This is a genomic window from Kitasatospora sp. NPDC034023, from assembly GCF_055575795.1.
Genome location: NZ_JBVIRY010000031.1, coordinates 1 through 114,777, shown reverse-complemented (window position 1 = coordinate 114,777; position 114,777 = coordinate 1). Strand labels below are relative to the sequence as shown.

Here is a 114,777-nt window from a genome sequence, read left to right as displayed (position 1 = left end):
CCGCCGGCCCGGTCCCGGCACCGCCGGGGCACGGACGCCCCTGACCGCGCCGCGACCGAGTGGGTGGCCCCACCCTCACACCGGCGGGTGGAACAGTCGACACCCTCCCGGCCGCGGGCGAGCGCCCGCCGGGACCGAAGCCGGACGTTCTCGCCGACCTCCCGGACGCCGCCCCCCAAGGCGACGCCCGCCACGGGACGGGATCTCGCCAGACGCCGCCCCACCTCCCGGGCAAGCGCCCGAACCACCCCGGACCCCGAACCACCCCGGACCCCGAGCCATCCCGGGCCCCAGGCCACCCCGGACCCCGAGCCATCCCGGGCCCCAGGCCACCCCGGACCGTACGACCGGCCGCTCAGCCCCGCAGCCGGACGCCGTCGAGCACCACGCCCACGACACTCCGCGCCGGGACGGCGCCCCACGTCCGGGAGTCCGTGCTGAACTCCGGGTTGTCGCCCAGCAGCACCACGTGCCCGCCCGGCACCGTCCCGCCCGCCACGACCGGGCGGACGGACTGCGGGACCGGGTCACCGGGCAGCGCCGCCAGGCGCTTCACCAGCAGACGGTCCGGCTGCCGCCGGGCCGGGCCACCGCCGGGCGCGGCGAGCCCGTCCGGGGAGACCACCACGATCCGCCCCGCACGCAGCCGGGCCAGGCCTCGGCGCAGCACCAGGACGCGCTGGCCGGGCCGCAGGGCCGGGCTCATGCTCGGCCCTGACACCACGACCACCGACAGCGCCACCCGCAACAGGACGACGAGGGTCATCACCGCCGCCAGCACCGCACCGCCGACCACCGACCACAGCCCCACCGGCACACCTCCTCCGCTCAACGGGCCGACCGGCCCGACATCCCGGCCCGCCGCAACACCGCAACACCGCGACGGCCGACGGCCGTTCCCGTCCCCACCTGCCGGCCACTGCCCCGCACCTTCCGGTCGCTGCCCCGCACCTCCCGGCAACTGCCTCGCACCTTCCGGTCACTGCCCCGCGCGACCCGACACCACCGCGTCCTGGTAGCCGGAGGCCTGCAGGGTGAACAGCTCCGCGTAGCGCCCGCCGAGGGCCATCAGCGCGTCGTGGGTGCCTTCTTCGACCACCTGGCCGGCGCCGAGGACGACGATCCGGTCGGCGTCGCGGACCGCGCTGAGCCGGTGGGAGATGACCAGGCTTGTGGCGCCCCGGCGCAACTCCCGCACGTTCTCGTGGAGTTCCTGTTCGGCTTCCGCGTCGAGGCCCGCACTGGGTTCGTCCAGGATCATCAGGTCGGCGTCGCCGCGCATGAACGCCCGGGCCACGGCGAGGCGTTGCCACTCCCCGCCGGACAGGGAGTGGCCCCAGCCCGCCTCCGTCACGCCTTCGGGCAGGAAGATCCGGCTGAGCAGGGCCCCGTACCCGCCGTCCAGCCGCTGCACCCGTTCGTGGATGCCGGCCGCACGGGCCGCGTCGGCGACGCGGGCCCGGTCGTCAAGGTGGGCGAGGCGGCCGAGGCCGATGTTCTCGCCGGCGGTCAGGTCGTAGCGGCAGTAGTCCTGGAAGACCACGCCGATCCGCTGCCGGTACTCCTCGGGCGGGAACTCCCGGATGTCGACGCCGCCCCAGAGCACCCGGCCGCGGTCCGGGTCGTAGAGCCGGCAGAGCAGCTTGACGAGGGTGCTCTTGCCCGCGCCGTTGAGTCCGACCAGGGCGGTGACGGAGCCGGCCCGCAGGGTGAGGTCGACGCCGCGCAGGATCCACGGCGCGTCGGACGGGGGCACCGGCGGCCGCGTGTCAGCCGGCCGGTTCGGTCAGCAAACCGGGGCGGGTCAGCAGCCGCCGACCATGACGTAGGTGACACAGGACGGCTTGACCGCACAGTTCCAGGAGCAGCACTCCGTGACGTACAGGTTTTCGCCGCTGCAGTGGGTGGTGGTGCCGGCCGGGCAGGCGCAGTAAGCGTCCGCGACATTCGTGTTGCGGCCGCCGGAAACCACGCGGTCGACCAGGTTGAGAACCGCCTGAACCATTGTGTTCCTCCGCTCGGGAAGGTGGATTGGAGAGGCTGTGCATTTACCCACGAGATCTCGCGGGTCGAAAAGCCAACTGACCGTTCGAGAGCTTGTCTAGACCAACTTCGAAAGCCGCCAACGCGCGGTGATCCGGAATCGAAGGCTCCTGTCCCCTGGCGTTCAGACTCGCGCTCCACCAGGTCTTGACCCATCCCACGAGACAGGTCTATACCAGTGGGAGCCTGCGGCAACCACCCCACGCCCCTGGGCCGTTCGGCCTGCCGCCGCGCCACCCCCACCTCCGGCGCGAACGGGCGCCTCCCCCCACCGCCGTTTCCTGGAAGGCCTCCGATGGAACGTGCTATTCCCCCACACCCCGTCAGCCAGGAACACTCCACCGGCTCGCACCACTCCGCCGGCTCGGAACACTCCACGGACTCGCAACACTCCGCCGGTCACCGGCGCCGCTCCCGCCGGGCCGCCCTCGCCGTGACCGGCGTGCTCGGCCTGGTCGCCGGGGGCGTCGCCGCACTGGCCGGCACCGGCTCCGCCTCCGCGGACACCGCCACCACCACCGCGACCGGCCTGGGCAGCAACTGGTACGCCTCCGCGCCGTACCTGATGCCCGAGGACAACAGCCCGCCGGACGCGGCCGCCGTCATGGACGCCACCGGTCAGAAGGCCTTCCAGCTGGCGTTCATCCTGGCCCAGGGCAACAGCTGCTCCCCCGCCTGGGGCGGCACCTCCTCGATCGACACCGACAGCACCATGCCGAACGTCATCCAGACCATCCGCGGCAAGGGCGGGGACGTCTCGGTGTCGGTCGGCGGGTACGGCGGCACCAAGCTGGGCCAGGTCTGCGGCACGCCGGAAGCGACTGCCGCCGGTTACCAGAAGGTGATCACCAAGTACCAGCTCAAGGCGATCGACTTCGACCTGGAGGAGCCCGAGTACGAGAACACCGCGGCCATCCACAACGAGATCGGCGCCGCGCGGATCCTCCAGCAGAACAACCCGGGCCTGTACATCTCGATTACCACCGCCGGCACCAACGCCGGCACCGGCTGGTTCGGCACCCAGATGCTCAACGAGGCCAAGTCCCAGGGCTTCACGCCGAACAACTACTCGATCATGCCGTTCGACGGCGGCTTCAACGGCGCGGCGGCGCAGACCGACGCGCTGGTGAAGTTCAACCAGATCCTGCAGAGCACCTTCGGCTGGAACGAGGCCACCGCGTACGCCCACGAGGGCGTGTCGATGATGAACGGCCGTACCGACGCCGCCGAGTACTTCCGCCAGGCCGACTTCCAGACCGTACTGGACTTCGCCACCGCGCACGGCCTGGCCCGGTACACCTACTGGTCGGTCAACCGCGACCGGCAGTGCCAGGGCCCGGTGGACCCGGGGCTGTCCGGCTCCTGCTCCAGTGTGGCGCAGAACGACTGGGACTTCACCAGGTACACGGTGAAGTTCGCCGGGGCGACCCCGCCCACCACTCCACCCACCACCCCGCCGACGACTCCCCCGACCACGCCGCCGTCCGGCCCGGGCACCCCCGGCACCTGCACCGCCCCGGCGTGGAGCGCGAGCACCACGTACAACGGCGGCGCCAAGGTCTCGTACAACGGCCACAACTACCACGCCAAGTGGTGGACGCTGAACGAAGTGCCGAGCGCCAGCGGCCAGTGGGGCGTCTGGGCCGACGACGGCCCCTGCTGACCGAACCGCGCACACCGACAGGACCGGCCGAACCCCGCGCACACCGACAGGACCGGCCGAACCCCGCGCTCACCGACAGGACCGCCCGAGCCGCGCTCACCGGCCGAACCCCGCGCACGACCGTACGACGGAACCGCACGCGCGAGAGGTCCCGGGGTACACAACCCCGGGGCCCCTCGCCTCAGTTCGACGCTCGCGCCAGGCGGCCCTCCGGCGTCACTGCGGCGCCGCGAACCGCTCCCGCAGCTCCACCAGCACGTCCACCGCCTCCGGCATCCCGGCTGCCTCGCAGCGCGCGATGCCGGCGGTCAGCCGGGCCACCGCCGCCCCGGTGCGGCCGAGGTCACTGCCCTCGATCAGCGCGGCCAGCCGGACGGACTCCGCCCGAGGCGCCTCGGCCCGCTCGCCGCCCTGCTCGTACAGCGCGATGGCCCGCTCGACCTCCGCCAGCGCCTCCTCGTACCGCTCGGCGACGGCCAGGCAGCGCGCCCGCTCGTAGTGCGAACCACCGCGCAGGTACCAGGCGTTGTACTCCTGGCCGTGCTGCTCGGCGGTCGCGCCGACCGCGTCCGCCTCGGCCAGCAGGGCCAGCGCGGCGGCCAGCCCGTCCGCGCCATGCGCGCGCATCGTGGTCCGCGCCAACTCCCTCAGGGTGCCCGCCATTTGGTCGACCTGCGGGGCCCTGCCATGAGCCTCGCGGGCCCGCGCGAGCGCCGCCTCGGCCGCGTCCCAGCGGTCCGCCTGGGCGAGCGCCAGGGTGGCCTCGCAGGCGACCATGGTGTGGGTCTCCTGGTCCTCCCAGTCGGCCACCAGGTCGGCCAGCCGCAGGTACTCCTCGGCGGCGTCCCGGTACTCCTCCAGTTCGGCCAGGCCTCGGGCAAGGTCCAGCCGGGTCTGGGCGAGCATCCGGACGTCCAGCCGAGCCGCCGACGCGTCGAGCAGCACCGACTCCAGGACGGCGACCGCGTCCGCCACCCGACCGGTGTCACGCAGCACGTCGGCCAGCTGCAGCCGCACCTGGGCGGCTTCCTCGACGGCCTCCGGGCCCTTGCGGTCGTAGCGCGCGGCCGCCTCCGACAGCGCCCGGACCGCGCCACCGAGGTCACCCGTCTGCAGGCAGGAGTGGCCGAGCATCATGTACGTCGGCGCGTACGGGTAGGAGTCGTCGCCCCAGCGCACCGCCTCGGCCAGCGCCCGGTGGAACACCTCGCCGGCCTGGGCCGGTTCGCGACTCTGCAGCAGCACCTGGCCGAGCAGGCCGAGCACCCGCGGGGTTTGCCAGGGCAGCTCGGCCGCGTCCAACTGGGCCAGCGTCTTGCGCAGTTCGGCGATCGCCTCGGCCGACCGGCCCTGCCGGGCGGCGACATCGGCGGTGTACTGCCGGGAGGTGGCGGCCCGACGGGCGGAGCCCAGCTCGACGGCGGTTCGGTGGTAGCCACCGACCGCCGCCTCGAAGCGCGCGAAGGGCTCGGCGGAGGGCTCGGCGAAGGGCTCGGCGGAGGGCTCGGCGGAGGGCTCGGACATCGCCTCGACCAGGTCGTGGTGGGCCGCGTAGGCGCGGGTCTGCAGCACGATCAGGTAGTCGTCGTCGGTCAGCTCACCGGTCGCCCTCAGCTCCTCGGCCCGGGCCAGCGCCGCGTCGAGCGCCGTCCAGTCGGCCGCCCTGCCCTTGCCGCTGTCAGAACCCTCGCCACCACCGGAACCCTCACCACCCTCGGCGCCCCGACCACCGGCGCGCTCACCATCCTCACCGCCCTCGCGACCACCGGAACCCTCACCACCACCGGCGCCCTCGCCACTGGAGTCCTCGTCGAGGTCGACGATCAGTGTCCGGGTGCGCACCATCAGCGCCGCCCCGGGCATCCCCGCCGCCTCGAACAACTCGGCGGCGGCCAGCAGCCCGGCCTTGCCCTCGGCGTGCTCGTCGCGCTGCAGCGCGTCGTGGGCGCGCTGCTCGGCGAGTTCGGCGCGCAGCCGCTCGGGGCTGCCGACCTCCGTGCCCTCGGGGTGGACGAAGTCCGGGGCCGCGACGCGCTCGGCGATCCGCTTCCAGAGCCGGTCGGAGTCCGGGTGCCCGAGCACATCCAGCTCTCGGGCCCGGACCACCAGGGCGGTGAAGTCCTCCGGCTCGGCCTCGACCGCCCGGCGCGGCGCGGGCGCGAGGGCCGGGGCTGCGGCGGACAGCTCGGGCCCGACGGCGGCGCGCACGCCCAGGGCCAGCGGCTCGGTGAGCAGCGGTTCGACGGCCAGCCGGGCACGCCGCGCGGCGCTGACCGCGTCGGTGCCGTTGCGCGCGTCGAAGCGGGCGGCCAGCGCGTCCGCCTCGGTGCGCAGGTGGGCGAGCAGGGTGTCCACGGTCCAGGCGGTGCCGGCCGGGCCGCTGACGGCGAGCTCGCCGTGGCCGGCCCGGGCCAGGGCGGCGATCAGGACCTCGACGCCGGTCAGGAAGTCCAGTCGGGCGGCGGCCTCGCCGGTGACCGTGAACAGGTCGCGGTTCTCGGCGAGCAGTTCCAGGCCGCGCGGCTCGTTGCCGGACAGTGCGCAGAACTCGATGTGCCGGGCGACGGAGCCCAGCATCGACGACTTGCCGCGCGCGAAGCGGTAGCCGGTCAGGTGTCCGGAGCGGGCCTCGTCCAGCCGGCCCTGGCGCAGCAGCGGCAGCAGGGCGACCGACAGGCTGAGGTAGGGCTCCAGCTCGCAGGTGCTGTGCCCGCTCAGCACCGGGGCCAGTACCTCCAGGGCCCGGGCGTCGTCGCCGAGGTCGAGGAAGTGCCGGGCGCGGGACCGGGTCTCGCAGGCGTGGCAGTCGCTCATCTCGGAGCGCGGGCGGGCCGCCCACAGCTCGTAGGCCTCCTGGACGCCGACGCCGGTGAGGTCGGCCAGGTGGTAGCGCTCGGCGTAGTACGGCTGGAGGCCGAAGCCGGCCGCGCGGTAGCGGTCGCGCAGTTCGGTGAGCCAGCGGTCGACGGCCGTCAGCGGTACGTCCGGGTTGTCCCGGAGCGCGCCGGCCACCCACTTGAAGCGCCAGAACACCTGGTGGCGGGCCCACTCGCCGAAGCCGTCCGGGTCCTTGTCCCAGAGCCCCAGCACGCGGGCGAACACGACCGGGGTCTTGTTGCGCTCGCCGTCGTACTCGTAGGCCTCCATCAGCTCGAGCAGAGCCATCGAGCGGACCTTGGTGTCGTCGAACTGCTCGGCGGCGTCGACGAGTTCCTCGGCGGTGACGGTCCGGGTACGGCCGTACGGGCGGGAGTCGTTCTCGTGCAGCGCGGCCATCACCGCCTCGGGGGTGTCCAGCATCACGCCTCCTTCGAACCGTGGTGATCCGGGCCGCCGGCCTCGTGGCCGAGCATGGCATGGTCGAGCAGGCTGATGAACGAGCGGTTGAGCAGGGCGGACTCGCTGGCCTTGAGCGGGCGGCGGGTCATCAGCACGGCCTGCCCGTACAGCGCCTCGACGGCGGTGACGGCCAGCTCGCGGTTGGTCACCGTCGCGGCGCGGCGCACCAGCGGGTTGAGGTGGTTGAGCACCAGCTGGGCGCGGGGCACCTCGGCGCGCAGCGAGCCGAGGATGTCGGCCCACAACCCGTCGGCCTCGTCGGCGAGTTGGGCGCGGGTGCGCTCGTGCCGGGCCTCCCGGTTGTCGAGCAGCAGGGCGGGCGCGTTGGTCGGGTGGAAACTGCGCAGGGCGACATCGCAGTCGAACCGGCCGACCACCTCGCGGGCGATCGCGAGGAAGACGCCCGCGGCCAGCTCGGCGGCCGGGTCGACGGTGTCCAGGTGCGCGGTGACGGTGCCCGGGTCGAGGTCGGAGACCGAGACGCCGGGGCGGATCTCGGGCAGCCGGTGGACCAGGTCGCGGTCGTAGGTGTAGCCGCCGTTGACGACGCCGAGGCCGGCCGCGCCGGCGATCGGGGCGACCTGGCGGAACTCCTCGACCGTGCGGGTCACCAGCACCACCGGGTGGCTGCGGGCGAACTCGTCCAGGGTGACGTTGCCGTCGGTGGTTTCGAACGGCAGCCAGGGCAGCATCATCCGCAGCAACTCGTCGTCGTAGCGCGCGAGTTCCTTGACCGCCAGGTGGTGGACGGACAGGAAGCGGTGCAGCAGCGCCGGGTCGCTCGCGGACAGGCCGGTCAGCCAGTCACGGATCCGGGCGCCGAGCGCGTCGCGGACGGCGGCCAGTGTCTCGTCGGCGTACAGGCCCTCGCGGGAGGCGGTGGGGCGCAGGCCGTCGGTGTCGACGACGCATCGGAGGAAGAACGCCCAGTCCGGCAGCAGTTCGTCGGCCTGGTCGGAGAGCAGCATGCCCTTGAGGTGCACCCGGTGGCCGTTGCGGCGCGAGGGCGGGGCGGCGTCCGGCAGCACGTACGCGACGCCGCGCAGGCCGACCAGCGGCAGGTCCAGCTCGATGGTGTCGAGCGGGGTGAAGTCGAAGGTGGCGCGGCAGTACTCGCCGAGCGCGTCGCGCTTGGCCAGCGGGGAGGCGTACCGCTCGGCCCACGGCGGGGTGCGGTTGACCCGGTGCTCGGTGCCGCCCGCGTCGATCACGGTGACGTCGTGGCGCAGCAGGCTGCCGAAGTCCCGGGCGAGGGTGAGCACCCGGCCGGGGCGGGTCCACTCGGCGGCGTCGGCGCGCGGGGCCAGGGTGACGGTGGTGCCCGGCTCGGGCTTGGCCTCGGCGGGCAGGGTGCGGATGGTGTAGCTGCCGTCGGAGCTGCCGCGCCACTCGATCACCGGGGCGTCCGGGGTGGCGGCGGAGCGGGTGACGACGGTGATCTCGTCGGCGACCACGAAGCAGGCGAGCAGGCCGATGCCGAACTGGCCGATGAAGTCGCCGCGGGCCTTGGCCAGGCCGGCGCCGTCGAAGAGGCCGTCGGCGTCGCGCTTGGAGCTGCGGCCGATGGTGGCGAGGAAGGTGTGGACGTCCTTCTCGGTCAGGCCGACGCCGGTGTCGGTCACGGACAGCTCGTCGTCGGCGCGGACGGTGATCCGGGCCGGCGCCTCGGGGTCGAGGGCGCGGCGGGCGGAGATCGCGTCCACCGCGTTCTGCAGCAGCTCGCGCAGGTAGACCCGCGGGCTGGAGTAGAGGTGGTGGGAGAGCAGGTCCACCAGGCCGCGCAGGTCCACCTGGAAGGTGTGCGCACTCGTCGGGTTGTCGGTAGGGGACACCGGAGGCTCTTTCGATCGCGGGTGGGGTGGGTGACGTTCAGGGGGTGGCGGCTCGGTGTCAGGACACGGCCGGCGTCGCCACTGCGCCGGGACACGGTCGGCGTCCCTACGGCGTCAGGACACGGCCGGCCGCGGCCTCAGTAGGCGGCGCAGCGGTCGCGGTGGGCGCGGAAGACCTTGACCGGGTCCCCCGAGAGGTAGTGCCAGGGCGATTCGGTGACGGCCCCGTCCAGGGCCTCGAACAGCAGCCGGGCGGTCTTGCGCTGGTCGGCGAGCGAGAACGCCATCGCGAAGGTGTTGAAGCTGCCCTGCCAGCCGCGCGCCGGCGTGAAGTCCGGGTGCAGGACGGAGCGGAAGGCGGCCTCCTGCAGCTCGGCCAGCACGGTCGGGCTGGTCAGGTAGGCGTGGTCCTCGCCGTCCGGGAGGTCCAGCCAGTGCTCCAGGTGCGCGAGCGCCACCAGCTCGCCGAGGTGGCTGCCCTCGGGCGCGGCCAGCATCGCCGAGCGGGCGAAGTGGTGCATCTCCTCGTGCGAGCCGCCCCACTTGGCGGACAGCTGCTGCAGCCGCTGCCGGTGCGAGCCCCCGTGGTCGGGTGAGCGGCGCACGGCGGCCTCGAAGCGGCAGGTGGCGACCTCCGGGCCGAGCGAGGCGCCGCGGGCGCTGATCTGCAGGAAGTACCAGGGGGCGAGCCAGGACGGCTCGCGCTCGGCCGCCTCCAGCAGCTGTTCCTCGGCGGTGTCCAGCCGCTCGTGGAACAGCTTCCACTGCTCCTCGGTGACCTGCTTGGCCCGGGCGCCGGTGCGCGCCTCCCAGGCCCAGGTGATCTGCCGGGCGCCGGACAGCAGCAACGCCACGGTGTCGTCCGGGGTGTCGGCGAGGACGCGGCCGGTCCACTCCTCGACCCCGGGCACGTCGGCGATCGCCCCGACGAGGTGGGTCAGCTCGGTACCGTCCTCGACGGCGGCCAGCACGGGGCGCAGCGCGGCCCAGTCCCCGGCCTGGGCCTGCCCGAGCAGCCGACGCAGGGACGCGTCCCCGAAGGCCGGGTCGAGTCGCGGCTCGGCACCGCGGGCCGCCGCCTCGGGGGCGCGCCGGCCGAACCCGAACCCGCGCCGCCCGGCCCGGTCCTGCGCGCCCTCCCCGCCGGAGCGGCGTCGGAACAGCGGCATGTGGTGGCCCCCTCGAACGTCATCGGCATCTTTCGCATGGCCGGCCGCACTGCGGCCACCCGAGATGAGTACATATCACGCTCGACTGACATCCGTTTCCCCAGCCCAACGCCCTGCCGGATCGGCGACCGGCAGGGCGTCGGGTGGGGCCGCACCGGGCACGGGTCGCAGACGGTCACGGGCCGAGCCGGGGACCATCCCGGGCCGGCACGGGCGGACCATCAGGGGTGACATCTTGCCGCCTGACAGCGATCTGCCACCGCCCACCACACCGCACGGGCCGACGATCCGTCAGTCTTGTGACCGTGCACCTCATCCGCCTCCACCTGCGCGCTCCCGACCGCCCCCGCAGCGCGGACCAGCCGACCCCCGAGGCCGAGGCCGTACGGGACGGGCTGGAGCGCGGGCTGCGCGGTCCGGTCCGGATCGGACACGCCCGGATCCTGGCCGGCCCCGGCACCGTGGACGCGATGGCCTTCACCCTCGCCGACCACCCGCTCACCGCCGAGACCGCGCTGACCGCCGCCTGCGCCGAGCTGACCGGCCCGGACGGCCCGCTGCCCGACTGGCGGGTGGCCCACTGCGCGGCGGACGACTGGCTCGGACTCGGGCTGCACGAGCCGGCCCAGCGCTGACGGGCGGGCGCCCCTGAGCCGGGCACCCGTCGTCGCTTCTCAGGCCGGGCCGGGCCCGGCGTCCGGCGTCGTGCCCGCCTGCGCCTGCTCGATCCGCTTGACCAGCATCACCGCGAACCGCCGCGTCGCGGCCACGTCCACCGGGCCGCCCTCGGTGGTCACGCTCGCCACCACGGTGCCCGAGCGCACCACGATGCCGACGCCCTCGCCCTCGGCCAGCGGCCCCTGGAAGGCCTGGCCCTCGCTGCCCAGCACCGGGGTGTCGATCTTCTTGAACGGCCCGGCGGCGTACGAGGCGTACGACTCCTTGAGCCGGCTCTTGGCCGCGTCCCGGCTGGGCAGGGTCTCCACGATGAAGCGGGTGACCACGTCGCCCGAGGAGAACCGGACCGACGCGCTCAGCGGCTTGCCCGTACAGGGTTTGGCGGCGGTGCAGGTGACGCTGTGGTCGGCGGTGTCGACCTGGCGCTTCTCCTCCTCCCAGCCGGCCATCGCCTTGGCGTCCGGCAGCACCTGGCCGACCAGCTTGTCGTCCAGCAGAGCCGCTTCCAGGTCCGCACTGGGCGCCGCCACCGGGGCGGCCGCCGTGGGCGCGGCGCCGGGCGCCGAGGCCGCCCCGGACGCGGCCGCCGTCCCGGCCGGCACGGAGGGTGCGGCCGGTTCCGCAGGCGCGGACGCCGCAGCCGTACCGGCGGCCGTACTCGCCGCCGCCGTACTCGCCGCGCTCGGCGCCCCCGACGCCGTCCCCGCAGCGCCCTTCGACCCCCCGGACGAGCACCCGGCCAGCACCGCCGCCAGCACCCCGGCCGCAACCCCGGCGGCCATCCGCCGACCACCCATCCCCATCGCCCGCTCCCTCCGGCTGTCAGTGACCCCTCAACATAGCCGCAGCTCCCGCCCCCACCCACCGCCACCCCCGGACCCGCCGCCGCCCTGCCGTACCGACGGCCACCCCCAGGCCCGCCGACGATCCGTGCCCGCCGCTGCCGTGCCATGCCCACCGCCGCTGCCGTGCCCACCGCCACGGCCACCACCCCCATCCAGTACCGTCCACCCGGGGCGACGAGCAGCGACGGGGGCGACATGACAGGCACGGACGGGCGGCGGGAGGACCTGGGCGCGCTCGTGCGGGCCGCCCAGCAGGGCGATGCCTTCGCCCTGGACGAGGTGGTGAGCCTGCTCATGCCGTACGTCGGCCGGGTCTGCGCGCCGATCGCGCTGCAGGACGCTCCCGACGCCGCCCAGGAAGCGATGATCGCGATCGTCCGGAACCTGCGCCAACTCAAGTCCCCCGAGGCCCTGTTCGGCTGGGCCCGGGCGATCTCCGCCCGCGAGGCCGTCCGCTTCGCCACCCGCCGGTCCCCCCGTTCCGAAGCCGCCACCGACCGGGCGGACGACCAACCGGGCGACCACGACCCCGAGTTGGCCACCGACATCCGGGATGTCCTGGAACGCCTGCCGCCCGAACACCGCGCCGTCCTGACTCTCCGCCATGTCGAGGGCCTGGACGAGCAGTCGGTGTCCGAGATCCTCGATCTCCCGCTCGGGACCGTCCGTTCACGACTCTTCCGTGCCCGGCACGGATTCCGCACCGCCTGGGGCGCCGAACACCGCTGAGCCGGAAGGAATCCGCCGACCCCGGGGATTGCGGCGCCCTTTCCCGCCCTCTTCTCTCCTGAGACCACCACCCCGGAGGGACACCCCGATGACCGACCCCCGCCCGCTCCCCGACCTGCCCGGCGTACGGCACCACGACATCGAGTGCGCCGACGGCACCCGACTGCACCTCGCCGAAGCCGGCACAAGCACAAGCACAAGCACAAGCAGCGGCGCCGGCGCCGGCGCCGCCACCGGCACGCCGCTTCTGCTCCTCCACGGCTTCCCGCAGCACTGGTACGCCTGGCGGCACCTACTCCCCCTCCTCGACGGGGAGTTCCGCCTGCTCTGCCTCGACCTCCCCGGCTTCGGCTGGTCGCAGGCCCCGCACCGATCCGGCTACACGACCGACGACCGCGCCCGCCTCGTCCTCTCCGTCCTCGACCGACTCGGCCTGGAACGCGTCGGCCTGGTCGGCCACGACTGGGGCGCCTGGACGGGCTTCGAGCTGGCGCTACGCGCTCCCGAGCGGTTCACCGGCCTCCTCGCGCTCAACATGACCCACCCGTGGCCGCGGCAACGCGCCCTGCTCGGTACGGCCTGGCGGTTCTGGTACACCGCGCTGCTGGAGTACCCGGGCATCGGCCGCCGGGTCGTGCGCCACTACCCGGGCCTCCTCGGCCACCTCCTCCGGCGCGGCGTGACCGCCGAAACCCACTGGCCCACCGAGGAGTTGGCCGAGTACGTGGCGGCGGGCAGCACACCCGACGCCGCCTACGCCGCCGAACGGCTGCACTGGGGCTTCGTCGCCCGGGACATCCCTCGCCTGGCCCTCGGCCGGTTCCGGCACCGCCGGCTGACCGTCCCCACCCGTCTGCTCGGCGGCGCGCTGGACCCGGTGATCCGCCCCGCCCTGCTTTCCCCTGTCGGCGCGCCGGCGGACGACCTGACGGCCGAAGTCCTCCCCGGCTGCGGGCACTTCCTGCCGCACGAGCGCCCCGAGGAGGTGGCTGCCGCGATCCGCCGCCTATTCGCCGCCCGCGTCAGCCCCTGACCCGACCCGCCGCTCCAGCCGGTCCAGCAGCACCTCGCCGCGCCGGTCCACCAGCCCGCCGAAGAACCGCTGGACCGGCCCCGCGCCGGGCACCCGCAGGGCGGCGAGCAGGGCGAAGCGCGTCCCGTCGCCGTCCGGCACGGCGGCCATCCCGCCGAGCAGCACTCGGCTCTGCATCAGGCACCAGCCGCTGCGCAGCACGATGTCGAACCGCTCGCGGTGGCCGACCACGCTCACCGCGAGCCCCTCCAGCCGGTCCCCGCCCGCAGCGTCACCGCTCGGCGGCCCGACCTCGAAGGAGCGCAACCCGCCGATCAGCCCGGGCAGTTCACCGGACAGGTCGCCGGCGACCGACCACACCTCGTCGAACCCGGCCGCGAACCGCCGCTCCGCGAACAGCGGACGCCCGGCCCCAGCCGCCGCCAGCACCCTCAGCCGCCGCACCGGGTCCAACTCGACCGTCGGCCACCCGTCCGCCATCCCCACCCCTCCCACCACCCGAGTCCCGAGTCCCGAAGACCGAACCCCGAGTTCCACCGCCCGAAGCCCGCCCAGCACCGTACCGCCCCCGGCAGGACCCCGAAACGCCGGCGGGGCGGCGACCAACCGGTCACCGCCCCGCCACCGAATCCTCGCGGTCCGATCAGACCGCCGGAGCCGGGTACGTCGGGTACTCGACGCCCGAGATGTACTGCACGACCCGGACGACCTGGCACGAGTAGCCGAACTCGTTGTCGTACCACAGGTACAGGATCGCGTTGTCGCCCTCGACCTTGGTCGCGCCGGCGTCCACGATCGAGGCGTGGCGCGAGCCGATGAAGTCGCTGGAGACCGCGTCGGGCGAGTCGATGAAGTCGATCTGGCGCTTCAGCGGCGAGGTCAGCGAGACGTTGCGCAGGTACTCCAGGACGTCCTCGCGGTTGGTCTCCCGCTTCAGCTGGAGGTTGAGGATCGCGATGGAGACGTCCGGCACCGGAACGCGGATGGAGCTGCCGGTGATCTTCGCCTTGAGGTCCGGCAGGGCCTTGGCGACGGCCGAGGCGGCACCGGTCTCGGTGATCACCATGTTCAGCGGCGCCGAGCGGCCACGACGGTCGGCCTTGTGGTAGTTGTCCAGCAGGTTCTGGTCGTTGGTGAACGAGTGGACGGTCTCCACGTGGCCGCGGACCACGCCGTACTCGTCCTCCATCGCCTTCAGCGGCGGGACGATGGCGTTGGTGGTGCAGGAGGCGCAGGAGATGATCTGCTCGTCCGGCTTGATCATGTCGTGGTTGACGCCGTGGACGATGTTCGGGACGTCGCCCTTGCCCGGAGCGGTCAGCACGACCTTGGCGATGCCGGGCTGCAGGTGCTTCGACAGGCCCTCGCGGTCACGCCACTTGCCGGTGTTGTCGATCAGGATCGCGTCCTTGATCCCGTACTCCGTGTAGTCGACCTTGGTCGGGTCGTCGGAGTAGATCACCGTGATCTCGTTGCCGTTGACGACGATCTTGTTGTTCGCCTCGTCGACGGTGATCGTGCCCTGGAACTGGCCGTGGATGGAGTCACGGCGCAGCAGCGAGGCCCGCTTGACCAGGTCGTCGCCGCCGCCGTTGCGCACGACGATGGCCTTCAGCCGCAGACCGTTGGCCGAGGCCTTCTCGATCAGCAGACGGGCGACCAGCCGGCCGATGCGGCCGAACCCGTACAGCACGACGTCCTGGGCGGACCGGCGCTCCAGCTTGTTCTCACCGGTGGCACCCGCGACGGCCTGGGCGGTGAACTCCTCCACCGACAGGCCGCGGTCGTCCGCCTTGTACGTGGCGGCGAGCATGCCGAGGTCGATCTGCGAGGGGCCGAGGTCCAGGGCGGTCAGCGCACTCAGGAACGGCATCGTCTCGGTGACCGAGAGCTCCTCGCCGGCTATCTGCCGGGCGAAGCGGTGCGTCTTGAGGATGCTGACCACCGACTTGTTCACCAGGGAACGGCTGTGGCACAGGACGGTGACGTCCCGCTCCCGATGCAGCCGCCCGATGATCGGGATCATCGACTCCGCGATCTCCTCGCGGGTCATCCAGTCCGTGAACACGTCGTCGTTGACAGTCACAAGTCCATCTTTCGAGCTGAGGGTGTTGCGCACATGGTAGCTTCGCCCGCCCGCGCCCCCACCGCCGGTCCCTGCTCTCCCCCCTTCGGCCACCCCTCCCACCTGCGCTTTCCCCGAGGGCCCCACCCCATAAGGTGATCACCGCCACCCTCGGAAGCCACCGCGGACCCCGTCGACGGAACCGACCACGCAGCGCGCCCGAGCCGGACCGCGCGCACCTGGAGAAGCCCACCAAGCAACGGGATTCCCGGATCCGGACGATCGGTCAACGCCGCCACCCACGGCGTCGAGATCCGCACGACGTCGCACTGGAACGCACCACCCGGTCGCTGAGGGGAATCGGCTGCTCCCGCCCGCTCCGGGAGGAGTTGCCCGGGGCCCGGCGGGGTGGGGTAATGGGAGGCGACCGGAGTTTGAGCGTTTCGCGAGAGACCCGGGAGCAGGTATGACCGGCGGTCCCGAACCCATCAGTGCCGAGGGCCTGCACGCGGTGCAGGAGGAATTGGCGCAACTGCGGGCGGAGCGGGGGGAGGTGGCCGCGACGCTGCGTGGGGTGGAACCGGTGGGGGACCGGGCGGACGCCGCGGACGAGTTGCAGCGGGCGTCGGAGGTGACCCGGCTGGACCGGCGGATCGCCGAGTTGGAGGAGCGGCTGCGCGAGGCGTCCGTCGCCGGGGCGCCGTCCACGGAGGTGGTGGGGGTGGGGTCCACCGTCACCGTGCGGTTCGCGGACGGGGAGGAGGAGACCGTCGAGGTCGCGGAGCTCGCCGAGGAGCGGGAGCTGACCCTGGTGACCTACGACAGCCCGCTCGGGAAGGCACTGCTCGGGCGCCACGCCGGGGAGACGGTGCACTACGAGACGCCGGGCGGCGCGGCCAGCGCGGTCGTGCTGTCGGTGGGGCCGGGCACGGACTGAAGCACCGACGGAAGCCGTCCACGAAATCCCGTTGACGAATGTCGAAGCGGAATTCCCGATCGCTCGATCGAAGACATCTGCCGGGCCGCACCAAGGACCTCGACAAGTGCCGCCTATCAGCTCACAGGAATTGCCTCTTTGACGACCGTGGACCACCGGAAACACACTGAAAGGGAGAAATCCAGGAAACCCGGAAAAGGGTCTGGGAGGACGGCCGGGCGCAACCGTCCGAGAGAGCAGAGCACGTAGATGCCCACCCGTTGGCTCCCCCGCTGGTTCCCCGCAGCGGCCGCCGTGGCCGTCGCCGCCTGGGGCGCGAACCAGTTCACCGCCCTGGCGACCGTGTACCGGGCGCGCACCGACTGGTCGGCGCTGTCGCTGGCCGCCATGTTCTCGGTCTACCTGGTCGGGCTGGTCCCCGGTCTGCTGCTGGGCCGCTCCTTCGCCGACCGGTACGGCCGTCGGCGGGTGGTGCGCGGTGCGCTGGTCCTGTCCGCAGCCGCCAGCGCCGTCCTGGCGGTGGCCGACGAACCGGCCGTGTACGCCGCCCGGACGGCCACCGGTTTCGCCGCCGGTCTGGTGTTCCTCGCCGGGACGGCCTGGCTCCGGGAGCTCTCCGGCCCGTCCGTCCCGCCCGCGGTCTCGGCCCGCCGCGCGATGTACGCCACCGGGGCCGGCTTCTCGGCGGGCGCGCTGGCCTCCGGGGTGCTCGCCGAGTGGCTGCCCGGCCCGACGGTGCTGCCCGCGCTCGCCCACGCCCTCGGCTGCCTGCTGGTGCTGCGCGCCACCCGCCGCCTGCCGGAGACCGCACCGGGCCTCCGCCCGGTCCCCGGCCCGGCACCCGGCCCGATCTCCCGCCTCGGCCCACGCCCCGAGCAGGGCGTCGAGCACAGCGCCGAGCACAGCGCGGCAGTGCGACACCCGCGGTTCCGCTACGTCGTCCTCCCCGCCAGCCCCGCCGTCCTCGGCGCCGCCACCGTGGCGTACGTCGTGCTGCCCCCGCTGGTCGCCGACCGTGTCCCCGGCTACGCGCCGCTGTTCGGCGGCCTGGTGGCGGCGCTCACGCTCGCCATGGGCGTGCTGGCCCAGCCCTTCGCGGCCCGGCTGGACGACCGCAGCAGCGCCCGGGCCACCCTCACCGCGATGGCCACCGTGATCGGCGGACTGCTGATCGGCGCCCTCGCCGCCGAGCGCGACTCGGTGGGGCTGGTGGTCGCGGCCGCCGTCGTCCTCGGCACCGGGTACGGACTGACGCTCGGCGCGGGGCTGCACGAGGTGGAACGGCTGACGCCGAGGCCCCCCGCGCACTCCGCACACTCCGGGCGCCCCGAGCCTGCCGGCCCCGCCAACCCGTCCGGCTCCTCCGGCCCGACCGCCGCTTCGCTCTACCAGAGCACCACCTCCAGCGGCTTCCTCACCCCGCTGCTGCTCGCCGGAACGGCCGGCCACGCCTCCTACCCGGCCCTGCTGACCGGTATGGCCGCGGTGGGCCTGCTCTGCCTGGCCGTGACGGGCGCGCACAGCCGCCGTCACCTGCCCGAACCGGACCGCGCGACGCACCTCGACCGCCGGACGAGCGAGGATTCATCCGTAGAGTCCGCTACGACAACATCCACGACACAGTCCACGACACAGTCCGCGACGCAGAACCCGCCGAGGAGCCGACGACCATGGGCCGAGTGACCGTACCGCGCAGAGTGCTGCGCCTGCGCCAGGGCACGCCCTCGTACCGCCCCGACACCCTGGCCGCCGAGGAGCCGATGGAGATCCGGGTCGGCGGGCGCCCGCTGACGGTGACCATGCGCACCCCGGGCAGCGACTTCGACCTGGCGGCCGGCTTCCTGGTCAGCGAGGGCGCGCTGCACGCCGCCCACCAGGTGGCCGGCATCCGCTACTGCGCCGGTGCCACCGCCGACGGCGGCAACACCTACAACGTCGTGGACGTCGTCCTCGCCCCCGGCGTGCCCGCCCCCGACGCCTCGCTGGAGCGCAACTTCTACACCACCTCCTCCTGCGGCCTGTGCGGCAAGGCCAGCCTGGACGCGGTGCGCACCACCGCGCCCTGGAGCGTCGCCGAGGACGGGCTGCGCGTCACACCCGCGCTGCTCTCCGCCCTGCCCGACCGGCTGCGCGCCGCCCAGAAGGTTTTCGACAGCACCGGCGGCCTGCACGCGGCCGGCCTGTTCGACGCGGACGGGCGGCTGCTCTGCCTGCGGGAGGACGTCGGCCGGCACAACGCGGTGGACAAGGTGGTCGGCCACGCCCTGCGCGAGGGCCTGCTGCCGGCCCGCGGCACGGTGCTGATGGTCAGCGGCCGGGCGTCCTTCGAACTGGTCCAGAAGGCCGTGATGGCGGGCATCCCGATGCTGGCGGCGGTCTCCGCCCCGTCCTCGCTGGCCGTGGACCTCGCCGAGGAGACCGGCCTGACCCTGGTCGGCTTCCTGCGGGGCGACTCGATGAACGTCTACACCCGCACGGACCGCATCGACACGGGGAGCAACGCCACGGGAACCAACGACACGGGGAGCAACGCCACGGAACCGGCAGGCACGGAACCGGCAGGCACGGAACCGGCCGACTCCGCCCCCGGGGCCGGCTAGATGCTGTTCCGCCAGCTCGAGTACCTCGTCGCCCTCGCCCGGGAGCGTCACTTCGCCCGCGCCGCCCAGGCCTGTCACGTCTCCCAGCCCGCGCTCTCCGAAGCCGTCCGCAAGCTGGAGGACGAGTTGAAGGTGCTGCTGGTGCGGCGCGGCCGCGCCTTCGAGGGCCTGACGCCCGAGGGCGAGCGGATCGTGCTGTGGGCGCAGCGGATCCTGGCCGACCGGGACGCCCTGCGGGACGAGGTGGACGCGCTGCGCACCGGTCTGAGCGGACGGCTGCGGATCGGCTCGGTGCCGACTGCCTCGGGCGCCGTCTCGCTGCTCACCGGACCGCTCTGCGCCGCCCATCCGCTGGTCACCGTGGAGTTGTCCACCGACCTGCGCTCCGAGGAACTCCTGCGCCAGGTAAGGAACTTCGAGATCGACGCGGGCATCACGTACCTGCCAGAGCCGGGCGCCGACGACCTGCGCACGCTGCCCCTGTACGAGGAGCGGTACGTCCTGCTGACCAGCCTGGCCGACGGCCTGGCCCGCCACCCGAGGGCGACCTGGGAGGAGGCCTCCCGGCTGCCGCTGTGCCTGCTGCACGCGGGCATGCAGGGGCGGCGGGTGCTGGACGAGGTGTTCGCCGGCCTCGGGCTGGCGCCGACCCCGCGGGTGGAGACGGATTCGGTGGCCTCGCTCTTCGCGCACGTGCGGACCGGGCACTGGGCGAGCGTCGTGCCCTACGCCTGGCTGCACGTGTTCGGCGTGCCGCACGGCATGCAGGCCGTCCCGTTGGTGGAGCCGGTGCACGGCGCGCCGATCGGTCTGGTGATCGCTGCCCGGGAGCCGGGCTCGGTGATGGCCCGCGCGCTGCTGGAGGTCGCCCGGCGCACCGGGATCGCCGCCGTCCTCGGCAGTCTCCCGAGCGGCTGACCGCTCCGCTCGCCGGTCCCGACCACCCGGCGTAGCCTCGAGCCGACCGCCGGGTGTCCGCCGAACTCCGAGCCCCGACCCGAGCGGGGGAAGGCGAGTGCCGTGACCACTTCCGACGACCGCGCGAACACCTCCGAGGGCGCCGCGACCACCGGCCGCGAGTCCGCGGACTCCACAGAATCCCCAGAGTCCGGGCGGGAAGCGGACGTCGGCCCCTCCCCCGCCGGTCCGCCGCGGTTCGCGCCGTACCACCACCCCGCCGCGGGCTGGGGCGCGGCCAAGAGCGTGACCCGCTTGCTGGCCCGCGAGGGCGCGTACCTGGACGGGCCGCGGGCGGTCATGCGGATGAACCACGAGGACGGCGGCTTCGACTGCCCCGGCTGCGCCTGGCCCGACGACACCAAGGGCCTGCACCTGGACATCTGCGAGAACGGCATCAAGCACGTCACCTGGGAGATGACCCGCAAGCGGGTCGCCCGCGCGTTCTTCGCCGCCCATTCGGTGACCGAGCTGTCCGGGTGGAGCGACTTCGCCTTGGAGGACCAGGGCCGGCTCACCGAGCCGATGGTCTACGACGCCGCCACCGACCACTACGTGCCGATCGGCTGGAAGGACGCCTTCGAGCTCGTCGGCCGGACGCTGCGCGGGCTGGACGACCCGAACCAGGCCGCGTTCTACACCTCCGGCCGGCTCGGCAACGAGGCAACGTTCCTCTACCAGCTGATGGCCCGCGAACTGGGCACCAACAACCTGCCCGACTGCTCCAACATGTGCCACGAGGCCAGCGGGCGGGCGCTGCAGGCCTCGCTGGGCACCGGGAAGGGCACGGTCGACCTCAAGGACTGGGAGGTCACCGACGCGCTGTTCATCCTGGGCGTCAACGCGGCCTCCAACGCGCCCCGGATGCTCACCGCGCTCGCCGAGGCGTTCAAGCGCGGCGCGCAGATCGTGCACGTCAACCCGCTGGTCGAGGCGGCGGCGACCCGGACGATCATTCCGCACGACTTCACGGACATGGCGCTGAACAGGTCCACCCGCACCGGCACCCTGAACCTGCAGCCGCGCATCGGCGGCGACATGGCGCTGCTGCGCGGCATGGCGAAGGCCGTCCTGGAGCAGTCCGCGACCGACGAGAAGGCGCTGGACCGGCTGTTCATCGACCGCCACACCAGCGGCTTCGAGGCCTACCGGGACGTCTGCGAGGCCACGCCCTGGGCGGAGATCGAGCGCCAGAGCGGGCTGGACCGGGCCGCCATCCTCAAGGCCGCGCGGATCTACCGCGACGCCGACCGCTCGATCTTCAGCTGGTGCCTGGGCGTCACCCAGCACGAGCACGGCGTGGACACCGTCCGGGAGATCGTCAACCTCCTGCTGCTGCGCGGAAATCTGGGCCGCGAGGGCGCCGGGCCCTCCCCCGTGCGCGGGCACAGCAACGTCCAGGGCAACCGCACCTGCGGCATCGACCACCGGCCGGCCGGGGAGTTCCTGGACCGGCTCGCCGAGGTGTGCGGGATCGAGCCGCCGCGCGAGCACGGGCTGGACACCGTCGGCACGATCGAGGCGATGCGCCGCGGCGCGGTCAGGGTCTTCGTCGGCATGGGCGGCAACTTCGCGCTCGCCGCCCCGGACACGCCCTACACCCACGAGGCCCTGGGCAGGTGCGAGCTGACCGTCCAGGTGAGCACCAAGCTGAACCGCAGCCACCTGGTGCACGGCCGGACGGCCCTGATCCTGCCCTGCCTGGGCCGCACCGAGAAGGACCACCAGCGCGGCGGGGTGCAGTCCACCTCGGTCGAGGACTCCATGAGCATGGTTCATCTCTCGGTCGGCATGAAGAAACCGGCCTCATCGCACCTGCTCTCCGAGCCCGCGATCATCGCCGGGATGGCCCGCGCGGCACTCCCGGACAGCCCCACCCCGTGGGAGTGGTACATCGAGGACTACAACCGGATCCGCGACACCATGGCGCAGGTGCTGGACGGCTTCGAGGACTTCAACCGCCGGGTGCGGCTGCCGCTGGGGTTCCGGATCAAGCAGCCGGCCCGCGAGCTGGTCTTCCTGACCGGCTCCGGCAAGGCCGAGTTCTCCGCCGCCCCACTGCCCGACGTCGTCCCCGAGCCCGGCACCCTGGCGCTCGGCACGATGCGCTCGCACGACCAGTGGAACACCACCATCTACTCGGACAACGACCGCTACCGGGGCGTGAAGAACCTGCGCACCCTGGTCTTCCTGAACAAGGACGACATGCGCGAGCGCGGCATCGCCGAGTTCGACCGGGTGGACGTCACCAGCACCGCCCGGGACGGCAGCACCCGCTCGGTGACCGGCTACCTGGCCGTCCCGTACGACATCCCGCGCGGCTGCGCGGCCGGCTACATGCCGGAGATGAACGTGCTCTGCGCGATCGGCGACCACAGCACGCAGAGCGACCAGCCGATCATGAAGCACCTCAAGGTGACGGTGACGAAGTCCTGACCCTTCCGGCCCTGAACGCCCCTGCCTAAGCGTCAGTCGGTCGGCTGGGGCGTCCAGCGGTGCAGGCCCTTGCGGTCGTAGTAGCGGGTCATCCCGAAGCCGAACGCCAGGGCCAGCACCACACCGACCGCGATCATGATCCAGCCGCGGGCCAGCCCGGCGTCGCCCCGGGCGTCGAAGAAGAGGATCGCCCGGATGCCGTCGCTGAGCTGGCGCATCGGTTCGAAGACGCTCAGGAAGCGGTAGAAGCCGGGCACCGCCTGCAGGGGGACGGTCGCGCCGGAGGAGGGCAGGGCCAGCGCGATGAAGACGAACATCGACACCAGCTGCCCGATCCCACCGAACGCGGCGTTGATCGCCTGCACCCCGAGGCCGACGGCGAGGCTGGCGCAGTAGGCGAAGAGCCAGAGCATCGCCTGGTGCGGGGCGTCCATGCCGAGGATGCCGACCGCGCCGAGCATCACCAGGCAGGTGGTGAGCAGCATGATCCCGGCCGTCATGATCATCTTGAGCAGCAGGGTCTGGGTACGGTTGATCGGAACGGTCGGACGGCGGGTGTGCCAGGGGCCGATCTCGCTGTCGCTGTAGCCGAGCGCGCCGTCGACGCCGTTGTGGATGATGTTGCCGCCGATGAAGCCGGTCAGGACGGCCAGCAGGGTGAAGTAGAAGGCGCTCAGGCCGAGTCCGCTGTGGCTGCCGATCGGGTGGCCGACCTGGGTGGCGACGGCGATCGGGTCGGCGAGCAGCAGGCGTGCGGTGGCGCCGGTGTCCGGGCCCGGGGTGGTCGCGGCCGGGACGGCGGCCAGCAGTTCGCGGCCGGCCGCCTGGGAGGCCTGGTGGGCGGCGTTCTGGGCGATCTGCGCGGCCATCGAGGAGCCGAGGCTGCCCAGCCCGGGGTTGGTCAACACGGTCACGGTCGGCCGCTCGGTGGCGCCGCCGGTGACCAGCGCGGTGACGGCAGAGGTGAAGCCCCTGGGCACGAGCAGGGCGCCGTAGACCTTGCCGGAGGCGAGCTGCTCGCGCATCCCGGCCTCGTCCACCTGCCGCCAGTCGACGGTGCTGTCGGGCGTGCCGGCCACGATCGCCCTGGTCAGCTGGGTACCGAGGTTCGCCGGCTGTCCGGGCGGCGGCGCGCCCTGATCCGCGTTCACCAGGGCGATGGGGAGCCGGTGCAGATGCCCGGTCGGGTTCACGATGCCGCCCATGTAGAGCAGCGAGAGCACGACGGCCAGCAGGCCGCACAGGACGCTCGGGAAGAGCCACAGCTTAGGGTGCCGGGCGAGCGCCAACGCCCTCGCCTGCCGGGGAGCCTCCTGGGAACCTGCGGTCGCCATGCCACCCCTCGGGTTCGGGCACAACCTGGTGCGCCGCTGCCGGTACGGCGGGAAGACGTTCCGTGGCGACCGGGCGGCCAAACCCGCGTCACCCGGTTGGCCGCCGGGGCCGACGCACCCTCACCCCCTTCGCAGAGGGCCGGGGGTGAGGCACGTCAGCACGTCGACGGTTCAGCGCACGCCGACGGTTCAGCACAGGCCGACAGTTCAGCGCACGTCGACGGTGAACTGCCGCTCGTCCTGGTCGGAACCGCCCGGGCGGGCGACGCGGTTGGGGTTGCGCAGGGTGATGGTGGCGCGGCCCGGGTTGGGGCCGGCGCGGAACACGAAGTAGTAGCGGCCGCCGGAGCCCGCCGAGCCGGTGGCGCCGACCAGGTCCTTCAGCCCGAAGTCCTTGACGTACTCGTCGCCCACGGACCGTACGGCGGCCGAATCGGGGGCCTGGGGCGCGGCCGGGTCGGGGGCCGAACCGGGGGCCGAACCGGGGGCCGGGTCGGCCACCGTCCAGACCTGGCCGGTCACCCGGTGGGCGCTGACCTCGACGGAGAACAACTCTCCCGGCTTGACCGCCAGTTCACCGGAGGCCTGGGCGAACACCGTGCCGTGGTCGAGCTTGCCGGTGGTCATCCGGTGGACCACCACCGCGCCCACCACGCCCGCGACGGCCAGCAGGGCGACCGCCGCGATCAGGATCCGACGCCACCTCATGAGTTCGCCTCATGGTGATTGATCCGCAATGCCAGGACGGCGGCGACTGCGTCCAGCCAGCGGGCGACCAGCAGGTCTCCGGTCGCGTCCCCGACGACCATCGAGGCCGCCTCCAGCCAGCCGCGCGCCACCGCCGCCGCCGGGCCGGGCAGCGGCTCGGGCAGCGCGGCGGCGTAGCGGGTGCCGCCGGAGCGGACCACCTCGCCGAGGAAGACCAGGGCGCGCGGCATGGCGCCGAGCCGGTCGACGGTGATCGCGGCGGCCACCGCGCCGTCACCGAACAGCGTGGAACGGTGCGGGCCCGGAGCCGGCAGGCCGAAGCGCAGCAGGACCTCGACGTCCAGCTCGGCGAGATGAGAGTCGCTCATGGGGGGCGGGGTGGTGCTCAACCGGACCTCACTTGGGCATCTGGACGTGGTCGGCGATCGGCATGTTGCCGCCCTGGGCCGCGCCCTCCATGTGGTTGTTGACGAAGTCGCTCTCGCTCACCCAGACGGTGTAACCCCAGGGGTTGTAGATCTCCAGCTGGTCACCGCGGTGCCCGATGATCATCATCTGGTGGCCGTCCGGACGGAACCAGGTGTCCTCCTTGACTCCGATCGGCACCGGCTTGCCCTGGTCCACCGCCGACTCGACCTGGGCCAGCACGTCCTTGCGCTGCTCCGGGCCCTCCAGGTCGACGGTGTGGTAGCCCGCCCCGGTGTGCTTGCCGATCTCGTCGTTGGCGGCGTCCTTGGACTCCCCGTCGCTCATCCCGTCCTGCCACTCGTTCCACCAGTTCTTGGTGTCGTAGACGCGGTCGGTCTCCTTGAGCCAGCGGTCGTACGCGGCCTTGCCGTTGTCGTACTGCGGGTCGCCGGGGTGCCCGCCGGTGGTGAGCTGCAGGGAGAAGAGCGGGTCGACCATCGCCCGGGCGGTGACGGTCGAGCCGGCCACACAGGTCGGCTTGTCGCCCTGGTTCCACGCCACGCCCTGGTAGGCGGTGTCCGACTGGTTCCCGGAGGCGGAGTCGATCTGCACCGGGGAGAGGCGCTGGGCCAGCCAGGCCGGGTCGCCGCCGTGCTCGTGGATCTGGTCGTCGAAGGCCTTGATCTCGTCGTAGCCGTGCCCGGCGGCCAGCGCCTTCATCAGGTAGGCGCGCTCCTCGGGGGACTTGCTGCCGGCCAGCAACTGGTCGAAGCGGGCCCGGTCGGCGTCGCTCATCTTGTCCATGAACTGGCCGGCCCGGGTCACGTCGTTGGCCGTGAGGATGGACCCGAACTGGTCGCTGCCGGCGACCTCCGCGTCCGCGATGACCAGCTTGTCGGCGGCGCCGAGGCCCTTGTTCTTGAAGCGGGCCGCCAGCGCCTTGTCCGCCAGCGCGTTCAGCTCACGCGCGGCGGCGCGGCCGGCGTCCTCCGCCTTCACCGCCGCGTCGAAGATCGACTTGATGCCGTCCTTCGCCTTGGCGTGGGCGGTGTGCATCTTGTCGTCGTCCCAGTTGAACGGGTCCGGCGCGCCCGAGACGGTGATGTCGTGCAGCAGGCTCAGCGCCTCGCTCAGCGGCGCGTGGCCCTGCCCGTGCAGGGTCTGCGCCTCACTCAGCGCGGAGGCCAGCGCGTTGAGCTGGTCCCGGCCCTTGCCCAGCATGTCGCGGCAGCGCGTCAGGTCGTCGGCGGAGGCCTTGACCACCTCGGCCGCCTTCTCCCCCACCTGCCCGGTCCAGGCGTCCGGCAGGTGCTCGGCACCGACCCGCGCCACCTTCATCTGGATCTCGTCCAGCTGGCTGCTCGCCGTGTTGTACGAGGTGGCGAGCTGGCCGAGCTTGCCCGGGTCACCCTTGGGAGCCGGAAGCTGCAGGGCGTCGTGGACGGCGTACTTGAGGTCACCGGCGCCCCACATGCCGTGCGAGTCGTCGATGGTCTTCTTCAGCCGCTCGGCCTGCTGGCGCTGGTTGCCCAGGTCCACGCCGAACGGGCTGAGCGGGTTCGCGCTGTGGTCGGGCACCGGTCACGCCCCCTGCTGCTGGTACTGCTGGCCGACACCGTGATCGGTGGTGCTGTAGTTCGCCGCGCTGGTGTGCACCTTGCCGCCGAGGTCGTTCAACGCGTCGACGTTCACCCCCAGCTCGTCCTGCCACGCCTGCCAGAACGCCTTCGCCGCGTCACCCGCGCCGTACTCCCCGAAGGTCCCGTCGCCGGACATGCCCAGTTTGCCCAGCGCGTCCTTCACCGAGCCCACGTCCGTACTCGCCGCTATCAGCTGGTCGCCCGCGTCCCCGAGCTTGTCCGGATGGGCACTGAACCCCACCCCGGCACCGCCGCCGCTCATGCGCTTCCCCCGATTCCCGGTCGCTCCCTCCGTGGAGCGGCGGTCAGCATATCGGCAGTTCTGCCGCCCGCCCCGGGCCCGAACACCGGCTTGGACAGGTGCCCGCACAACCCGCCCGATCTACCCGGAACGATCACAGGATCAAGGGCATCCCTTGGTGCACCGTCAGGTCCCCATGCCCGCCCGGATCGTGCCCGGAGGACGACGGACAGGCCGAGGCGACGGGGCCCGGGCGAGCGGTACGGCAAGGCCCGGGAGAGCGCTACGGCAAGGTCCTGGAGGTCCCGGGGCGTTCCGGTGAGGCGTTCCAGGCGGGGGCGGATGTGCAGGTCAGAGGGGGTGGAACCGTTCCAGTGTCCCGGGGTGGCGGGGAAGGCTGGCGGTGGGACGGGCGGCGGGCCACAGTGTTGATCGGCGGCCCGGTGGCGATGGCCCCGCCGCCCGATCCTCTTCTCACACCCACCACTGTTACGGGGGAACCTCCATGACCGTTCGCCGCGCCTTCTTCGTTCCGGCCGCCCTCGCCCTCGGCGCCACCCTCACCCTGACCGCCTGCCAGTCCGGCGGCGGCGCGGGCGATGCGCAGCCGTCCGCCAAGCCCACCCAGGCGGCCGCAGCCGCGGCCACCATCGCGCCCGCCGCCGCACCGGCCGCGAACAGCACCCCGGCCCGCCCCAAGACCCCCGCCGCCACCTCCTCCCCGGGTGGCGGCGGTGAGGCGGGCGGCGGGGAGGCCTACGCCTACTCCCACCCCTGCGAGGCCAAGAAGCTGTCGGTCCGCGTGACCACCCGGGCCGAGGCGCCCGGCCAGCGGGTGATCGAGGTGCGCAACCAGGGCACGACGGCCTGCGGCCTGAGCTACTACCCGCTGCTGAGCCTCGGTGACTCGCACGCCGCGGACCACGGCAAGGACGTCAAGCCGCTGGTGCCCAGCGGGCTGGGCGGCGCCCCGGCCTACCCGGTGGCGGCCGGTCAGACGGCGTACGCGGTGCTCGACCTCAACCCCGGTGGTGCGGCCACCGGCACCGCGGCCGGCGTCGACGAGCTGAACGTCCTCGCCGACGGCGACCACATGGCCGCCGCGGACACCCTCGACTTCCCGCTCGGGAACGGCGCCAAGGTGGCCAAGCCGAAGCTGGGCCTGTACCGGAGCAGCGTCGCGGACGCCGCCGCGTCGACCGCCGCCGCCGACCGGCAGTCCTGACCAGGGCCGCTGTGCTCCCCTTCCTCCGGGCACTCACCCGGCGAGCCGGTACCGTGATCCGCGGATTCGACGGGATCCGGGGCCGGTCCGGGGTGAGAGGTGCGCAGAGCATGGGCGTGGAGACCGACGAGTTCGCGGCGACGCTGCGGGAGCTGAAGGAGCGCTCCGGCCGCAGCTACGGCGCGCTGGCGACCCGGCTGCACGTCAGCACCTCCACGCTGCACCGCTACTGCAACGGCGCCGCCGTCCCGGCCGAGTACGCACCGGTGGAACGCCTGGCCCGGGCCTGCGGGGCGCGCGACGAGGAACTGGTCGAGCTGCACCGCCGCTGGATTCTGGCCGACGCGGCCCGCCGCCGGGAGGCGGGCTCGGCGGGAGCAGCGGGAGCGAAGCCGGCGCCGGAGCTCGCGCTGGACCCGGAGTCCACCCCCACAGCGGCTCCCACGCCGGCTCCCGCGCCGACCGAGGAGGTGGAACCCGTGCTCCCCGTGGCCCCGGCCGCCGAACCCCGGCGCCGTAACCGCACCCGCACCCGCGTGCTGCTGAGCGCGGTGGCCGTCGCCGCCGTGGCCGCCGTGGTCTCCGCCTTCCTCCTGCACGACGTCGGCGGCACGCCGGGCACCGGCACCACCCCGACGGGCGCCGCCGACGCCCCCGCCACCGCGGCTGCCACCACCGCCCCCACGGCTGCCGCCCCGCCCGCCGCCACACCCCCGTCCCCCACGGACGCCCCCACTCCGGTCCCCACCCCCGCCCCCGAGGACAACCCGCCCCCCTTCCACGTCAACGTCCTCACCGACAACTGGGGCAGCCCCTGCGGCCAGTGGTTCCTCTCCGCCCGCACGCCCGCCCAGGTGGCCCCGCCCCCGGACACCGCCGCGCGCACCGGGAGTTGGGCGGCCGCGCAGCATGCCGTCCCCGCCGGGCACCTGCGCCTGGAGCTGACCGCCCAGGGCGCGACCGCCACGCCCGTCGTCCTGCACACCGTGTACGTGCACATCGCCGGCACCCAGCCCGCCCCCAAGTGGAACGCCTACACCCCGGGCGCGGGCTGCGGCGGGAACCTCGTCCCGGCGTCCTTCGCGGTGGACCTCGACTCGCCCACGCCGCGTGCCGTCCCCGTCCCGGGCAAGGAGGGTGCGAAGAAGACCCCCGTGTCCGACTTCCCCTACCGGGTGTCGGACACCGACCCGCAGGTGATCGACGTGGACGCCACCACCCGCTCCCAGGACGTCAGCTGGTACCTGGAGCTGGAGTGGAGCAGCGGCGACCGCCAGGGCAAGGTCACCGTGAACGACAACGGCCGGCCCTTCCGTACGGTCGGCCTGCACGGCGCCCCGAGCTACTCCTACAACGGCAGATCCTGGGCACCGGCCCCCGCTGAGGGCTGAGCACCTCGGCGGGGGGCACGGCCGGCGGCGGGACGGGCAGCCCGCAAGGGGTGCTCGGCACCACCGACGAGGCCGGGCGGCCTGTGTCCGGTCGCCGGTGGCCGGTGGCCGGTGACCGGTCGCCGGTGGCCGACGGTCAGCCGAGGTTCTTCTCCAGGGCCGCGAGGTAGTTGCGCATCAGGTGGTCGCGGATGCCCTCCCCGGTCGGCGCGAAGGCCGCTTCGCCCAGGCCCTTGGCCCTTCCCGTCAGCCCGGCGATCAGTCCGGTGCCTTCCTGGATGCGACCGGACGCGTCGAAGTGGCGCAGCGTCCGGACGTGGGTGAACGCCGGCTCCGGCGGCAGCTGCGGGACGATGTCGTTGTTGTTGACGAACCGGTGGGTCCGGCCGTCGAGGCCCTTGTCGTAGGCGTCGGCCAGCGCGCGGTCGCAGGTGCGCGGCTGCCCGAAGGTGACCACCCCGTCCGCGTGCAGGCGCGGCTCCTCCAGGTGGAGGCGGGCCGCGACCAGCATCGCCAGCGCGCCGCCGAGGCTGTGCCCGGTGAACCAGAGGCTCTGCCCGTTCGTCCGGAGCTCCGCGACGGCCTTGGTGACGTCGGGGAAGATCGACTCGAGGGCCTCGGCGAAGCCGTAGTGCACATGGCCGGTCCGGGCGGGGCCGGGCCAGGGCGGGGTGGTGGAGTCGGTGAGCCAGTCGCGCATTTCGCGCGGTTCGGTGCCGCGGAACGCGACGACGATCATCCGGTCGCTGCCCATGGTGTACGCCTGGGTGTCCTCCACCGGGAACGGCGAGGTGAACCGGGTCTGGTGGTGCCGCACATCGCCGAAGCCCCAGGCCCGGGCCTGCTCGTCGATGGCGGCGTCGTCCTGGTAGGCGAGTTCGGCCGCCTTGGCCAGGCAGTAGGCGTGCGGCAGGCTGTAGCCGGCCGCGCTGTGGTCGAAGGTGGTGGGTACGGCCATGGGTGGGGCGCTCCGATCACGGAGGGCGGGACGACGGCCGAAGCCACGGCCCGCGACGGGGGATTGCCCACCTACGTAACCGCCGTTCCCCCGGCCGCCCCCGCGACACCACGCGCCGCTCACTCGAACAGGCCCACTCCCGGCCCCGATTGCCCCGGCCGCGCCCGCCCGTGCGGGTCGGCCTCGCCAGGGGAACCCACGAGCACCCCCATGGCAGCCCGTTGACACCCCGTCGATGCCCCGTCGATGCCCCGTCGATGCCCCGTCGGTGCCCCGTCGGTGCCCCCGCACGGTCACCGCGGAGACCCGGGCGGCCCGTATCCCGTCCGACTGACGGCCGTTAGCATGACGGGTGAGGCGCCGGTGGTCGGCGCCGGATCCGGCGGATTCCGCCTCGGCGCCGAGGAGTTGACGATGAGTCGCACTTTCCCTCTGGTTCGGACGGCCGGCCCGGTACCGGAGGCGGAGCGACGCGCCGTCCTCGCCGCGCCGGGTTTCGGCAAGTTCTTCACCGACCACATGGCCACCGCGACCTGGACGCCGGGCGAGGGCTGGCACGACCGCCGGGTCGGGCCGCTGGCGCCGTTCTCGCTGCACCCGAGCGCGTCGGTGCTGCACTACGCGCAGGAGATCTTCGAGGGGCTGAAGGCCTACCGCCATGCCGACGGCGGCGTGCGGCTGTTCCGCCCCGAGTTCAACGCGCGCCGCTTCGCGCGCTCCGCCGAGCGGCTCGCGCTGCCCGTGCTGCCGGAGGAGGACTTCCTCGCGAGCGTCGAGGAGCTGGTCCGCGCGGACGAGGCGTGGGTGCCGGACTCCGGCGGCGAGGCGAGCCTCTACCTGCGGCCGTACATGTTCGCCTCGGAGGCGTTCCTCGGCGTCCGGCCCGCCGAGGAGGTCACCTACGCGGTCATCGCGAGCCCGGCCGGGCCGTACTTCGCCGGTGGCGTCACCGGCATCACGCTCTGGGTCAGCAGCCGGTACACCCGGGCCGGGCGGGGCGGCACCGGCGCGGCCAAGTGCGGCGGCAACTACGCCTCCAGCCTGGCCGCGCAGATCGAGGCGAAGCAGCACGGCTGCGACCAGGTGCTGTTCCTGGACGACACGGGCGGCGAGGGCGATCTGGAGGAGTCCGGCACGATGAACCTGTGCCTGGTCACCGCGGCCGGCGAGCTGGTCACTCCCGGGCTCGGCACCATCCTCGACGGTGTCACCCGGGACTCGATCCTGGCCCTGGCAGCCGAGTTCGGCCTGACCCCGGTCGAGCGCGCGATCACCTTCGCCGAGCTGCGCTCCGGCGCCGCCGACGGCACCGTCGCCGAGGTGTTCGCGGCCGGCACCGCGGCGGTGATCACCCCGATCATCGGGTTCAAGGGCGAGGGCTACGAGTTCGCCGTCGGCGGCGGCGCGCCCGGCAAGCACACCCTCGGCATCCGCGAGCACCTGCTGGACGTCCAGTACGGGCGCGCCGAGGACCGGCACGGCTGGCTGCGGCGGGTGGTCTGACCGGCGGGTCGTCCGACCGGCCACCGTCCCGGGCCCTTCGCTCCGTACGCCTCGCCTCGCCCCTTCTCTATGTCAACGGAGTTGACATAGCCTGCGGGCATGAACGACCGCGTAGTCCCCGAACCGCAGCGGAGACGTCGGCGCCCCACCAAGCAGGGCGTCGTCCTCTCCGCCGAGCTGATCGTCGACACCGCCCTGCGGCTGATCGGGCAGCACGGCGCCGAGGCGCTCACCGTACGGCGGCTCGGGGCGGCGCTCGGCGCCGACCCGAGCGCCGTCTACCGCTACTTCCACAGCACCGACGACCTGCTGCTCGCCATCGCCGACGAGCTCATCGGCCGCGCCCAGCACGGCTGGCAGCCCACCGGCGACTGGCGGGCCGACCTGCGCGCCATCGGCCTGCGCATCCACGCCGCCTACCAGGCCCACCCGCAGGCCGCCCTGCTCGCCGCCCACCGCACCACCGGCCGCACCCACGAGACCGCCGCCGTCGAGGCCATGCTCGGCATCCTGCGCACCGCCGGCTTCCCGGACCTCGAGGCCGTCCGCATCTACCACGCCTTCGTCGACCAGAGCCTCGGCTTCGCCGCCCTGGACGCCGCCGCGCTCGCCCTCCCGGCCCCCGCCGCGACCGCGGACCTGGAGGTCTGGCAGGCCTCCTACGCCCGCCTCGACGCCGCCACCCACCCGCACATCGCCGCCACCGCCGGCCTGCTCACCACGGACATGCGCCGCAGCGGCTACCCGTACGCGCTGGACCTCCTCCTCGACGCCGCCGAGGCCCGCCTGCGGGCGGCGGGCAGCGGCCAGGACCGGGACCGGGACCGGGACCGGGACCGGGACCGCTGACGACGCCCCCGGCGGGCACGGCGCCGCCGGTGGCGCGCCCCCGTGCGCTCACCACCGGCGGCCGTCGCGCGCCCTGCGCCTCCCGAGAAGCCCCGAAGCCCGCCAGGCCCGCCAAGCCCGCGACCGGGATCACTCCGCCGCGTGCACCAACTCGCCGCCCACGTAGGTGCGTTCCACCCGGGCGTGGGCGATCTCCTCGGCCGGCCCGGTGAGGATGTCCCGGTCGAGGACGACCAGGTCGGCGAGCCGCCCGGCGGCCAGCACCCCCGCGTCGTCGTGCCCGTTCACGTACGCGGACCCGGCCGTGTACGCGGCGATCGCGGAGCCCAGGTCGAGCCGCTGCTCGGGCAGGAAGACCCGTCCGTCGGTGGCCTCCGGCTCCATCCGGTTGACCGCCACGTGCAGGCCCGCCAGCGGGTCCGGGCTGCTCACCGGCCAGTCGCTGCCCGCCGCCAGGGTGGCGCCCGCGCGCTGCAGGTCGCCGAACGGGTACTGCCAGGCGGCGCGCTCCGGGCCGAGGAAGGGGATGGTCAGCTCGTCCATCTGCGGCTCGTGGGCGGCCCAGAGCGGCTGGATGTTGGCGATCGCGCCCAGCCGCGCGAAGCGGGCGAGGTCCTCCGGGTGGACCACCTGGAGGTGGGCGAGGTGGTGCCGGGCGCCGCGCCACCCGTTGGCGGCGCGGGCGGCCTCGACGGCGTCCAGCGCCTCGCGGACGGCCCGGTCGCCGAGCGCGTGGAAGTGCACCTGGAAGCCGAGCGCGTCCAGCTCGGTGACGTACCCGCGCAACGCCTCCGGATCGACGAAGCTGAGGCCGGAGTTGGCGGTGGCGCAGCCGCAGCCGTCCAGGTACGGGCTGGTCATCGCGGCGGTGAAGTTCTCCGCGATGCCGTCCTGCATGATCTTCACCGAGCCGGCCCGGAACCGCCCGTGGCTCAACTCCTCGCGCCGTCGCACGAGTTCGACGATCTGATCGGCTCCCCGGTCGCGCTGCCACCAGAGCGCGCCGGTCACCCGGGCGGTCAGCGCGCCGGAGCGCGCCGCGGCCAGGTAGGCGTCGGACGGGTCCGGCTGGCCGTTGAACTCGCCGAGTAGCGCGTCCTGCCAGCCCGTGATGCCGAGCGAGTGCAGCAGCCGCTGGGCGCGCAGCAGCCCGTCCAGCCGGTCGGCGGCGGTGGACGGCGGCACCAGCCGGGCGACCAGGGCGGTGGCGCCCTCCTGGAGCGTGCCACCCGGGGTACCGTCGGCCTCGCGCTCGATCCGCCCGTCGGCCGGATCGGGGGTGTCCCGGGTGAGGCCGGCGAGTTCCAGCGCCCGGGTGTTGGCCCAGGCGCCGTGGTGGTCCCGGTTGGTCAGGTACACCGGCCGGTCGGGGACGACGGAGTCGAGCAGCTGCCGGGTCGGCAGGCCGCCGTCGAAGCTCTCCATCGACCACCCGCTGCCGGTGATCCACTCCTGCCCGGGGTTCGCGTCCGCGTACGCCCGGATCCGCTCCAGGTAGTCGGCGACGCCGACCGTCCCGGTGAGGTCGCAGACGGCCAACTCGGCTCCGCCGAACACCGCGTGGATGTGCGCGTCCTGGAATCCGGGCAGCAGCAGCTTGCCGGTGAGGTCCACCACCTCGGTCTTCGGCCCGATCAGCTCCCGGACCTCGTCGTGCCCGACGGCGGCGATCCGCTCGCCGACGACCGCCAGGCTGGTCGCCCTCGTCCGGGCGGCGTCACCGGTGTGGACGGGTCCACGGGTGAAGACCAGATCGGCCTCGGTCATGGCTGGTGCTCCGTTCTTGCGTCTCGTGAACATCTCGTGGATCTCTTGCGCTACTTGGACCTTTGCGTCACGTGGAGCTTGTGTCCCGTGGATCTCGTGTCCCGTGGACCTTTGCGTCGCGTGGAGCTTGTGTCCCGTGGACCTTTGCGTCGCGTGGAGCTTGTGTCCCGTGAATCTCGTGTCCCGTGGATCTCGTGTCCCGTGGATCCTTGCGTCGTGTGGAGCTCGTGTCCCGTGGATCTCTTGCGGTTCTTACGACTCGTTGGCAAGGGAGTTGACATCCCCCGTCGCGTTCGCTTGAAAGTACGGCGAACGCCGGCGCCAGCGGGCCCAGGCCGCCGCCGGCAGCCCGGTGACGACCATCAGCGTCACCACGGTCAGCTCGAACCACCCGTTGTCGGCGGACAGTTCGAAGTGGTCGGCGGAGTCGTAGAAGGTCCAGGCGAGGTAGCCACCGACGGCGAGCAGCGCCGCCGCGCCCAGCAGTGGGCCGACCACCGCGCGCAGTCCCTCCGCCAGGTCGGTGCGCAGCAGCCCGCGGAACCGGACGGCGGCGGCGATGGCGGTCAGCGCGTAGTAGAGCGCGACGATGATGCCGATCGCGTTGACGGCGGCCGAGATCAGGTCGTTGACGGTCGGGATGGCGATCGAGGCCAGGGCCAGGAGAACGGCGATACCGGTGATCAGCAGCGTGCCGACGGCGGGTGTGGCGTGCCGGGGGTGCAGCCGGGTCCAGACCGGGCCGAGCACCCGGTCGCGCCCCATCGCGTACATCCCGCGGGCGGTCGGGATCACCGAGGACTGCAGCGAGGCCATCGCGGAGAACGTCAGGGCGATCAACGGCAGTGCGGCGAGCGGCTGGTGGGCGAGCTTGGTGCCGAAGTAGGTCAGCCCGTGCGCGCCGTTGTCGGCCAACTCGTCGATCGGCAGCACCCGTTGGAAGGCCGTACCGGCGAGCAGGAACAGCAGCATCATCACCACCAGGGCGAGCAGGCCGGCCCGGGAGGCGTCGCGCGGGTCGCGCACCTCCTCGCCGACGCTGAACACCGACTCGAAGCCCCAGTAGCAGAACACGGCCAGCACCATGCCCTGCGCGACGGCGCCGAAGGAGGGGATGTCGAAGGGGTTGAACCACTGCAGCGAGAACGGCTGGTCACCCGCGAACAGCCCGTACCCGCAGAAGCCGAGCAGCACGGCGTACTCGAACACCAGCAGCGCCTTCTGCAGCCGGGCGGCCATCTCCAGCCCGCGCACCGCGACCAGCGCGGCGCCGACCAGGACCACCAGGCCGAGCAGGGTGCACTGGACGGTGGAGTCCGCGTCCAGCCGCAGGCCGGCGACACTGCGCACGTGCGCCAGGTCGAGGAGCTGGATGACCGACGAGCCGGTGACGGTCGTGGTGTACGCCATGAACACCACCGTGCCGACCGTGTTGACCCACCCGGTGAGGAACCCCAGCCAGGGGCTGAGGGTGCGCCCGACCCACCGGTAGCTGGAGCCGGCGTCCGGCTCCACCGCGTTCAACCGGCCGTACCCGCCGGCGATCGCGAGCACCGGCAGGAAGGCCAGCAGCATGATCGCCGGCAGGTGCAGGCCGACGACCCCGGCCATCAGGCCCAGGCCGATCCCGATACTGCTGGTGGCGGCCGTACTGGACGCGGCGATCGCCGCGCCGTCCAGCAAGCCGAGGGACTGCCGCATCACGACGCGGGAGCTGCCCGCATCCGTTCTCGGGCCGCCGCCCGTGTCCTTCACCGTCGATGCCAACGGATCACCGCCTAGGTCGTGGGGGGTGTGGGGGATGTGGGTGGGAGGCCGCGCGCACCGTAGGGGAGGCGTGCGCGGGAAGTGCGAGCCATGAAACCGGTGACCCACGCCACACGTCAATGCCGTTGTCATAAGAGCGCGGCCGCCGCGTTCCGCCTCAACCCCCGCCGCCTCACCACGGGTTCACGTGGAGCCGGAAACCACGTTCACGCAGGACGCCTACGTTCTTTCCGCCGCAGGTCATCGGAACCGCGTCAACGAAAGCCGTGCCAACGAAGCCGCGTCAACGAGAGGGAACCCACAGTTGCTCCAGCGCAACCGCCGGTCCACCGCCCTCACCCTGAGCGCGGGGGCAGCCGGTCGACCACCTGCCCGAGCTCCCCGCAACCACGACGCGACCCCCACGTGCCCACCGCACGGCTCAACGCGGCAGAACGCCGAAAGGCCCCGGGCCTCAGCCGCGGTGCCGGGCGCTCGGGCGGCGGCGCATCCGCACCAGGAACCAGCGGCCGATGACGACGAGCGCCACCGCCACCACGCCCTTCGACACCCAGCCGCCGTACTCGTCCACCAGGTGCCAGTTGTCGCCCAGCCAGTAGCCCAACAGCACGAACACGGTGTTCCACACCAGGCTGCCGAGGACGGTCATGGCGGTGAAGGCCATCAGCGGCATCCGCTGGATCCCGGCCGGTACGGAGATGAGGCTGCGCACCACCGGCACCATGCGGGCGATCAGCACGGCCTTGCGGCCGTGCCGTTCGAACCACGCCTCGGCCCGGTCGATCTCGTGGGCATGGATGAGCGGGATGCGGGTGATGAGTGCGCGGGTCCGGTCGCGGCCCAGGAGGGCACCTGCGGCGTACACGATCCAGGAGCCGACGATCGAGCCGATCGTGGTCCAGACGATGACGGCCGGCAGACTCAGCTTGCCCTGTCCGGCGGCGAATCCGGCGACGGGCAGGATGATCTCGCTGGGAATGAACGGCAGGACGGTGTCCACCAGGTTGGTGAGACCGGCGCCCGGGGCGCCGAGGGTGCTCATGACGTCGACGGCCCATCCGGCGATGCCGCCTGCGGGTTCGGCGGAAGCGGTGGCGAGCGACGCGGAAGCCAACGTTGCGATCATGCGGTCCACGGTAGGAGCCGGGCGGGGGGCGCCACCATGCGGTCAACCGCCCGGTCCTGCTGCGGTTTTCCGTAACCCCTTACCCGGGCTCCTCCCGGCCGGGCGCATGGCGTACGCACACGGGCGCCGGGAATCCGAGCAGCCGCGCGGTGAGGCGGACCGGGTCCAGGGGGGGCGTCGGCCAGGGCGGCGAGCAGGTCGGCGCGGTCGGACGCCAGGGCGCAGCCGTCGACGGTGGCGGTGAGGACCCGACGCACCCCCGTGACGGTGCCCTGGACGCGGACCTCGCCGTCGATCCTCGCGACCAGGTGGGCGCTGCCGGTGAGGGAGCCGGCGAGTTCGTCGAGGTCGGCCGGGTGCCGTACGCGCCTGGCCCAGTCCTTGAGCTGACCGGTGGTCAGCGTGTGGGTCCCGGTGACCAGCAGCGCGCGGTGGTGCCGTGCCGGGCGTGGACGGCCGAGGTGACACCGGTGTTCGCGTCCGGGGCCTGTCCGATGACCCAGGGGCGTCCCGAGGCGTGGGTCAGGGTGAATCCGATGTGGCCGCTCAGTCGCCGGTCGCGGCCCTGGCCGGGTACCTCGTCGTCCGGCTGCGCAACCGCAACCGGTCGCAGCAGCAGACCAGTTCATGACCGGGGCCGCGCTTCCCGAGCGCACGGTCGAAGCCGCCGCGCAGTCCTGGCGATCTTGCCCGGGCTGCGCGGCCGCACTAGGCTCGGGCCTCGTGCGAGGAGATTCAGCGGGCGCCGCATCCCACCCCCCGACGGGGTTTGCGGGTGGTCAGGGCACCGCTGAGGACGAGACCGCCACGCGGGCCCCGGCCTGGTCGCGCCGCAGCCTGGGCGTCCTGATCGGCTGTCTGACCGCCGTGCTCGGTGCGCTCTACCTCCTCGTGGTCGGCACCGTCCTCGGCCCCTTCCTGCTCTGGCCGCGCAGCCGGCCGAACGCCCTGGAGATCGTGATGGCCGGGGCGCGCCGGCTGACGGCCCTGGAACGCAACCGGCGCTCCGCCTTCTTCGACGACCGCTTCCCCGAGCACTACAAGGCGTCCGACCAGAAGCTCCTGCGCTACCTGGCGGTCCGCTGCTACGCGGGACTGCTCTGCGCGGTCGTCATCGGACTGCTGGGCTTCGGCGCCATGCTGGCCGGGCTGACGGTCAACGGGATGGCCCGGGGGACGCTCGGCTGGGACCAACTCCTCACCCAGGCACTGCTGGGCAGCGTCCTGCTCTTCCTCGACGTGCAGGGCCTGTACTCGCTGGCCGCCCTGGACACCCGGATCGCCCGCGAGTGCTTCGGCCCCTCCGAGCGGGAGCTGCTACAGCGCCGGATCGACGAACTCGCCACCAGCCGGGCCGCGGTGGTCCAGGCCGTGGACGCCGAGCGCCGGCGCATCGAACGCGATCTGCACGACGGCGTCCAGCAGCGTCTGGTGGCGCTGGCCATGCTGCTGGGCAGGGCCCGCCGGGGCCGCAACCCCGAGCAGGCGAGCGCGCTGCTGCTCCAGGCGCACGACGAGTCCCGGGACGTGCTGACCGAACTGCGCGAGGTGGCCTGGCGGGTCTATCCCTCGGCGCTGGACAGCCTCGGTCTCGAAGAGGCGCTGGGCGGGGTGGCCGAGCGGTGCGGCATCCCGCTGCGGACCCGGTTCGAGGTCGGCGCGGCGCTGCCCAAACCCGTGGAGACGGCCGCCTACTTCGTGGTGTCCGAGTCCGTGACCAACGCCGCCAAGCACTCCTCGGCCTCGGCCATCTCGGTGCGGGTGACGCTCGACGGCGCGCTGCTCACCGTCCGGGTCGAGGACAACGGCACGGGCTGCGCGGACCCGGCCGGCAGCGGCCTGACCGGGCTGCTCAGCCGGGTGGCCGCGCTGGACGGCGTCCTGCACATCGACAGCCCCCTGGGGGGACCGACCACCATCACCGCGGAGATTCCATGCGCGTCATCCTCGCCGAGGACTCGACCCTCCTGAGGGAGGGCCTGGTCCGGCTGCTCGTCGAAGAGGGCCACGAGGTCGTGGCGGCGCTCGGCGACGCGGTGACGGTCCTTCAGGAGGTCGAGGCGAAGAAGCCGGACGTCGTCGTCCTCGACATCCGGATGCCCCCGACCCACACCGACGAGGGACTGCGGGCCGCCGTGGAGATCCGCGAGCGCTGGCCGGAGGTGAGCGTGCTGGTGCTCTCGCAGCACATCGAGCGCACCTACGCGGCCAAGCTGCTGGCGTCCAACGCGGAGCGGGTCGGCTACCTGCTCAAGGACCGGGTGGCCCAGGTCGAGGAGTTCCTCGACGCGCTGGAGCGGATCCACGCGGGCGGGGCGGCGATCGACCCGGAGGTCGTCCGGCAGCTGGTCATCCGCACCACGCACGGCGATCCGCTGGCCCGGCTCACCCCGCGCGAGCGCACCGTGCTGGAGGCGCTGGCGCAGGGGCACACCAACACGGCCATCGCGCAGAAGCTGCACATCTCGCTGAGTTCGGTGGAGAAGAACCTGAACACCGTCTTCGACAAGCTGGAACTGAGCCACACCACCGGCTACAGCCGGCGGATCCTGGCGGTCCTGCGGTACCTGGAGTCGTAGCAAGCCCAGCGCGGCGACGGGCCGCCCCCACCGGAGGAGCAAACAGGGCCTTTCACGGAATTCCCGCGGCGCCGGCCCGGGAACGGTGCCAGAGCGGCCCGGGAGCGGCCCGGGAGCGGTGCGAGAGTGGCGCGGAGGGGACGGATCCGGACATGCCGGAAGTCCCGGTCGTCATGCCCGACCGGGACTTCTCGTGCGCGCTGGTCACGCCTTGGTGGCGTACCCGTGGATCCAGGTCAGGTCACGGTAGCCCGGACCGTAGCGCTCGAACTCGTTCGAGCGCTCGACGGCCGCCACCCGGAAGCCCGCCTGTCCGACCAGCCCGGTGACGCTCCGCACCGTCTGGTAGCGGTAGAAGCGGGCGCTGCCGCTGCTGAACTTCTCGACGATCTCCTCCTCGCCGTCCCCCTCCTTGAAGCTGACGAAGAGCGCCCCGCCGGGGGTGAGGACGCGGTGGAACTCGGCCAGCGCGGCGCTGACGTCCTCGTCCTTGAGGTGGAGCAGGGTCGCCTGGCACCAGACACCCGCGAAGCTCGCGTCCGGGAACGCGAGGTCGCGGGCGTCCATGCGCGCGAAGGTGAGCTGCGGGTGGAGCTCCTGCGCTCGTGCCACGAAGGCGCTCGTCAGGTCGACCCCTTCCGCGCGCAGGCCCCGCTCCGCCAGCAGCGCGGTGTCGCGCCCGAACGCGCAGCCGACGTCGAGGACGCGTCCGGCCGGGTCGGGGAGGAGCGCCGTGAAGGCGTCGAGTTCGGCGACGGGGACCATCCCCGCGGTCGCGTTCTCGTAGCGTTGCGGATCCCCGTCGTACGCGCGGATCGTGCCGCTGAGGTAGTCGTGCATTCCTCTGGTCCTCGTGATCAGTCGGCGGTGGGAGCGACCTGGACGCTGTCATGGAACCACGCGCTCAGGCCGGCGATCCGCTCGGCCACCTCGCGGGTGTCCGCGCCGCTGACGACGGCCTGTCCGGCACGGATGTGGCTGGCCGAGCTGAAGTCCGGCGCCACACCGCCCGGGGTGACGTAGATGTCCGCCTCCACGACGCCCGGGCGGGCCAGGGCCTCGTCGAGGGTCGGGGCCGAGACCACCGTTCCTTGCGGGCAGCGCAGGTTGAGGCCGCCATAGCTCTCCTCGGCCGGCGTCGGCTCGTCGACGATCCGCGACGGCAGGTCCAGCGCCGCCAGCGCCCACTCGTCGTGGAGGTTCACGCCGTACGTCAGCTCGACGACCCGGTCCGCACGACCGCCGCCGACCCGCGCCGCGCACTCCCCGAAGACCACCTCGGAGCCGTCCCAGAAGACCTCCAGGTGGAACACCCCGTCCTCGAACTGCAGCGCCTTGAACGCGGCTTCGGTCAACGACCGCGTCCTGGCGTGGAGTTCGGGTTCCTCCGACTCCGGCAGGGTGTGGTAGGCGACGATTCCGCCACCGTGGCACTCGATGAGGTTCTGGAAGTACCGGGAGAGGGAGAACAGCCGGAGCCGGCCTTCGCGGACGACACCGTCGACGAAGAACTCCCGGCCGGGGACGTACTCCTCCAGGAGCCAGGGTCCGTCGCTGCTCTGCCGCGACGCGTCGATCGCCTGCCGGAGCTCCTCCGCGTCCCGGACGACCACCGTGTGCATGGCCCCTGCGGCGTTCAGCGGCTTGAGCACCTGGGGGTACTCGACCGTCGTGACGTCCAGTCGCTCGAGGCTCTCCACGAGGAGGTGCGCCGCCGTGCGCACGTCCGCCCGGCGCAGCAGGTCCTTCTGCACGAACTTGTCCCGCATGGCCAGCATCTGCCGGGAGCCGGAGCCGACGGCCCCGCCGAGCTCGGCCAGGGCCGCGGCCTGCACCAGGTAGAACTCGTTGGCACTGCAGACCGCGCCGAAGTCCGACGGGCTGAGCGAGTTCCGAACCAGGCCGGCGAGAACGTCCTCGACGCTGCCCGGGTCCGGCACCACGATGGCGGCGGCCCCTGCCGCACGCACCGCCGGAGCGTCCTTCGCCGGTACGACACAGGTCACCTCGGCGCCCGCGCGCTGCAGCGCACCGATCGGCCGCGGGTCCCAGCCGAGGTGCAGGACCGGGTTCGGAACGGGCATGTCAGATCCTTTGCTTCTGTCCGGCTTCACGTCGGTTGACGCGACGTCAGTTGATTTGGGGAGCGGACGGTTCGACCGTGTTCCAGCCCACGTCGGCCACCAGCCGGGCGGATGCAGGGGGGGCGTCTTCACCGGTGGTGACGGCGGCGAAGCCGAGCGCCAGAAGTGCGCCCGCCGCGAGCAGAACAGCCCGCCTCGCAATAAGCCCGTTCGCAGCGAATACCGCTTGCGTCATGATGCCCCCTTACAGCTACACCGCACGGTCGATTTTGTCGAGGAGCGGTACGATTAACAGCGGGCAACATTGTTGCCGAGGTCTCGATTACGGCCAACCCTTGCCATGGTTCGAGATCTCGCACAGCAGAGACATGAGGGGTCCCCCAATGGAGCAGAACCCTACAAAACAGACACCCCAGCCCCGATGTCGAACGGCGGGGACGGGCCAACCCCACACCCCGGGCTCAATCGACGCCGACTATTCCGGAATTCGCTACGATTTCGGGCAGATCGTCCCGAAGGCACTGGAATCCCCCATCGTAGGAGAGTTGAGCCATCTGCTCGACTCGCTACGGGAGACTGCGGTCCTCACCCTCGAGAAGACGGATCTGCTCAGTCGGGAACTGACTCGGGAGAGTACTCGGAATTCCAGCCAGGACGGTCTTCCGACGCACTGGGGCGAGGAAATCTCAGGCCTGTCCAACATAGCATCGGCCATCAACTCGGAGGTGAATTCCGTACGAAGAGAAATGCTCACGGCCCAGCCGGACGGGCGCCGCCCCCCGGAGACGCTGAAAGAAGCCTTGGCGTCGGTGGAGAAACCCATTCGAGCCGGCGTCAAAATGCGGACGCTCTACCAGCACACCGCCCGGTTCGACGAAGCCACCAAGGAATACGTCAGAGCGGTCTCCGACCTCGGCGTCGAGGTCCGGACCCTGGGCGAGTTCTTCGACCGGCTGCTGATCTTCGATGGTCGTGTGGCCTTCGTCCCGTCCTCACCCAACCGCAGTCGCGCACTGAGGATCACCCATCCCGCGCTGGTCGCCTTCCTGGTCGACAGCTTCGACCGGGCCTGGGACCGGGCTTCCGGCTATCCATTCGTGCCCAACCATTCGGCCCAGGCGGCGTTGGAGGTTCTCCCGGACCTCCGGTCCTCGATCAAAAGGCTTCTGGTGCGCGGCTACTCGGATGCCGCAATCGCGCGCCGACTCGGCATCAGCTCCCGCTCACTCCAGGCACACATCCAGCGGATCAAACAGGACCTCGGCGCGGCCAACCGGCTGCAACTGGGATACATCCTCGCCCGCGAGGACTACACGACAAGTGACCTGTCCCCGGACGGCGTGACCGACCAGACCTGGTCCGCTCCGCCGGAGTAGGCGCCCGTACCGGAACCGGACGGTGGCGCGGACCCGTGCCCGGCCGGCTGTCGACACACGAGGGGTCGACAGCCGGCCGCCGGGGACGTCAATCGAGGAAGCCGCTCCGGTCGTACAGCACCCGGCGGGCGCCGGAACAGCAGCCGGCCCGCTTGGTGCCCAGGAGGTACTCCACGCCGCCCGCGCCGGGGAACCTGCCGGCCAGATCGAATCCGACCCGGTCGAGCAGCGGCTCGACCGTCGCGTCCTGACGGATTCCCACGAACAGCACGCCGTGCGGGACGAGCCGGTCGTGGAAGCCCCGCAGCAACTCCTCGGTGCCGGTGCCGACCGAGCCCAGTGGCGCTCCGTCGCACCAGATGCCGGGAACCACGGCAGGACAGGCGCTCTCGCCGCCCTTCCCGAGCGTCCCGTCACCATGGACCTCGAAGACCGCCACCGACTCGTCGGCGAGCCGGGAGTACAGCCCCTCGCCGGCCGCGTCGCACCCGGGAGCCCGGCCCCCGGCGTACCGCGGGAGCAGCCCGATGAACTGGTCAGCGAATGATTCCATACCTACGCCTCCGTGGATGTTGGTCGGCTAGAGCCCGTCCGGACAGGGCCGCAGGCACGGGCCGGCCCTGTCGACCAGCCGGGCGATCCGTTCGGCCGCGTCGCGCGCCTGCGCGACCGCGACACCGGAGAAGGCCAGTCGCACCGAGGCCGTCGGCATGGCGAACGCAGCACCGGGTGATGCGGACACGCCCGCCTCGGCGAGCAGGGCGAGCAGTTCGCCCTCGGTGCGCGCTCCCGGGTGCCGCCCCGACGCGGCCTCCGGCGTCGGGCACTCCAGGGCCAGCGAGAGGCCGTCACCGTGGAACTCCCAGCCGAGCAGCCCGGCCGTCGCCGTCTCGAAGGCCCGACGTGCGTCGACCGTCGGCTCGATGCACGCGGAGCGCAGGTCCGCGACCACGCGCCGGTTCAGGAAGCCCGCCCAGGCCCGCTGCCACACCGTGCCCGGTGCGCACGCGCGCAAGGAGGCCTCCGGCGGTTCGGCCGCCGGCATGACCGCCCAACCCAGCCGGCTCCCACCGCCGCACAGCTTCGCCAGGGAGGTCACGGTCCAGATCCCCTCGGGGACCGGCCCGGGTTCCACGAACCAGCGGTAGACCTGGTTCAGCACCACCTGATGGCCCGCTCCCGCGAGCGCCGCGAGGGCGTCGAGCTGCCGCTCGTCGAGCGATCTGCCGTCCGGGTTCCGCGCGGGGGTCGTCAGCCACACGGTGGCCGGCTCCGTCAGCTCCCCGACGATCTCCGGCAGCCGCCGCCACGGCGCACGCCGGACGGGTCCGGCCGCGGCCAGGATCTCCGGGATCTCGGAGAAGCTCGGCTGCTCCACCACCGCCGTCCTGGTGCGCCCGCTCCAGGCGGTGGCGAAGGAGCGCACCCCGCCCGTGACCAGGGTCCGGCCCTCCGGGGCGTCGAAGACCTCGCCGAGCCGGTCGAGCAGGGCGCGGTCCCCGAAGGCCGACGGCGTGTTCCAGCGGTCCGCCGCGGCCAGGGCGTCGGCCACGGACTCGCCGAAGCGGGTCACGAGTGCTTCCGGCCACGGCCGCGGCGGACCGGTGAGATCGATCACCTGAGCGCTGCCTGCTCGCGGGCCGTGCGGGCGATGACCGAGGGGGACAGCTCGTAGGAGACGGTGGCCACGAACACCTCGTCGGCGATCCGGACGAAGGTGCCGGTCGGCAGGTCGACCCGCTCCACGTCGGGGTCGTCCGCGATGACGTGGCGCTGTTCCGCCGCCGCCGCGACCTCGGTCTCCGCCGCCGGCGCGGTCCCGTCCAGGAGCCGCTGGGCGAACTCCACCGGCACCAGCCGGACGCAGGTCCACGGGTTCAGCTCGATCGGCGCGGTCACCGTCGAGCGGTCGTCCGCGAGCGCCAGGGCGAGCGGCGTGCGGTAGTAGTCATAGGCGTTCATCGCGATGCTGAGCGCCGTCAGCTTGCCCCGCTCCTCGTACGCGTTGAAGGTGTGCACCACGGTCGCCAGGCAGCGCTGCTCCCAGTCCGGCCGGTCGGGCTGCGGGGCCGGTTCCCAGCTCTCGACGGCCGGAAGCCGGCTCAGCCGGTCCTCCTGCTCCTCGGTCAGGGCGGACGAGGCCTTCAGCTCCGCGCAGATGGACCCGAAGAACGCCTCCAGGCCGGCCTGCTTCAGCCGCAGCGTCAGGCGTTCGACGTCCAGCTCCGGCTGGGAGAGCGCCATCAGCAGGTCGTTGGTGTCCTTCCCGGTCACGAAGAAGTCGCCGGCCGCGTTGTTGACCACGCACGCCAGGTTCTCCTCGACCGGGACGGTGTGCAGCCCGGGCCCGTACGCCGGGAGCGTGGGCGTGAGCCCCAGCCGGCTGGCGTGCCGCACCGAGTAGTCGCCGAAGTGGATGTCCACGTTGAGCAGATCGGTGCCGCCCTCGGGCGCGACCAGCGGGAACTGCCCGTAGAGCAGGCCGTCCTGCGGGTCGAACTTGAACCAGGGCAGCTCACGGTCCAGGTAGACGTAGCCGAAGCCGTCCCGCAGCGCCTGGACGAGCCGGGTGGCGTCGGCCCGGGTGCGCACGAAGATGTCGAGGTCGCTGAAGTCGCGCACCGACTTGTCGGCGTAGCTGGCCCGGGCGCCGAGCCCCTTTCCGCCGAACAGCTCGATGCCCGCCTCCCGACCGATCCGGTCGAGCCGCGCGAGGTTCTCGTCGAGCACCGCGTGCATGTGCCGGATGCTGTCCGCCTTGGGGCGCATCGCGGCCATGCACGCGCGGACCTCGGGGTGCGTGGACTCGAACGGCGCGAGCCGGCGCATCACCAGGGAGCGCATGCGCAGCAGCTCCAGGAAGGCGGCCGCCGCGACGCCGCCGACGGCGTCGATGACCGTCACCGACTCATCCAGGCTGAGCCGCGGCTGCAGGCTCGACAGGCTGCGCAGCGCCAGCAGCTGGTCCTGCTTCATCGACGGGGAGTTCACTGAGCGTTCCTCATTTCATCTGCGGGGAGCCCGTGCACCGCCAGGCTCTGGTTCTTGAACGCCTTGTCGTCGGTCACCTCACGGCCGAACCAGGCCGGCGGCCGGAAGTCCCGTGCCTGCGCCTCGGAAGCGAACTCGACCTCGACGGTGCGCAGTCCGGCCAGGGCCTCGGTGTAGAGGTCCAGATAGGCGGTGTGCTCACCCAGGGCGACGGTGTACCGGTCCTTCACGACCCGTGCGCCCTCGGTCGCGGGCCAGAGCACGGCGAAGTTCTCCTCGCCGATCTCCGTCTCCAACTCGGTGCGCACCAGCCCCGAGCCGCGCTTGAGGCCGAGCACGTGCTTGCCGCCGATGCGCCGCAGCCGGACCTCGGTGCCGTCCGTGGGGGCGGTGAGATAGCCCTGCGCGATGGACCGCGGCTCCCCGCCCGGGGCCGGATGCTCCCCCTCGACGAGGAACTTCCGCTCGATCTCCAGTGCCATGTCCACGGTCTCCCTAGCTGTGGTGTACGGGGGGCGGTACGGGCGCCCGGGTGCCGAGCAGGGCCGGCAGCGCGCTCATCGCCGTGAAGACCACGGTTCCCGGGCCCTCCAGCCGCTCGGCGGGGGTGACCCCGCCCGCGTAGCCGAAGGCACGCATGCCCGCCGCCCGGGCGGCCAGGACGCCGGGCCGGCTGTCCTCCACGACGGCGCACCGCTGCGGGAGCACCCCCATCCGGTCGGCCGCGTGGAGGAACAGGTCGGGTGCGGGCTTGCCCCGCTCGACCTCGCCGGCGCTGAAGATGCGGCCCTCGAAACGGTCGTACAGGCCGGTCCGCCCCAGGGTGTGCCGCATCTTCGGGTGGCTGCCGCTGGAGGCGACGCAGCACGGCAGGTCGATGGCGTCCAGGGCCTCGACCACGCCGTCCACGGCCTCCAGTTCCTCGTCGACCGCCACCCGGTGCAGCTCGCGGAAGCGCTCGTCCCAGGCCTCGGCGGTCGTGCTGCCGAGCCGGGCCGCGATCTTCTCGGCGATCGACGCGGTCGAACGCCCCACGAACTCCTCGATCACCTCGTGCGGGGTCATCGGCCAGCCGTACTCGGCGCCCAGGGCCACGTGGGTACGGACCGCGATGCGCTCGGTGTCGACGAGGACCCCGTCGCAGTCGAAGATGACGAGCTCGACGGGCGGACCGAAGGTCACGTGACGACGCCCTGCCGCTTGAGCAGGTCACGGATGTCGTTGACCTTGTCCGCGCCGAGCCGGCGGTTCCGGATCACCTCGGGGTCCTCCACGGTGTGGGCGTACTGCCACCACGCCTCGCCCGTGTCCCGGTTCATCACCACGAACCGGTCCTTCTCGGCCGGCCCGCGCACGATCAGCGAGGTGGTCTCGGGGACCGCGCCGACCGAGTGCACCAGGGTGTGCCGCAGGACGTAGCCGGTGCCCGGCGTCTCCACGCGGACCAGCGGGGGGGTGAGCTTGCGGGCGTCGGTGTCCGGGGACAGGTCCGGGTAGTCGCCGAAGATGTAGTGGCGGTAGCTGCCGGCCAGGATCCGGGTGCCGAAGCTCCACCGGTGGTTGTGCGGGCGGTCGAAGAACCGCTGGCGGAAGACGTGGAGCCGGACCCGGACACCGCTCGCCTCGTCGTTCACCAGGACGACCCGGTCGAGCTCCTGCAGCCGCTCGCTCTGGACCAGCAGGTCGGGGGTGGCCAGCACGTGGTCGAAGGCGTCGTTGAGCCAGGTGGGAGAGGTCGCGAGCTCCTCGAGCAGTTCGTCGAGCTGCTCGTTCAGCACGGCCATGTCGTTCCAGTCGAGCGCGGCCAGCCTGGCCGGGTCGATCAGCGGCGAGCTGTCAGTGCTCATATCTCTGCACGCTCCTTCTGTTCTTGACGGGCGGCGATCCACCGCCGCGCCTTCTCCTGGATCTTCGGCAGCATTTCGGGCGCTTCCAGCATTCGTGGAAACAGCTCGGGTTCGGTGGTGATGGCCCGCAGCATGAGGTTGACCGTGATGCCGTGCCCGGGCCGGTGGACGATCTCGACCCGGTCGCCGGCACCGACCGTGCCCTCCTCCAGCACCCGCAGGTAGGCGCCGGGCGCTCCGTGCGCGATGAAGCGTTTGACCAGGTCCGGCACGTCCCAGAAGCCGGCGAACACCCGGCAGGGCTTGCGTGGCCGGATGACCTCGAACAGCGCGGTACCGATCCGCCAGCGTTCGCCGATCTCGGCGTTGGTGACGTCCACGCCGCGCAGCGTGAGGTTCTCCCCGAAGTTCCCGGGGGCGATCTCCCGGTCCAGTTCCTTCGCCCAGAAGGCACCGTCCTCGGAGGCGAAGGCGTACACGGCCTTGTCCGGACCGCCGTGGGCCTTGGTGTTGACGATGAGGTCGCCGACGAGTCCGTCGCGGACCGCGGTCACCCGGCGGTCCACCGGCTGCTTGTCGATACCGCTGCGGCCGAGGCCGTACGTCCACCAGCCGGTCCGCTCGACACCGAGGTTGACGGTCAGCAGGACCGCGTCGGCGGCCTGCCCGGCGTCACCGCTCATACGGCCACCCCGGTCTCGACGGTGGCGGGGGCCGTCCGGCGGGTGCGCACCGCGACCAGCCGGTGGGCCAGCGCGGTCGCGGCGACGAGCAGCGCGCCGTACACCAGCCAACCGAGCCAGCCCGCCTGGATCATCGCGACACAGAGCACCGGTCCGGCCACGTTGACCGCCGCCATGTTGAGGTCGAACGCGGCCAGGTACTGCTTGTTGCGCTCCGGCGGGGCCAGTTCGTAGCTGATCGTCCACCAGGCCGGGCCCTCGAACAGCTCGCCCACGGTGAGCATGGCACCGGCCAGCAGGACGGCCACCGTCGCCAGCGCGGCGCTGTGCAGCGCCGAGACGCAGAAGAGCCCGACCATCGCGACGAAGCCGATCATCGCGATCCGGAGCGCCCGCAGGCTGCCGACGACGGTCCTGGCCACCTGTGAGCACCAGTGCTGGAGCACGATGACCAGGGCGGTGTTGATGATGACGACGACGCCCACGGTCCACTTGGGAATGTCGCCGGTCCGCAGCACCCAGAGCGGCAGAGCCACGCTGAGGACGAGGATCGAGCTGGTGAAGACCGCGGAGGAGGCGATCAGCCCGAGGTAGTTGAAGTCGCGCAGGACCGACCAGTCGGTCTTCCTCGACTCCTCCGGCGCCACCGACTTCACCCTGACCGCGTACATCAGGACCGCGCCCACCGCGAAGGTGGCCGCGTTGACCAGCAGACCGGCACGCACCGCTGTCCCGGATCCGGAGCTGAGCAGCAGCGCGCCCACGCTGCCCGCCACCAGGTACCCGATGTTGCGCAGCGCGCGGATCGCCGCGAACATGCCCGTCCGGCTGTCGCCGGGGATCACCACGCCGACCAGGCTCTGCATCAGGCCGTTGCTGCCCGCCCGCAGCGCACCGAGGAGCACGGTGAGCAGCAGCAGCGACACGAAGTCGTGGACCAGGACCAGCCCCAGGTAGACGGCGGCCCGGCCGATCCGGCTCAGCACCGAGTACGGTCCGATGCCGAACCGGCCGGCGAGGGCGCCGGCCGGTACCGCCGCCAGCATTTCGGTGATGCCGCCGGCCGTGAGGACCACGGCCAGCTGGGCGTTGCTGAGGCCCTCGACCTGCACCAAGTAGAACGGCAGGCAGATCACGCTCAGGCCCATGCCCGCCGCGTCGACCAGACCGTTGACACCCAGGATCCGCGAGGTACCCGGGGTGGCGAGGACGTCCCACCAACCCAACAGCGAGAAGAAGGACCTCAGCCGCCCGGTCACTCCAGGAAGCCCTTCGCGCGGAGATCCGTGACGAAGCCGACGACCGAGTCGCGCACCTCGTCGAGTCCGGCCTCGTACTTCTCGGCCGTGCGCGCGACGATCTCCTCGACGCTCAGGCCGACACCGCACTGGGACCAGATGAACGCGCCGACCTGGTTGGTCTCGTAGGCGTCGTGGTAGGTCTCGATCAGGGTGCCGGTGTCCGACCGTCGGGTGAACAGGCCGGTCGTCCGCTTGGGGATCCAGTTCTGCTCGATCATGCCGTCTTCTCCTCGATGCCGATGAGCAGGCGGGTCGCCACCGCGGCGGCGTGCTCCGCCCACTTGGCGGGCGCCTCGTGACAGCCCTTCATGGTGAGCAGCTCCCAAGCCTCGTCCTTGCTGATCTCCGTGGGCTGGGCGGCCAGCACGCGCTTGAACATCCACTTCGGCGAGACGCCGTACTCCCCGTACAGGGCGAGCAGGCCGGCGAGGCTGCGGTTGAACGCCTCCCGCGCCGCGATGACCGCGGCGTGCTCGTCGTTGGAGGCGAGCAGACCGGCCACGTCCTCGAGGAAGCCCTCGGCGTCCAGCTTCTTGGCCTCCGCCAGCCAGGCGCTGAAGGACGACGCGCGGATGGCGTCACGGCGGGAGTTGAACCAGTCGTCGCCGGCGATCGGGGCGCCGCTGGCCAGCCGGTGCAGCATGTCGTGCTCGGACATGCCGATCTCCGGCATCTCCTGGTTCGGCACGCCGTTGGCGAAGCGGCCGATGATCTCGTCGACCTGCTCCTCGCGCCAGATCTCGATGTCGGTGCGGAACGGGCCGAACTCGCCCAGGGTGATCCAGATCAGCGGGTCGGCGGTGGAGATGTGCCGCTCGAAGGTCTCCATGCCGGGGCCGGCGACGAACGGCTCCTTGGAGATGACGTAGAGGTCGAGGTCGCTGTTGGCGTGCGCCCAGCCCCAGATCAGCGAGCCGCTGACGAAGACGCTGGTGGCGTCGGCGAAGGCCGGGTACTTCGCGTGGACGTCCGCCGCCGTGGGCAGCTGGAGTTCGGCGAGCCGGCCCTTGAGCAGGGCCTCGCGTCCCTCGGCGGACGCCTCACGGCCGGTGCCGTACTTGAGCGTGAGTGACGGTGCCTCGAAGGCCATGGGTGATTCCTTTCGATCGAATGAACCGCGGATCTTGCCGGAGCGTCAGTTCAGGTACAGGCCCTGCTCCTCACGCTCCCGGAGCGCCCCGTAGTCGCGGTGCACGTCCGCCGCGTCGGAGGACGCGAGGTAGGCGAAGCCCGGGGAGGACGTCAGACTGGTCGTGACCGGCAGCCGGTGCCCGACGCCCACCCCGGACACCACCGCCGAGCAGCTGACGAGCGCCTCGAGCTCCGTCCGCCAGGCCTGCGACCGGACCTCGCCCGCGACCGGGTTGATGAACGAGACGTTGCGGACGTACTCGGACCACGCGACCCGGGTGTCGTCGAAGGAGCGGAAGGCGGCGGGATCGACGAGCGACATCGCCAGCAGCCGGGTCTGCGACACCCCGCAGTACTTCTCGACCAGCCACGGCAGCGTCGCGCCGCCCAGCCGGGCCCCGGTCTCGATCAGTACGGGGCCGTCCGCGGTGAGGATCACCTCGGTGTGCGCGGCGCCGTTGCCGATCCCGAGCGCGGTCAGCGCCCGGCGGACGTGGTCGACCACCTGCCGGTACTCCGCGGAGCCCACCGGGACGGGCTCCTCGTAGTCGTACACCGGGGACATCCCGTCCCCGACCCGCTTGGTGTACCGCCACAGCTCGGCGATCTTGTGCTCGCCGTCGAGGGAGACGCTGTTGGCGTAGAACTCCGGGCCGAACACCCGCTCCTGGACCAGGGCCGTGATGTTCCGCGCCCCGTAGAGGTTGCGGGCGCTCAGCACCTGCTCGGCGGCCTCGGCCACCTCGTCGGGGGTGCGGCAGAAGTGGACGTTGTCCGAGCCCGCGCTGTCCACCGGCTTCACGACGGCGTCGGTGATCCCGCGGTCGACGCACCACTGCCGGGCCTGCCCGGGTGAGTCCACCCGCAGGCCGAGCGGGGCCCGCACGCCCGCCTCGAGGAGGGTCGTGGCCATGAGCGGCTTGCAGCGCCGGGCCTCGCTGGTCGCCGGATCGTGGCCGGGCGTGCCCAGCAGGCCGGTCAGCTCGTCGGCCAGCAGGACCCCCGACTCGGTGCCGGGCAGCACGGTCGCGACCCCCAGGTCACGGAGCCGGCCGGCCACCCGGCGCGGGTCCGGGTCGTGGCCGAGGTCCTCGACGTAGTTCGACGGGTCGTGGGCCGCGCTGAAGTAGGCCGGCATGTCGGGCTGGCTGGAGACGTGGACGCACTCGGCGCCGTAGTCGCGGAGCTGGGCGACCAGGAAGCGCCCGGTCGAGTAGCCGTCGACGATCCCGAACCGAAGGGTCATCGCTGCCCCTGCCACTCGACGTCGACGTTGGGCACGGCGGGGTCGACACCGGGGAGGTTCATGTCCTCCAGCAGGTGGGTGATCACGGTCAGCAGGTCCCAGCGGTACGGCGCGTCCAGCGGGACGTCCGGGGCCACCGCGAGCACCTCCGCGATGCCGACGTCCGCTCCGGCCGCCTGCCGTCGGGCCAGGTCGCCGGCCGGGCCGGGCACCCGGGCCAGCCGCTGCCAGCTGTTGCCGAGGTCGAAGTCGTGCTCCGGGTGCAGCCGTTCCAGGTCGTCGAAGATGGCGAGGACCTCGGGCCGGGCGTCGTGGCGCGACCGGATCCGCTCGCGCATGAGCTCGCGCCGGGGCTCGTCGCAGAGCACCGCGATCTCGCGGATGACGTCCACCGGCTCGTCGGAGATGTGCAGGAAGTTGAACAGCCCGTTGACGACACCCAGCCGGTGGCGCAGGTGCTCGGGGCGACGCAGCGAGGGATCGGCCGGGCCCTTGAGGGAGTTGAGCCGGACGGCGGCCGGTACGCGGTCGGGCGTCCACTGCTCGTCCCACAGGACCAGGCAGACCGTGTCGGTGCTGGGGAGCACGGCGTCCATCGCCTCGACCCGGTCCCGCGTGGCGATGTTGAACTGGTAGCGCCAGACCTCGCGGATGGTCTGCCGGTTGTGCCGGAAGCGCACCACGTCGAGGGGACGGAATCCGGTGTCGGCGAGCGCGTCGAGCGCGCTGCGGAGCCGGCGCCCCGCGGTCGCCTCCGACTTCAGCATGCACAACGCCACGCCGAGCATGTCCGGCAGCTCGTCGGCGAAGGTCCAACAGCCCTCGCGGAAGTAGCTGTCCAGCGCGTAGAGATCGGCCTTCAGCGGCGACCGGGTGACCTCCTGCCGAACCGTCGGTGGGATCTCGGTGAGCTGGTCCACGGGCGGAACCTGGGCGAGGATCACGTCTTACCTCTCCTGCCGGAAAGCGGGCACGACTGGTCGGGGGGTGGCCAGGCTCTGCGCCAGGAACTCCACCTCGGCCAAGCGCTGGTACGGGTTGGGCTCCGCGTGTCCGGCGAACGGCCAGACCCGGAGGGACTTGGGACCTGCGTAGCGCTCGTAGGCGGCATGGCAGGTGGCCGGCGGGCAGCGGTTGTCCCGCCCGCCGACCGCGAACAGGGCCGGGCAGTGCGCGTGCTCGGCCATGGTCGCGGCGTCGAACCAGGCGATCGTGGCGAGCGCCCGACCGGCCAGGTCCGGGTAGTAGTGGCAGAACCGCAGCAGCTCGCGGTACGGCTGCTGATCGGGCAGCTTCGCCGGATCGACCACCGCGCTCAGGAACGGCGACTCGACCAGCGCAGCCGCCGTGTGCGGGTTCAACGCCGCTGCAGCCAGCGCGAGTTGGCCACCCTGACTGCAACCGGCGACGGCGACCCTGGCGCCGTCGACTCCGGGGTGCAGCCGGGCCGCGTCGACCGCCCGGGCGGCGTCCACGTACGCGTCGCGGTAGTAGTAGTCGTGCCGGTCGAGCACGCCCCGGGTCACGAAACCCGGGATCTGCGGCACGGTCAGCCCGACCGGATCCGGAGTCGCCCCCGGCTTCAGGTTGCTGCCGCCCTGCCCGCGGGTGTCCACCACGAGGGTGGCGTAGCCGACGGCGGGCCACAGCAGCCAGTCCAGCACGTGGCCGCGCCCCTCGCCGTAACCGAGGAACTGGACCACGCACGGCACCGGCTCGTCCCGCCAGCGCGGCAGGACCAGCCACGCCCGGATCCGGTGGCCGCGCGAACCGGCGAACGAGGTGTCGAAGACCGTCACCCCGGCCGCCGGAGTCCGCTCCGGGGTGAACTCCGGCTCCAACGGGTGCCGTTCGGCCTCCGCGAGGGTGTCCGCCCAGAACCGGGCGAAGCCCTCGGGAGCGCCGCCCGGCACCGCGCCGACCTGCGGCGATCCATCAATGCTGGTCAGGGCGGGCCTCCGTCGCGAAGTCCGCCAACAGTTCCTCCAGCAGGCCGCGGCAGTCGCCGCACCCCTGGCCGGCCAGACAGCTCGCACCGATCTCGTCGACGCTCGTCGCACCGCGCCTGATCCAGTCGACGATCTCGTCCTCGCCCACCGCGAAGCAGATGCAGATGCTCGGCGCGGCGAAGGTGCTCACGCGGGCTCACCGCCTTCGCTCCCCTGCCAGGAGTCGAGCATGACGTTGGGGAAGATCCGCTGGATCCCGGGAGTGTTGAACTCGATCGTGTGCGTGATGACCGACAGCAGGTCCCAGTGGTCCGCCGGATCGGCGAAGGCCGACCGGGTCGCCGCCAGCACGTCCGCCAGGGCGATCTCGCCGCCCTTGGCCCGGATCCTGGCCAGCTCGCCGGCGGGGGCGGTCGACTCGGTCAACCGCTCCCAGCTCTTCTCCAGCTCCAGGTCATGGGCCGGCGTCTGCGCCTCCAGGTCGTCGAAGGCGGCCTCCGCCTCGGCCCGCGCGTCGTACCCGGCCCGGATCCGGTCGCGCACCACGTCCCGGCGCCGGGGTCCGGCGAGGATGGACAACTCCCGGATCACGTCGATCGGTTCGTCCGACGTGTGCATGAAGTTGAACAGGCCGTTGACCGCGCCCAGCCGTCGCCGCAGGTGCTCCGGACGGCGCAGCTCCGGCGCGGACGGCCCCTTCAGCGCCGTCAGCCGCACCGAGGCCGGCACCCGTCCCGGCCGCCACTGCGAGTCCTTCACCACCAGCAGGACGGAATCGATGGTCGGCAGCACCAGATCCATCGCGTCGATCCGCTCGCGGGCGGCGAAGTTGAACTGGTAGCGCCAGGTCTCCCTGATCGTCAGCCGGTCGTGTCGGAAGCGCAGCACGTCCACCGGGTGGAAGCCGTTGTCGGCGAGCGCCTGGAACGCGACCCGGTAGCGCCGACCGGCCGCCGCCTCGGGCTTCAGCACGCACAGGGTGACTCCGAGGACGTCCTCCAGCTGCTCGCCGAAGGTCCAGCAGCCTTCCCGGAAGTAGTTGTCCACCCCGTAGAGGGCGGCCTTGGCCGGTGAACGTGTCACCGCCTCCAGGACGTGCCGGGGGATGTCGTGCAGGGGCGCCGTGGTCATGGCAGTACCTCGTTCGAGAATCGATGGCGACGCGAACTCACCTGAGGGCGACGCGGACTCACATGAGGGCGATGCGCCGGCGGTCCGCGGTCACGAGCGACCCGAGGCCGACGGTGGCCGCTCCCAGGTCGATCTCGGGGAAGAAGGTGCGGTAGGCCGTGAACGCGACCAGCCGCCAGATGTCGTGCTCACCGACCCCGAGCTCGCGGACGTTCGCGATCTGCTTGTCGATCGGCATCGTGCCGGCCGCGACGACACCCTTCTCCTGGTACCAGAGCTGGGAGCCCGGCTCCAGGTGCAGGTCCTGGCCGGCCAGTCGGGCGGTGTCGCTGCGGTCGGTCATCAGCATCATGTTCTGCGGGCCGACGATCTCGATCGCCCGCTTGGCGATGGCGTAGTCGACGTGCTCGCCGTCGAAGTTGAGGCAGGCCGCGATGCGGCCGGCGTGCGCGCCGCGCATGATCGCGGCAGGAACGGGCCCGACCTGCTCGTGCAGGTCCGCCAGGTTCCAGGAGGGCAGGTCGTAGCTCGCCAGCAGCGCCTCCCGCTCGGCCTGGGCCTTGCGGGTCCGGAAGGCGTGCTTGATGAGCAGCGGCATCTCGTTGAACAGGTGGTCGGTCACCACGCGCACGCCGTTGTGCGGGCAGTCGGCGGCCTCCGCCGCGCCCAGCACCACCTCCACGCAGTCGGCACCCAGCTGCGGGTCCTCCTTGGCGAAGTGGCCGAGCGCCGGCCGGACCCCGCTCTCGACCAGCCGGGTGACGATCCACTCCAGCGAGGGGTGGTCCGGCGTGAACTGCTCCGCCAGGTAGGAGCTGGACTGCAGCGCGTCCGGCGACAGCATGATGTAGACCAGGCCGAGCTCGCCACAGCTCGCCAGCTTCTCCCACTCCTCCTTCGACGGAGCCCACACGGCGTTCGCCGGGGTGCCGCCGAAGCTGGCCACCAGCGGGCCCTCGAGCGCGACGGCCGGCACGAACGGCAGCTGCCCGTCGGCCCGGAGCGCCGCGTAGCCGCGCATGAACTCGACGAAGGCGTCGAGCCGTTCGCGCCGCAGGTAGAGGGTCGGGATGCAGAGCAGGCCCTCGTCCGAGGCGACCTTGTCCAGCTCGTGGAGGTCGATCTCGGCGAAGTTCGAGAAGTCGATCGGCCCCAGGCCGTGACAGTGCACCTCCACCGGCAGCGCCGGCACCACGTACGGCGCGCCGCTCGGCACCTCGCCGAGGTCACGGTGCACCGCCGCGTCGCCGCGCGTGATGCGGCCGGCGGCCCAGGTGACCTCGGCGTTCGCCGCCCCCTGCGGACCGAGCCAGATCTGCGTCGACCCCAACGTCTCAGCCACGAACGCCCCTTAAATCTCGGATTCCCCGTCACCGGCCGCCCAGCGGGCCGACTCGCAGAGCGGTCAGCGTCCGCGAGCCGCCGCGCCCTGTCCTGAGCGACTGTGATCACGACTGCAGAAGACTCTCGCCGTTCGCCCTGTGCAGGCCAAGCGACCGCAGGGCTCCAAGTTCCGCAATACGGTGAGTCGAGGCGTCGAATACCGGATAACTGCAGTGAATCGTCGGAATTCAGACAGTCACCGGCTGCTTTCGTCCGAGCACCGATGGGGACCGCCGGGCGCGGACGGGAAGGGTAGGCTCCCCCGACATGACGACCCAGCCCACCACCGCGACCGGCACCCCCACCCGGTCAGGCAGCCGGATACTCCTCGTGCACGCCCATCCTGACGACGAGTCAATAGCCAACGGCGCCACCATGGCCCGTTACGCCGCGGAGGGAGCCACGGTCACCCTGATCACCTGCACCCTGGGCGAGGAGGGCGAGGTCATCGGGCCGGACCTGGCCCACCTGACCTCCGACCGCGAGGACCGTCTGGGCCCCCACCGGGCCCAGGAGATCGCGGCCGCCCTGCGCGAGCTGGGCGTGACGGACCACCGCTTCCTCGGCGGACCCGGCCGCTACCGCGACTCGGGGATGATGGGTTCCCCCGGGAACGACCGCCCCGACTCGTTCTGGCAGGCCGACCCCGACGAGGCCGCCGCGCACCTGGTCGAGGTCATCCGCGAGATCCGGCCGCAGGTCCTCGTGACCTACGACCCGGACGGGGGCTACCGGCACCCCGACCACATCCAGGCCCATCGGGTCGCCATGCGGGCCGCCGCGCTCGCCGCCGACCCGGCCTACCGCCCGGAGTCCGGCACGCCGCACGGCATCGCCAAGATCTACTGGAACTGCGTGCCCCGCTCGGTCGTCGACGCCTGCGCCGCAGCCCTGCACACCGCCGGCGCGAACGCACCCTTCCCCGCCGCCGCGGGCCACCACGACATCCCGCGCGTGGTCGAGGACGACGCCGTGACCACAGTCGTCGACGGCAGCGCACACCTGGACCGGAAGCGCGCGGCCATGGCCGCCCACGCCACCCAGATCACCGTGGCGGCCCCGTTCTTCGCCCTCTCCAACAACCTGGCCCAGCCGCTCTCGGCAACCGAGTACTACCAGCTCGCCCAGGGGGATCCCGGCCCCAGCGGCCCCTCCGGCCGCGAGGAGGACCTGTTCGCCGCATTCCCGAGCACGGGACCGTAGAAGAGCCGGGCCCTCACGAAGCGCCGCGCGCCGAACCGCACTCCGCAGAGCAGGACTCCAGGGCGACGGGCCACTGGCGCGGGTCGGCGGCACCTCGGGACCCCTGTGCCGGCCCCTGGCCACCGACCGCCCTCAGGGGTGCCCCTTGGATTTCCCGGCATATAGCCTGGGTTCACGGTCGGCCGGTCGAGTTCTGGGACCCGATGGCAGGCCGACGGTGTGGTTTTGCGGTGTTCAGGCGTTGTGTTGTTTCAGCAGAGGTGTGGGGTCTGGCTATGGCTATGGGCAAGGTCGTCCGGTTCGACGAGGTTCGAGGGTACGGGTTCGTCTCTCCCGACGGTGGCGGGTCCGACGTGTTCCTGCACGTCAACGACCTTCTGGTCGACAAGTCGCTGATCAGCCCCGGCGTTCTCGTGAGCTTCGACCTGGAGGACGGTGACCGCGGCCTCAAGGCCTCGGCCGTCTCCCTCGCGAGCGGCCGGCTGCCCTCCTCACCCCGCACCGACTCGCGTCCGTCGTCGGTGGTCCCCCACGCACCGGCGACGGACGCCCGGATCGACCTGGACGACGGCACCTGCGAGGTGCTCTCCGTCAAGGACTTCACCGACGAGGTCACCGAGGCCCTGCTCGTCAGCGCCCCGGCACTGACCGGTGAGCAGATCCTGGACGTCAGGAAGCGCCTGGTGCGGATCGCCGTGGACCACGGCTGGGTGGAGTCGTAACGGCCGCCATCGGTCGAGAGCCGACCGGGGCACGGAAACGTGCCCCGGTCGGCTTCGTCATCGGGCCCTTCCACGGTGTGCACCGGATCGGAGCGAGAGGCGGGGACGGCCGCAAGACCGCCCCCGCCGGTGGCACGCCGTCAGCTCGCTGTTCTCCTCCGCCGACGCCGACGCCGACGCCGAAAGATCAGACCGCCGTGGCGAGTGCCCGGGCGGGCTGCGTCTGCTCGTAGGCGTGGCCGACCCGCAGGAGCGTGGGCTCACCGAGGGGCCGGCCGAGCAGCTGCATGCCGATCGGCAGGCCCGCCGTGTCCTGGCCCACCGGAACGGTCAGGGCGGGCAGTCCGGTGATGTTGGCGGGGGCGCAGAGCCGCACGTAGGCGTCGGAGACGCTCTCGGCCGTGCCGTCCGGCCAGGTGACCGTCGTCTCGTCGGCCCCGACCGCGGGCATCGGGACGCTCGGGGCGGCGATCACGTCGACCTCCTCCAGCATCCGTGCCCACTCGGCACGCATGAGCGTGCGGGAGCGTTGAGCGCGCAGGTAGTCACCGGCGCTCATCAACTCGCCTGCCTCCAGGAGGATGCGGACGTCCTCCTGATACAGCTCGGGGACCGCTCGCAGGCTGCCCTCGTGGTAGGCCCCGGCCTCCGGCACCATCAGGCCCCACTGGGTGGCCTGGATGTAGCGGGTCATCGGGATGTCGACCTCGACGAGCCGTGCGCCCAGGGACTCCAGCTGCCCGATGGCGTGCCGGACGGCGGTCTCCACGCGCGGGTCGACGTTGTCGAAGTAGTAGGTGCGGGGCAGCCCGATGCGCAGCCCCGTCAGGTTCGTGCCGGCACCGGGCCGGTAGTCCGCGGCGGGCACGGACAGCGAGGCGGGGTCGCGCGGATCGTGTCCGGCCAGCGCGGTCAGGACCAGGGCCGCGTCCTCGACGGTGCGGGTGATCGGACCGACGTGGTCCAGCGACCAGGACAGGGAGGTGACGCCGTGACGGGGGACGAGACCGTAGGTCGGCTTGAGGCCGACAACCCCGTTGAGCGCGGCGGGCACCCGGATCGACCCGCCGGTGTCGGTGCCCAGGGCGAAGGTCGCGGTGCCCGACGCGACGGCGACCGCGGAGCCGCCGCTGGAGCCACCGGCGACCCGGCCGCGGTCCCAGGCGTTGCGGGTCTGCGGGGTGGTCAGGCCGAACGCGAACTCGTGGGTGTGGGTCTTGCCGAGCAGGATCGCGCCGGCTGCGCTCAGACGCGCGGCGACCGTGCTGTCCGCTGTCGCGCGATGGTCGGCACGGACCCGGGAGCTGGCCGTGGTGGGCATCCCGCTGACATCGATCAGGTCCTTGAGCCCCATCGGGATGCCGTGCAGCGCTCCCCGGTAACGGCCTTGCGCCACCTCGTGTTCGGCTTCGCCCGCAGCCCGGCGTGCCTGCTCCGCGGCGACCGTGACGTAGGCGCCGAGGGACGGCTCCGCCTTCTCGATGCGATCGAGGACGGAGTCGACCAGTTCGACGGGGGACAGTCGCCGGTCACGTATCGCGTCCGCGGCGGCGGCGAGGGAAAGCTCATACGGCTGCATCGTGCTTCTCCTCTACGACGCGGTAGGCGGCGGCGGGCGGGACGTCCGCGAAGTCCAGTTCGCGCAGGACCGCGACGACGCTGTGGATGTGGTTGGCGACCGCGGCGACCGCGGCGTGGCGCTCGGCTGGCAGCGCAAGTCCGGCGCGGGCGGCCCAGCGGGCGGCCTCCGGCGGTGTGAGTTCGACGGCGGGCATGGATGTTCTCCCTCTCGGTGGAGGTTGGGGCGGCGGAGTGGCCGACGCCCTGTAGGCCGAGGATTCGTTGTGGACAGCCGAAGGCGCCGCGGCAGTTCGGCGGCCCGCGCGGGACCGGCCGAGCGGCACCGGCCGCGTGATCAGGCCGGGCGATCGGGCCGGGTGATCAGGCCGCGATGGTCGGGGTCTCGACGCCCGGCTCGGCGAGCAGCCGGTAGCGGCCGTTCTCCCGGCGGACGGCGCCGGCCGTGGGCTGCGGGAAGTGGGTGCCCAGGAGCAGCGCGTCGGTGTCCGCGAGCGCGTCGAGTATCCGGGCTCGGGTGCGGACCGCCTGGGCGGAGTCGATGTCGACGCAGCTGTGCACGTGGGGGTGGGACAGCTGCACGGGGTGGTGGATGCTGTCGCCGGTGATCAGGGCGCGGCGGTCGCTGCCGCGCAGTTCCACGGCGACCTGCCCCGGGGTGTGGCCGGGGGCCGGGACCAGGAGGACGCCGGGTGCCACTTCGTGCCCCTGCTCGGGCACGTCCACGAGGTGGTACTGCCCGGCGTCGCGGACGGGGGTGACGGAGTCTCGGAACATCTGGCGGCGGGCCTCGTCCAGGTCGGTGGCGGCCCAGTGGTCCCATTCGGTCCGGCTGGTGAGGTAGCGGGCGTTGGGGAAGGTGGGGACCCAGTCCCCGCCGACGAGGCGGGTGTTCCAGCCGACGTGGTCGGTGTGCAGGTGCGTGGTGATCACCAGGTCCACCGACTCGGGCGGGAAGCCGGCCGCGGCCAGGCGCTCCAGGAAGTCGGTGTCGAGACCGTTCCAGGCCGGGTTGGCGCGTGGCTTGGCGTTGCCGATGCCGGTGTCGACGACGATCCGCAGTCCGCCGGCCTCCACCGCGAAGCTGTGGCTAGCCAGCCGTGGGACCTCGGCGTCGGCGAAGTCGGGGCGCAGCCACGACGCCTCGTCCAGCACCTCCTTGGTGGCGTCCGGCAGCAGCCAGGGGCCGGTCTCCCGAGGCAGTTCGATCTCGTCGACGCGGCGGAGGGTGATGTCGCCGAGGCTCCACCCCGTGCTGGTGGAGGTGGCGGCCTGACGGGGCGTGACGGTGCTCATCGTGGGGTCCTTTCGGGTGGTGCGGGTGCGGGAAGGCGGAGCTCGGTCAGGCGGTGCGCGGCCGCCGCACGCCGCGGACGAGGCCGACCAGGGTCAGCAGGACGACGGTCGCGGCGTAGAGCGAGACTGCGGTCTGCAGGCCGTACAGGTTGGTGAGCAGACCGGCGAGGACGGCGGGGATGCTCATCGCCAGGTAACTGAGGACGTAGTAGGCGGCGAGCGTGCCGGCGCGTTGGTCCGGGGCGGCCGGGGGGAGCAGGAGGCGCAGGGCGCCCTGGGTGACGGCGCCGAAGCCCGCGCCCGCCAGGGCGGTGCCGGCGAACAGCGCGGGCAGGCTGTGCAGTCGGGGGCTGCTCAGGGTCAGCAGGGCTCCCGGGATCAGGAGCGCGCTGCCGGCGAGGCTCACCGTGCGGGCGGGCAGCGCCCGGGCGGCGTGGCCGCCGAGGCCGGCCGCGGCCGTCATGGTGAGGAAGACCAGGCCTCCGGTGGCGCGGCTCGCGTGCGGGGCGATGAGCCGGGCGAGCGAGGGGCCGAGGGAGGAGTAGAAGCCGCCCAGCGCCCAGGCGGCGACGACGCCGGGGGCGAGAAGCCTCATGGCCGGGCGGGAGGCGGGGGCGACGGCAGTGCCGGGACGCAGCGAGCGCCACGCGCCGGAGTGGGGATGTGCGGTCTCGGTGGTGAGAAGCACTGCGGCCGCCTGCGCGGTGAACAGCAGGAGCAGCAGCAGGTAGACGGTGCGGGTGGGAGCGGGGGCGAACTGCACGAGGGCGGTGGCAGCCAGCACCCCGACCGCCATGCCGGCCACGGGGGCGATGCCGTTGGCGGCGGTGGCCCGTCCCGGGCGGTCGCGGTCCTCGAAGTCGAGCAGGGCGGCGCCGGCGGCGCTGGTGGCCACGCCGGTGGCCAGGCCCTGCAGGATCCGGGCGGCGATCAGCGCCGGCACCCCCTGGGCGGTCGCGAAGACGGCCATCGCGGCGCCTTCCGCCAGCAGCGCCCCGGCGAGGACCGGGCGCCGGCCCAGGTGGTCCGAGAGCGTGCCCGTGGTCAGCAGTGCCGCCAGCAGGGCGAGCGCGTAGGCGCTGAACACGACGGTCAGCGTCATGGCCGAGAAGTGGAATGCGGTTTGGTAGAGCGCGTAGAGCGGGGTCGGTGCGCTGGAGGCGGCCAGCAGGCCGACCAGGACCGAGGCGTGGAGCCGGAAGGCACCGCGGTGGCTCAGCAAGGGCAGGCAGCGGGGGCGGGACGGCAGGGCTGCAACGCTGAGCATGGAGCACCTCTCACACCTAAAGGCAAACGCTTTGCATTAGGAAGAGTAGGCCCCGGGCCACTCGAAACGCAAACTTTTAGCTTTTAGAAGCGGAGGGTGCGGAGGGAGCGGAACTCCGGCCGAGCGCCGTCGCCACGAGGCGGTCGGTGTAGGCCGCCGACAGATCCGAGGGACGGAACAGGATGCGGTACATCAGGGGGGCGACGACGACGTCCAGCAGGGTCTCCACATCGGGCACGGCCTCCCCCCGCCCCGCCGCGCGCACACCGATGGCCTTCAACTGCTCGGCGGCGTAATCGGAGCAGCGAACCGCGTTGCCCTGCTCGGGGTCGCCCAGCAGGGCGTCGCGGATGTACGTGCGGCCCGCCGTCGAGGACATCTCGTCGGCGAACTGCGCCGCCCATGCCCCCAGGTCCGCCCGGAGGCTGCCATGGTCGGCCGGCGGGGTGTCGGGGCGCAGCCGCTCGACGGCCACGTCGGACAGCAGTTCCCGCAGGTCCCCCCAGCGCCGGTAGACGGTGGACGGCGTCACTCCCGCGCGGGCGGCGATCAGGGGCACGGTGAGCGCGTCCCGCCCCACCTCCGCTTCCAGATCCCGGACGGCCTGGTGCACGGACTGCTGGACGCGGGCGCTGCGCCCGCCGGGGCGTGTGGTCGCTCGGGCACTCATGCACACAGCTTAACGCGAAGAAGTTGCGTCTGGGCCGAGCAGACCCCGGGGCCCTGTCCGGGCCCGCACCGCCCCGGCTGTGCGAGCGATGCGGGGTCCATGGGCAGTCCGGCCCAGCGCCGGGGGCCCGCCTGGCGATGCACGTACGGATGGGGGGCACCCCCGGCCGGGAGCCGGCGGCGCCGCGCGCTGATCCGGCCCGATCCGTGCGAGAGGGCACGTCGAGCGTGACAGCCACTTCCTCTCGCTTTTCGGATGTTGCGCCATGACGACGGCGCGCGCCGATGCGCCGGGACGGGGCCGGCCTCGTGTCGCCTGGTGGGAATGTGGCTCAGCGGGCGCTGCCGAGGTTCCGGTCGGTGTCGGCGCCTTCGAGCATGAGGGTGGTCTCCTCGATGCGGCGGAAGCGGCCGTCGGCGGCGAACTCGGCGAAGAGGTAGACCTCCATGCGGACGGTGGAGCCGTCGGTCTTGGTGACGGTCATGGTGTGGCGGTCGGCGTAGAGGTTGCCGGTGGTGAGTTCCTCGTGGACGTCGACGGAGCCGCCGGCGACGACCGTGCGCAGGTGGGCGATGTGGGCGAGGAACTCGGTGCGGTCGGCCCACTCGCCGTCGGTGCGCTGGCGGTAGTCGGGGGCGAAGTGCCGGTCGGCGGCCTCGCCGAGGTCGAGGCCCGGGGTGAGGAGCAGGTCGGTGAGGGCGGCGCGGGCGTCGGTGTGGTTCATGGGGATTCCTTCGGTTGGGTGCGGGCGTGGCCCGCCCCTGGGTCAGTCAGGGGATGCGTGCCTTAAGCACGCTTCTGACTGTACCAGGAAAAGCGTGCGCCAAGCACGCTAATCTCGAGAGGTGAAGAACTCGACGGGACACGACATCGCCGACGCCCTGGGACTGCTCATGCGGCGGAGCACTCGCGCCCGCCTCCACACCCAGCTGACCGAGGGGCTCGGGGAAGCGGTCGACGACCTCACCTACCCGATCCTCAGCGGCCTGGCCCGGACCGGAGCGTGCAGCGCCGCCGACCTGGGCCGCGAGATCGGACTCGACCGCACCACCGTGACCCGTCGCGCCGACCGGCCGGAGCAGGCCCGCCTGCTCCGGCGCCACCCCGACCCGGCCGACGGCCGCGCGACCCTCCTCGCGCTCACCGAGGAGGGCCACACCATCGTGTCGGTCACCAGACAGCGACTGGCGGCCGGCATCGCGGCCTCGCTCGCCGCCTGGCCACAGGCGGACGCCCAAGCCTTCGCACGCCGGCTGCGCCGCTTCGTCGACGAGGGCCCGTTCGCCCCCGAACGCCACTGACGGCCACCGGCGCAGGCCGCCGGGCAGCAGGCATCGGGCTCACCTCGGTTGGGCGCCACCACCTCCACGAAGCGGCGCCAGCTGGCGGCTGAGCCTGAGGACGTTGTCGATGAGCCGAGGGTCGGCGCTTCCGCGGAAGGCGGGAACGGGGTGGGCCTGGGGGCCGATGAGCAGGCCGGTCCTCCCGTCGAGCGAGGAATCGGTCGCGGCGAAGACGGACGGACGGGCGGCGACGGAGGCGGGGCCGGCGGTGGAACGCTCGAAGGTCCGTCGGACCAGTGGCCACAGCAGACGCAACCCCGGGGAGACGATCTTCGGTGAGGCCATGGTGCCGTTGGTCATGTCGGTGGCGGCGCCGCCGGGGTCGGCCGCGAAGACCGTGATGCCGGTGCCGCGCAGCCGCTCGGACAGGTGCAGGGTGTAGGCGAGGTTGGCGAGCTTGGCGCGGCCGTACCAGTGGAAGCCGTAGTAGCCACCCGGCGGTTCGACCGCATCGAAGGCGCGCTTGGCGACCCTGATCGCGCCTGAGGTGACGTTGACGATCCGGCTCGGCCCGCCGGCTCGGAGCTGATCGAGCAGCAACTCGGTCAGCAGGTACGGCGACAGGTGGTTGACGGCGAATGACGCCTCGATCCCGTCGACCGTCTGCCGCCGCTGCGTGAACATCGCGCCGACGTTGTTGACCAGCACCTTCAGCGGCCCCTCGTCCGCCAGCTGCGCGGCGAGCGCTCGTACCTGGTCGAGCGATGCGAGGTCGGCGGCCACGAAGCGCGGAGCGGCTCCGGTGGCGACCGCCGTGATCCGCTCGATGGCGCTTCCACCGCGCTCGGCGTCGCGGCCGACCACGGTGACGGCGAGCCCGCGCGCCGCAAGTCCCATCGCGGTTTCGAGGCCGATGCCTCCGGTCCCCGCCGTCACCACTGCCCGTTGGACCACAGGTCCGCCCTCCCACGTTCCACATATTCGGATAGCTATCCGCTTCGATGGGCACGCTAGCACAAGCGGATAGTCATCCGGTTGTTGGTGGGTGGGACGAACCGGCCGACCCCTCGGGACCGGTCGGCGGACGCCGGGGGGCGCGCTGCCGTCAGCGCGGAGAGCGCAGCCCCTGAAGAAGGACGTCGAGGTAGAGCCCGCGACGCGCATGGTCGCTGTCGCCGGAGCGCACGGCATGCTCGACGCCGCAGAGCAGGCGGCGCACGTCGTCCGCCCGAATGCCGCCCCGGATGGCACCGGCCAGACGTGCGCGGTCCAGCAGCTCCGCGACGGCACGGTCCAGCTCGGCCTTCATCTGCGAGGTCTGCGCCTCGGCATCGCTCGCGGACTCCAGCACGGCCGCGAACCCCGGATCGTCCAGCGCGTGGTCGAGAGCGAAACGAAGCAGCCGGTGCAGGCCCGCAAGCGCGTCCTCGTCGGCGGCGGCCGCCTGCGCCTCGTCGACCAGTTCCCGGAAGCGGTCCGCCGACAGCGCCTCCACCAGCGCATGGCGGTTGGGGAAGTGCCGGTACACGGTCCCCACGCCCAGGCCGGCGAGCTTGGCGATGGCGTTCAGCTGAAGGGAGTCGTCACCGACGGCCAGTTGCTCGCGGGCGACCTGCAGCACCCGGGCCCGGTTGCGCGCAGCATCGGCCCGCAATACTGGCCCCTGCCCCGCTCTCGGTGTCACGGCCCCAGCATAAGCGGCCGCCCGAGATCCCCGACCCGGACTCGGACCCCGGAGTCCACCCCTCCACGGTCAGGATCCAGGTCAGGCCTGGGGGCCGGCGACGACCACGGTCAGTGGGCAAGGGAGACCGCGAAGGGCCGGAAGCCGTGTCGGCGCAGGATGTGGGGAACCACGAGGATCATGGCCTCGGTGGCGCGGGCGGTGGTGACGTCGCCGAGGTCCTCGATCCATGCGGGCTGCCAGCCCAGGTCGCCGAGCAGGCCGGTGACCGTCTTCTTCGCGGGTTCGTCGTTACCCGACACGTAGGCGGTCGGCGGGGTGGCCAGGGTTTCGGGGGCGGTCATGACCATGAACAACATGGTGTTGAGGGTCTTGACCACACGGGTGTCGGGGAGGGCGGCCTGGAGTTGCTCGGCGAGGCTGCTGCCGGGGTAGCACAGGTCGCCGGGCAGGCCGTCGTCGGCGTCGCGGGTCGCGTTGGAGACGTCGACCAGGATCTTTCCGGCGAGTTCGGCGCGCAGATCGGTGAGACGGTCCAGGGTGCTGTCGCCGGGCGTCGCGTTGATCACGATGTCCGCGGTGCAGGCGGTGGTGCGCTGGTCGGCGAAGGCGATCTGTGGGGCGATGTCGGCGGCAAGGGCCGCGGAGGTCTCTTCCGGGTTCCGGACGCCGAGGGTGACGTGGTGTCCGGCTGCGGAGAGCTTGCCGGCGAGGTTGGCGCCGACGCGGCCGGCGCCCAGGATGCCGATGCTGGTCATGAGGTGATGCTCCTTGCGGTGTGAGGTGGGTGGAGCGGAGGTGCCCGGTCAGGCGATCGGCGACAGGACCTTGAGGGCGGCGGTGTGGATGCCGGGGGCGGCGGCCAGGAAGTCGCGGCTGCCCGTGTTCCAGGGCTCGCCCGCCAGGTCGGTGACGGTGCCTCCGGCCTCGGAGACCAGCAGCGCACCGGCGACCAGACCGGAGCGAACGTCGGAGAACTGCCAGAAGGCGTCCGTGCGTCCGGCCGCGACGTGGATGAGCTGCATCGTGGCGGGAACGGACACGCGCACGACCAGGCCGTTGATGAGCATGGCGGTGACCGAGTCACCGATCCGCCGGAAGGTGCGCTCGTCCTCGCCGGGCCTGGCCTGGCCGGTGCCGACGAGCGCGGCGCCCAGATCGGTCTTGGCGGACACCTTCAGGGGCCGCTCGTTGAGGCGGGCACCGCCGCCGGCGACAGCGGTGTAGGTGTCGTCGGTCAGTGGCAGGTGGACGACGGTGAGCACCGGCTGGTTGTCACGGACCAGGGTGGCGGTCACGGCCCAGTCGTCCATGCCGTGAACGTGGTTGATGTTGCCCTCGGCGGGGTCGACGACCCACCACTCCCCCGACGGGAGCGCACCGCCGGCCAGCTCGTCCTCGGCCCACTGTGATCCCCGCCGGGCCCGCAGCAGCGGCTCCCGCAGCACGTCCAGCACCGCGTCGTCGTTGGCTTGGATCTCGGCGACGACCTCGTCCAGACTCACGCCCCGGGCGTGCGAGGTGTGGCGGTCGCGCAGGGTGAGGCCTGCGGTCCTCACCGCGGCGGTCACCTCGGACAGGAGCGTCGTGTCGGCGGCGAAAGGCATGGCTGTGCTCATGGTGGGCTCCCTGGATTCGATGTGTGCGGCGGCTTGTCTCGCGCCTGCACTTCGAAGGTAGGCCCCTCAATCATTAACAACAAGTGCATGCTGTTCAGTCATAGAGTTACTGTCATGCAACTGGATCTGAACCTGCTCACAGCCCTGGACGCACTACTGGAAGAGGGCAGCGTCGCCGGCGCCGCAGCACGCCTCCACGTCACCGCACCGGCGATGAGCCGCTCCCTGGGCCGCATCCGCAAGGCCACCAGTGACCAGATCCTGGTCCGCACCGGCCGCAGCATGGTTCCCACCACCCGCGCACTGGCCATGCGCGCCCAGGTCCACGGCCTCGTACAGCAGGCCCACCACCTTCTCTCCGCGCAGCAGGAACTCGACCTGGCAGCTCTGGACCGGGTGTTCACCGTGCGCTGGCACGACGCCCTGACCGCCGCCTGCGGCACCGCCCTGATCACCGCCGTCCACCGCCGGGCCCCCGGCGTCCGGCTGCGCCTGTCCGCCGAACCCGGGACGGACGACGCCGAGCTGCGCCGGGGTGAGGTCGACCTCGAATCGAGCTCCAGCGCTCCGACGCTCCCCGACATCCGCCACCGCCTCGTCGGCAGCGACCGGCTGGTCGTCGCCGTCCGACCGGACCACCCCCTCACCCACGGCCCGCTGAGCATCGAGCGCTACGCAGCCGCCGAACACCTCACCGTTTCGCGACGTGGAAGCCTGCGCGACCCGATAGACGACGCCCTGACCACCCACGGCCTCGAACGACGCGTCGTCGCCGCCGGACCCACCGCCGCCTTCGCCCTGCAACTCGCCCTCGACACCGACCTGGTCGTCACCCTCCCCGACGCGGTCACCCGCGCAGCCCGGGAACGACTCGGCCTGGCCACCCTGCCGCCGCCACTCCCGCTGCCCGACGTCCCCCTGTACCTGCTGTGGCATCGGCGCTACGACGACGACCGCGCCCACACCTGGCTGCGAGACCTGGCCACCAGTACCGTCCAGGCCCTGTTCACACCACCGACCGCCTCCCGGCAGCCCCTCACCGACCGGACCGGGCAGTGACGGATGCGCCCGGGAACAGGCCGCCGGGCAGCCTGAGTGATGGTGGGCCGGGCGGCCGTCTCGTGCTCCAGGACACGGTCAGTCCTCGCCCGGCCCACCATCACTGTGGCGTCACCGGCGACCTGTCACGGCCGCCTGGGCTCAGACCGTTGCCCTGAGCGTCACCTCGACGTTCCCACGGGTGGCGTTGGAGTACGGGCAGACCTGGTGGGTGGTCGCCACGAGCTGGTCGGCGGTGGCCTGGTCGAGGCCGGGCAGGTGTGCCGAGAGCGTGACGGCGAGGGTGAAGCGTCCTTCGTCCAGGGCGAGCAGGCTCACCGTGGAGGTGACGGTGGACGCACCGACGTCGACCTTCTGCCGGCCTGCGATCAGGCGCAGCCCGTTGTGGAAGCAGGCGGCGTAGCCTGCGGCGAAGAGCTGCTCGGGGTTGGTCCGGTCGCCGCCGGGGCCGCCCATCTCCTTGGGGACCGCCAGGACTTCGTCGAGCACCCCGTCCAGGGAGCGGACCTCCCCGTTCCGGCCGTCGCCGGTCGATATCGCCTCGGTGGTGTAGAGCACGGACATGCTTGTTCCTTTCACGGGTGCCACAGATGGGGGTTGGGTCTTCGGTCGCCCACCGCGTGCGCATAGTGGGACAGGTTTCTTGAGACGCGCCGTCGTCAGCGGCCTTCCCTGACTGTCCTGATCGGGCGGCATCGTTGCCGCCGGCCAGGGAGGGGATGACGACGACTACGAGACCGGGCTGGTGTCAGCGATCGGTTCCGGTCCGGGTGTCCTATCTGCCGGGGGCGTCTGTTCGCCCGGGGCGACGGCTTGAGCGAGCAGGGTCAGCGCGGCCTGCGAGGCCGAACCCGCCGCCGCGGTGACCGCCACGATTCGCTGTCCCGGCCCGTCCGGGACCGGCATGGCCTGCTGGGTGACGTCCACGGCTCCGACCAGGGGATGGCGCATCCGGTAGGTCGCGGTGTCCCAGGCCCGGACCGGGTGCGCGGACCACATCGCGGTGAACTCGGCACTGTGCATGACCAGTTCGCCGATCAACGCGGCCAGCATCGGATCGTCGGGGTGCCGGCCGACGGTCATGCGCAGCCTGCCCACCACGTCCCTGGCCTTCTTCGGCCAGTCCTCGTACAGCTCGCGGGTGTGGGCATCCAGGAAGACCAGGCGGGCGGTGTTCGGACGCCTGTCGGGATGCTCGGGGCTCCGGTAGTCGAGGTGTCCGGCGAACAACGCATGCCCCGCGCGATTCCACGCCAGCACGTCGCTGCGGCGGCCGAGCACGATGACCGGGGTGTCCCCGAAGGCGCCGATCAGCTGTCTCGTCGTATCGCTGACGTGCTCCGGCGCCTGCCGGCGGGTTCGCTCGTTGCCGCCCTTGTGCCACGCTCCTGCGAGATCGTGCAGGTGGCGGCGTTCGGTTCCGTCCAGGCGAAGCGCTCGGGCGATCGCCTCCAACACCTCCGTCGACGCGTTGAGCGACACCCCCTGCTCCAGTCGCGTGTAGTAGGACTCGCTCACACCCGCCAACCGCGCCAGCTCGTCGCGGCGCAGTCCCGGCACCCGCCGCTCCTCGTCGAACATCCGCAACCCGACGTCCGCGGGCTGCAGTTGCGCCCGGCGCGTCCGCAGGAACCTCCCCAACTCTGATCTGCTGCTCATGGATTCGAGTATGGCCACGCGCGACCGCGCCTGCCTGCCCCTGTCAGTGTCAGGCGGGCCGGACATCGACACCGCCGGATGCCGGGACAATCCGAGGCGCCGGCCCGGGGTGCCCCGCCGCCGAAGAGGCCTTCGCCTGCTCGAGCGCGCCTGGGCCTCGCCCCGACACCTATCCCGGCGTGGGCGACACCGTCCGGGAGAGCCACGCCTGGATTGCTTCCGCCGTCGTGGCCGCGTGCTCCTCGAGGACTGAGTGGTGGTCACCTGGCACTTCGCCGGCTCGCAGGCGCAGTGTCGGAATGGTCGTCTCCTCCTGCCGGTCCAGAAAGATGCGGGTATACGCGCCCATCGCCGCGAGACCGGGCTCGTCGAGCCTGATCGCGCTGCGGACCGGCAGTTCGGTGAGCCATTCCTCGTCCCGGACCGGGTGGGTGTCCACCAGCACCACCGCCTCGGCACCGACTCGTTCCGCGACGGCTTGCGCGACCAGGCCGCCGGTGGAGCGGCCCAACAGCACCACCGGTCGGTCGAGCCGCCTGATCGAGGCGGCATGTGTCCGGACGAGGGCCTCCACGTCCTCCGGCACGGGGCCGCCGTCGTACCCCGGGTGCGAGAGCAGCCACATGCCCGGCAGATGCCGGGCCAGGAGGCCGTACTCCCCAGGGGGTGAGGCAAAGGCGGGGAAACAGACGATCGCCGGGCCTTCGCCGTCGCTGAGTCGCTGTGGGGCGGCGGAAGGGAGCGTTGCCGCCGACGGCAGCGCCCACGACGCGGAGACGAGCAGGTGCATGGCCTCTCGAGGCCGGCCCAGCTCACACAGCTTGCGGTACAGGTACGCGAGCGTCCCCGGGGGCGGCGGCGGACGCAACTGCTCGGCGAGTGCCCTGGGCGTGGGAGCTTCGAACACCGCCGTAGCGGGGAGGCGTAGGCCGGTCCGTCCCTCCAGGCGGTTGCGCAGCTCGATCGAGGTCAGTGAGTCGAATCCGAGGTCGAGGATCGGGGTGTCCGGTTGCACGTCCGGGTAGCTCAACACGGCGGCGATCTCGGCGCGCACCGTCTCCAGCAGGTTTGTCGGCGGGGTCGGTTCCGGCGTGGTCCGTGTTTTCGGCCGGGGCGGGCGGTCGAACTCGATCGGGACCAGAACCGGCTCGTCGGTGCCCAGCGCCGCCTCCAGGAGTGCCACGCCCTCTGCGGGCGTGAGGGGCACCAGGCCGGGATCAGCGGTCCGGTCGGCCATCATCCCGATCGTCCACGGGCCCCAGGCCAGGGAGAGAGCGGGGAGCCCCAGTCGCCGCCGGTGGCGAGCGAGCTCGTCCAGGTAGCAGTTGGCCGCCGCGTAGTTGGCCTGTCCGGCGTGACCGAGTACACCGGCCGCCGAGGAGAAGAGCACGAAGGCGTCCAGTTCTCGATGTGCGGTCAGCTCGTGCAGGTGCCGGGCCGCTTCGGCCTTGGGGAGCCATACCGTATCCATGCGCGCCGGGGTCATCGACGCCAGGATCCCGTCGTCGAGCACCCCGGCGGTGTGCACGACGGCCCGCAGGTCCTCGATCGAGTCGACCAGTGCGGCCAGGGCCTCCCGGTCGGTGACGTCCAGGCGCGTCTCACCGCTGCGGCTGGCGACCACGACGCGCACTCCCTTGGCTCGCAGGTGGTCGGCGACCGCCTGGCCCAGCGCGCCGCCACCGGTGACCAGAACGGTCCCGCGCCAGGTGAAGGCGCCGCCTGGCACCGGGACCAGATTCGCGCGCTCGGGCACGATCTCGGTCCGCCCATCGCTGACTTCGGCCAGGGTGAACCGGCCGGGGTGCTCCGTCTGCGCGACCCGGATCAGGCCGGCCACCGCCGCCCCGGCCAGGTCGGCCGGACGTACCAGAACGGTGAGGTGCTCGTGATCGGCCTGCAACTCCCGCAGGGTGAGCGCCAGGGCGTCGGGGGCGTCGCCCGGCGGCACCTCGAGGACCTGGCCCCGTGGCCGGCCGGGAACCCGGTGCCACTCCGGGCGGAACAGCGTTCCCCGGCCGGTTCCGGTCGCACGCACGGTGAGTGATTCGACGTACGCCACCGGCCGGCCCGTCTGATCGGTCGCGGCGATCCGCCCCTCGTGGATGCGGACTCGCAGACCCGTGGCGCCCCGCGCCAGCAGGTGCACGCCGCGCAGGGCGAACGGCACCCCGTCAGTGAGCAGCCGTGCCGGGTGCAACGCCGCGTCGAACAGGGCGGGGTGCAGCGCGAACCGCCCGGCGTCCGGGAACTCCCCGCGCACCTCGCCGAAGAGTTCGTCGCCGCGGCGCCACATCCTGCTCAGCCCTCGGAACGCCGGTCCGTAGTCGGCATGCTCGACTTCGAGCTCCTCGGCGTCCGGCGGGGGCCACTCGCCGATGTCCACCTGCGGCGCGGGCCGAGAGTCCAGTCGGCCGCTGGCACAGCGGACTCCGTTCGCGTGCACCTCGAACGGCCGCGCGCCGTCGGCCTCGGGGCGGACGACGATCTCGGCCCGCCGCGTCCGGGGCAGGCGCATCGCCGTGTGCAGGACCAGTTCGTCGACGGTGCCGCAGCCGGCCCGCTCCCCGGCGTACAGCACCAGCTCCAGGATCGCCGTGGCGGGCACGATCGCCGTCCCGTCAACGACGTGGTCGAGCAGCCACACCGGGCTGAGGTCGGCGATGCACACCACCTCACCGGAACCGGGCACGATCACGGTCGACTCGATCAGCGGGTGCTCGGTGGCGCGGTCGAGCCAGTAGCGCTGCCGGTGGAAGGCGCGGGTGCCCCGCAGCCGGCTCGCTGCCTGCTCGGGGTCGGTGGTGGAGATGACACCCTCGACGAGTGCGCCCAGCGTGTTGCCCGGGCCCAGTTCGACCAGGGCCGCGCCGTCGACCATGGCCACGTGGTCGGCGAAGCGGACCGTCTCGCGCACGTGCCGCACCCAGTAGTGCGGATCGTCCGGGCGGGCGCCGATGATCGGAATGAGCGGTGGATGGTACGTCAGGCTCCGTGCCACCTCCGTGAACTCGGCCAGAACGGGGTCCATGAGAGGAGAGTGGAAGGCGTGGCTGACGGTGAGCCGCGTCACCTGCTCGAACCCGGCGGCGATGGCCAGCACGTCCTCCTCCGGGCCGGACACGACGACCGAGTCCGGTCCGTTGACGGCCGCGATCGCGGTGCGAGGAGTCAGCCTGATCTCGCTCTCGGTGGCCCGGACGGCGACCATGGCGCCTCCTGCCGGCAGTTCGCGCATGAGCCGCCCGCGGGCAGTGATCAGCCTCGCCGCGTCGGGCAGCGACAGCACGCCCGCCACGTGAGCCGCCGCGATCTGCCCGGCGGAGTGCCCGATCAGCGCGTCCGGGCGGTATCCCCAGGACTCCAACAGGCGGAACAGTGCCACCTCGTAGGCGAACAGGGCCGCCTGGGCGATGTCCGTACGGTGCACCAGGTCGGTGTCGATCGCCTCGCGTAGCTCCGGATCCAGCTGGGCGCACGCCTGCTCGAACGCCGCGGCGAACACCGGGTACCTGGCGGCCAGGTCCCGTCCCATCCCCCGCTGCTGCGCCCCCTGCCCCGGGAAGAGGAACGCCACCCGCAGTTGCTCGTACTCCTCGACGATCACATGCGCGTTGGTCCCCGAGATCCCGAAAGCCGACACTCCGGCACGGCGCGGACGGTTCTGCGCCGGCCAGGGCGTCCGCTCGGTGACCAGGCGAAGTGCACCGGCGGACCAGTCGACGTGCGGGGTCGGCTCGTCGACGTTCAGCGTGGCCGGCACGGTGCGGTGCCGCATCGCCATCACGGATTTGATCACGCCCGCGACCCCGGCGGCTGCCTGGGTGTGCCCGAGGTTGGACTTGACGGTACCGACCAGGACCGGAGCTGACCGGTCCTGACCGTAGGTGGCGAGCAGCGCGGCCGCCTCGATCGGGTCGCCCAGGGCGGTGCCGGTTCCGTGGGCCTCGACCACGTCCACGTCGGCGCCGGTCAGCCCGGCATCGGCCAGCGCCTGCTGGATCACGGCCGCCTGGGCCGGCCCGCTGGGCGCCGTGAGGCCGTTGGACGCCCCGTCCTGGTTGATCGCAGAGCCCCGCAGCAGGGCCAGGATCGGGTGACCGTTGCGCACCGCGTCGGCCACCCGCTCAAGGACCAAGAGCCCCACGCCCTCCGACCAGGCCGTGCCGTCGGCAGCCGCGGAGAACGGCTTCACCCGTCCGTCCGGGGCCAGGCCGCGCTGCCGGCTGAACACCACGAAGCTGTCCGGTGTGGCCATGACAGTCGCACCGCCCGCCAGGGCCAGGTCGCACTGGCCGCCCCGGAGGGAGTCTGCCGCGAGGTGCATGGCGACCAGCGACGAGGAGCAGGCCGTGTCCAGGGTGAGCGCCGGCCCGTGCAGACCCAGGCTGTAGGCGATCCGTCCGGAGGCCACACTCCCCGCCGCACCCAACGCGATCTGGGACTCGAGCTGGTGCGCAGCGCCCCGGAAGCGACTGCCGTAGTCGTTGTACATCAGGCCGACGAACACACCGGTGTTACTGCCCCGCACCGACTCGGGCGCGATGCCCGCCCGCTCGAACGCCTCCCAGGCCGTCTCCAGCAGCAGTCGCTGCTGCGGGTCGGTGGCCAGGGCCTCGCGCGGCGACATCCGGAAGAACCCGGCGTCGAAGTCGGCCGCGTCCGCGAGGAAGCCCCCACGCGTGACGTAGCTGGTGCCCACATGGTCAGGGTCCGGGTGGAACAACTCGTCCAAGGGCCAGCCCCGGTCCGTGGGGAACCCCGTGATCGTGTCCTGGCCGGCGGCCACCACCCGCCAGAGGTCCTCGGGGCAGGTGATCCCGCCGGGATAGCGACACGCCATGCCCACGATCGCGATCGGCTCGGTGGCCTTGCGGGCGGGCGGCGGCGGGTCGGCGGCCCCGCCGGCGAGGTAGTCGGCCACCGCGCGGGGCGTGGGGTGGTCGAACACCAGGGACGGCGGCAGTGCGACACCCAGTTCCGCGCCCAGCCGGTCACGCAGTCGTACCGTGCCGAGCGAGTCCAGACCGGCTTCGACGAATGGCTGGTCCGCCTCGGGTGACAGGCCGGTGATCCCCGCGGCCTCCCGTCGGACCACGTCGAGCAGGTACTGGAACCGGACCCGTTTCCGCACCGGCTTGCCCGAGGAGGTCAGCGGAATCCGGCTGACCGGGCGGACTGCCTCCGGCACCCGATGCGATGGCAACCGGCGACGGCAGAAGGCGAGCAGCGTCGCCGGATCCACGTCGCCCACGACGTAGGCGACCGGCACCTCACCGAGCACCGCGTCGGGCTCACCCACCACGACCACGTCCCGGACGCCCGGACAGCGAGCCAGCACCCGCTCGATCTCGACCGGGTGGATGTTCTCCCCGCCCCGGATGATCATTTCGCCGGCTCGCCCGGTCACCACCAGACGGCTGTGCTCCTCGCGGCCGAGGTCTCCGGTGGCGTGCCACCGATCGGCACCGGGCATCCTCAGGTGGATCTCACCGTCCACGAATCGGGTGTCGATTCCGGGCAGGACGACGCCGTCGATGGCGATCTTTCCGGACGTCTCCGTGCTGCCGTAGCCGTCGTGCAGTTCACGGTCGAACCTGCGGCGGAATCGGACCCGCAGCTCTTCCGGCAGCGGGGCCCCGGCCGACAGACACCTGGGCGGCAGCGGAGCCCCGACGTCCAGGAGCTGGGTGAAGACCGTCGGCACGCCGCCCAGTGCGGTGAACGGTGTCCGGCGAAGCAGGGCGGCAGCCCGGTCCGCCGTGAAACGGTCCATCACGTAGGCACTCGCGCCCAGGGCCAGGACACCCACCACGCACATCGAATGCCCGAAGGCGTGGAACAGCGGCAGCGGCCAGAGCAGGTGGTCGTCGCCGGACATGCCCAGCAGTCCCCGGTAGGCGTGCTCCGCCGACCGGAGCCAGGCTCCCTGCGTCGACAGCACGCCCTTCGGGTCCCCGCTGGTCCCGGACGTGTAGTGGAGCCAGGCGGGCTCGTCCGGCTCGAGGTCGTCACGTGGCTGCGTCCGGGTGGGCGCGAGCAGGTCGTCAACGGTCACCACACCGGTGCCGGCCACCCGCCGTACCTGCGCCAGGTGTTGGCGGTCAGTGACCACCAACCCGGCGCCGCTGTCCTCCAAACGGAACCGGAGCTCGTCGTCGCCGCTTCGCGGGTCGAGTACAACGCCGACGGCGGCCGCGCGGCAGACGCCGAGGGTAGCCGCGATGGCGGTCCCCCCGCTGCCCAGGTACAGCGCCACCCGACTGCCGCGATCGACAGGGAGGTTGCCGGCCACCCGGGCAGTACGGCGGGCGAGATCACCGTAGCTCACCGCGTCCTCGGCATCGGCAAAGGCGATCTTGTCTTTGAGATCCGCTGCGTGACGGAGGATCAGCTCATGCATCTTGCACCTCGGCAGTCGGTCACGACGTTCGGCTGAAGTCGGGCATCAGGGTCCTGCCCATGGTGTGGCCGCGGACTCTTCCCTGCCGGCGACGGCACGAACAGAAAGCGGGTACAGCCCTTGTCCGCACCCCACCGCCACGACAAGAATTCGATCTACACCGGGCTCCACAGATCCCCGAAGTCGAGGCGCCTCGGAACGAGGAGCCACCATCCCCAGAAGGGCCTCATCATGACCGTCCTCAAGCGCGCACTCGGAACCGCCCTTGCCGCCGGCGCCCTCCTGCTGACCGTCGGCGCACTGCCGGCCGGCGCCCAGACTGCCGTCACCGGCCAGGCCCTTTTCGTCGGCAACGCTTTCAGCGGCAGCCCGTTCGCCTCGAACATCACCGCCTACAACAGCGCCTACGCCCAGGCCAAGGCAGCGGGCTACACCACCGCCCAGTGTTCGCTGACCCGTGCTCCGATCGCCATCCGGATCGGCCCGACCCTCTGGCAGTCCAGCGCGGTGGTCACCTGCAACGCCTGACGAACGACGCCTGACGAACGACTGCCGACGCACCCGGTTCTCCTGCCCTGCGGCGGGCTCGACCGGAACCGCTGCGGCCGCTCACGGCTGGGGCCTCCCGATCCCCGGGAGGCCCCAGCCCGTCAACCCGTCAGTGCAGGTCCGTCCCGAAAACACCACACCCACAAGCTCGTTGACATTCACGCACACCATGCCAACGATGGCCATCACCACCGATGACGGGGCAGAGCCGATGACGGGACAGAGCCCCTCTTCTTACCGACCCGGGGAGTGCGCTCCTCGCCATCTGACTTAGCGTCAGAAGCGGAGCTTTTCCGTGAGTTCATGCTCTCCGGCGCCGCGCCTGCCGGTGTGGACCGGGGTCAGTGCAGTCGGGTGATCAGTGCGGCGCCTAGTGGTGTCAGGGTGTGCTGGACCCGGTTCAGGGAGCGCAGGGTGGTGATCAGGCCGGCCGCGCGGAGTACGGCGGTGTGCTGACTGGCGGCAGCCGAGGATATGCCCACGCGTTCGCCCACTTCGGTCGTGGTGGCGCTGCTGGAAAGTGCAACGAGTACGGCGGCGCGGGTGCGGCCCATGAGGGCGTGCAGGGCGCCGTTGCCTTCCTCGACGGCGTCCCAGATGGAGGAGGAGCGGCCCCAGTCGATGGGGATGGGATAGAGTAACGTGGGGCGGTCCTGGCCGAGGTAGCGGTCGAAGAGGATCGGGGGGCGCGCAGCGAGGAATAGCGAGGGGGCCAGCCACAGGCCCTCCGACCCCAGTTTGACGTCCTCCCCCTCCCCCGGGACCTCCAGTACCGGCGGGTCCCACCGGATGGCGCGGTGGAGTGAGGTGAACATCTGATCCCACCCTCCACTGAGTACGATCTCACTGCGGGCGGCGCGGTCGGCGGCCAGGCGCCGTTCGATGCTCGCCCAATAGGGGGCGATGGCGATCTGACGGAAGCTTTCCAGATCAGCTGACAGGCGTGACTGGGTGGCGGCTTCGGGGGCGTCCGGGTCGCCTTGTAACAGGGTCTGCACGACGTGGTCGAGGTCCGGGAGCGGTCGCAGTGCCTGGGCCAGTGAGATCATGCGGCGGATGTCACTTCTGCCAGCGGTTCTCTTGCGCCAGGCCCGGAAAGCCTCTCCGCCGACTCCGGTACTCAAAACGTCGAGCGCCAGGAGCGTTTCTCGTATCTGCTCGATATCGATCAGAAAGCGAGTGCTCGCCAGACTTTCCGCCGTAAAATGAATGCGCCGCATTGTTTCCCCCGCGTCAAAGCCGACCAATTGGCATAGCGCGCCCCCGCCAGCCGTGTTACGCGAGGTCAGGCTATCAATGGTTCATTCTTCTGCACACGGAATCCTATCACGAACCGAACTGAATTCCAGATTCCGTTTTCCGAAGGACCGGGACTGACTTCGGGGACGGGCCCGCGGGGAGGTCGGGACGGGGATGGCCCGGATTTCAGACGGTCCGCCGGGATCAGCCGACGGTCGGCAGCCAGGCGGGGCGCCGGGCCTCGTGGGCAGAGATCAGACCGCCGTGCTGCAGCACCGCCTCGATGGCGTCCTCCCCGCGCAGCAGCATCCGGCGGCCGCGCTCCTCGACCTCGAACTGCCAGCACGTGCCGCCCAGTCGCAGCGTGCACTCGCGCAGGTCTACGACCACCTCCAGGCCGGGGTGGGCGGCAATCTGCCCGGCGAGCCGGCCGAGCTCCGCGTAGGGGAGGTCAAGCGGGAGCAGTCCGTTGTTCAATGCGTTGCGCCGGAAGATGTCGCCGAAGCCGGCCGCCACCACGACCCGGAAACCTCCGTCCTTGAGTGCCCACACCGCGTGCTCGCGGGAACTCCCGATACCAAAGTCGCGGCCCGCGACGAGCACGCTGGCGCCCTGGTTCTCCGGGCGACCCAGGACGAAGCCCGGCTCCTTCCGCCAGTTGGCGAAGAGGGCGTCCGCATAACCGCTCTTCACCACTCTGCGACAGAACTCCGCAGGCACGATCTGGTCCGTGTCGATGTCGTCGCGGGCCAGTACGACGGCGCGCCCTGAATGTATTTCAAAATTCATCACGAAAACTCCAAAACGGCTGGGTCAAATCGGTGTGCTGCTGGTCACCGGATATCCGCCGGAACCGCGAGGCGGCCCGCGACGGCGGTCGCGGCCGCGACCTGCGGGGAGACCAGGTGGGTGCGCACGCCGTCCCCCTGGCGGCCCTCGAAGTTGCGGTTGGAGGTCGAGGCGCAACGCTGGGCACCCGTCAGACGATCCTCGTTCATGCCCAGGCAGATCGAGCAGCCGGGCAGGCGCCATTCGGCGCCGGCTGCGAGGAAGACCTCGTGCAGTCCCTCCTGTTCGGCCTCGGCGCGTACCGTCATCGAGCCGGGGACAACCAGCATCCTGGTGTTCTCGTGGACGGTTCGGCCGTCCAGGACGGCGGCGGCGGCCCGCAAGTCCTCGATGCGGCCGTTGGTGCAGGAGCCGAGGAAGACCACGTCGATGGGCAGTGAGCGCAGTTCGGTGCCGGGGGTCAGGTCCATGTACTCCAGGGCCCGGCGGGCAGCGGCGCGTTCGCCGGGATCGGTAAGGTCGTCGGGTGCGGGCACGACGCCGGAGAGCGGGACCACCTGGCTTGGGTTCGTGCCCCAAGTGACCAACGGGGTCAGGTGGGAGACGTCGATGGTGACGGTGCGGTCGAACGTGGCGCCGCGGTCGGTGCGCAAGGTCTGCCAGTACGCGGTGGCCTGCTGCCAGGCGGATCCGGTCGGGGTGTGCCGGCGGCCGGCCAGGTAGTCGATGGTGGTGCGGTCGGGGGCGATCAGGCCGACTTTGGCGCCGGCCTCGATGCTCATGTTGCACAGGGTCATCCGGCCCTCCATCGACAGGGCTTCGACCGGTTCGCCGCGGTACTCGATCATGTGGCCGCGGGCGCCATTGACGCCAATCGCGCCGATCAGCGCGAGGATCATGTCCTTGGCGCCGACCTCCGGCGGCAGGGCGCCGGTGAACTCCACAGCCATCGTGCGCGGCCGCTCCAGGGTCAGGCACTGGGTGGCGAGAACCTGTTCCACGTCGCTGGTGCCCACGCCGAAGGCGAGGGCACCGAAGGCGCCGTGAGTGGCCGTGTGGCTGTCGCCGCACACCACCGTCATGCCGGGCTGGACCAGGCCGAGCTGGGGTCCGACGACGTGCACGATGCCCTGGCGGGCGTGGCCCAGGCGGTACAGCTCGACGCCGTACTCGGCGCAGTTGGTCCGCAGGGTCTCCAACTGGAGGCGGCTGACGGGGTCGGTGACCTCCTGCGATGCGGTGGGCACGTTGTGATCCTCGACGGCGAGGGTCAGCTCCGGGCGGCGCACGGTGCGCCCGGCCAGGCGCAGCCCGTCGAAGGCTTGGGGTGAGGTGGCCTCGTGGGTGAGGTGCAGGTCGACGTAGAGCAGGTCGGGTTCGCCGTCCTGGGCGTGGACGACGTGGGCGTCCCAGAGTTTGTCGGCGAGGGTGGTGGGGCGACTCATCGGTCCTCCGGTGCGAACGGCGGGGTGGGAGTCCGGCTTGGGCGTCAGAGCCCGGTCTCGGCGGGCAGGAGGCCCGGTTTGGTCCTGGCCCGGGTGCGCTGTTCGAAGGCGTAGGCGAGCCGGAGCAGCACCGGTTCGCTCCAGGCCGGGCCGGTGAAGGTGATGCCGAGCGGGAGGGAGAGGGCGGTGCCGGCCGGGACGGTGATCGCGGGGTACCCGGCCAGGGAGGCGGGCCCGGAGCTGCCTCCGAGGTAGAAGTCGCCGTTCAGGTAGTCGATCTTCCAGGCCGGGTTCCAGGTGGGCATGACCAGGGCGTCCAGGCGGTGTTCGGCGAGAACCGCGTCCAGGCCGCGGGTGCGGGCCATGTCCCGGGTGTCGGCGAGGGCCTTGCGGTAGCGCTCGGAGGTGAGGTCGCCGTCGGTGGCGGTGTCCACCATCTTCAGGGGGGACTGGTCGAAGTAGCGCAGTTCCTGGCCGGCGTGCTGCTCGTTGAACGCGATGAGTTCGGTGAGGCTGCGCGGGTGGTCGCCAGGGGTGCTCGCGAGGTAGCTGTCGAAGCTGTGCTTGCTCTCGTAGAGGGCCACCGTTCCGGGGGCCTCGGCGGTGGCCATCTCCTGGGCAGTGGGGATGTCGGCCGGGTCGACCAGGATCGCACCGGCCGCTGCCAGAGTGCGCAGGGCCTGTTCGGCGACGGCGTCGGCGTGGCTGCTGTAGCCGAAGAAGACCTGCCGGGGGACGCCGATACGGGCGCCGCGCAGGCCATCCGGGTCCAGGTGGCGGGTGTAGTCGGACTGGGTGTGGCCGACGGCGGCGGCACTGGCCGCATCGCGCGGGTCCGGCCCGGCGATGACACCGAGGACAGCGGCGGCGTCCGCGACGGTGCGGCACAGCGGGCCGATGGAGTCCTGGGTGGGCGAGCAGGGGATCACGCCGGCCCGGCTGGTCAGTCCGACGGTGGGCTTGAGGCCGACGACGCCGTTGACGGCGGCCGGGCTGAGGATCGAGCCGTTGGTCTCCGCGCCGATCGCGACGGAGCACAGGTTCGCGGAGACGGCGACGGCGGGCCCGGCGCTGGATCCGCTGGGTGAGCGGTCCAGCCGGTAGGGGTTGCGGCACTGCCCGCCGCGGGTGCTCCAGCCATTGACCCGGGTGACCTCGCTGCCGGCCCACTCGGTCAGGTTGGCCTTCCCGAGCAGGACGGCGCCCGCCGCGCGCAGCCGGGCGGCGACGGTGGCGTCCTGGGCCGGGCGGGCGCCGAGCAGGGCGAGCGAGCCGGCGGTGGTGTGCATCCGGTCGGCGGTCTCGACGACGTCTTTCAGCAGGACCGGGATGCCGTGCAGCAGCGGGTGGCGCAGCCTCCCGGCGCGTCGTTCCTCGTCCAGGGTGCGGGCCTGCGCGATGGCATCGGGGTTGGTCTCCAGGACGGAGCCGAGGGTGGGGCCGTGGCGGTCGAGCCGTTCGATCCGGGACAGGTAGTAGCGCACCAGGTCGACCGAGGACAACAGCCCACTGGACAGTGCTTTCTGAAGGTCGGTCAGTGACGCTTCCTCCAGACCTGGCCGGTCGGGCGACTCCTGGAGGAAGGGGTCGGGGCCGGTGGTGTTCGGCTCCGGTGCGGCAAACGCCCGGCCGGCCTGGGCCAGCGCCGGGGTGACGGCGAGGGCGGTGCCGAGACCCAGGGTGGCTCGACGTGTCAGTCCTGCGGTCCGGTAGGACACGGGACGGGCTCCTGTCAGCGAGACGGCACCGTGACCTGTGCACGGCGCCCACAGCAGAGTCTCACCGCCGCCCGTGTGCCTCCAAGAACTTCACAGCTGCCTTAATCACGCTGGTTGCACGGCCTCCAGATAGGTCAGCACGGCGAGGACGCGGCGGTGACCGGCGCCCTCCGGGCTCAGTCCCAGCTTGCCGAAGATGTTGCCTACGTACTTGCCGACCGAGCTCTCGGCCAGGCGCAGCCGCTCGGCGATGCCGGTGTTGTGGTGGCCCTCGGCCATCAGGGCGAGCACCTGCCGCTCGCGTGGCGTGAGCAGTTCCAGCGGTTGGTCGCCTCGACACCAGGCCATCAGCTCGCCGACCACCTCGGGATCGAGGGCGGTGCCGCCCTCGACGACCCGCCACAGGGCGCCCAGGAAGTCCTCGACGCGGCCCACCCGGTCCTTGAGGAGGTAGCCCACGCCGGAGGCGCCGTTGCTCAGCAGTTCGCCGGCCACCAGGCGGTCGACGGACTGGGAGAGGAAGAGCACCGGGAGCCGGGGGATCAGGCGGCGGGCCTCGGCCACGCCGCGCACGCCTTCGTCCCGGTAGGTCGGCGGCATCCTGATGTCGACCACCGCGACGTCGGGGCGGTGGCGCAGCAGGGCGGGGGCCAGTTCGTCGCCGTCGCGCACCGTCGCGCAGATCTCGTGCCCGGCTCCGCCGAGCAGGGCCGCGAGGCCCTCCCGCAGCAGGGTGTTGTCCTCCGCGATCACCACACGCACGGAAGTCTCCGTTCCACAAAGCCCGGCGGGACGCCCAGGGCTCCTGCGCACTCTCCGGTGCCCCCGTTGCACGCAACCGAGGATCAACCTACCACCTACGTCCACAAACTGACGGAGCGTCGTCAATACGTACCGACATGGTGGTGGTGCCTGGTGTGTCGCTGGTGGTGCGGGCCCCACCCCGGTTGGGGCACACGCCCCACTGACCCGGCACCGGGTCGCGGGCGACCCTGATAGCGGCGACTCGCCCGGGTGGGTCGAGTTGCGAACTCCCTTTCCTCGAACGCCTGAAGGAGTGGCTCGCCCGATGCCAGGCTTCCGTTTGCGCCGCCGGCTGGCCGCCGCCGTCCTGGTCTGCGTGGCAGTGCCGGCCACGGCCGGCTGGGCCGCCGGCGACAGCCAGAACGCCGTCACAGGCCCGCCGGTGGGCACCAGCGCCTGGCTGGCCGACCACTCCCTGGGCCGGAAGCTGCCCGCCCCGGACACCACCCCGGTCTCCGAAATCGCCGACTTCACGGGCACGTTGAGCCCGACGCAGCAGGCGTCCCTGGCCGAGCGCCACCCGCTGGTGGTGGGCAGTCTCGACGGCGCTCCCGTCGAACTGCGCTACCGCGCCAACGCGCTCGCCCTTCGCCGGGAGCGCGACCAGCAACGGGCCGAGGCCGACGACGGCGCCCTGCCGGCCCGGGAGCGGGAGCAGGCGGCGACGCTGACCGACCGGTACGCCGAACTGCTCGCGAAAGACGGCCAGTACCTCGCCTTCGACCCGCGCGGGCGCGGCCAAATCACCGAGGTCTTCGGCGACCTTTCCACCGCGGAGCGCGTCGCCGTCGTCGTCCCCGGATCGGACATCGACCTTGCCACCTTCGACCAGGGTGGGGATCCGTACGCCCGCACCGCCGGCCAGGCCCGCGCCTTGCGTGAGGAGATGGCCCGCCAGGCGCCCGCAACGAGGGTCGCCACCATCGCCTGGGTGGGGTACACCACCCCGGTCGGGGTCGGGGTCGACGCCGCCACGACCCGCCTCGCCGACCTGGGCGCGCCCCGGCTGCGCCGCTTCCTGGAGGGCCTGGCCGCCGTCAACTCCCCCGCCCCGGCGCTGATCTGCCACAGCTACGGCTCGGTGCTGTGCGCCAAGGCGGTGGACGGGCTGCGCCCCGGCCTGGTCGCCGACCTGGTGGCGGTGGCAAGCCCGGGCATGCACGCCGACAGCGCCGCCGACCTGGGGACCAGTGCCCGGGTGTGGGCGGTGCGCAACGACTCCGACTGGGTCGGCGACGTCCCCAAGTTGGAACTGCTCGGCCTCGGCCACGGCCGCGACCCCACCGATCCCGGTTTCGGGGCCCGGGTGGTCTCGGCAGAAGGAGCCGACGGGCACGCCGGCTACTTCGTGCCCGGCACCGAATCGCTCGCCAACTTCGCCCGCATCATCCTCGGTTCGTACCCGTCCGTACGCTGTGCCGCCACCCTACCCGCTGAGGACTGCCGCCATGACCTTGACTGAACCGGCTGTCACCCGCCCCTCCGTCCTGGAGCCGCTGCGCTCCGTCGTCCACCGGATCGAGATCACCACTCCGCTGGACCGCGACCGCGGAATCGACGGGCTGCGCGCCCTGGCCCTGCTCTCCGTCCCGCTCGGGCACTGGCTGCTCGGCGGCTTCACCGTCGACGACGGCGGTGCCCTGCACAACGCCAGCCCGCTGACCGCGATGGGCTACCTCTCCCCGGTCAGCTGGGTGCTGCAGATGCTCGCCATCTTCTTCCTGGTCGGCGGCTACTCCTCAGCGCTCTCGCTCGGGCGCACGGTCGGGCGCGGTGAGGACACCGGGGACTGGATCCGACGCCGAATGGTGCGGTTGGGCCGCCCGACCCTGGCCGTGACCGCGATCTGGGCGGTGCTGCTGGTCGCGCTGCGCCTGCTCGGGGTACCCGGGGACTCGCTGCACACCGCGGCCACCCTGGTGATCCAGCCGCTGTGGTTCGTCGCGGTGTACGCCGGGCTGACCACGCTCACACCGCTGTGCCGGGCGGCCGCCCGGAGGGCGGGCTGCTGGTCAGTGCTGCCGCTGGTGGCCGTCGTGGCGGTGGTGGACCTGCTGCGCTACGGCCCGGCGAGCGACGCCGTTCCGTCCTGGATCGGGCTGGTCAACCTGGTGCCCGGCTGGCTGTTCGGCTACCAGCTCGGCGTCTGCTGGAGCGAGCGGCGCCTGGGCCGGCCGGGCGCGCGGCTCCTGCTGGTGGCCGGGATCGCACTCTTCACCGTCCTGCTGACGCAGTTCCACTACCCAGCCAGTATGGTCGGCGTGCCCGGCGTGGAGCGCACCAACTCCCACCCGCCGTCCCTGCTGGTGATCGCGCTGGCGTGCGTGCAGTGCGGGCTGGCAGTGCTGGTACGCGAGCGCCTGGGCCGGTTGCTCTCGCACCCGGGGCTGTGGAGCACCGCGGTGGTGCTGAACCTGTCCGCGATGACGGTCTTCTGCTGGCACCAGAGCGCGATGTTGTCCGGCGGCCTGTCCGCAACCCTGGTCGGCGCCGTCCCCGGGCTCACCACCAGCCCGGACTCGCCCGGGTGGGCGCTGGCCCGGCTCTGCTGGATCCCGCTGTTCGCCGTCGCGCTGATCGCGATCGGCCTGGCGACCCGGCGGTTCGAACAGCCGTGGACGGGCGTCTCCACGGCCCAACGATCGACTGCGGTGGTGCTGAGCCTCGGCTTCGTCGGGTACGCCCTGCTCGGTTAGTGTCCCCGGTCTTGCGCCGACTTGCCGACCTCTCGAGCGTACGCCTCTCAATCCTCTGTCAGGACGAGCGTCTCCCTCGGCCTGCCCGCCATGGCTCGACGATGGCACAACAACGGACCGTGTCACTGGCGGGCGAGCATCTCGGCCACCTGGAAGGCGAGGTCGAGGGACTGGCGGTGGTTCAGGCGGGGGTCGCAGGCGGTCTCGTAGCGCTGGTGCAGATTCTCGGGCAGCAGTCGGTCTCCCCCGCCAACGCACTCGGTCACGTCGTCGCCGGTGAGCTCGACGTGGATGCCGCCGGCGTGGGTGCCGAGCTCGCGGTGGACCTGAAAGAAGCCGCGGACCTCGTCGACGACGTCGTCGAAGCGACGGGTCTTGCGCCCGCCCGCGGTCACGGTGTTGCCGTGCATCGGGTCGCAGAGCCAGCCCACCTGCCGGCCCTCGGCGCGGACCTTCTCCACGATCGGCGGCAGCAGGTCGCGAACTCGGTCGGCGCCCATGCGCACCACGAAAGTGAGCCGGCCGGGCCGGCGCTCGGGGTCGAGGCGCTCCAGATAGGGCAGGACGGTCTCGGCGGTGGCCGCGGGGCCGAGCTTCATCGCGATCGGGTTGTTGATCCCGGCGAAGTAGGCGACGTGCGCGCCCTCCAGGTCCCTGGTGCGCTCGCCGATCCACAGCAGGTGCCCGCTGGTCGCGTAGCGCCGGCCGGTGCGCGGGTCGGTCCGGGTCAGGGCCTCCTCGTAGTCCAGCAGCAGCCCCTCGTGGCTGGCGAAGAACTCAGCCTCTCGCAGCTTCTTGTTGGGGCCGCCGCAGGCCCGCAGAAAGCGCAGCGCCCGGTCGATGCCATCAGCCAGCTCCTCGTAGCGGCGCCCGACGGCGGAGTCGCTGACGAAGCCCCGGTTCCACTCGTGGGCCTGGTGGAGCGAGGCGCTGCCGCCGCCGGCGAACCCGCGCACCAGGTTGAGCGTGACCGCCGAGGCCTCGTACATCCGCCGCATGCGGTGCGGGTCCGGGCGGCGGGCCTCGGCGGTGAAGGCGAGTCCGTTGACCGCGTCGCCCCGGTACGCGGGCAGGGTGACGCCGTTTCTGGTCTCGTCCGGCTGGGACCGCGGCTTGGCGTACTGCCCGGCCAGGCGGCCGATCTTCACCACCGGCACGCCGCTGGCGTAGGTCAGCACCACCGCCATCTGCAGCAGGGTTCGCAGCTTGCCGGTGACCGCGTCCACGGTGAGAGCGTCGAAGGTCTCGGCGCAGTCACCGCCCTGGAGGACGAACGCCTCGCCGCGGGCGACGGCCGCCAGGCGCTCGGTCAGCCGGTCGCACTCTTCGGCGAAGACAAGGGGCGGCGCGGCCGCAAGCGCGGCGGTCACCTCGCGCAGCTGCGCCTGGTCGGGCCAGCTCGGCTGCTGAGCCGCCGGAAGTGATCGCCAGGCGGCGCCCGGCTCGTACTGCGGAATGAGGTTCATGGTGGCCTTCCACTGGAATCTGGCGAATGGGGAAATCGCAGGGGTCCGCCCATTGCAACCCACTGCCGGAAAACCGGTCAAGCGAGTGCGAATTGGTCCGCTCGACTTTCCGGGAACTGGTCTGTCCGGCCTGTGGCGACGCCGGTTTGACTGGGATGCGAAGTCCACCGGCCATACCGACCTGGCCTTTTCGCGATGAGGATTCCGATGCCAGAAGTTCCGCCACCGCCCCCGTTCGCCGTCCGGATCGGCGCCGCAGCGCTGCCGGCGCACGACCCGCTGGAGCTGTACAGCCGGCTGGGCCGGCGCCACGGGCCGGGCGAGGTGTACCTGCTGGAGAGCCTGACCGACACCGGCCACCCCGGCGGGCCCGCCATGGTCGGCTACGGGCGGCTGGCCGAGATCAGGCTGTACGACACCTACCTGGAGATCGACGGCATGCCCGAGCTGCGCGCCGCGCTGCGCTCCGTGGCCGCGGACCTGGGCCTCCCGGCGACCCCGGGAGAGGGCCTGGACCGGCTGGACCCGGGAGACGCAACCGTGGTGTGGGAGCTGCTGCGCAGGACCCAGGGCCTGTTCGCCGTGGACCGAGAGCGGGCTCCGGCCGGGTTCGGCTTCGGCTTCCTCGCCAACCTGGCCTACGACGCGGCCTGGCACATGGACGAGCTGCCCGCGCGTACCCGGCCGGCGCAGCGCCCGGACGCGGTGTTCACCCTCTTCAGGGACTGTGTGCGCTTCGACGACCCCGAGCGGCCGCTCCTGCTGAGCGCGCAGTGCGCCGCGTTCGGTACGGCCGGTGGTGCGGATGTGGCGGCCGCGGCCCGGGAGGCCGCCCAGGCGCCACCGGCGCAGGCCTGCCCGCCCGCCGCCCGCCCGCAGTCGGTGCGCGACACCGTCGAGCGCGACACCTTTCTCGGCTGGGTGCGGCGCTGCCTGGAGCACATCGGGGTCGGCGACATCTACCAGATTCAGGTGGGCCACCGGATCGACGTGTGCACTGCGCTGACCCCCGAGCAGGTGTACCGGCGGCTGCGCTCGCGCAACCCCTCGCCGCACATGTACCTGCTGCCCAACGCGGGCGGCACGCTGATCGGCGCCAGCCCCGAGCTGCTGTTCCGGATCGAGGACGAGCGGATCGTGATGCGCCCGATCGCCGGCACCACCCGCCGCGACGGCGACCCGGAGGCCAACGAGCGGCGGATCAAGGAGCTGCTGGCCAGCCCGAAGGAGCAGGCCGAGCACATCATGCTGGTCGACCTGGCGCGCAACGACCTCAGCCGGGTGTGCCGTCCGCACTCGCTGACGGAGGAGGGCCTGATGACGGTGGAGACCTTCTCGCACGTCTTCCACCTGGTCTCGACGGTCTCCGCCCGCCTGGAGCCGCAGGCGGACGTGTGGCGCTCGCTCTGCGCGACGTTCCCGGCCGGCACCATGACCGGCGCGCCGAAGCTGCGCGCAATGGAGCTCATCCAGGACATCGAGCACGAGCCGCGCGGCGCTTACGCGGGCGCGGTCGGGCTGATCGACGTCGGCGGCTGGAGCGAGCTGGCGCTGTGCATCCGCACCGTCTCCCACCACAGCGGGGTGTACTCGGTGCAGGCGTCGGCGGGAGTGGTGGCCGACTCGACGCCGGAGGCGGAGTGGAACGAGACCCTGGCGAAACTGGGCGCCGGGTACTGGGCGTTGACCGGTGAGGAGCTGACGGCGTGAAGGTCCTGCTGGTGGACGCGAGGGACAGCTTCGTCCACATCATCGACCAGTACCTGCGCTCGCTGGGCGCGCAGACCGAGGTCGTGCGCGCCCACACCCGCACCCCCGGGCAACTGGCCGCATCCGCCCCGGACGCAATCCTGCTCGGCCCGGGCCCGGGACACCCGGCGGCCTCCGGCCACGTCGAGCTGGTGCACGCCTTCGCCGGGCGGATCCCACTGCTCGGCGTGTGCCTGGGGCACCAGGCGATCGCGCTGGCCTTCGGCGGCCGGGTGGAGGTGGCGGGCCGGCTGATGCACGGGCGGACCAGCACGGTGACGCACGATGGCCGGGGCGTCTTCGCCGGGCTGGGCAACAGTCTGACCGCAACCAGGTACCACTCGCTGGTCGTGGCGCAGCCGCTGCCCGAGGAGCTGGAGCTGACCGCGCTCGCCGCGGACGACGGCTACGTGATGGGATTGCGGCACCGCAGCCTGCCGGTGGAGGGGCTGCAGTTCCACCCGGAGAGCATCACTACCACCGGTGGGATGCGGCTGCTGGAGAACTTCCTGGCGGCTGGGGCTCGCTCCTGAGAACAGATTCCGGACAGCCGGTCAGGCGCAGCTGCGGCGGCGCCCGGCCGGCTGTTCGGCGCAGGCCTCGCCGAGGGTGCGCAGGACCTCCGTGACCGCCGAGCGCGGGAGGTTGGAGTAGCCGAGCACCAGGGCCGGGGCGTCCGGGCGCGGGCGGTGGTGGAACAGCCGCCCGCCCTGGACCAGTACCGAGCGGCGCAGCGCGGCCGCCACCAAGCGGGCCTCGTCCACGTGGTCGGGCAGGCGCAGGTAGGCATGCAGTCCCATGGCGGTGCCCAGGATCCGGGTGCCGGGCAGGAAGCGCTGGACGGCGAGTTCGAGGCTCTCGCGGCGGCCGCGCAGGTGAGCACGCTGGGCGCGCAGGTGGCGGTCGAACAGTCCGGAGCGCATCAGTTCGGCGAGAGCGAGCTGGGTGAGCACGTCGGAGCCGAGGTCCCGCCGGGAGCGGACCCGTTCCAACGGGGCGAGCAGGCGGCGGGGCACGGCGAGCCAGCCCAGCCGCAGGCCGGGGGCCAGGGATTTGCTGGCCGTGCCGCCGTAGAGGGTGCGTTCGGGTAGCAGGCGTTGCAGGGCGGGGACGCGCACGCCGCGGGCGAGCCAGAGGTCGCCGTCGTAGTCGTCCTCGATGACCCAGCCGTCGACGTCCCTGGCCCATCGGGCCAGCGACTCGCGGCGTTCGGCGGTGAGCGCCGCGCCGGTGGGGAACTGGTGGGCGGGGGTGACCAGGACTGCCCGTAGCCCGGAGCGGTACAGCGCGGCCACGTCGATGCCGTCGCCGTCCACCGGGACGGCGTGCGGGCGCAGCCCGGTCTCACGGACGAACTGGCGCTGGCGCAGGTGGCAGGGGTCCTCCATGCCGAGCGCGTCGATGCCCAACTCCGGCAGGACGGCGCAGACCAGGCCGAGCGCGTGGGCGAAACCGGACACCACCACGACCTGTTCGGGCGTGGTGTGCACGCCGTGGACCCGGCCGAGGTAGCCGGCCAGTTCGGCGCGCAGTTCGGGCACCCCGGAGGGCGAGGGGTAGCCGAGGTCGCGCCGGGAGGCGCCACGCACGGCGTTCTGGTAGCAAGCCAGCCATTCGCGCTGCGGGAAGCTCGGCAGGCCGGCGGTGCCGGTGCGCAGGTCCCAGCGCACCGGTGGGGCGGGGTCCTCGCGCAGCAGGGTGGGCGGGGGCGAGGCGGCGGTGGGGCGAGCGGCCACCCGGGTGCCGGAGCCGGGCGTGGCCTCCAGGTAGCCCTCGGCCATCAGTTGCCCGTAGGCCTCCACCACGACGCTGCGCGAGACGCCGAGGTCCTCGGCAAGCTGGCGGCTGGAGGGCAGTCTCGTGCCGGGCAGCAGGACCGCCTCGGTGATCTCGCGCCGCAGTGTGCCCTGGATCTGGGCGGTGAGGGAGGGTCCGGCTTTCCGTGAGACCTCGATCAGCGTGTGCCAAGTCATCGGTACTCCCTTTGGGGAATTGTCGTGGAAAAGCGGTCCGAGGGAGCAGCGGTCAATTGGTCTGGTGGCACGCGGATTTCCGACGGAAGAATTCCCGATGCGGGGCCGAACGGCCCGGCAGACGAAACCGGAATCCGATATCAGGTGAGGAACTCATGGTGGGAATCAATCAGAGGACGTGGCCGGGGCTGCTGACCGCGCTGCTGGCCGGGACCGATCTGGATGCCGCCGACACCTCGTGGGCGATGGACCGGGTGATGCGCGGCCAGACGGGCCCGGCGCAGCTGGCCGGCTTCCTGGTGGCGCTGCGGGCCAAGGGCGAGACCGCGCGAGAGCTGGCCGGACTGGTCGCCTGCGCGCGCAGCCACGCGGTGGCGCTGAGCGTACCGGGGCCTGTCGTGGACATCGTGGGCACCGGCGGGGACGGGGCGCGTACGGTGAACGTGTCCACCATGTCGGCGATCGTGGCTGCGGCGGCCGGGGCACGGGTGGTCAAGCACGGCAACCGTTCGGCGTCCTCCGCGTCGGGTTCGGCCGATGTGCTGGAGCAGCTCGGCGTGGGCCTGGAGTCCTCGCCCGAGGAGGTGGTGCGCTCGGTGCGGGAGGTGGGCATCGGTTTCTGCTTCGCCCCGGCGTTCAATCCGGCGTTCCGCCACGCCTCGGCCGTGCGGCGGGAGTTGGCGGTGCCGACGGTGTTCAATGCGCTGGGCCCGCTGACCAATCCGGCCGACCCGGGCGCGCTGGCGGTCGGGGTCGCGGACCCCCGGCTGGGGCCGCTGATCGCGGAGTTCCTGGCCGAGCGGGGGGTGAGCGCGCTGGTGTTCCGGGGGGACGACGGCCTGGACGAGCTGACCGTCACCGGCTCCTCCACGATCTGGTCGACGCACGGCGGACAGGTCGAGTGCGAGCGCCTGGACCCGCGTCGGCTGGGAATCGCGCTCGCGGATCGCGGCGCGCTGCGCGGCGGCGACGCGGCGCACAACGCCGCCGTAGCACGCTCGGTGCTGGGCGGCGAGCGCGGTCCGGTGCGCGACGCGGTCCTGCTGTCCGCGGCGGCCGGGCTGGCCGCCCTGGAGCCGTCGCACCAGCCGGTCGCCGACCGCTTGGCGGCTACGCTGGCGCGGGCCGCCGAAGTGGTCGACTCGGGGGCCGCTGCGGCCCTGCTGGATCACTGGGTGACCGTCAGTGCGCCGCGGACGACGGTGTCCTGATCGCGGCGCCGTCCACGGGCCGGGCGGTGCGGCGGATGCGCTCCAGGGCCGCGCACACCCCGGCCCGCACGGCCTGCCCGGCCCGTTCGTGGATACCCACTCCCCACACCGGGCGGCCGTCCACCAGAAGTTCGCAGCAGGCGACGACCGCCTGGGTGCGGCCGCCTGCCTTGTGGAGGTCCAGGTGCCCGAGCCGAGCGGTGCCGCCGGCGGCGGCGAGCAGCGAGCGGGCCTGTTCGGCCCACTCCCCCTCAGCCGTCGGCCCGTCCTCGTCGAAGCGGTCCGTCACGGTGGCCGATTCGGCCTCGTCGGGCGCCTGGCCGGGCGCGACATAGGTCTTCTCGAAGGTGCGCCAGAGCTCGGCGGAGTCGACCTCACCCCCGATCTGCTCGCAGACGCGCTGCATGACGGTGGCGAAGTCGATCTGCAGCCGGCGCGGCAGGTCGATGCCGTACTCACGGCGCATCAGGTGAGCGACGCCGCCCTTGCCGGACTGGGTGTTGATCCGGATCAGCGCCTGGTAGTCGCGCCCGATGTCCCGCGGGTCGACAGGCAGGTAGGGCACCTGCCAGGGCTCGTCAGGGTCGCCGGTACGGGCGGCCAAGCCCTTGCTGATGGCGTCCTGGTGGGCGCCGGCGAAGGAGGTGTAGACGAAGTCGCCCGCCCAGGGCTGGCGCACCGGAACGGGCAGGCGGTTGACGTCCTCCACCACGCGGCGGATGCCGTCGAGGTCGCGCAGGTCGAGCATCGGGTCGACGCCCTGGGAGAAGAGGTTCATGGCGAGCGTCACCAGGCAGACGTTGCCGGAGCGTTCGCCGTTGCCGAACAGGGTGCCCTCGACCCGGTCGGCGCCGGCGAGGACGGCCAGTTCGGCGGCCGCCACCCCGCTGCCGCGGTCGTTGTGGGGGTGGACGGACAGCAGGGTACGCTCGCGGTGCGCCAGGTTGCGGTGCATGTACTCGATGCGGTCGGCGAACTCGTGCGGCGGGAAGACCTCGACGGTGGCCGGCAGGTTGACGCGCAGGGTGTGGTCGGCCCGGGGCGCCCAGAAGTCCAGGACGGCGTTGCACAGTTCGAGCGCGTACTCGGGCTCGGTCTGGGTCCAGGACTCCGGGGCGTACTGGAGGTAGAGCTCGGTGCCGGGCAGCGAATCCTGCAGGCGCAGCGCCTCCTGGGCGCCGCGCAGGGCGAGGTCCAGGGTCTCCTGGCGGTCCATCCGCAACACGAGCCGGCGCTGCAGTTCGGAGGTCGGGTTGAAGACCTGCAGCACGGCCCGGCGGGCGCCGCGCAGCGAGTCCACGGTGCGTTCCAGGAAGCCGTCCCGGATCGGTGCCATGACCTGGACGACCACGTCCTGGGGGATCGCGCCGGTCTCGATGATCCGACGCACGAAGTCGTGGTCGTCCCGGGAGGCGGTCGGGTAGCCGACCTCGATCTCTTTGAAGCCCAGGGCGACCAGCAGGTCGAACATGCGCTGCTTACGGTCCACCCCCATGGGGTCGATCAGGGCCTGGTTGCCGTCGCGCAGGTCGACGCTGCACCACAGCGGGGCGCGGTCGAGGGTGCGATCGGGCCAAGTGCGGCCGGTGAGGCCGATCGGTCGGTAGGGGCGGTACTTGTGCACCGGCATCGGGCTGGGGAGCTGGCGTCCGCAGTCGGATCTGCCGGTGCTTCCTGTGCCGTGCATGCTTTGCGTCATCGTCATCTCCACTGTCACCACGCGACCTCAGGGCAGAGGGAAGCGCCGCGACCGATGGCGGAACGGTCGCGACGCTTCCGGTCAGTTGGAGCTGGCCCGGCCGGCGGCCGGGCGCCGACCGGGACGGCGGCGCTCAGCCGCGGGGCCTTAGTTCGAGCGTGCAGCACTTGACGCTGCCGCCCGCCTTGAGGAGTTCGGTCAGGTCGACGCCGATCGGCTCGAAGCCGCGCTCGCGCAGCTGCCCGGCCAAGCCGGTGGCGGCCTCGGGCAACACGACGTGCCGACCGTCGCTGATCGCGTTGAGGCCGAACACGGCCGCGTCGGCGGGCTCGGCGAGCAGGGCGTCGGGGTAGAGGCGGCGCAGCACGGCGAGGCTTCCGGCGGAGAAGGCGGCCGGGTTGTACATGATCTCGTCGCCGTCGAGCACGGCCAGGGCGGTGTCCAGGTGGTAGAAGCGCGGGTCGACCAGTTCCAGGCCGACGACGGGGCGGCCGAAGAACTCCTGGGCCTCGGCGTGGCCCTCCAGGGTGCTGCGGAAGCCCCAGCCGGCGAGCACGTGGCTGTCGGTGACGAGGAAGTCGCCCTCGCCCTCGTTGACGTACTGCGGCTCGTGCAGCTCGGTGTAGCCGCGCGCGCGGAACCAGTCCAGGTAGGCGGGGCCCTCGGCGACCCGCTCCTGGTGGCGGAAGCGTGCGCCGAACACCTTGCCGTCGACCACGGTGGCGCCGTTGGCGGCGTACACCATGTCGGGCAGGCCGGGGATCGGCTCGATCAGCTCGATGGTGTGCCCGAGCTCCAGGAAGAGATCGTGCAGCCGCTCCCACTGGGCGACGGCGAGCGAGGTGTCGGTCGGCTTGGCGGGTTGCATCCACGGGTTGATGGAGTAGCTGACGTCGTAGTGGGTCGGGCGGCACATCAGGAAGTTCCGGGGGCGGGCGTGTCGGGTGACGGCACCGCGGGGCGCGGCTGCGTTCATCGGTGACTCCTCGGTTGGGTGGCAGACCAGGTGCCGTAGCGTCGGCTTCCGTACAACAGCGGGTCGTCGTCTGCGAGTCGGATTACTTGGATGACCTCGCCGAAGACCATCCGCCGCTCCCCGACCACCACGATCTGGGTGATGCGGCAGTCGGCGACGGCGTGCGCGGCCTCGGTGAGGTGGGGGCCGGCGGCGTACTCGGGCATGCTCCACTCGGTGGAGTCGAAGCGGTCCGGGGCGCCGGAGGCGAACAGCTCGGCGGCCGAACGGCCCTGGGCATGCAGCAGGTTGACGGTGAAGGCGTCCGATTCCAGGGCCGCCCGCAGGGTCGGACTCTCGGCCCGCATGCCGACGGCCAGGGTGGGCGGGTCCACGCTGACGCTGCACAGCGCCGAACAGGTCATGCCCCAGGGGCGGCCGTCGCGGTCGACCGCGGTGACGATGGCGACCCCGGTCGGGAAGCCGGCCATCAGCGACCGGAACTCCTCGGGCGAACTCGGCGGGGCGGTACGGATGGTGTCAGGGTTTGCGACGACTTCCATGAGACTCACCGCTCGACTTGTTGGAGGATCGGTTCGGCGGCCACCGGCGCACGGGTCCCGATCCGGTCGGCCAGCCACAGCAGTGGCCCGCTCAGCCCCGTGGTGATCAGCGCCATGATGACGAGCGCGACGTAGAGCGCCGGCGGCAGGAGGCCCGCGCTGTACCCGATCTGCAGGATCACGATCTCGGTGAGACCGCGGGTGTTCATGAGCGCGGCCAGCTTGAACGAGGAGATCGGCGGCTGGTCGCCGGCCCGGGCACCGAGGTAGCTGCCCACGAGCTTTCCGGCCAGCGCGAGGGCGGTGGCGACGATGGTGGCCGACCAGGAGAACGCTCCGCCGGGGGCGGCCGCCAGGGTGGTCCCGGCGGTCAGGAACAGCACCGGCAGCAGGCCGCGGCCCAGCTTGCCGAGCAGGTCGGCCGACCTGGTCCAGGGGCCGAGGCCGCCGTCCGGCGGCAGCGCCAGGCCGACCATGACGGCTCCGAACACGTCGCTCAGGCCCAGGTCCTGGGTCAGCCGGGCGGCGCCGAGGGCGAGCAGGCCCACCGCCAGCACCGCCGCCCTCGGGTAGCCGCAGGCCGCCCGGTCCACCGCCGGGGTGCCGGCCAGGCGGCGCAGGGCAAGCGCGGCCATCGCCCCGCCCAGTACCACCAGGACGGCGCGCAGCGGGCCGTCGCCACCCTTGTGCAGGCCGATCGCCAGGGTGAGCAGGACCCAGGTGACGGCGTCGATGAGGACGGCGGAGGCCATCGAGAGCCGGCCCTCCTCGGTGTGCTCCATGCCGCGGTCGCGCAGGATGCCGGCGAGCACCGGCACGGCGGTGACCGCCAGTGCGATCGCGAGCATCAACACGAAGGCGGGTGTGCCGGAGTCCCCGCGCAGGTGCGGGCCTCCCCCGCCGGCGATGATCCAGGCCGCGAGCAGGGCGCCGGCGCCCATCGGGACCAGGATCGACCCGGCCGACAGCCAGGCCAGCGCCCGTCTGGGCAGGCGGTGGCCGCCGCCGCGGATCTCGTGGGCGGCGCCGACCAGGAACAGGCAGAGGCCGAGGTGCCCGAGTTCCTTGAACAGGTCCCAGCCGGGCGACTGGGTGCCCCAGTGCACCCGGGAGCTCAGCAGGGCGCCCAGCGCCAGACAGGCCGCGATCTCCCCGACCACGGCCGGCTGGCCCAGCGCCTTGGCCGCCCGACGGCCCAGCAGGGCGCCGGGGACCAGCACGAGGACCACCAGGGCCGGCTCGATGAACGTACTCGCCAACACGAATGCTCTCCCTGTCTCCACGGACGGTCAGTGCCGCTGGGCGAGGTACTCGTACTGGCTGGGCAGGCGCCTGACGAGATCCTGCGCCTGGTCCTTGAGCTGCTGGAACTCCTTGGCGGCGGCGGTGGAGTCCATCAGCGACATCGCCGGGACGGCCTTGATCGGGATGCCGCCGAGGCCGAGCAGCATGGCGAGGTAGGAGTACGCCTCGAAGCCGTGGTAGTGCGGGTAGATGGTGTCGCTGGTCGGCGGCTTGACCTGCCACTGCTCCAGCCGCTCGGCCAGGCCGTCGGGGATGACGCGGGTCTTGGCGTCGCGCCAGTAGGCGTTGTCGTCGCGGGCCGCGCCCTTGTAGTGCAGGACCAGGAACTCGCGGACGCCGTCGAGGGTGTGGGCCATCGCGCTGTTGTAGGACTTGCGCAGCTGCGGGTCCCAGTCGGCGTTCGGGAAGTGCTTGACCAGCTGCTCGATGCCTCGCTGGATGAAGAAGATGCCGGTGGACTCCAGCGGCTCGACGAAGCCGCTGGACAGGCCGATCGCCACGCAGTTGTTGACCCAGGCGTTGCGGGTGCGCCCGACCCGCATCTTGATGTGGTTGGCCTCCAGGTCCTCGGCGTCGGGGCCGACGAACTCGCGCAGGGTGCGCTCGGCCTCCTCGGGGGTGGTGTAGTCGGAGGCGTAGACGTAGCCGGTGCCCAGGCGGCCGAACAGCGGGATGCTCCAGATCCAGCCGGCCTCCTGGGCGGTGGCGGTGGTGGCCGGGCGCAGGCCGCGCTTGGCCATGTCCACCGGCACGCGCAGGGCGACGGCGCGGTCGTTGGGCAGGGTGTCCTGGTAGGAGATGAACGGCTCTTCGAGGGCCTGGTTGATCAGCAGGCCGCGGAAGCCGGAGCAGTCGATGAACAGGTCGCCGGACAGGTCGCCGTGCTCGCGGGTGCGCAGGTGGCTGATCCAGCCGCGGTCGTCACGGACGACCTCCAGCACGTCGTCCTCGATATGAACGGCGCCGCGCTCGATGGCGTACTCGGAGAGGAAGTCGGCGAGCAGCGAGGCGTCGAACTGGTAGGCGTAGGGGAACTGGGTGGCCTGCTCGGACAGCGTGGTGCGCGAGGCGTTGCCGTCCTTGGGGCGCTCGACGAACTCCTGCTCGAACAGGGTGCCGTCCAGGTAGCGGGGGGAGCGCTCGTTGTCGCAGATCGAGGTCATCAGGAAGGTGTCCTGGTCGAACCGGTCACTGGGCCGGTCCTTGAGCCACCAGTCGGTGAGCGGGAAGCCGTCGACGACCCGCAGCCGCTCGAAGGGGTGGTAGAAGTAGTGGCCCTTGCGCCGCCAGTTCTCGAACCTGATGCCGAGCTTGTAGGTGGCGTTGGTGCGCGGCATCCACTCCTCCTCGGGCAGGCCGAGGTAGTCGAAGAAGTGCCGCACGGTGCTGAAGGTCGCCTCGCCGACGCCGATGGTCTTGATCCGCTTGGACTCGACCAGGGTGACCGAGACGTTCGGGCCGAAGGTGGCGCGCAGGTACGCGGCGGTCATCCATCCGGACGTCCCGCCACCGACTATGACGATCTTGTTGGGCATGGGTACTCCTTGGCTGTCGTTGTGAAGGGATGGGGCGGCGGTCAGGCGAGCGGGACGTCGTGCATCCAGCCGTGCGCATCGGGCGCGGTGCCCTGCTGGACGGAGGTCAGCAGTTCGGCGAGGCGGGCGGTGAGCGGGCCGGTGCGGCCGTCGCCGATGACCCAGGAGCCGTCGGCGGTGGCGACCTCGTTGACCGGGCTGACCCGGGCCGCGGTGCCGCAGGCGAACACCTCGGTGATCTCGCCGGAGACGCAGCCGGCGCGCCAGGCGTCCAGGCTGAGCGGCTCCTCGGCGGCCGGGATGCCCAGGTCGGCGGCGAGGTCCAGCAGGGAGGCCCGGGTGACGCCGGGCAGCAGGGTGCCGGTGAGCGGCGGGGTGGTCAGCCGGGTGCCGGCGCCGGAGCCGTGGACGAAGAAGAGGTTCATCCCGCCCATCTCCTCCACCCAGCGGTGCTCCGCCGAGTCGAGCCAGACCACCTGGTCGCAGCCCTTGGCCTTGGCCTGTTCCTGGGCCAGCAGGCTGCCCGCGTAATTGCCGGCGCACTTGGCCGCGCCGGTGCCGCCGGCCGCGGCGCGGGAGAACTCCTCGGTGACCCAGACCCGCACCGGCTTCTGGTCCCGGCCGAAGTAGGCCTCGGTGACGAAGGCCATCAACAGGAAGCGGTACTGCCGGGCGGGGCGCAGCGCGAGGGTGCGCTCGCTGCCGTAGAGCAGCGGACGCAGGTAGAGGCTCATCTCGGGGTCGTCGGGCAGCCAGTCCTGGTCCTGGCGGGTCAGCTCGTCGAGGGCGGCGACGAAGAGGTCCTGCGGCATCTCGGGCATCATCAGCCGCCGGGCGGAGTCCTGGAAGCGGCGGGCGTGGGCCTCGGGGCGGAAGATGCGGATCGCCCCATCGGGTGCCCTGAAGGCCTTGACGCCTTCGAAGACGACCTGCCCGTAGTGCAGGCCGACCATCGCCGGGTCCATCAGCAGTGGTTCGTAGGGCTGCAGTTGGGCGCTGTGCCAGCCCTGTTCGGCGTCCCACTCGACGGAGACCAGGTGTTCGGTCAGGGCCGAGCCGAAGGCGGCGGAGCGGGTGCGCTCGAGCCGTTCGGCGACGGGCAGCGGGTGCTCCAGGGGTTTTCTCTCGATGCGCGGGGACACTCGGCCTCCTGTGGACGGTCTTCGGGTGGGGCCGGCCCCGGCCGGGTGCGGCCGGCCGGGGCGGGGTCGGGCCGAGGGGCCCGGCGGGAAGGGCCCGCAAGGGAAGGGCCCGGATGGTGGGGGTCAGACCAGCGGGGCGAAGAAGAAGGTGTCCCGGCGCTGGAAGAGGCCCTCGGGGGTGAGCGTGAAGAAGTCGGCGAACTCCAGGGAGACGTCCTTGCCGTCCTTGAGCCGCCCCTCGAAGACCCCGGAGACGGTGACCCGGTCGTCCTGGGCGGTGAGCGAGGTGATGGTGTGCCGGCCGGACTCGATCACCCGCTGCCCGGTGTAGAAGGCCCGCAGGCCGTCGTGGCCGCGCATCGGGTCGTAGCCGGGGCGCCGGTAGACCGCGTCCGGGGCGAACAGGGCGATCAGGCCCTCCACGTCCTGGGCGTCCACCAGCTCGTAGTAGGTGCGCACCTGCTCGGTGCCTGCCGTCCGTTCAGTGCTCATGCGTCACCGTGTCCGTTCCCGGCCATCGCGACCAGCGTCGTGCGCTTGCCCGTGTACGGCCGGCGGCCGTGCGAGACCAGCAGGTTGTTGACCATCAGGAGGTCGCCCTCGACCCACGGGAAGGCGTAGGCGCTGTCCTCGAAGGCCTGGCGGACCAGGTCCAGCTCCTCGTCCGGAATGGGCGTGCCGTCGCCGTAGTAGGCGCCGCGCGGCATGTCCTCGGGGTCGAACATCTCCTCCAGCGCCTCGCGGGTCTCCTTGGGCAGGTTGGAGGAGTGGAAGAGGTGGGCCTGGTTGAACCAGGACTCCTCGCCGGTGCGCGGGTCGGTGATCAGCGCGGGTCGGCGGTGGCGGGTGCGCAGGCCGTCCTCCGTCCAGGTCCACTCGATGCCGTGCGAGCGGCAGTACTCCTCGACCTTGGCGCGGTCCTCGGTCTGGTAGGACTCCTGCCAGGTCAGGCCCATGCCCTCGCGGTAGGCGCGGGTGTACAGGACGCCCTTGGCGCGGAAGCGGCCCACCAGGGAGGCGGGCAGGCGCCGGGCCACCGCGCGGCTGTCGGCGAGCGGGGTCTCGCCGCCGGTCTCAGCGGCCACGGTGCTGGCGAAGAACAGCCAGAGCGGGTAGCCGTCGGAGTATGCGCTCTCGTTGTGCTGGACGATGGTCTGCGCCGCCGGGTACTCCGTCGAGGTGTACACGTTGCCGCTGACCTGCGTGCGCGGCGTGGACCGCTCGTTGTAGGTGAGCAGTTCGCCGCCGATGCGGCCGGCCACCTCGTTGAGCAGGGCGGCCTCGTGCACGACCCCGCGGACCAGGACCGCGCCGTACGTCGCGAGCGCGTCCATCAGGTGCGGGCGGTGCTCGGTCGCCCACTGGGCGATGTCCAGTCCGCCCGCGGCCGGGCGGTAGACCACCACGGCCGTGTCTGCGTTGCCCTCGACCCGGCCGGTACAGGGGCCGAGCACCGCCGACTCCGGCGGCAGCGTCCCGTTCATGTTGTCTCCTCCACGCGTGGTACGGCCGGGCGGGTCAGGCCCCCATGGCCTCGATCAGGCTCTTCGGGCGCATGTCGGTCCAGTTCTTCTCGACGAATTCCAGGCATTCCTGGCGGGCGGCCGGACCGAATTCCCGGTGCCAGCCGCCGGGAACCTCGGCGAAGGTCGGCCAGAGCGAGTGCTGGCCCTCGTCGTTGACCAGCACCAGGTATTCGGAATCGTCGTTCTCGAACGGGTTGGACATGGTTCTCCCCTTTGTCGCATTCGGTGGTCGGGATTTCCGCCGGGCAGGCTTTTTCGCACCCGCTGGAACCGGCGGTTTTTGAACCGCAGTCTGAAACTAGCGGGCGGGATTCAGCAGGTCACGCAGCTCGGCCAGGAAGCTCTCGGCCAGTTTCGCGATGGTCTCCGCGCGGTGCAGTTCGGTCGAGTACCGCCAGGTGACCGTGAACCGGTTCCCGTTCGCCGCGGCGGCGATGTCGATCAGGTGCGGGCGCCGGCCGCGCTCGCTCTGCTGGTCGGCGATCGGCAGCACGGCCCTGAACGGGCCGTCCTGCCGCCCCCCACCAGGTGTTTCCTCGAACCGCCCGAGGTAGTTGAAGATCACCTCGGGCGACGCCCCGGCGGCCGGGTCGCCGGCCTCGGAGTACCGGGCGAGCGCTCCGCGGCCGATGCCGCGCCCCGGGACGGCCCGCAGCAGGCTCGCCGCGGCCCGCACCCGGGCCTTCGGGTCGGCCGTGGCCGGCGCCGGCAGCCGGACCGGGTAGATGGTGGTGAACCAGCCGACGGTGCGCGCGACGTCGCAGCCGTCGAGTTCGCTGTCGCGGCCGTGCCCCTCCAGGTCGACCAGGATTCCGGAGCCCCCGGACCAGCCGGTCAGGGCCGCCCCGAGCGCCGCCACCAGAATTTCCTCGGTGCGCGCCCGGTATTGGCCCGGGGCGGTCCGCAGGAGTTTCGCGGTCTCCGCCTCGTCCAATTCGGCCGAAATATCCGCCTCCGACGATACCGTATTACCACCGGCGTGATCCAGGGGTATTGCCGGGGATTCTCCGGCGGCGATTTGCGCCCAGTACGGGCGCTCGTCCTCCAGCGCCCCGCCCGCGACGTGCTCGCGCAGCGCGCTCACCCAGCCGGTGTAGGAGGTGGCGACCGGCTCCAGGTGGACGGGCTCGCCCGCCACCGCCTGCCGGTAGGCGCTCGCCAGGTCGTCTAGCAGGACCCGCCAGGACACCGCGTCCACCACCAGGTGGTGCGAGATCAGCAGCAGCCGGGACGGGCGGGACGGGCCGCCGTCCAGGTGCACCGCCCGGAAGACCGGGCCGGCCGTCAGGTCCAGTGAGCGCTGCGCGGCCCTGACCCGGGCGGCCTCCTCGGCCGCCAGGGCGTCCGCCGGCACCGCCGACAGGTCCACCCGCTCCAGCGGCGCCGCCTGCTCCGGGGCCACCGGCTGCTGGCGCCGCTCGGCCCCGTCGCCGGTGAAGCGCATCCGCAGTGCCTCGTGGTGCGCCGTCAGACCGGCCACCGCCGCCGCGAGCGCCTCGGGCCGCACGTCCTCGGCCAGTTCCAGCTGGACGGACATGTTGTAGTGGCCGGGCTCCTCGCGGTAGCGCTCGAAGAACCACTGCTGGACCGGGGCCAGCGGCGCCGGGCCGGTGGCGGGGGCCGGCGCCGCGGCGGATCCGGCCGGCTGCTCGGGCGACTTCTCGGCCAGCAGCTGGGCCAGGGCGCGGACGCTGCCGCCCCTGAAGACGTCCTTCGAGCTGACCGTCAGCCCGGCCCGGCGCAGCCGGGCGACCAGCTGGATGCTCAGGATCGAGTCGCCGCCGAGGTCGAAGAAGCTGTCCGTCACGCCGACCCGCTCCAGGCCGAGCAGGTCGGCGAAGACGCCGGCGATCAGCCGCTCGGCCTCGTCCCGCGGGCTCTCGGCGGCCGGCTCGGGGGCGGTGGCGGACGGGTCGGGCAGGGCCCGGCGGTCCACCTTGCCGTTGACGGTCAGCGGCAGCTCGGGCAGCACCGTGAACAGCGCCGGGACCATGTAGTCAGGCAGTACCGCGGCCGCGAACTCGCGCAGCGCCTCCACGGCCGGCTCGCTCTCGCCCGGGCGGGGCGCGGCGTAGGCGGCCAGGCGCAGCCCGCCCGGCCCGTCGACGGCGACCACCGAGACCTGACCGACCCCGGGCGCTGCGGTCAACGCCGCTTCCACCTCGCCCAGTTCGATCCGGTGGGCGCGGATCTTGACCTGGTCGTCGGTGCGGCCCAGGTATTCCAGGACGCCGTCGCGGTCGCGGCGCACCAGGTCGCCGGTGCGGTACATCCGCGCGCCGGGCGCGCCGTGGGGGTCGGCGACGAAGCGCTCCGCGCTCAGGCCCGGACGGCCGAGGTAGCCGCGGGCCAACTGGGCGCCGGCGACGTACAGTTCACCGGCCACGCTGGTGGGCACCGGGCGCAGCAGGGCGTCCAGCACGTAGGCGCGCATGTTCCACAGCGGGGTGCCGATGGCGACGGCGCCGTCCTGGTCGGCCTCGCCGGGTGCCAGGCGGTGGACGACGCAGCCGACGGTGGCCTCGGTGGGACCGTACTCGTTGACGACGGCGGCGCCCGGGTGCTTGGCCCGCCAGTGGGCCAGTGTGGTGCCGAGCAGCTGCTCACCGCCGACCACCAGGTCGCCCTCGGGGAGCACGCCCTCGGGCAGGGCCTCCAGCAGCGGGAGGTGGCTGGGGGTGGCCTTGACGAAGGTGGGCACCGGGCGCCGGCCCTGCCAGCGCTTCGGGTCGAGTTCGTCGAGGTCGCCGACGTAGAGGGTGCCGCCGAAGGCGAGCGGGGCGAACAGGGTGGTGACGGTGAGGTCGAAGGAGACTGAGGAGTGCAGCAGGGCGCCGCCCCGGATGCCCGGGTAGGTGTGGTCGCACCAGTACAGGTAGTTCACCAGGCCGGTGTGCGGCACCACGACGCCCTTGGGGGTGCCGGTGGAGCCCGAGGTGTAGATGACGTAGGCCGGGTGCTGCGGGAGCAGCGGCCCGCCGCGCTCGGTGTCGGTGAGGTTGTCGGCCGCGTGGGCGGCCAGAGCCTCTCGGACCTCGGGCGCGTCCAGCGCCAGGTGCGCCGTGCCGGGTGCGGGTTCGGCCGGGAGGGCGTCGTCGGTGGCGGTGATCAGGCAGACGGGTCGGGCGTCGCGCAGCAGGGTGGCGATCCGCTCGGCCGGGTACTGCGGGTCCACCGGCAGGTAGGCGGCGCCGGCCTTGTGCACGGCGTACAGGGCGGTGAGCAGGGCGGCCGTGCGGGGCATCGCGACGGCCACCACGGTCTCCGGGCCGGCGCCGAGCGTGCGCAGGTGCCGGGCCAGGCGGTTGGCGCGGGCGTTGAGTTCGGCGTAGCTCAGCTCGTCGTCGTCGGCCGCGACGGCGAGGGCGTCGGGTGTGCGCAGGACCTGGGCCTCGAACAGCTCGGGGGCGGTGCAGGTGGGCAGGGTCCGCTCGGGGCCGGACTGGCGGGCGGTGATCTCCTCCTGCTCGGCCTTGGTGAGCAGCGGCAGTTCGGCCGTGGCCCGGGCGGGCTCGGCGGTGACCCGGCAGGCCAGTTCCTCGAGGTGGCCGACCAGCCGGGCCATGGTCCGCGGGTCGAAGAGGTCGGTGCTGTACTCCAGCGAGCCGCACAGCGCGCCGTCCTCCTCCCAGAAGTTGAGGGTGAGGTCGAAGAGCGAGAAGTCGCGGGCGAACGGCTGCTCGGACAGCTCCAGCCCGTGCATCCGCATCGGCTCGGAGGGCGTGTTCTGGTAGGCCACCAGGGCCTGGACGAGCGGGGAGCGGCTGAGGTCGCGTTCGGTGACGACGGCGTCGACGACCCGCTCGAAGGGCACTTCGGCGTGCGCGAACGCCTCCAGGACGGTGTCGCGCACGGCGCCGAGGTGCTCGGCGAAGGAGCGGGTCTCGTCCACGTCGGTGCGCAGCGCCAGGGTGTTGACGAAGAAGCCGATGAGGCCTTCGACCTCCGCGCGCTCGCGTCCGGAGCTGAGGGTGCCGAGGGTGAGGTCGCGCTGGCCGCTCCAGCGGGAGAGCACCAGCGAGCTGAGGGCGGTGACGGCCATGAACAGGGTCGCGCCGTGCTCCTGCGCGGTGCGGGCCATGCCTTCGGTGGCCCGGGGAGAGAGCCGGAAGGTGTGCAGGGCGCCGGCCGAGGTGCGCACCGGCGGGCGGGGGCGGTCGGTGGGCAGTTCCAGGGCCTGGACGCCGGCCAATTTGGCGGACCAGTAGGACAGTTGCTCGTCCAGGACGGCGCCGGCCAGGTGCTCGCGCTGCCAGAGCGCGAAGTCCGCGTACTGCACCGCCAGGGGCGCGAGGCCGGCCTTGGCCGGCACCTGCTCGGGCTGCGCCGTCGGGTCGCTGTCCAGTGCGGCGCCGTACAGGGCGCCGAGCTCGCCGGAGATGACGCCCATGGACCAGCCGTCGGTGACGATGTGGTGCAGCGTCAGGGCGAGGACGTGTTCGTGCTCGCCCAGGCGCACCAGCAGGGCCCGCAGCAGCGGTCCGGTGCGCAGGTCGAAGGGGCGGGCCACCTCGGCGCGCAGCAGTTCCTCGACCCGGTCGGTGTCGTCGGCGGCGTCGACCACCGGCACCGGTACGGTGAACGGCTCGCCGACGACCTGCACGGCCTCGCCGTCGGCGACGGCGAAGGTGGTGCGCAGCACCTCGTGCCGGACCACCAGCGCGGACAGGGCCAGCGACAGTGCCCCCAGGTCGAGTTCGCCGCTCAGCCGCAGCACTCCGCCGGCGTTGTAGGCGGCGTTGCCGGGCTCGAACTCGTCGAGGAACCAGAGGCGTTGCTGGGCGAAGGACAGCGGCAGTGCCCGGTCGCGGCCGACCGGGACGATGCGGGCGGTGTGCCGGGCCGCGCGGCCCTGGGTCACCAGTTCGGCGAGGCCCTCGATGGTCGGGCGGTCGAAGAGCGAGCGTGCGGAGAGCTCGATCCCGAAGAGCCGGCGCAGCCGGGAGATGACCTTGATGCTCAGGATCGAGTTGCCGCCAAGCTCGAAGAAGTTGTCGGTGACCCCGACCCCGTCGAGCCCGAGCACCTGCACCCAGACGCCGGCCAGTGCCTCCTCGACCGCGTCGCGCGGGGCGATGCGCTCGTGGACGGGGACGACGGAGGGGTCCGGTGCGGGCAGGGCCGCCCGGTCCACCTTGCCGCTGCTGGTCACCGGCAGGGTGTCCAGGGCGACGACGGCGGTGGGCACCATGTAGTCGGGCAGGCTGCGGGCCAGCAGGGCGCGCAGTTCGGCGGTGGCCGGGGCCTGTGCGCCCGGCACGGCCACCACGTAGCCGACCAGTTGCTTGCCGCCGGCGCGGCCGTCCCGGGCCACCACGACGGCCTGCGCGACCGCGGGGTGGGCGGCGAGCGCGGACTCGATCTCGCCCAGTTCGATGCGGAAGCCGCGGACCTTCACCTGGTCGTCGGCGCGGCCAAGGTACTCCAGCACCCCGTCGGCGTTCCAGCGCACCAGGTCTCCGGTGCGGTACATGCGCTCGCCGGGGGCGCCGTAGGGGTCGGCGACGAAGCGCTCGGCGCTCAGGCCCGGACGGCGCAGGTAGCCGCGGGCCAGCGAGGGCCCGGTCAGGTGGAGTTCGCCGGCCACGCCGACCGGCACCGGCCGCAGCCGGCGGTCCAGGACGCGCACACCGGTGTTGTGCACCGGGCGCCCGACGACCGGGCGCGGAGACTGCTCCAGCCGGCACCACACGGTGTCCACGGTCGCCTCGGTGGGGCCGTAGAAGTTGTAGCCGGTGGTGTCGGCGGCCTCGCGCAGTTCGCGCCAGAGCGTCTCGCCGACGCCTTCGCCGCCCAGCATCAGGATCGCCGGGCGGTGCCGCGGGTCGGTCAGGAGCCCGGCGGCCAGGACCTGCTCGGCGTAGGTGGGGGTCAGGTCGAGCAGGTCGACGCGTTCGGTGGCCACGTACTCGACGATCGCCTCGGGGTCGCGCCGGGTCTCGTCGTCGATCAGGTGCAGCTCGTGGCCGGCGACCATCCAGAGCATGCCCTCCCACGAGGTGTCGAAGGAGAACACGGCGGTCAGCGCGGCCCGCATGGTGCGCCCGCCCGCGCGGGCCTGCTCGGGCCGGATGAACTCGTCGTGGTGGTTGCGGTACAGGTTGAGCAGGCCCTGATGGGTGGTCAGAACGCCCTTGGGGCGGCCGGTGGAGCCGGAGGTGTAGATCAGGTAGGCGGGGTTGGCCGGGTGCAGCGGGCGCAGCCGGTCGGCGTCGGTGGGCGCGGTGGCGGGCTGTGCGGCGACGGCCGCCCGCACTGTGGGGTCGGTGAGGTCCAGTGCGGTGCGCCCGGCCGGGGCGAGGGCTGCGCCGGCCGTCAGCACCAGGGCCGGGGCGGCGTCGTCGAGCATGAAGTCGATGCGCTCGGGGGGAAGTTCGAGGTCCACCGGGACGTAGGCGCCGCCGGCCTTGAGGACCGCGAGGACGGCCACCACCATGTCCTCGGTGCGCGGCAGGGCGAGGGCCACCAGTGCCTCGGGGCCCACTGCGTGGCCGATCAGGTGGTGCGCCAGGCGGTTGGCCCGGGCCTCCAGTTCGGCGAAGTCCAGCCGGGTGCCCGCGCAGACCAGTGCGGTGCGGTGCGGGGTCAGCCGGGCCTGGGCCTCGAACTCCTGGGGCAGGGTGGTGGCCGGGAGCCGGTCGGCGGTGCCGGACCAGGTGCCCAGCAGCAGGTCGAGCTCGGTGTCGGCGAGCATCGACAGCTCGGCCATCGGCCGTTGCGGCTCGGCCGCCAGTCGGCCGGCCAGCAGGCGCAGGTGGCCGCACAGGCGCTCGACGGTGGCGGCGTCGAAGAGGTCCGGGTTGTACTGCACGGCGGCGAGCAGGCCGCCGTCCTGCTCCCAGAAGTCGAGGTCGAGGTCGAAGAGGGACTGCTCGCGGGAGAAGATGAACTCCTCCAGGGTCACTCCGGACAGCCGCAGCTTCTCGGCCGGGGTGTTCTGCAGCGAGACCATGACCTGGGCCAGCGGGGAACGGCTGAGGTCGCGTTCGGTGACGACGGCGTCGACGACCCGCTCGAAGGGCACCTCGGCGTGCGCGAACGCCTCCAGGACGGTCTCCCGGACGGCGCCGAGGTGGTCGGCGAAGGAGCGGGTCTCGTCCACACCGGTGCGCAGGACCAGGGTGTTGACGAAGAAGCCGATCAGGTCCTCGACCTCGGCCCGCTCGCGGCCGGAGACCGAGGTGCCGAGGGCGATGTCCTGCTGGCCCGACCAGCGGGACAGCACCAGGGAGCTGAGCGCGACCAGGCTCATGAACAGCGTGCCGCCCCGTGCCCGGGCCGCGGCCGTCAGGCCGGCCGTCACCTCCGGGTCCAGCCGGCACAGGTACTGGGCGCCGGCCGAGGTGCGCACCGCCGGGCGGGGCCGGTCGGTCGGCAGCTCCAGCGCCTGCACTCCGGCCAGCTTGCCGGACCAGTACGACAGTTGCTCGTCCAGCGCGGCGCCGGCCAGGCGCTCGCGCTGCCACACGGCGAAGTCCGCGTACTGCACGGCCAGCGGCGCGAGGCCCGCCTTCGCCAGGATCTCCTCGGGCTGCGCCGCTGCGGCCTCCAGCGCGGCCCCGTACAGGGCCCCCAGCTCGCGGGCCACGACGCCCATCGACCAGCCGTCGGTGACGATGTGGTGGACCGTCAGGGCGAGGACGTGCTCGTGTTCGTCCAGGCGCACCAGCAGGGCCCGCAGCAGCGGTCCGGTGCGCAGGTCGAAGGGGCGGGCGACCTCGGCCCGCAGCAGTTCCTTGGCCCGGTCGTCGCGGTCCTGCGGGTGGGGGGCGCCGGGCAGGTCCACCACCGGCACCGGCACGGTGAACGGCGCGCCGATCAGCTGCACCGCCTCGCCGTCCACCGCGTCGAAGGTGGTCCGCAGCACCTCGTGCCGCACCACCAGGGCGGACAGCGCCACCGACAGCGCCCGTACGTCCAGCTCTCCGGTGATTCGCAGCGAGCTGCAGGTGTTGTACTCCGCGCTGTCCGGCTCGAACTCGTCCAGGAACCAGAGCCGTTGCTGCGCGAAGGACAGCGGCAGCGCCCGGTCCCGGCCGGCCGGGACGATCCGGCCCGGCCGGTCCTTGCCGCCCCCCTCCGCCAGCCGCGCCCGCATCGCGGCCCGCATGTGCTCCGGCAGCGACTCGATCAGGCGCTCACGTGCCGCGTCCATCGGGTGTCTCCTCTTCGTGTGTGCACGTCGGTTCGAGTTCGGCGGGCCCGCGGGGCCGGCGCACGAGCGTGCGCCGGTCTCGCGGTGGCCGCGCTACGGCTGGTCGGCCTGCTGTTCCAGTGCGGCCAGGAGGGCGGCCTCGACGGCTGTCGCGAGCTCCTCGACCGTGGGGTTTTCGAACAGGGTCCGGGCGGACAGGTCGACGGTGAAGGTCTCCCGGATCCGGGAGATCACCTGGATGCTGAGGATCGAGTCGCCGCCCAGGTCGAAGAAGTTCGCCTCGGCGCTGATCCGCGGCGTCTTGAGCACCTGGGCCCAGATGTCGGCGAGCAGTTCCTCGATGGGTGTGGCGGGGGCCCGGTACTCCTCCTCCGAGCCACCCGTGGTGCCCGGGGCGGGCAGGGCCCGGCGGTCCACCTTGCCGTTGGGCGTCAGCGGGAACGCCTCCAGCGCCACCAGCGCGCCCGGGACCATGTAGGCGGGCAGCCGGCGGGCCAGGAACTCCCGCAGTTGCGCCTGGTCCGGTGCGGGCGCACCGGCCTCGGGCACCAGGTACGCCACCAGCCACTTGCCGCCCGGGCCGTCCTCGCGGGCCAGCACCATCGCCTGGGCGACGCCCGGGTAGTCGGCCACGGCCGCCTCGATCTCGCCCAGTTCGATCCGCAGGCCGCGGATCTTCACCTGGAAGTCCGTCCGGGAGACGAAGTCCAGGTTGCCGTCCGGAAGCCAGCGCACCAGGTCGCCGGAGCGGTACATCCGCGAGCCGTCGGCGGCGAAGGGGTCGGCGAGGAAGCGTTCGGCCGTGATCCCGGGCCGGTTGACGTACCCGCGTCCGAGGCCCTGGCCCGCGACGTACAGCTCGCCCTCGACGCCCGGGGGCACCGGCCGCAGGGCCGGGTCCAGGACGTACACCCGGGTGCCGCCGATCGGGGTGCCGATCGGCATCGGGCCGTTCCCGGAGTAGTTGCCGTTGACGGTGAACAGCGAGGTGAACACCGTGCCCTCGGTCGGCCCGTAGCCGTTGATCACCCGGATGCCGGGCACCTGCTCGACCACCCGCACGCAGTGGGCCGGCGAGAGGGTGTCACCGCCGGACATCACCAGCCGCAGGCCGCCGAGGGCCTGGACGTCGCTGTCCACGATCTCGTGGAACAGCCCGGCGGTGATCCAGACCACCGACACCCGGGACCCGTGCAGGAACGCGCCCAGCTCGGCGGCCGACATGCTGCGGCTGGGGCTCACTGCGAGCGCCGCGCCGTTCAGCAGGGCGCTCCAGATCTCCAGCGTGCCCGCGTCGAAGGAGATGGTGGCCAGCTGCCCGACCACGTCCTCGGCGGTCAGGGCGAGCTTGGGGTCGTGGGCGACCCGCAGCACGCCCCGGTGCGGCATCACGGCGCCCTTGGGGCGCCCGGTGGAGCCGGAGGTGTAGATCACGTGCGCCAGGCTGTCCGGGTGGACGGGTACCTGCGGATCGGTCTGCGGCCGGCGCTGGACGGCGGCCACCTCCTGCGGGTCGTCCCCGAGCAGCAGCCGGACCTCCCCGGCCGGCAGCGCGCTCGCGCTCGCGGCGTCGGTGATGACCAGCTCGGCGCCGGAGTCGCTCACCATGAAGGCCAGCCGATCGGCGGGGTACTCCGGGTCCAGCGGCACGTAGCCGCCGCCGGCCTTGAGCACCGCGAGCAGGGCGACGAACAGCTCGGTGCGCCGCCCCAGGCACACCCCGACCCGGGAGTCCGGGCGGACCCCGAGCTCGATCAGGCGGTGGGCGAGCCGGTTGGCCCGCACGTCCAGCTCGCCGTACGAGACCTCCTCGTCCCCGACCACCAGGGCGATCCGGCCGGGGTCGCGGCGCACCTGCTCGGCGAAGACCGCGGTGAGCGTGGTGTCCGGCTCGGCCGGCGCCCCGCGACCCCAGTCGTCGAGGACCTGGTGGCGCTGGTCGGCGCCGAGCGGGTCGAGCCCGGCCAGGGTGGTGGAGCCGTCGGCGGCGACGACGCTCTCGGCGTGCCGGACCAGCTGGTCGCGCAGGCCCTCGACGGTGCCCTCGTCGAACATCGCCGGGTCGTACAGCAGGTCGAGGGTGAGCCCGACGCCGGTGTAGGCCGCCAGGTTGAGCGGGTAGTTGGTCGCCTCGACCGCGGTGACCTCGCTGATCCGCAGCCCGCGGCCGGCCGCCGTGTCGGTGTCGACCGGGTAGTTGGCGAAGATCACGAGCGAGTCGAACAGGGCCTGGTCGGTGGGCAGTTCGCTGACGGCCTGGATCCGGGTGAGCGGGAGGTAGTCGAAGCGCCGGGCCTCGACCTGCTCGGCCTGGAGCGCCTGCAGCCACTCCACCACACCCTGGTGCGGGTCCAGATCCACCCGCACCGGAAGGGAGTTGATGAACACGCCGATCATCTCGTCCGCACCCGGCAGCTCCACCGGACGACCCGACGTCGTCGCCCCGAACACCACGTCGGTACGACCCGAGCAGCCCGCCAGCAGCAGCGCCCACAGGCCCTGCACCACCGCGTTCACCGTCAGCCGATGCCGGCGCGCGAACCCGAACACCCGCTCCGACAGCTCCTGCGACAGCCGCACCCCGACCCGGCCGGTCGAACGGGACTGACCCGCCCGCACCACCTGACGGTCGAACGGCAGCGCCACCGGGGACTCGAACCCGGCCAGCACGGAGCGCCAGAACTCCTCCGCCACCCCCGCGTCCCGACCCCGCAACCAGCCCACCTGCGCCGCCAAACCGCGACCACCGGAGAGCAGCGGCAGCGCCGAACCCGCCGAACGCGCCGCGAAGTCGTCGAACACCAGCGACAGCACCCGCGCCAGACTCCACCCGTCCAACAGGATGTGATGGAACGTCAACAGCACACGCACCCGGCCCGGCGCCACCGTGACCAACGTCAGCCGCGCCAACGGCACCTGCCGCAGATCCAGCCCCCGCTCACGGTCGGCCGCCACCAGAGCGTCCCAACGCACCGCCTGACCGTCCCCGTCCACCGAGGACCAGTCCAACACCTCCACCGGCAGCACCACACCCCGGCGCACCACCTGCACCGGCTCCGGCACGCCCTCCCACACGACGCCCACCCGCAGCGCCTGCACCTCGTCCACCACCCGCTGCCACGACGCGGCGAACCCACCCACGTCCGACACACCATCGGCGGTGAACATCAACTGCTCGAAGTACGCCGGAGAATCGGCCTCCACCAGCGAGTGGAACAACATGCCACTCTGCATCGGCGACAGCGGCAACACCTCCTCCACCCCCCGGCCGTCTCCGACCACCAGGTCCACACCCGCCTGATCCAGCCCCGACAGCGGGAAGTCCGACGGCGTCAACCCACCCGCCCCCGGCACCCCGCAGTGCGCCACGAACTCCTCCAACGCGGCCACGAAACCCGCGGACAACCCCTCGATCACCGCAACGGAGAACACGCCCTCCTGCCAGCCCCACTCCACCAGCAGCCGACCGTCCACCACCCGGCCCACGACATCCAGGACGTAGGGGTGCGAGTCGAGCGGGCTGGTCTCGCCGTCCTGCAGGAAGCCGGTCGCCAGGAACGGCGAGTCGTCACCGGCGCCGCCCTGGCCGTCGAACTGGCCGAGGTAGTTGAAGCTCACCTGGGCCCGGGCGGAGCCCAACTCCTGTGCGGAGACGCCGAGGTAGCGCAGGGCTCCGTGCCCGATCCCGCGGCCCGGCACCGTACGGACCCGCTCCTTGACCGCCTTGACCAGCACGTCCCAGTCGCCGCCCGCCGGCAGTTCCAACGGGAACACCGAGGTGAACCAGCCCACCGTCCGCGAGACGTCCACGCCCGCGAACAGCTCCTCACGACCATGCCCCTCGACATCCACCAGCACCCGGTCCCGGCCGGTCCACTCCCCCAGCACCCGGGCCAGCACCGCCAGCAACACCTCGTTCACCCGGGTCCGGTACACCCCCGGCACCCGCTGCAACAGCGCCCGCGTCGCCTCCACCGACAAGGCGCCCGACACCACCCGCAAACCACCGGGCCGCGCCGCCGCACCCTCCACCGGCAGACCCGGCTCAACCCCCTGGCCCACACCGGACCAGTACGCCAGCTCGGAGTCGAAACCACCCGACTCCACCAGCTCCCGCAGCCGGTACGCCCACTCCTGGAACGACGCCGACTTCACGCCCAGATCCACCGCGGCACCGGACACCACCTGCCCGTACGCCACCGCCAGATCCTCCAGCAGCACCCGCCACGACACCCCGTCCACCACCAGGTGGTGCGCCACCACCACCATCCGCACCCCACCCGCACCGAGATCGGCGGTGAGGCAGCGAAGCAGCGGGCCGTCCGTGAGGTCCAGGCTGCTCTGCGCCCGGGCGACCAGGTGGTCGAACGCGGCCTGCCGCTCGTCCTCGGGCAGGGCCGTGAGGTCCTCGTGGTGCACCGGGACGGCCTCGCCGGGCTCGGCCGCCTGCTGGGTCCAGCCGGTCTCCGTGCGGTGGAAGCGCAGCCGCAGGCCGTCGTGGTGCGCGACCAGGGCGTTCAGCGCCGTGGCGAGGGCCGTGCGGTCCACCCCGTCCTTGAGGGTGGCGGTCATCGACATGTCGAAGTGGTGGGGGGCCGCCGGGTGGTGCTCGAAGAACCAGGCCTGGATGGGGGTCAGCCCGACCGGGCCGGTGATCGTCCGGGCGGGCGTGTGGTCCGCGTCGGGCTCGGGTGCCCGCTCGGCCACGGCCGCCAGGCCGCGCACTGTCGGGTGGTCGAAGAGTTCCCGGGTGCTGACCGCCAGGCCGGCGGCCCTGGCGCGGGCGACGACCTGGATGCTGAGGATCGAGTCGCCGCCCAGGTCGAAGAAGTTGTCCTCGACCCCGACCCGCTCGACACACAGCACCTGCG

The 114,777-nt window shown here is 72.4% G+C and carries 95 protein-coding genes (1 of these 95 only partly in view); 27 read left to right on the top strand and 68 right to left on the bottom strand.

Features of this window, described 5'->3' with window-relative positions:
• Window positions 1-44 carry the 3' portion of an Lrp/AsnC family transcriptional regulator gene (locus ACZ52R_RS32750; RefSeq protein ID WP_465622067.1) on the top strand. It extends 931 nt beyond the left edge of the window, so 44 of the gene's 975 nt are visible here — the last part of the coding sequence; the start codon falls outside the window, past its left edge; the stop codon is at window positions 42-44.
• A 311-nt stretch (window positions 45-355) separates the two neighbouring features.
• Here the strand turns inward: ACZ52R_RS32750 and ACZ52R_RS32745 are convergent, their stop codons facing one another.
• The 3 genes from ACZ52R_RS32745 to ACZ52R_RS32735 form a co-directional block, all read right to left on the bottom strand.
• A complete protein-coding gene (locus tag ACZ52R_RS32745; protein WP_465622069.1) occupies window positions 356-811 on the bottom strand; it encodes a S26 family signal peptidase in 456 nt (151 codons plus the stop codon).
• A gap of 168 nt (window positions 812-979) precedes the next feature.
• Entirely contained in the window at window positions 980-1,756 is a 777-nt protein-coding gene (locus ACZ52R_RS32740; RefSeq protein WP_465622071.1) for an ABC transporter ATP-binding protein, read from the bottom strand.
• 48 nt (window positions 1,757-1,804) lie between these two features.
• The gene (locus tag ACZ52R_RS32735; protein ID WP_465622072.1) at window positions 1,805-2,005 is read right to left on the bottom strand and encodes a hypothetical protein; all 201 of its coding nucleotides are present in this window, start codon (window positions 2,003-2,005) and stop codon (window positions 1,805-1,807) included.
• Between the two features lie 333 nt (window positions 2,006-2,338).
• Between ACZ52R_RS32735 and ACZ52R_RS32730 the strand changes: the two genes are divergently transcribed.
• Entirely contained in the window at window positions 2,339-3,706 is a 1,368-nt protein-coding gene (locus tag ACZ52R_RS32730; RefSeq protein ID WP_465622074.1) for a carbohydrate-binding protein, read from the top strand.
• A gap of 216 nt (window positions 3,707-3,922) precedes the next feature.
• On the opposite strand, the gene ACZ52R_RS32725 is transcribed toward ACZ52R_RS32730, so the two are convergent.
• From ACZ52R_RS32725 to ACZ52R_RS32715, 3 genes are all read right to left on the bottom strand, one after another.
• A complete protein-coding gene (locus ACZ52R_RS32725) occupies window positions 3,923-7,006 on the bottom strand; it encodes a hypothetical protein (protein ID WP_465622076.1) in 3,084 nt (1,027 codons plus the stop codon).
• A complete protein-coding gene (locus tag ACZ52R_RS32720) occupies window positions 7,006-8,877 on the bottom strand; it encodes an HSP90 family protein (RefSeq protein ID WP_465754654.1) in 1,872 nt (623 codons plus the stop codon). Before ACZ52R_RS32720 ends, ACZ52R_RS32725 begins: the two co-directional genes overlap by 1 nt.
• Before the next feature lie 137 nt (window positions 8,878-9,014).
• Window positions 9,015-10,046 (bottom strand): hypothetical protein, encoded by a 1,032-nt coding sequence (locus ACZ52R_RS32715; RefSeq protein ID WP_465754653.1) that lies wholly within the window; start codon window positions 10,044-10,046, stop codon window positions 9,015-9,017.
• A gap of 305 nt (window positions 10,047-10,351) precedes the next feature.
• On the opposite strand from ACZ52R_RS32715, the gene ACZ52R_RS32710 reads away from it, so the two are divergent.
• Window positions 10,352-10,681: a hypothetical protein gene (locus ACZ52R_RS32710; protein ID WP_465622082.1), complete on the top strand. Its 330-nt coding sequence runs from the start codon at window positions 10,352-10,354 to the stop codon at window positions 10,679-10,681.
• A gap of 39 nt (window positions 10,682-10,720) precedes the next feature.
• Here ACZ52R_RS32710 and ACZ52R_RS32705 read toward each other — a convergent pair whose 3' ends face one another.
• Window positions 10,721-11,527 carry a hypothetical protein gene (locus tag ACZ52R_RS32705; protein WP_465754652.1) on the bottom strand — a complete coding sequence of 269 codons (807 nt, stop codon included), beginning with the start codon at window positions 11,525-11,527 and terminating at the stop codon, window positions 10,721-10,723.
• 237 nt (window positions 11,528-11,764) lie between these two features.
• Here ACZ52R_RS32705 and ACZ52R_RS32700 point away from each other — a divergent pair, with 237 nt between their 5' ends.
• The gene (locus ACZ52R_RS32700) at window positions 11,765-12,298 is read left to right on the top strand and encodes an RNA polymerase sigma factor (RefSeq protein WP_465754651.1); all 534 of its coding nucleotides are present in this window, start codon (window positions 11,765-11,767) and stop codon (window positions 12,296-12,298) included.
• A gap of 88 nt (window positions 12,299-12,386) precedes the next feature.
• The gene (locus ACZ52R_RS32695; protein WP_465664562.1) at window positions 12,387-13,331 is read left to right on the top strand and encodes an alpha/beta fold hydrolase; all 945 of its coding nucleotides are present in this window, start codon (window positions 12,387-12,389) and stop codon (window positions 13,329-13,331) included.
• Here ACZ52R_RS32695 and ACZ52R_RS32690 read toward each other — a convergent pair.
• On the bottom strand, window positions 13,305-13,811 hold the full coding sequence (locus ACZ52R_RS32690; RefSeq protein WP_465622090.1) for a hypothetical protein: 507 nt from the start codon (window positions 13,809-13,811) through the stop codon (window positions 13,305-13,307). The two genes, ACZ52R_RS32695 and ACZ52R_RS32690, sit on opposite strands and share 27 nt — an antisense overlap.
• A gap of 163 nt (window positions 13,812-13,974) precedes the next feature.
• Window positions 13,975-15,417: a glyceraldehyde-3-phosphate dehydrogenase gene (locus tag ACZ52R_RS32685; RefSeq protein ID WP_360490601.1), complete on the bottom strand. Its 1,443-nt coding sequence runs from the start codon at window positions 15,415-15,417 to the stop codon at window positions 13,975-13,977.
• Window positions 15,418-15,862: 445 nt separating this feature from the next.
• On the opposite strand from ACZ52R_RS32685, the gene ACZ52R_RS32680 reads away from it, so the two are divergent.
• From ACZ52R_RS32680 to ACZ52R_RS32660, 5 genes are all read left to right on the top strand, one after another.
• Window positions 15,863-16,333, top strand: a complete 471-nt coding sequence (locus tag ACZ52R_RS32680) for a GreA/GreB family elongation factor (RefSeq protein WP_360490604.1) — start codon at window positions 15,863-15,865, stop codon at window positions 16,331-16,333.
• 249 nt (window positions 16,334-16,582) lie between these two features.
• On the top strand, window positions 16,583-18,016 hold the full coding sequence (locus ACZ52R_RS32675; protein ID WP_465622092.1) for an MFS transporter: 1,434 nt from the start codon (window positions 16,583-16,585) through the stop codon (window positions 18,014-18,016).
• Window positions 18,004-18,933 carry a formate dehydrogenase accessory sulfurtransferase FdhD gene (gene fdhD / locus ACZ52R_RS32670; protein ID WP_465754650.1) on the top strand — a complete coding sequence of 310 codons (930 nt, stop codon included), beginning with the start codon at window positions 18,004-18,006 and terminating at the stop codon, window positions 18,931-18,933. The genes ACZ52R_RS32675 and fdhD overlap by 13 nt, the downstream gene beginning before the upstream one ends.
• On the top strand, window positions 18,934-19,851 hold the full coding sequence (locus tag ACZ52R_RS32665; RefSeq protein ID WP_465664559.1) for a LysR family transcriptional regulator: 918 nt from the start codon (window positions 18,934-18,936) through the stop codon (window positions 19,849-19,851).
• Window positions 19,852-19,953: 102 nt separating this feature from the next.
• Complete coding sequence (locus tag ACZ52R_RS32660; RefSeq protein WP_465754649.1) at window positions 19,954-22,326, top strand: FdhF/YdeP family oxidoreductase; 2,373 nt, start codon at window positions 19,954-19,956, stop codon at window positions 22,324-22,326.
• Between the two features lie 32 nt (window positions 22,327-22,358).
• Here the strand turns inward: ACZ52R_RS32660 and ACZ52R_RS32655 are convergent, their stop codons facing one another.
• The 5 genes from ACZ52R_RS32655 to ACZ52R_RS32635 form a co-directional block, all read right to left on the bottom strand.
• A complete protein-coding gene (locus tag ACZ52R_RS32655; protein WP_465664557.1) occupies window positions 22,359-23,660 on the bottom strand; it encodes a YhgE/Pip domain-containing protein in 1,302 nt (433 codons plus the stop codon).
• Window positions 23,661-23,867: 207 nt separating this feature from the next.
• Window positions 23,868-24,368 (bottom strand): protease inhibitor I42 family protein, encoded by a 501-nt coding sequence (locus tag ACZ52R_RS32650; protein WP_465754648.1) that lies wholly within the window; start codon window positions 24,366-24,368, stop codon window positions 23,868-23,870.
• Window positions 24,365-24,736: a hypothetical protein gene (locus ACZ52R_RS32645; RefSeq protein WP_465622102.1), complete on the bottom strand. Its 372-nt coding sequence runs from the start codon at window positions 24,734-24,736 to the stop codon at window positions 24,365-24,367. The genes ACZ52R_RS32650 and ACZ52R_RS32645 overlap by 4 nt, the downstream gene beginning before the upstream one ends.
• A gap of 28 nt (window positions 24,737-24,764) precedes the next feature.
• Window positions 24,765-26,354, bottom strand: a complete 1,590-nt coding sequence (locus tag ACZ52R_RS32640; RefSeq protein ID WP_465664556.1) for a cysteine peptidase family C39 domain-containing protein — start codon at window positions 26,352-26,354, stop codon at window positions 24,765-24,767.
• Window positions 26,355-26,357: 3 nt separating this feature from the next.
• On the bottom strand, window positions 26,358-26,678 hold the full coding sequence (locus ACZ52R_RS32635; RefSeq protein WP_465622106.1) for a hypothetical protein: 321 nt from the start codon (window positions 26,676-26,678) through the stop codon (window positions 26,358-26,360).
• A gap of 484 nt (window positions 26,679-27,162) precedes the next feature.
• Between ACZ52R_RS32635 and ACZ52R_RS32630 the strand changes: the two genes are divergently transcribed.
• Together ACZ52R_RS32630 and ACZ52R_RS32625 are read left to right on the top strand one after the other, a co-directional pair.
• Window positions 27,163-27,882, top strand: a complete 720-nt coding sequence (locus tag ACZ52R_RS32630) for a DUF4232 domain-containing protein (protein ID WP_465664555.1) — start codon at window positions 27,163-27,165, stop codon at window positions 27,880-27,882.
• Between the two features lie 110 nt (window positions 27,883-27,992).
• Window positions 27,993-29,273, top strand: a complete 1,281-nt coding sequence (locus ACZ52R_RS32625; protein WP_465754647.1) for a helix-turn-helix domain-containing protein — start codon at window positions 27,993-27,995, stop codon at window positions 29,271-29,273.
• A gap of 136 nt (window positions 29,274-29,409) precedes the next feature.
• On the opposite strand, the gene ACZ52R_RS32620 is transcribed toward ACZ52R_RS32625, so the two are convergent.
• Window positions 29,410-30,231, bottom strand: coding sequence for a lipase family protein (locus tag ACZ52R_RS32620; protein WP_465754646.1), 822 nt, complete (start codon window positions 30,229-30,231; stop codon window positions 29,410-29,412).
• A gap of 414 nt (window positions 30,232-30,645) precedes the next feature.
• Here ACZ52R_RS32620 and ACZ52R_RS32615 point away from each other — a divergent pair, with 414 nt between their 5' ends.
• On the top strand, window positions 30,646-31,734 hold the full coding sequence (locus ACZ52R_RS32615) for a branched-chain amino acid aminotransferase (RefSeq protein WP_465664552.1): 1,089 nt from the start codon (window positions 30,646-30,648) through the stop codon (window positions 31,732-31,734).
• 99 nt (window positions 31,735-31,833) lie between these two features.
• A complete protein-coding gene (locus ACZ52R_RS32610) occupies window positions 31,834-32,583 on the top strand; it encodes a TetR/AcrR family transcriptional regulator (RefSeq protein WP_465754645.1) in 750 nt (249 codons plus the stop codon).
• A gap of 129 nt (window positions 32,584-32,712) precedes the next feature.
• Here the strand turns inward: ACZ52R_RS32610 and ACZ52R_RS32605 are convergent, their stop codons facing one another.
• From ACZ52R_RS32605 to ACZ52R_RS32595, 3 genes are all read right to left on the bottom strand, one after another.
• The gene (locus tag ACZ52R_RS32605; protein WP_465754644.1) at window positions 32,713-34,350 is read right to left on the bottom strand and encodes an amidohydrolase; all 1,638 of its coding nucleotides are present in this window, start codon (window positions 34,348-34,350) and stop codon (window positions 32,713-32,715) included.
• A gap of 252 nt (window positions 34,351-34,602) precedes the next feature.
• The gene (locus ACZ52R_RS32600) at window positions 34,603-36,117 is read right to left on the bottom strand and encodes an APC family permease (protein ID WP_465622120.1); all 1,515 of its coding nucleotides are present in this window, start codon (window positions 36,115-36,117) and stop codon (window positions 34,603-34,605) included.
• A 454-nt stretch (window positions 36,118-36,571) separates the two neighbouring features.
• A complete protein-coding gene (locus tag ACZ52R_RS32595) occupies window positions 36,572-37,243 on the bottom strand; it encodes a DedA family protein (RefSeq protein WP_465622122.1) in 672 nt (223 codons plus the stop codon).
• Between the two features lie 723 nt (window positions 37,244-37,966).
• Here ACZ52R_RS32595 and ACZ52R_RS32590 point away from each other — a divergent pair.
• Together ACZ52R_RS32590 and ACZ52R_RS32585 are read left to right on the top strand one after the other, a co-directional pair.
• Window positions 37,967-39,214, top strand: coding sequence for a sensor histidine kinase (locus tag ACZ52R_RS32590; protein ID WP_465622124.1), 1,248 nt, complete (start codon window positions 37,967-37,969; stop codon window positions 39,212-39,214).
• Window positions 39,178-39,822, top strand: coding sequence for a response regulator (locus tag ACZ52R_RS32585; RefSeq protein ID WP_465754643.1), 645 nt, complete (start codon window positions 39,178-39,180; stop codon window positions 39,820-39,822). Before ACZ52R_RS32590 ends, ACZ52R_RS32585 begins: the two co-directional genes overlap by 37 nt.
• 204 nt (window positions 39,823-40,026) lie before the next feature.
• Here ACZ52R_RS32585 and ACZ52R_RS32580 read toward each other — a convergent pair whose 3' ends face one another.
• From ACZ52R_RS32580 to ACZ52R_RS32570, 3 genes are read right to left on the bottom strand one after another with little or no spacing between them, the layout of a single operon-like run.
• Window positions 40,027-40,662, bottom strand: coding sequence for a class I SAM-dependent methyltransferase (locus tag ACZ52R_RS32580; RefSeq protein WP_360509227.1), 636 nt, complete (start codon window positions 40,660-40,662; stop codon window positions 40,027-40,029).
• 17 nt (window positions 40,663-40,679) lie between these two features.
• On the bottom strand, window positions 40,680-41,906 hold the full coding sequence (locus ACZ52R_RS32575) for an ATP-grasp domain-containing protein (protein WP_465754642.1): 1,227 nt from the start codon (window positions 41,904-41,906) through the stop codon (window positions 40,680-40,682).
• A gap of 46 nt (window positions 41,907-41,952) precedes the next feature.
• Window positions 41,953-42,141, bottom strand: coding sequence for a hypothetical protein (locus ACZ52R_RS32570; protein ID WP_465622130.1), 189 nt, complete (start codon window positions 42,139-42,141; stop codon window positions 41,953-41,955).
• A 310-nt stretch (window positions 42,142-42,451) separates the two neighbouring features.
• On the opposite strand from ACZ52R_RS32570, the gene ACZ52R_RS32565 reads away from it, so the two are divergent.
• Entirely contained in the window at window positions 42,452-43,282 is an 831-nt protein-coding gene (locus ACZ52R_RS32565) for a helix-turn-helix transcriptional regulator (RefSeq protein ID WP_465754641.1), read from the top strand.
• An 88-nt stretch (window positions 43,283-43,370) separates the two neighbouring features.
• Here ACZ52R_RS32565 and ACZ52R_RS32560 read toward each other — a convergent pair whose 3' ends face one another.
• The 16 genes from ACZ52R_RS32560 to ACZ52R_RS32485 are packed head-to-tail and all read right to left on the bottom strand — an operon-like array spanning window position 43,371 to window position 56,903.
• Complete coding sequence (locus ACZ52R_RS32560; RefSeq protein ID WP_465622134.1) at window positions 43,371-43,835, bottom strand: hypothetical protein; 465 nt, start codon at window positions 43,833-43,835, stop codon at window positions 43,371-43,373.
• A gap of 27 nt (window positions 43,836-43,862) precedes the next feature.
• The gene (locus ACZ52R_RS32555; RefSeq protein WP_465664547.1) at window positions 43,863-44,855 is read right to left on the bottom strand and encodes an aminotransferase class I/II-fold pyridoxal phosphate-dependent enzyme; all 993 of its coding nucleotides are present in this window, start codon (window positions 44,853-44,855) and stop codon (window positions 43,863-43,865) included.
• A gap of 41 nt (window positions 44,856-44,896) precedes the next feature.
• Window positions 44,897-46,273, bottom strand: coding sequence for a hypothetical protein (locus tag ACZ52R_RS32550; RefSeq protein WP_465754640.1), 1,377 nt, complete (start codon window positions 46,271-46,273; stop codon window positions 44,897-44,899).
• Window positions 46,270-46,755, bottom strand: coding sequence for a CYTH domain-containing protein (locus ACZ52R_RS32545; RefSeq protein ID WP_465622138.1), 486 nt, complete (start codon window positions 46,753-46,755; stop codon window positions 46,270-46,272). Before ACZ52R_RS32545 ends, ACZ52R_RS32550 begins: the two co-directional genes overlap by 4 nt.
• 13 nt (window positions 46,756-46,768) lie before the next feature.
• Complete coding sequence (locus tag ACZ52R_RS32540; RefSeq protein ID WP_465622139.1) at window positions 46,769-47,455, bottom strand: HAD family hydrolase; 687 nt, start codon at window positions 47,453-47,455, stop codon at window positions 46,769-46,771.
• On the bottom strand, window positions 47,452-48,120 hold the full coding sequence (locus ACZ52R_RS32535) for a hypothetical protein (RefSeq protein WP_360509210.1): 669 nt from the start codon (window positions 48,118-48,120) through the stop codon (window positions 47,452-47,454). Before ACZ52R_RS32535 ends, ACZ52R_RS32540 begins: the two co-directional genes overlap by 4 nt.
• Entirely contained in the window at window positions 48,117-48,803 is a 687-nt protein-coding gene (locus ACZ52R_RS32530) for an MOSC domain-containing protein (protein WP_465622141.1), read from the bottom strand. Before ACZ52R_RS32530 ends, ACZ52R_RS32535 begins: the two co-directional genes overlap by 4 nt.
• Window positions 48,800-50,062 (bottom strand): MFS transporter, encoded by a 1,263-nt coding sequence (locus ACZ52R_RS32525; RefSeq protein ID WP_465754639.1) that lies wholly within the window; start codon window positions 50,060-50,062, stop codon window positions 48,800-48,802. The genes ACZ52R_RS32530 and ACZ52R_RS32525 overlap by 4 nt, the downstream gene beginning before the upstream one ends.
• Window positions 50,059-50,322 carry a PqqD family protein gene (locus ACZ52R_RS32520; RefSeq protein WP_360509204.1) on the bottom strand — a complete coding sequence of 88 codons (264 nt, stop codon included), beginning with the start codon at window positions 50,320-50,322 and terminating at the stop codon, window positions 50,059-50,061. Before ACZ52R_RS32520 ends, ACZ52R_RS32525 begins: the two co-directional genes overlap by 4 nt.
• Window positions 50,319-51,194: a hypothetical protein gene (locus ACZ52R_RS32515; RefSeq protein WP_360509203.1), complete on the bottom strand. Its 876-nt coding sequence runs from the start codon at window positions 51,192-51,194 to the stop codon at window positions 50,319-50,321. The genes ACZ52R_RS32520 and ACZ52R_RS32515 overlap by 4 nt, the downstream gene beginning before the upstream one ends.
• Before the next feature lie 45 nt (window positions 51,195-51,239).
• Window positions 51,240-52,481, bottom strand: coding sequence for an ATP-grasp domain-containing protein (locus tag ACZ52R_RS32510; protein ID WP_465622144.1), 1,242 nt, complete (start codon window positions 52,479-52,481; stop codon window positions 51,240-51,242).
• Window positions 52,478-53,425: a hypothetical protein gene (locus tag ACZ52R_RS32505; RefSeq protein WP_360509199.1), complete on the bottom strand. Its 948-nt coding sequence runs from the start codon at window positions 53,423-53,425 to the stop codon at window positions 52,478-52,480. The genes ACZ52R_RS32510 and ACZ52R_RS32505 overlap by 4 nt, the downstream gene beginning before the upstream one ends.
• A gap of 3 nt (window positions 53,426-53,428) precedes the next feature.
• Complete coding sequence (locus tag ACZ52R_RS32500; RefSeq protein WP_465622146.1) at window positions 53,429-54,394, bottom strand: acetylxylan esterase; 966 nt, start codon at window positions 54,392-54,394, stop codon at window positions 53,429-53,431.
• Window positions 54,395-54,416: 22 nt separating this feature from the next.
• A complete protein-coding gene (locus ACZ52R_RS32495) occupies window positions 54,417-54,620 on the bottom strand; it encodes a (2Fe-2S)-binding protein (protein ID WP_360509196.1) in 204 nt (67 codons plus the stop codon).
• Entirely contained in the window at window positions 54,617-55,561 is a 945-nt protein-coding gene (locus ACZ52R_RS32490) for a hypothetical protein (RefSeq protein WP_465664544.1), read from the bottom strand. The genes ACZ52R_RS32495 and ACZ52R_RS32490 overlap by 4 nt, the downstream gene beginning before the upstream one ends.
• Window positions 55,562-55,619: 58 nt before the next feature.
• Window positions 55,620-56,903: an amidohydrolase family protein gene (locus ACZ52R_RS32485; RefSeq protein WP_360509192.1), complete on the bottom strand. Its 1,284-nt coding sequence runs from the start codon at window positions 56,901-56,903 to the stop codon at window positions 55,620-55,622.
• A gap of 308 nt (window positions 56,904-57,211) precedes the next feature.
• Here ACZ52R_RS32485 and mshB point away from each other — a divergent pair, with 308 nt between their 5' ends.
• Window positions 57,212-58,147, top strand: a complete 936-nt coding sequence (gene mshB, locus ACZ52R_RS32480; RefSeq protein WP_465754638.1) for an N-acetyl-1-D-myo-inositol-2-amino-2-deoxy-alpha-D-glucopyranoside deacetylase — start codon at window positions 57,212-57,214, stop codon at window positions 58,145-58,147.
• Between the two features lie 275 nt (window positions 58,148-58,422).
• A complete protein-coding gene (locus ACZ52R_RS32475; protein WP_465622152.1) occupies window positions 58,423-58,869 on the top strand; it encodes a cold-shock protein in 447 nt (148 codons plus the stop codon).
• Window positions 58,870-59,056: 187 nt separating this feature from the next.
• Here the strand turns inward: ACZ52R_RS32475 and ACZ52R_RS32470 are convergent, their stop codons facing one another.
• The 6 genes from ACZ52R_RS32470 to ACZ52R_RS32445 form a co-directional block, all read right to left on the bottom strand.
• Window positions 59,057-60,448: an amidase gene (locus tag ACZ52R_RS32470; protein WP_465664541.1), complete on the bottom strand. Its 1,392-nt coding sequence runs from the start codon at window positions 60,446-60,448 to the stop codon at window positions 59,057-59,059.
• The gene (locus ACZ52R_RS32465) at window positions 60,435-60,644 is read right to left on the bottom strand and encodes a hypothetical protein (RefSeq protein ID WP_465754637.1); all 210 of its coding nucleotides are present in this window, start codon (window positions 60,642-60,644) and stop codon (window positions 60,435-60,437) included. The genes ACZ52R_RS32470 and ACZ52R_RS32465 overlap by 14 nt, the downstream gene beginning before the upstream one ends.
• Before the next feature lie 166 nt (window positions 60,645-60,810).
• Entirely contained in the window at window positions 60,811-61,743 is a 933-nt protein-coding gene (locus ACZ52R_RS32460; protein ID WP_465754636.1) for an MBL fold metallo-hydrolase, read from the bottom strand.
• Between the two features lie 46 nt (window positions 61,744-61,789).
• Window positions 61,790-63,010: an MFS transporter gene (locus ACZ52R_RS32455; RefSeq protein WP_465754635.1), complete on the bottom strand. Its 1,221-nt coding sequence runs from the start codon at window positions 63,008-63,010 to the stop codon at window positions 61,790-61,792.
• 76 nt (window positions 63,011-63,086) lie between these two features.
• Window positions 63,087-63,680: a TetR/AcrR family transcriptional regulator gene (locus ACZ52R_RS32450; RefSeq protein WP_465754634.1), complete on the bottom strand. Its 594-nt coding sequence runs from the start codon at window positions 63,678-63,680 to the stop codon at window positions 63,087-63,089.
• Window positions 63,681-64,011: 331 nt separating this feature from the next.
• A complete protein-coding gene (locus tag ACZ52R_RS32445) occupies window positions 64,012-64,404 on the bottom strand; it encodes a nuclear transport factor 2 family protein (RefSeq protein WP_465754633.1) in 393 nt (130 codons plus the stop codon).
• A 121-nt stretch (window positions 64,405-64,525) separates the two neighbouring features.
• Here ACZ52R_RS32445 and ACZ52R_RS32440 point away from each other — a divergent pair, with 121 nt between their 5' ends.
• Window positions 64,526-64,981 carry a MarR family winged helix-turn-helix transcriptional regulator gene (locus ACZ52R_RS32440; protein WP_465754632.1) on the top strand — a complete coding sequence of 152 codons (456 nt, stop codon included), beginning with the start codon at window positions 64,526-64,528 and terminating at the stop codon, window positions 64,979-64,981.
• Window positions 64,982-65,020: 39 nt separating this feature from the next.
• On the opposite strand, the gene ACZ52R_RS32435 is transcribed toward ACZ52R_RS32440, so the two are convergent.
• The 4 genes from ACZ52R_RS32435 to ACZ52R_RS32420 all read right to left on the bottom strand — a co-directional run bounded on the left by ACZ52R_RS32435 (window position 65,021) and on the right by ACZ52R_RS32420 (window position 68,266).
• Window positions 65,021-65,917 (bottom strand): SDR family NAD(P)-dependent oxidoreductase, encoded by an 897-nt coding sequence (locus tag ACZ52R_RS32435; RefSeq protein ID WP_465622167.1) that lies wholly within the window; start codon window positions 65,915-65,917, stop codon window positions 65,021-65,023.
• Window positions 65,918-66,068: 151 nt separating this feature from the next.
• Window positions 66,069-66,584 (bottom strand): TetR/AcrR family transcriptional regulator, encoded by a 516-nt coding sequence (locus ACZ52R_RS32430; RefSeq protein WP_465622169.1) that lies wholly within the window; start codon window positions 66,582-66,584, stop codon window positions 66,069-66,071.
• Between the two features lie 173 nt (window positions 66,585-66,757).
• A complete protein-coding gene (locus tag ACZ52R_RS32425; protein WP_465622171.1) occupies window positions 66,758-67,405 on the bottom strand; it encodes an NADPH-dependent F420 reductase in 648 nt (215 codons plus the stop codon).
• A 48-nt stretch (window positions 67,406-67,453) separates the two neighbouring features.
• Complete coding sequence (locus ACZ52R_RS32420) at window positions 67,454-68,266, bottom strand: inositol monophosphatase family protein (RefSeq protein ID WP_465754631.1); 813 nt, start codon at window positions 68,264-68,266, stop codon at window positions 67,454-67,456.
• Window positions 68,267-68,380: 114 nt separating this feature from the next.
• On the opposite strand from ACZ52R_RS32420, the gene ACZ52R_RS32415 reads away from it, so the two are divergent.
• Window positions 68,381-69,325, top strand: coding sequence for a LysR family transcriptional regulator (locus tag ACZ52R_RS32415; RefSeq protein WP_465754630.1), 945 nt, complete (start codon window positions 68,381-68,383; stop codon window positions 69,323-69,325).
• A 141-nt stretch (window positions 69,326-69,466) separates the two neighbouring features.
• On the opposite strand, the gene ACZ52R_RS32410 is transcribed toward ACZ52R_RS32415, so the two are convergent.
• From ACZ52R_RS32410 to ACZ52R_RS32400, 3 genes are all read right to left on the bottom strand, one after another.
• On the bottom strand, window positions 69,467-69,889 hold the full coding sequence (locus ACZ52R_RS32410) for an organic hydroperoxide resistance protein (RefSeq protein ID WP_360507392.1): 423 nt from the start codon (window positions 69,887-69,889) through the stop codon (window positions 69,467-69,469).
• A gap of 165 nt (window positions 69,890-70,054) precedes the next feature.
• Complete coding sequence (locus tag ACZ52R_RS32405; RefSeq protein WP_465622177.1) at window positions 70,055-70,984, bottom strand: helix-turn-helix transcriptional regulator; 930 nt, start codon at window positions 70,982-70,984, stop codon at window positions 70,055-70,057.
• Between the two features lie 169 nt (window positions 70,985-71,153).
• The gene (locus ACZ52R_RS32400) at window positions 71,154-77,387 is read right to left on the bottom strand and encodes a beta-ketoacyl synthase N-terminal-like domain-containing protein (RefSeq protein ID WP_465754629.1); all 6,234 of its coding nucleotides are present in this window, start codon (window positions 77,385-77,387) and stop codon (window positions 71,154-71,156) included.
• Window positions 77,388-77,618: 231 nt separating this feature from the next.
• Between ACZ52R_RS32400 and ACZ52R_RS32395 the strand changes: the two genes are divergently transcribed.
• Window positions 77,619-77,915, top strand: coding sequence for a hypothetical protein (locus ACZ52R_RS32395; protein ID WP_465754628.1), 297 nt, complete (start codon window positions 77,619-77,621; stop codon window positions 77,913-77,915).
• A gap of 362 nt (window positions 77,916-78,277) precedes the next feature.
• On the opposite strand, the gene ACZ52R_RS32390 is transcribed toward ACZ52R_RS32395, so the two are convergent.
• From ACZ52R_RS32390 to ACZ52R_RS32370, 5 genes are all read right to left on the bottom strand, one after another.
• On the bottom strand, window positions 78,278-79,156 hold the full coding sequence (locus ACZ52R_RS32390; protein WP_465754627.1) for an ArsR/SmtB family transcription factor: 879 nt from the start codon (window positions 79,154-79,156) through the stop codon (window positions 78,278-78,280).
• A 223-nt stretch (window positions 79,157-79,379) separates the two neighbouring features.
• The gene (leuD, locus tag ACZ52R_RS32385) at window positions 79,380-79,964 is read right to left on the bottom strand and encodes a 3-isopropylmalate dehydratase small subunit (protein WP_465664567.1); all 585 of its coding nucleotides are present in this window, start codon (window positions 79,962-79,964) and stop codon (window positions 79,380-79,382) included.
• 44 nt (window positions 79,965-80,008) lie between these two features.
• Entirely contained in the window at window positions 80,009-81,409 is a 1,401-nt protein-coding gene (gene leuC / locus ACZ52R_RS32380) for a 3-isopropylmalate dehydratase large subunit (protein WP_465622187.1), read from the bottom strand.
• Window positions 81,410-81,453: 44 nt separating this feature from the next.
• Window positions 81,454-83,127, bottom strand: coding sequence for an amidase (locus tag ACZ52R_RS32375; RefSeq protein ID WP_465622189.1), 1,674 nt, complete (start codon window positions 83,125-83,127; stop codon window positions 81,454-81,456).
• 105 nt (window positions 83,128-83,232) lie between these two features.
• Window positions 83,233-83,889: a response regulator transcription factor gene (locus tag ACZ52R_RS32370; protein WP_360507414.1), complete on the bottom strand. Its 657-nt coding sequence runs from the start codon at window positions 83,887-83,889 to the stop codon at window positions 83,233-83,235.
• Window positions 83,890-84,196: 307 nt separating this feature from the next.
• Here ACZ52R_RS32370 and ACZ52R_RS32365 point away from each other — a divergent pair, with 307 nt between their 5' ends.
• Window positions 84,197-85,393: an alpha/beta hydrolase gene (locus ACZ52R_RS32365; RefSeq protein WP_465754626.1), complete on the top strand. Its 1,197-nt coding sequence runs from the start codon at window positions 84,197-84,199 to the stop codon at window positions 85,391-85,393.
• Window positions 85,380-86,627, top strand: a complete 1,248-nt coding sequence (locus ACZ52R_RS32360) for an acyltransferase family protein (protein ID WP_465664533.1) — start codon at window positions 85,380-85,382, stop codon at window positions 86,625-86,627. Before ACZ52R_RS32365 ends, ACZ52R_RS32360 begins: the two co-directional genes overlap by 14 nt.
• 122 nt (window positions 86,628-86,749) lie before the next feature.
• Here the strand turns inward: ACZ52R_RS32360 and ACZ52R_RS32355 are convergent, their stop codons facing one another.
• A complete protein-coding gene (locus ACZ52R_RS32355) occupies window positions 86,750-88,093 on the bottom strand; it encodes a class II 3-deoxy-7-phosphoheptulonate synthase (protein ID WP_465622194.1) in 1,344 nt (447 codons plus the stop codon).
• 207 nt (window positions 88,094-88,300) lie between these two features.
• On the opposite strand from ACZ52R_RS32355, the gene ACZ52R_RS32350 reads away from it, so the two are divergent.
• Together ACZ52R_RS32350 and ACZ52R_RS32345 are read left to right on the top strand one after the other, a co-directional pair.
• On the top strand, window positions 88,301-89,803 hold the full coding sequence (locus ACZ52R_RS32350) for an anthranilate synthase component I family protein (protein WP_465664532.1): 1,503 nt from the start codon (window positions 88,301-88,303) through the stop codon (window positions 89,801-89,803).
• Window positions 89,800-90,375 (top strand): anthranilate synthase component II, encoded by a 576-nt coding sequence (locus ACZ52R_RS32345; RefSeq protein WP_350517895.1) that lies wholly within the window; start codon window positions 89,800-89,802, stop codon window positions 90,373-90,375. The genes ACZ52R_RS32350 and ACZ52R_RS32345 overlap by 4 nt, the downstream gene beginning before the upstream one ends.
• Window positions 90,376-90,396: 21 nt before the next feature.
• On the opposite strand, the gene pdxR is transcribed toward ACZ52R_RS32345, so the two are convergent.
• Window positions 90,397-91,815: a MocR-like pyridoxine biosynthesis transcription factor PdxR gene (gene pdxR / locus ACZ52R_RS32340; protein WP_465664531.1), complete on the bottom strand. Its 1,419-nt coding sequence runs from the start codon at window positions 91,813-91,815 to the stop codon at window positions 90,397-90,399.
• 155 nt (window positions 91,816-91,970) lie between these two features.
• Between pdxR and trpD the strand changes: the two genes are divergently transcribed.
• On the top strand, window positions 91,971-93,026 hold the full coding sequence (trpD, locus tag ACZ52R_RS32335; RefSeq protein ID WP_465622201.1) for an anthranilate phosphoribosyltransferase: 1,056 nt from the start codon (window positions 91,971-91,973) through the stop codon (window positions 93,024-93,026).
• On the opposite strand, the gene ACZ52R_RS32330 is transcribed toward trpD, so the two are convergent.
• The 11 genes from ACZ52R_RS32330 to ACZ52R_RS32280 form a co-directional block, all read right to left on the bottom strand.
• On the bottom strand, window positions 92,998-94,725 hold the full coding sequence (locus tag ACZ52R_RS32330) for a 2-isopropylmalate synthase (protein WP_465622203.1): 1,728 nt from the start codon (window positions 94,723-94,725) through the stop codon (window positions 92,998-93,000). The genes trpD and ACZ52R_RS32330 overlap by 29 nt on opposite strands.
• 133 nt (window positions 94,726-94,858) lie before the next feature.
• Entirely contained in the window at window positions 94,859-95,701 is an 843-nt protein-coding gene (ddaH, locus tag ACZ52R_RS32325; protein WP_465622205.1) for a dimethylargininase, read from the bottom strand.
• Window positions 95,698-96,243 carry a flavin reductase family protein gene (locus ACZ52R_RS32320; protein WP_465622207.1) on the bottom strand — a complete coding sequence of 182 codons (546 nt, stop codon included), beginning with the start codon at window positions 96,241-96,243 and terminating at the stop codon, window positions 95,698-95,700. Before ACZ52R_RS32320 ends, ddaH begins: the two co-directional genes overlap by 4 nt.
• 5 nt (window positions 96,244-96,248) lie before the next feature.
• On the bottom strand, window positions 96,249-97,505 hold the full coding sequence (locus ACZ52R_RS32315; RefSeq protein ID WP_465664529.1) for a cation:proton antiporter: 1,257 nt from the start codon (window positions 97,503-97,505) through the stop codon (window positions 96,249-96,251).
• 27 nt (window positions 97,506-97,532) lie between these two features.
• The gene (locus ACZ52R_RS32310; protein WP_360507446.1) at window positions 97,533-99,083 is read right to left on the bottom strand and encodes a tryptophan halogenase family protein; all 1,551 of its coding nucleotides are present in this window, start codon (window positions 99,081-99,083) and stop codon (window positions 97,533-97,535) included.
• 41 nt (window positions 99,084-99,124) lie between these two features.
• Window positions 99,125-100,225, bottom strand: coding sequence for a branched-chain amino acid aminotransferase (locus ACZ52R_RS32305; protein WP_465622211.1), 1,101 nt, complete (start codon window positions 100,223-100,225; stop codon window positions 99,125-99,127).
• Between the two features lie 123 nt (window positions 100,226-100,348).
• Entirely contained in the window at window positions 100,349-100,717 is a 369-nt protein-coding gene (locus ACZ52R_RS32300) for a nuclear transport factor 2 family protein (RefSeq protein WP_360507451.1), read from the bottom strand.
• The gene (locus ACZ52R_RS32295; protein ID WP_465622212.1) at window positions 100,714-101,709 is read right to left on the bottom strand and encodes a TauD/TfdA family dioxygenase; all 996 of its coding nucleotides are present in this window, start codon (window positions 101,707-101,709) and stop codon (window positions 100,714-100,716) included. The genes ACZ52R_RS32300 and ACZ52R_RS32295 overlap by 4 nt, the downstream gene beginning before the upstream one ends.
• 34 nt (window positions 101,710-101,743) lie before the next feature.
• On the bottom strand, window positions 101,744-101,953 hold the full coding sequence (locus tag ACZ52R_RS32290) for an MbtH family protein (protein WP_350517906.1): 210 nt from the start codon (window positions 101,951-101,953) through the stop codon (window positions 101,744-101,746).
• Window positions 101,954-102,049: 96 nt separating this feature from the next.
• Complete coding sequence (locus ACZ52R_RS32285; RefSeq protein ID WP_465754625.1) at window positions 102,050-109,906, bottom strand: amino acid adenylation domain-containing protein; 7,857 nt, start codon at window positions 109,904-109,906, stop codon at window positions 102,050-102,052.
• Between the two features lie 93 nt (window positions 109,907-109,999).
• Window positions 110,000-114,777: amino acid adenylation domain-containing protein (locus tag ACZ52R_RS32280; RefSeq protein WP_465754624.1), on the bottom strand; the 4,778-nt coding region annotated here is incomplete at its 5' end.

Excerpts from the sequence above, each read along its gene's own strand:
- ACZ52R_RS32290 (WP_350517906.1), bottom strand. The coding sequence starts at position 101,953 with ATGTCCAACCCGTTCGAGAACGACGATTCCGAATACCTGGTGCTGGTC.
- ACZ52R_RS32635 (WP_465622106.1), bottom strand. The coding sequence starts at position 26,678 with ATGAGCGGCGGCGGTGCCGGGGTGGGGTTCAGTGCCCATCCGGACAAG.
- ACZ52R_RS32535 (WP_360509210.1), bottom strand. The coding sequence starts at position 48,120 with ATGAGCACTGACAGCTCGCCGCTGATCGACCCGGCCAGGCTGGCCGCG.
- ACZ52R_RS32715 (WP_465754653.1), bottom strand. The coding sequence starts at position 10,046 with ATGCCGCTGTTCCGACGCCGCTCCGGCGGGGAGGGCGCGCAGGACCGG.
- ACZ52R_RS32360 (WP_465664533.1), top strand. The coding sequence starts at position 85,380 with ATGACCTTGACTGAACCGGCTGTCACCCGCCCCTCCGTCCTGGAGCCG.
- ACZ52R_RS32620 (WP_465754646.1), bottom strand. The coding sequence starts at position 30,231 with ATGGCCGTACCCACCACCTTCGACCACAGCGCGGCCGGCTACAGCCTG.
- ACZ52R_RS32415 (WP_465754630.1), top strand. The coding sequence starts at position 68,381 with ATGCAACTGGATCTGAACCTGCTCACAGCCCTGGACGCACTACTGGAA.
- ACZ52R_RS32570 (WP_465622130.1), bottom strand. The coding sequence starts at position 42,141 with ATGACGCAAGCGGTATTCGCTGCGAACGGGCTTATTGCGAGGCGGGCT.
- ACZ52R_RS32690 (WP_465622090.1), bottom strand. The coding sequence starts at position 13,811 with ATGGCGGACGGGTGGCCGACGGTCGAGTTGGACCCGGTGCGGCGGCTG.
- ACZ52R_RS32730 (WP_465622074.1), top strand. The coding sequence starts at position 2,339 with ATGGAACGTGCTATTCCCCCACACCCCGTCAGCCAGGAACACTCCACC.
- ACZ52R_RS32665 (WP_465664559.1), top strand. The coding sequence starts at position 18,934 with ATGCTGTTCCGCCAGCTCGAGTACCTCGTCGCCCTCGCCCGGGAGCGT.
- ACZ52R_RS32490 (WP_465664544.1), bottom strand. The coding sequence starts at position 55,561 with ATGACCACGGCGCCCCTGCACGACATCCCCCGGCACGTCCTGGAGGCG.
- ACZ52R_RS32625 (WP_465754647.1), top strand. The coding sequence starts at position 27,993 with ATGGGCGTGGAGACCGACGAGTTCGCGGCGACGCTGCGGGAGCTGAAG.
- ACZ52R_RS32365 (WP_465754626.1), top strand. The coding sequence starts at position 84,197 with ATGCCAGGCTTCCGTTTGCGCCGCCGGCTGGCCGCCGCCGTCCTGGTC.
- ACZ52R_RS32515 (WP_360509203.1), bottom strand. The coding sequence starts at position 51,194 with ATGGCCTTCGAGGCACCGTCACTCACGCTCAAGTACGGCACCGGCCGT.
- ACZ52R_RS32680 (WP_360490604.1), top strand. The coding sequence starts at position 15,863 with ATGACCGGCGGTCCCGAACCCATCAGTGCCGAGGGCCTGCACGCGGTG.
- ACZ52R_RS32310 (WP_360507446.1), bottom strand. The coding sequence starts at position 99,083 with ATGCCCAACAAGATCGTCATAGTCGGTGGCGGGACGTCCGGATGGATG.
- ACZ52R_RS32390 (WP_465754627.1), bottom strand. The coding sequence starts at position 79,156 with ATGCGGCGCATTCATTTTACGGCGGAAAGTCTGGCGAGCACTCGCTTT.
- ACZ52R_RS32445 (WP_465754633.1), bottom strand. The coding sequence starts at position 64,404 with ATGAACCACACCGACGCCCGCGCCGCCCTCACCGACCTGCTCCTCACC.
- ACZ52R_RS32735 (WP_465622072.1), bottom strand. The coding sequence starts at position 2,005 with ATGGTTCAGGCGGTTCTCAACCTGGTCGACCGCGTGGTTTCCGGCGGC.
- ACZ52R_RS32395 (WP_465754628.1), top strand. The coding sequence starts at position 77,619 with ATGACCGTCCTCAAGCGCGCACTCGGAACCGCCCTTGCCGCCGGCGCC.
- ACZ52R_RS32460 (WP_465754636.1), bottom strand. The coding sequence starts at position 61,743 with ATGAGCACCGTCACGCCCCGTCAGGCCGCCACCTCCACCAGCACGGGG.
- ACZ52R_RS32580 (WP_360509227.1), bottom strand. The coding sequence starts at position 40,662 with ATGCACGACTACCTCAGCGGCACGATCCGCGCGTACGACGGGGATCCG.
- ACZ52R_RS32545 (WP_465622138.1), bottom strand. The coding sequence starts at position 46,755 with ATGGCACTGGAGATCGAGCGGAAGTTCCTCGTCGAGGGGGAGCATCCG.
- ACZ52R_RS32675 (WP_465622092.1), top strand. The coding sequence starts at position 16,583 with ATGCCCACCCGTTGGCTCCCCCGCTGGTTCCCCGCAGCGGCCGCCGTG.
- leuC (WP_465622187.1), bottom strand. The coding sequence starts at position 81,409 with ATGAGTCGCCCCACCACCCTCGCCGACAAACTCTGGGACGCCCACGTC.
- ACZ52R_RS32405 (WP_465622177.1), bottom strand. The coding sequence starts at position 70,984 with ATGAGCAGCAGATCAGAGTTGGGGAGGTTCCTGCGGACGCGCCGGGCG.
- ACZ52R_RS32320 (WP_465622207.1), bottom strand. The coding sequence starts at position 96,243 with ATGGAAGTCGTCGCAAACCCTGACACCATCCGTACCGCCCCGCCGAGT.
- ACZ52R_RS32610 (WP_465754645.1), top strand. The coding sequence starts at position 31,834 with ATGAACGACCGCGTAGTCCCCGAACCGCAGCGGAGACGTCGGCGCCCC.
- ACZ52R_RS32700 (WP_465754651.1), top strand. The coding sequence starts at position 11,765 with ATGACAGGCACGGACGGGCGGCGGGAGGACCTGGGCGCGCTCGTGCGG.
- ACZ52R_RS32695 (WP_465664562.1), top strand. The coding sequence starts at position 12,387 with ATGACCGACCCCCGCCCGCTCCCCGACCTGCCCGGCGTACGGCACCAC.
- ACZ52R_RS32410 (WP_360507392.1), bottom strand. The coding sequence starts at position 69,889 with ATGTCCGTGCTCTACACCACCGAGGCGATATCGACCGGCGACGGCCGG.
- ddaH (WP_465622205.1), bottom strand. The coding sequence starts at position 95,701 with ATGAACGCAGCCGCGCCCCGCGGTGCCGTCACCCGACACGCCCGCCCC.
- ACZ52R_RS32520 (WP_360509204.1), bottom strand. The coding sequence starts at position 50,322 with ATGATCGAGCAGAACTGGATCCCCAAGCGGACGACCGGCCTGTTCACC.
- ACZ52R_RS32420 (WP_465754631.1), bottom strand. The coding sequence starts at position 68,266 with ATGAGCACAGCCATGCCTTTCGCCGCCGACACGACGCTCCTGTCCGAG.
- ACZ52R_RS32530 (WP_465622141.1), bottom strand. The coding sequence starts at position 48,803 with ATGAGCGGTGACGCCGGGCAGGCCGCCGACGCGGTCCTGCTGACCGTC.
- ACZ52R_RS32330 (WP_465622203.1), bottom strand. The coding sequence starts at position 94,725 with ATGACGCAAAGCATGCACGGCACAGGAAGCACCGGCAGATCCGACTGC.
- ACZ52R_RS32470 (WP_465664541.1), bottom strand. The coding sequence starts at position 60,448 with ATGCAGCCGTATGAGCTTTCCCTCGCCGCCGCCGCGGACGCGATACGT.
- ACZ52R_RS32650 (WP_465754648.1), bottom strand. The coding sequence starts at position 24,368 with ATGAGGTGGCGTCGGATCCTGATCGCGGCGGTCGCCCTGCTGGCCGTC.
- ACZ52R_RS32605 (WP_465754644.1), bottom strand. The coding sequence starts at position 34,350 with ATGACCGAGGCCGATCTGGTCTTCACCCGTGGACCCGTCCACACCGGT.
- ACZ52R_RS32300 (WP_360507451.1), bottom strand. The coding sequence starts at position 100,717 with ATGAGCACTGAACGGACGGCAGGCACCGAGCAGGTGCGCACCTACTAC.
- ACZ52R_RS32705 (WP_465754652.1), bottom strand. The coding sequence starts at position 11,527 with ATGGGGATGGGTGGTCGGCGGATGGCCGCCGGGGTTGCGGCCGGGGTG.
- ACZ52R_RS32595 (WP_465622122.1), bottom strand. The coding sequence starts at position 37,243 with ATGATCGCAACGTTGGCTTCCGCGTCGCTCGCCACCGCTTCCGCCGAA.
- ACZ52R_RS32450 (WP_465754634.1), bottom strand. The coding sequence starts at position 63,680 with ATGAGTGCCCGAGCGACCACACGCCCCGGCGGGCGCAGCGCCCGCGTC.
- ACZ52R_RS32560 (WP_465622134.1), bottom strand. The coding sequence starts at position 43,835 with ATGGAATCATTCGCTGACCAGTTCATCGGGCTGCTCCCGCGGTACGCC.
- ACZ52R_RS32355 (WP_465622194.1), bottom strand. The coding sequence starts at position 88,093 with ATGAACCTCATTCCGCAGTACGAGCCGGGCGCCGCCTGGCGATCACTT.
- ACZ52R_RS32455 (WP_465754635.1), bottom strand. The coding sequence starts at position 63,010 with ATGCTCAGCGTTGCAGCCCTGCCGTCCCGCCCCCGCTGCCTGCCCTTG.
- ACZ52R_RS32425 (WP_465622171.1), bottom strand. The coding sequence starts at position 67,405 with ATGACCAGCATCGGCATCCTGGGCGCCGGCCGCGTCGGCGCCAACCTC.
- ACZ52R_RS32630 (WP_465664555.1), top strand. The coding sequence starts at position 27,163 with ATGACCGTTCGCCGCGCCTTCTTCGTTCCGGCCGCCCTCGCCCTCGGC.
- ACZ52R_RS32510 (WP_465622144.1), bottom strand. The coding sequence starts at position 52,481 with ATGACCCTTCGGTTCGGGATCGTCGACGGCTACTCGACCGGGCGCTTC.
- ACZ52R_RS32285 (WP_465754625.1), bottom strand. The coding sequence starts at position 109,906 with ATGGACGCGGCACGTGAGCGCCTGATCGAGTCGCTGCCGGAGCACATG.
- mshB (WP_465754638.1), top strand. The coding sequence starts at position 57,212 with ATGACGACCCAGCCCACCACCGCGACCGGCACCCCCACCCGGTCAGGC.
- ACZ52R_RS32655 (WP_465664557.1), bottom strand. The coding sequence starts at position 23,660 with ATGGCGACCGCAGGTTCCCAGGAGGCTCCCCGGCAGGCGAGGGCGTTG.
- trpD (WP_465622201.1), top strand. The coding sequence starts at position 91,971 with ATGGTGGGAATCAATCAGAGGACGTGGCCGGGGCTGCTGACCGCGCTG.
- fdhD (WP_465754650.1), top strand. The coding sequence starts at position 18,004 with ATGGGCCGAGTGACCGTACCGCGCAGAGTGCTGCGCCTGCGCCAGGGC.
- ACZ52R_RS32575 (WP_465754642.1), bottom strand. The coding sequence starts at position 41,906 with ATGCCCGTTCCGAACCCGGTCCTGCACCTCGGCTGGGACCCGCGGCCG.
- ACZ52R_RS32615 (WP_465664552.1), top strand. The coding sequence starts at position 30,646 with ATGAGTCGCACTTTCCCTCTGGTTCGGACGGCCGGCCCGGTACCGGAG.
- leuD (WP_465664567.1), bottom strand. The coding sequence starts at position 79,964 with ATGAATTTTGAAATACATTCAGGGCGCGCCGTCGTACTGGCCCGCGAC.
- ACZ52R_RS32475 (WP_465622152.1), top strand. The coding sequence starts at position 58,423 with ATGGCTATGGGCAAGGTCGTCCGGTTCGACGAGGTTCGAGGGTACGGG.
- pdxR (WP_465664531.1), bottom strand. The coding sequence starts at position 91,815 with ATGACTTGGCACACGCTGATCGAGGTCTCACGGAAAGCCGGACCCTCC.
- ACZ52R_RS32350 (WP_465664532.1), top strand. The coding sequence starts at position 88,301 with ATGCCAGAAGTTCCGCCACCGCCCCCGTTCGCCGTCCGGATCGGCGCC.
- ACZ52R_RS32645 (WP_465622102.1), bottom strand. The coding sequence starts at position 24,736 with ATGAGCGACTCTCATCTCGCCGAGCTGGACGTCGAGGTCCTGCTGCGC.
- ACZ52R_RS32585 (WP_465754643.1), top strand. The coding sequence starts at position 39,178 with ATGCGCGTCATCCTCGCCGAGGACTCGACCCTCCTGAGGGAGGGCCTG.
- ACZ52R_RS32725 (WP_465622076.1), bottom strand. The coding sequence starts at position 7,006 with ATGCTGGACACCCCCGAGGCGGTGATGGCCGCGCTGCACGAGAACGAC.
- ACZ52R_RS32465 (WP_465754637.1), bottom strand. The coding sequence starts at position 60,644 with ATGCCCGCCGTCGAACTCACACCGCCGGAGGCCGCCCGCTGGGCCGCC.
- ACZ52R_RS32400 (WP_465754629.1), bottom strand. The coding sequence starts at position 77,387 with ATGCATGAGCTGATCCTCCGTCACGCAGCGGATCTCAAAGACAAGATC.
- ACZ52R_RS32295 (WP_465622212.1), bottom strand. The coding sequence starts at position 101,709 with ATGAACGGGACGCTGCCGCCGGAGTCGGCGGTGCTCGGCCCCTGTACC.